The sequence below is a fragment of the Pseudundibacterium arcticum genome, assembly GCF_042646465.1.
Lineage (GTDB): Bacteria > Pseudomonadota > Gammaproteobacteria > Burkholderiales > Burkholderiaceae_D > Undibacterium_A > Undibacterium_A arcticum.
On the sequence record NZ_JBHRTP010000041.1, the window covers coordinates 1 to 81,694 of the forward strand.

Consider the following 81,694-nt stretch of genomic DNA (forward strand, 5'->3'; position numbering starts at 1 on the left):
CTACCGCATCTGGCCCTTCAACCGAATAATCAAAGTTGCACTTCGTATCTGAATCCGCGCACGTTTATTACCGATACTCCCTCTGTTTTAAATTCTGTAGACTATCACTCGGCTGGTTTCCGCCTTGTCGACCGGCGGCCCGCCCTGGCACCAGCGCCGCGCCCAAGCCGGCCGCTGCCGACGCAGCAAGAAAATGGCCCCAAGCGGGCTTGCAGCCATCCCCGGTTGCAAGGTGCGTGCACATCCGCAACGCTTACTTGGCTAATTATTGGAGTTCCTATTACACGGGCTAGTGGAGCTGCCCATTGCTATTGGCCCGGTGCCGGCAGCGTGAGCTGGCCCATCTTGCCTTCTGCATAAGCGGCCACCACTTGCTGAATTTGCTGTGGCGTGTTCATCACGAACGGGCCGTGCTTGACGATAGGCTCGTTAAGCGCAGGGCCGGATAACACGACGAAATGCGCATCCTGCCCAGACGCGGTCGAGATCGGAATATCGCTATCGCCGGCAGCGACCGACAAGGCCATGCCTTCCGGAATTGTTTGCGGCTCGCCGTCGATCACAAGCCGTACCTCACCGCTGACTGCATACCACGTCACATTCCATCCCGATGGCACGGTGTGATTGAAGGTTCCGCCCGGCTTCAGAAAACCGTCGAGCAACGTAAACGGCTCAGGCAGTACTGCCGGAGAACGCACGCCGTTGGTTTCGCCGGCAGCTACCCGCACCCGTACCGCTGAGGTCTGGAATACCGGAATGTCCTGAGCATCGACATGGATTGCATAGGGATCGATGAATTTCTTATCCGATGGCAGGTTCACGAAGATTTGCAACGCATGCACATGAAAGCCATCGCCTTCCGGCTGTTCAGTGTGGACCACGCCCCGACCGGCCACCATCCAGTGCAGATCACCCGGCTTGATCGGCCCGATGTTGCCGATCGAGTCGTAGTTCATATGCGCGCCGCCCGCATCCTCGAACATCAAGGTGACGGCAGAAATTCCGGCATGCGGATGCGGTGCGAAGGTTGGCGCCGTCATATGGAAATGATCCAGCATCACCACCGGATCCATCAGCCCGCCGAAGGCGTCTTCGTTGAAGTGGTTGGCGCTAAAGCCTTGACCTATTTTCATTTCCTGCGGCGTAATAAGCTGTGAAATACGCGTGATAGACATGATGTGATCCTTTCAGGTTGCTATTTTTTATTGACTGACCACACTTTCGCCGCGTAACTGGCGTGTCCAGGCAGCCAGCGATTCCAGTAATTGTTTCAGCACGTCGCGGGTTGGCTGGTCAGTAAGAGCGCCGTCTTCATCGAACTTCGATAGTAGATTCAAAACGATTCAAGATAAACTAGCAAAAATACGACCTGTCGTTCTACCTATAGAACAATTAAAAACCTGCCATGAACAAATGAAGCTCGATCTCAATGACCTGTATTTCTATGTCCAGGTAGTCGATCGCAACGGCTTCACGGCGGCCGCACAGGCACTGGGCGTTCCGAAGTCGCGCTTGAGCCGACGCATTGCTGAACTGGAGAAATCGCTCGGCGTGCGATTGCTGCACAGAACCTCGCGCCGGATCGCCGTGACAGACATCGGTGCCGAGTTCTACAGGCATTGCGCGGCGATGATCACCGAGGCCCATGCCGCCGAGGATGCGGTACACCGCACGCTGGCCGAACCGGTGGGAACCATTAACATCAGCGCGCCTGGTGCGATGGGTGAATTGGTCCTGGGCGAGCTGTTGCCACGCTTCATGACCACCTATCCGAAAGTCAGGGTCGTGACGCAGATCACCAATCGCCGCGTAGATCTGGTCGATGAAAGAATCGACGTAGCCTTGCGGATCACTGCCGAGGAGCTGGAAAGTTCCAGCCTGGTCCAGAGCAATCTGTGCTCGGTGCCTTGGGTGCTGCTCGCCAGCCCTTCGTTTTTAAAACGCGTCGGGCAGCCGCAAGGAGCCGCTGGGTTGGCGGCATTCGATGCGCTGGTGTTTGGGGTGGACGAAGAGCCGCCGGTCTGGCGCTTGCTGAACCAGGCCGGCGAACAGCATGTGATTGCCTTGCAGGCGCGCATGCGCAGCGACAACATGGTGGTCCTCAAAAAGGCCGCGCTCGCGGGCATCGGCGTGGTGGCGTTACCGATACACGTCTGCGCCGAGGAACTGGCGCAGGGCACGCTGCATCGTGTATTGCCCGATTGGCAGCCGCCGGCCGGACAGGTGCGGATAGTGTTCCCGACCCGCCGCGGCGTCGTTCCTGCCGTACGCGCCTACATCGATTTTCTCAAAGCCGAATTGCCGGCCGCGATTGAACGCCAATACGGATCGGCGATAGAACCAGTTGCCTCCGGCGGCTAGAGCCAGTCGAAGCTCGTGTCCGACGATTTTTACAACATACTCCAGCAAAAATGAAAAAATGACAGGCTGGTGGTGTCATTTCAGCCAGCCACGGCGCCGGAAATACCAGAACGGCGTGATCGCGGTGGCCACCATCAGCACGATCGCAAACGGATAGCCCCAGTCCCACTGCAGCTCGGGCAGGATCTTGAAGTTCATGCCATAGATGCTGGCAATCAGGGTCGGCGGCAGGAACGCGACGCTGGCGACCGAGAAGATCTTGATGATCTTGTTCTGGTTGATGTTGATGAAACCGACGGTCGCGTCCATCAGGAAGTTGATCTTGTCGAACAGGAAGGAGGTATGGCCATCGAGCGATTCGATATCGCGCAGGATCTGGCGCGCCTCCTCGAATTGCTCGGCATTGAGCAGCCGGCCGCGCATCAGGAAGCTGACCGCGCGTCGCGTATCCATCATGTTGCGCCGGATCCGGCCGTTCAAGTCTTCTTCCTGCGCGATCGAATTGAGTGCGGCGGCCGCGTCCTGGTCGGTGAATTCCTTCTGCAGCACGCGGCCGCTGACTCCTTCCAGATTCTGGTAGATGCCTTCCAGCGCGTCGGCCGAATATTCGGCATCGGTCGCATACAAGTCGAGCAGCACGTCCTTGTAATCCTCGATCGAACCGGGGCGCGAACGCGCGCGCATGCGCACCAACCGGAACACCGGCAAATCGTCGGTATGCACCGAAAACAGCATGTCGCGCGCCAGGATGAAGGCGACGGTCACGGTGCGCGATGGGCCAGCGTCCTCTTCGATCAGGAAATCGGTGCGCAGGTGCAGGTCGCCGTTCTCGGCTTCGTAATAGCGGGCCGAAGCCTCGATGTCCTTGACCTCATCCTCGCCGGGCAAGGTGACGCCATAAATATTCTTGACCCAGGCCCGTTCATCGTCGGTCGGGTCGGTCAGATCGACCCATACCGGCGCCACCTGCTCAAGATCGGCGCGCGTCTCGATAGGAACCTGGTTGAGCCGGCCATTCTGCAACACAAAGACATTGATCATGGGCTCTCCCGCCGGCGTCAAATTCAAAACAGCGCAAGTGTACGTTCAACAATGCCCGCCAGCAAGCAGCGCAGCGCAGTTGTGGCGCAAGTCACTGCTTACGCCGGCGCTTAAGTTCGCGCTGACGTTGCCGCCTCGGTTACGGGCTCGGCGCCGACGTCAGTTGCCGATGCTGCGCTCGATCATCCTTGTTCTGAGATCGGGGCTGGCGTCGGTGCGCATCGGCGCGGCGACCGGCGCCGGCTGCGACGTCTCGAAGCCGCGACTATCCTGCAGATCGACCGCCTCGCTGCCCGGATCATGCGGCCGGCACTGGCGGTTCGAATACAGCGTCGTGCCGCCGATCTTGCATTTGCGGATCGCAGCCTCCGGCGTTGGCAAGACCTGTTGCATTGCCTGCTGCGACTGCCGCTGTACCTTCCCGAGCGCGCTGGCGACTGCGGGCCGACGCATCAGCTGCGAGCCTGCCTCGGCCAACGGATCGCGCTGAAAACGCAGGGCAAACAGCGCCGCCATTGCACCCAACGCGAACAAGGCGACCAGCGCCGCGCACCAGCGCAGGCTCAGGCTGCCGCGTTGCGCGGCCCGGCTCAAGGCAGCTCCGCCGATCCCATCCGGCGCAGGATCAGGCCGGTGCGGCGCGCCAGATAACCGGTGCCGCGGTGTGCGTCATAGAACCGCGGATTGGGCAGCATCACGGCCAGTCGGGCGGCCTGGCTGGCGCCCAGATTGGCGGCCGACACGCCGTAGTAATGCTGGGCCGCCGCTTCGGCGCCGAACACGCCGCTGCCGAATTCGACCACGTTCAGATAGATTTCAAAGATCCGCTCCTTGTCCATCATATATTCCAGCATGTAGGCGATCACGAATTCCTGGCCCTTGCGCAGATAGCTGCGCTGGCCCGACAGGAACAGGTTCTTCGCCAGTTGCTGGGTAATGGTCGAACCGCCGGCCACGACCTTGCCCTTCTTGCTGTTTTTTTCGTATGCCCTTTGCAGCGCGTCCCAGTCGACCCCTTCATGCTCGGAAAAATTAGAGTCTTCCGAGGCGATGATCGCGCGCTTGAGATTATTCGAAATGCGGGCGTATGGCACCCATTTCTGCCGCAGTTTCGCGTCGGGATTTTTTTCGCGCAACACCGCCAGTTGCTGCCGCATGAAACTGGTCGACGACGGATTGTGATCGACCCACCAGCATATCTGCAGGAAGAAATAGGCCTGGATCAGCAGTACGATCGCGACCGGTGCGACGATCAGCCACAGGAACAGCTTAGGCTTGGTTTTCATGGATTCGATGGTTGCACTACAGCGGCGCAGCCAGCGCCCGGCGCAATGCGGTGAACACCGGTGCCGTGTCGGGCCGCACGCCGCGCCAGAACAAGAATGCCTCGGCGGCCTGCTCGACCAGCATGCCGAGGCCGTCGCGCGCGACGGCGCCGTGGCGCGTCGCAAATTCCATGAACACGGTCGCGGTCTGACCGTACATCATGTCGTAGCCCAGCGCGCCGGCGCCAAAAATGTCGGCGCGAATCGGCGGCAACTGCGCCTGCAGGCTGGCCGCCGTGGCGTTGATGACGATGTCGAACCGGCCCGCCAACGCATCAAACGCGCAAGCTTTGACCACGCCGTGTCCGGCAAACTGTTGCGCCAGTTGTTGCGCCTTCAGCGGCGTGCGATTGGCGATCACGATGTCGGACGGTTGCTGTTGCAGCAGGGGCAGTAGCACGCCACGCGCGGCGCCGCCGGCACCCAGCAGCAACACCCGCTTGCCGGCAATCGGGCAGCTGGCATTGCGTACGAGATCGGCCACCAGCCCGACGCCGTCGGTGTTGTCGCCGATGATCGCGGCGCCGTCGAAGCGCAGCGTATTGACTGCGCCGGCAGCTTGCGCCCGGTCGGTCAGCCGCGTCGCCAGCGCAAACGCGTCGAGCTTGAACGGCACGGTGACATTGGCGCCCTTGCCGCCGGCTTCGATGAAGGCTTGCACGGTAGCGGCAAAGCCGTCGAGCGGTGCCAGCAAGCGCTGGTAATCGATCCGCTGGCCGGTCTGGGCCGCGAATTGCGCGTGGATCTCCGGCGATTTGCTGTGCGCAATCGGGTTGCCGATCACCACGTACCGGTCGATCTTTTGCATCTCTGTTTGCATCTCTTTTTGCATCGCTGTTTGCAGATTAAATAGCAGAGCCGCGCAATTCGGCTTCCAGCGCCTGCTCGCGGGTAAACTTGAAACGCGTCACGACCACCCACAAGTCGTCCTTGTCGGTCGACAGCATATTGGGCGGGAAGCGACCATACGGCGCGGCGCGTTCGACGATCCGCAGCGCTGCGCTATCCAAGGCCGGAATGCCGGAACTCTTTTCGATCCGCGGCCCGCCTTCCTTCCGGTAAATGCTGCCATCCTGGAAAATCGGGATGTAGATGATCAACTCGCCGTACAGCTTCTTGCCATCCTGCTGCGGAAAATTGAGCGTGCCGATGTTTTCGATCCGCTTCTGCATTGCCTTGTAATACATCGCATACCCGACCGCCTGCGTACTCGGCGTGATATAGGTCTTGCGCGGACGCTTGTTCTGGTCGTCGATATTCTGTGCGATCTCCGCTGCCTGGCGCGCGATCGCCTTGCTCTGGTCGAAGATATCGCGGCCATCGGGGGGCGCCGGATTCGGTTTGTTGTTGTCGTTGGCCGACGGCACCCGGATCGGCGTGTCGCGCTTGATTTGGTCCAGCATTTTCTGCTGCTGTTGTTCCAGCTCGGCAATCCGGCGTCTGGACGCCTTGACGCTGTCGCCTTCTTCGTTGCGACGCAAATCGGGCAGCGGCGACTTGGCGCGGCCGCTGTCGGCATTGCCGCCACCATCCAGATTGGCCTGTGCCAGCGCATCGGCCTTCAAGGGTTTCTTGTCGTGCTTGGCATTGACCAGCACCACTTCCAGCCCCGGATCGGCCGGCTGAAATTTGAATGCGTCCGGCGCGGCGAAACGCACCGCCAGCAAGGCACCGTGCGCCAGCACCGACAGCGCGATAGCGACGGTCAACGGGGTGGTTTGGAGTTTTAGCTTCACGCGTGTTTACTTTTCGGCTAGCCAGCAAATTCAGGATGCGTGGATTTTACGATAAAGCCGTGGTCTTGACGGCCGCATTCTTGCTCAATTGCTCAATCGCTCATTCGCCCGCTACCGTCACCATGACCGCCGCATCTTCGGCCTGCGGTGCAGCAGCTGAGGTAGGATCGAGATTTTCGACCTCGGCCGCAGCGTCCTCGCCACCATCCTCACCGCCGTCAGCCTCATCGTCTTCCTCGTCGGCCAGTTCGAGCGCCGCTGCCGCCGCCACTTCCAGCAGCCGTGCCTCGACTGTCAGATCGACCTCATCCCAGCGCAGCAGATCGAGCGTGACCTGGGCGCCGCGCGCCACCGGCGGCATGCCCGGCAGTTTGATCACCAGCGGAATGTCGACCAATCGCAGCACCTCGTCCTTCAACACGACGGCATCGACCTGCCGGGCCTGTTCCTGTGTCAGCCAGCGCAGGCACCAGTAGCGCTCCATGTTGGACTGGAAATCGGCATAGGCCGCGTAGGCGGCATCGAAGGCGGAGACGATCGCAAACAGATTCGCATCGCGCGGCTTGAACGGCGCCACCAGCGGCGCAGTCACGCCATGCGCGAGGCAGGCCAGAATCTGCCACTGATTGACCAGATCGGTGTAGCGCCGCAGCGGCGACGTGCTCCAGGCATATTGATCGACACCGAGCCCCTGATGCGGCGCCGCGTGCGTCACCATCCGCACCTGCATTTTTGCGGCCCAGCCGTTGCCGGAACCGCCGCCCTGCGCGCGGTAAATGCCCGGCACGCCATGTTCATGCATCAGCTTGCCCCAGCTGCTGTTGGCAAAAATCATCAGCTCGGCAACGATCTTGTCGAGCGGCGCGCCGCGCTTGCGTCGCACCACGCTGACCACGTCGTTGTCGACGTAGAAATTGAAATCGACACGGTTGGTCTGCTCCGCCTTCAGGCCAAAGCTGGCGCGTTTCGCCATCCGGCCCTGTTCCAGCACCTGCGCCCACTGCCACAGCAGCACGATATCGGCCTTGTGCGGATAGTCGGGACTGGCGCCGGCGTCCAGCGCCAGGTTTTCTTCGGTGACCAGCGCATCGAGGTCGTTGTGGCGCAGATTGCTGGTGATCGGCACCAGTTCGGCCCGCGATTCGGTCGCCACCACCGACCAGTCCTGCGGGTCGAGCGTCGCATACAGCGACAACGCCGGCCGGGTCTGACCGGCGCCCAGCGTGTAGGCCTCGACCAGTTCATCCGGCAACATGGTGATCTTGTCACCCGGCATGTACACGGTCGACATCCGGGCCCGCGCGATCGCATCGAGCGCATCGTCGCGCTGGATGCCCAGCGCCGGCGCCGCGATGTGGATGCCGACCCGCAACTTGCCGTCTTCCAGCCTGACGACCGAAAACGCGTCGTCGATTTCGGTCGTGGTCACGTCGTCGATCGAGAAGGCTTGCACCTCGGCCAACGGCAAGCTGGTCGGCGGTGACGGCACGGTGATGGCCGGAAAGCCGGTGCCTTTCGGGAAATTTTCCAGCAAGAACTTCGACAGGTGCAGCTGTTTCGGCGAGGCGATGCCACCGGTCGCCAGCATCAGCCGCGCCGGCGACGTGTGCAACTCGTTGCAGGCCGCGTCCAGTGCCTTGTATTCGATGCTGTTCTTGTCCGGCTTGAACAACAGCTGCAGCGCCAGCGGCCGCAGCGCGTCCGGCAGGCGGTTCGCCCTCAGCTCCTCAACGTACTGGGCCTGGACCAGCGCCTGCTGCTTCTTCTTCTCCACTCCGGCCAGCGCGGCTTTCAGCGACGCTTCCGGCGCGGCCTTGTAGCGGCCCCGGCCCTTCTTGTAAAAATAGATCGGCGCCGAGTGCAATCTCAACAGCAGTCCGGCGGCCTCGTGCGGCATCGGCGCGTGGCCGAAATACTCGGCCCCCAGCTCGGCGAAGCCGAATTCTTCCTGCCCCGCCACTTCCCATAGAAAGTCCAGATCGACCTCGTCCGCCACCGTGTGCGCATCGACCAGCAATTGCGCCGGTGTCGGCGTTGCGAACTGCAGCAGCACATCTTTTACCTTGACCTTGACCCGCTTGCCGCTCGGGATCTCGACTTGATACGCCTCACCAGCCTGGGACAATACGGCGCCGGCCTTGAAATCACCGGATTCTTCAAAAAATAGATTCATTGATTACTTTAATGTTGACGTGTTGCGTTATTCGTTGCGCTACTCGTTGTTTCCCGTTGTGCAGCGGGGCGTCAGCTTGTTAACTATGCTCTCATCGCCGAACCAGCTCCAGCCCGGCGATTCCCGGCAAAAATATCTCGGTCACCAACATCACGCCGCCGTTGCGCCGGAACAGCGAGCGCCGCGCATACAGCGCGGTATGCGGTAGTGCGTTAGCGAGCCCCTGCTGTCGGGTGCCATGCGCCATGCGCCGCATCATCGGATGCTCGGGCTGCAAACGGGCGAATTGCAGGTCGCCGCGCAGCACTTTCGGATCAGTAAATAAGGTCGTGCCCAGCGAACGCTCGCCGAGGCCGCCGAACAGCGGCCATTGCGCCGCTGTCGCCGTCAGCGGCACCACAGTATGGGCGAAGATCATGGGCTGGCCGTCGCATTGCAGCAAGACCTCGCGCTCCCAGACGCGGGAGCGGCGTGCCAGTTCGATCATCGCAAATTCGTCGGCCAGGCACAGCGCCTGTTGCTGGTGCAGGCGTCGGACCCGGAACTGGCGGCTGCGCGCGATCAGCTTCGCCGTCAGCGAGGCCGGATCAGTCAGCCAATGCCGCATCTCTGGCGGCGCGTTGACGCCGTTCACATGCGCACACCAGCGCGCATGACCGCGCGAACGCGTGCTCGGCGAGCGTTCGCTCACGCGCTTGCCTTCATTCCCGCTGGCACCGCGACGCCGCAAAATGCCAGCACTTCATCGAGATAATCGGGGAAATCCGACAGCCCGTGGTCGCTGCCCTGGATCACTTTTTGTCGCACACCCGGGAACTGCGCCACCATTTCGCGCCAGTCGAGCAGCTCGTCGCCGGTCGCCGCGACCAGCAAGTAGCGCTCCGGCCGCGTGATGTGCCCGACCGCCAGCGCCTCCATTTCGGCGATGTATTCCTGCTTGAATTCGAACGGCTCGTCGGAATGAAATTGGGTCGTGACGCCGACATATTGCGCCAGTTCGCGCGGCGCCCGCACTGCAGGGTTGAGCAGCACCGCGCGGCAAGCGAGTTGCTCGGCTAGCCAGGTCGCGTAGTAGCCACCCAGCGAGGAGCCGATGATGGTCAGCTGGTCCGGCGCACAGGACTGCGCCAGCTGCAGCGCCAGTGCGATCGCCTGGCGCGGCGAGGCCGGCAATTGCGGGCAGACATAGTCGGCGCCACGCCCCAGTGCCTGCAACCGCGCGCCGATCTGGCATGCCTTGGATGAAGTCGGGGATGAGCGGAAGCCGTGCAGATACAAAATCATCGCGCCAGCGCCTCCAGAATTTTTTGATGCACGCCGCCGAAACCGCCATTGCTCATCACCAGCACCTGATCGCCCGGTTGCGCGGCTTGCGCGATTGCACTCACCAGCGCCGCCAAATCGTCGAAGGCTTGCGCCTTTGGCCCCAGCGGCGCCAGCGTCTCGCCCAGACTCCAGCCCAGCGCGTCCTTGCCTTCCTTCGCGCCATAGCCGAAAACCAGGTCGGCGTCTGCCAGACTGCCGGGCAAGGCCTGCTTCACCGCACCCAGCTTCATGGTGTTGGAACGCGGCTCCAGCACCGCCAGGATGCGCGCCTGGCCCACTTTTTTGCGCAGACCGGCGACCGTGGTCGCAATCGCGGTCGGATGATGCGCGAAATCGTCGAATACGGTAATCCCGTTGACGGCGCCACGCAGCTCCATCCGCCGTTTGACGTTTTCAAAACGGGCCAGCGCGTCGATCGCCTGCCTTGGCGGCACGCCGACATGACGTGCGGCGGCGATCGCGGCCAGCGCGTTCATCCGGTTGTGCTCACCGCTCAAGGCCCACTCCACCGTGCCTTGCTGAACGCCGTGAAATAGCACCTCGAAGCGGCCATCGCCGTGTGCGGTCAGATTCCAGTCAGCCTCATCGGTGCCGAACTGTTCCAGTTCGCTCCAGCAGCCGCGCGCCAGCACGCGCTGCAGCGCGGCTTCACGGCCGTTGACGATCAGCCGGCCGACACCAGGCACGGTGCGCACCAAATGGTGGAACTGGGTTTCGATCGCGCCCAGATCCGGGAAGATATCGGCATGGTCGTATTCAAGATTATTGAGGATCGCAGTTTTTGCGTGGTAATGGACGAATTTGCTGCGCTTATCAAAAAATGCAGTGTCATATTCGTCGGCTTCAATCACGAAAAAGTCCGACTCGGCAGCTTTACCTGCTAATTTATCCGTCAAGCGCGCCGAAATGCCGAAATTCATCGGTACGCCACCGATCAGGAATCCCGGGGCATAACCGGCATCTTGCAGTATCCATGCCAACATCGCGCTGGTGGTCGTCTTGCCATGGGTGCCGGCCACTGCCAGCACCCATTTATTGTGCAGGATGTGCTCGCCGATCCATTGCGGTCCCGAGGTGTACGGCAGACCGCGATTCAGGATCTCCTCCATTAGCGGATTGCCGCGCGACACAACATTGCCGATCACGTACAAGTCGGGTTTCAGCCTGATCTGTTCGGCGTCGAAACCCTGAATCAGTTCGATGCCCTGAGCTTCGAGTTGCGTGCTCATGGGCGGGTAGACATTGGCATCGCAGCCGGTCACCTTGTGGCCGGCTTCCTTGGCCAGTACGGCGAGACCGCCCATGAAGGTGCCGCAAATGCCGAGGATATGTATATGCATGGTGCCTGACGCAGATCGGAGGAGTTTGGAATAGTGCGATTTTAACCGACCGACGGCGATGCGGGCGCGTGGCGCACCATTTCGCCAGCTTGTTTCCCGGCCACGCGGGAACCGCAAGCCGTAATCGGTGACAAGGACCTGCGGCCGCCGTCCGCGGTATCATCCTCGTCATGATGACCGAATTCCCTTCCGACGCCGAGCTGTTGCGCACCGAGATTGCGATCGCCGCGGCCCGCATGATCGCCGAAGACGGTGCCGATTATGCGACCGCCAAGCGCAAGGCCGCCAGGCAAATTCTCGGGGATGCCCGGGTGAACGGCGACATGTTGCCGGACAATGCGCAGATCGAGGAAGAATTACGTCTGTATAACGAACTGTTTTTGGGTGACAGCCAGCCGGCGCGTTTGCTGGCGTTGCGCAAACTGGCGCTGCGCCTGATGCAGGACTTGGCGCAATTTCAGCCTTTTTTGACCGGCGCGGTGTTGAACGGAACTGCCGGTGAGCATTCAGACATTTACCTGCAATTGTTCTCCGACAGTCCGAAGGATGTCGAGATTTATTTGCTCAACCGCAACATCAAGTTTGAGGTGTCCGAGAGCGGCCATTTCAAAGGCCAGAATAAGCTGGTCGAGACGCTCAGCTTCATGTGGCATAACGAGGGGGTGCATCTGGTACTGTATGAACACGACGATTTGCGCGGCGCCGCCAGAACCAAGGCTGGCGGGCGCAGGGAGCGCGCCGATATCGACGCGTTGCAGGTCTTGATAGTGGAAAGCGAAGCGGTATGAAAAGAAATATCCTGGTATTTGGTGCGATTGCCCTGGCATCTGCGATCAGCGGCATCTATTTTAGTGCCAGCAAGATCACGCCGGCGGCATCCAGCGCGGCCGCCCTGTCACCGGTCGTGGCGCAGCTGTTCAAGCAATCGCTGCCCGATTCAAACGGTAAAGAGCAGCCGCTGGCGCAATTCCAGGGCAAGGCGTTGGTGCTCAATTTTTGGGCAACATGGTGCGCGCCGTGCGTGCAGGAAATGCCCGAATTGTCCGGGCTGCAGGCCGAACTGACGCCTAAAGATGTGCAACTGCTCGGCATCGGCATCGATTCTCCGTCAAATATCGCGGAATTTGCTACTAAATACAAGATTGCGTATCCACTGTATGTGGCCGGCATGAGCGGCACCGAGTTGTCACGCCAACTTGGCAATGCAGCCGGCGGTCTGCCATTCACCGTACTGATCGGGCGCGACGGCCAGGTCAAGAAGACCTATCTGGGCCGTTTGAAGCTCGCCGAGCTGCGTGGAGATATTGCTTCTATGTAAATAATCGCAGCCCCTCCAGGCAGTTTTTTCTTGCCACTGGGCGACATTTAGCGGCAAAATGCGGCCATCGTCGCTAAACAGACTTGAAATGGACCTGCATTTTCATGGCAAAAAACCTTCTCCTGCTCAATGGCCCCAACCTGAACCTGCTGGGGACGCGCGAGCCCGAAGTCTATGGCAGCACTAGCTTGGCCGATATCGAGCAGGCAGCAGCCGCGCAAGCCGGCGCAGCCGGCGGGAACCTGGCCAGCTTCCAGAGCAACCATGAAGGCGCACTGATCGACCGCATCCACGCCGCGAAAACGCAGGGGATCGATATGATCGTGATTAATCCCGGCGGTCTGACCCACACCAGCGTCGCCTTGCGCGATGCACTGGCGGCGGTGGCGATTCCGTTCATTGAGGTGCACCTGTCGAATATCCATCGGCGCGAGGAATTCAGGCAGCGCTCTTTCCTGTCGGACATCGCAATCGGTGTAATATGCGGGCTCGGCGCCGAGGGTTATCGCCTGGCCATCGACTTTGCGTTAAAAAGACATTAATCTCAACTATCTGCATGCAAATCGCATACAATTTCCGCGATTTCATCGTTTATTAAATTTAACAGAAGAATAATTCCGAGGGATTTCACATGGATTTACGAAAACTCAAGACCCTGATCGACCTGGTAGCCGAGTCGGATATCGCCGAACTGGAAGTGACCGAGGGCGAGGGCAAAGTCCGGATCGTCAAGAACTCCGCGTTACCACAAAATCAGCTGGTCATGATGCAACCAGGCATGCCGCAGCATTATCCGCAAGCGCCGGTCGCGCCGGCTGCACCGGCCGTGCTTGCTGCCGCCGTCGAGCCAGCGGGTCATGTGGTCAAATCGCCGATGGTCGGCACCTTTTATCGCTCGTCGGCACCGGGCACCCCGGCATTCGTCGAAGTCGGCGCCAGCGTCAAGGAAGGCGATACCTTGTGCATCATCGAAGCGATGAAATTGCTCAACGAAATCGACGCCGACGCATCGGGCGTTATCACGCAAATTTTGGTCGAGAACGGCCAACCGGTCGAATTTGGTCAACCGTTATTTATTATCGGCTGATCGTCGCCTAATCGTCGCTTAATCATCGGTTCAGCCTGTGTCCAGTCGTTGCGCGCAGATCCCGAGGCTGCTGCCTCGGAGCGTAATAGCAGAGCACAATCCGGCACTCGAACTGCAACGCAATACACGCCCCCACTATGTTTGAAAAAATCCTCATTGCCAATCGTGGCGAAATCGCGCTTCGTATACAGCGCGCCTGCCGCGAAATGGGCATCAAGACGGTTGTCGTGCACTCGGAAGCCGACCGCGACGCCAAGTATGTGAAGCTGGCCGACGAATCAGTCTGCATTGGCCCGGCACCATCGGCCCTCAGTTATCTGAACATGCCGGCCATCATCAGCGCCGCCGAGGTAACCGATGCCGAAGCGATTCACCCCGGCTACGGCTTCCTGGCCGAGAACGCCGACTTCGCCGAGCGGGTTGAGCAATCGGGCTTCGTGTTCATCGGCCCGCGTTCGGACTCGATCCGCATGATGGGCGACAAGGTTACCGCCAAACAGACCATGATCAAGGCCGGCGTGCCGTGCGTGCCCGGCTCCGAAGGTGCATTGCCGGACGATCCGAAAGAGATCGTGCAGATCGCGCGCAAGGTCGGCTATCCGGTCATCATCAAGGCGGCCGGCGGCGGCGGCGGACGCGGCATGCGCGTGGTGCATACCGAAGCGGCGCTGCTGAACGCGGTCACGATGACCAAGTCCGAAGCCGGTGCCGCCTTTGGCAACCCCGAAGTGTATATGGAAAAATTCCTGGAAGATCCGCGCCACGTGGAGATCCAGATATTGGCCGACGAATTCAAGAATGCCATCTGGCTCGGCGAGCGCGACTGTTCGATGCAGCGCCGCCACCAGAAAGTGATTGAGGAAGCACCGGCACCGGGCATCCCGCGCAAGATCATCGAAAAAATCGGTGAACGTTGTGCTGAAGCCTGCCGCAAGATCGGCTACCGTGGCGCCGGCACCTTCGAATTCCTGTACGAGAACGGCGAGTTCTACTTCATCGAGATGAATACCCGGGTGCAGGTCGAGCATCCGATCACCGAGCTGATCACCGGCATCGATATCGTGCAGGAGCAGATCCGCATCGCCGCCGGCGAAAAGTTGCGCTTCCGGCAGCGCGAGGTCGAACTGAAGGGCCATGCGATCGAATGCCGCATCAATGCCGAAGATCCATTCAAGTTCACACCATCGCCGGGCAAGATCACGTCCTGGCACGCGCCGGGCGGCCCCGGCATCCGGGTCGATTCGCACGCTTATGCCGGTTATAACGTACCGCCGCATTACGATTCGCTGATCGGCAAGGTGATTGCCTACGGCAGCACGCGCGAACAGGCGATCCGCCGCATGCAAGTCGCATTGTCGGAAATGGTGGTCGAAGGGATTTTGACCAATATTCCCCTGCACCGCGAACTGATGGTCGATGCCCGTTTCATCGAAGGCGGCACCAACATTCATTACCTGGAACACAAGCTGGCCGAAAGGCCGGATTTACCGAAAAAGCGCTGACCCGGCGATGAAGCCGTGCGCTATCACAGAGTTAACAAGCACCCATGAGCTGGATTGAAATCGTCATCGAAGTCGCACGCAAGGATGCGGAAAGCCTGTCCGATGCCCTGATGGATGCCGGCGCCCTGTCGGTTTCGGTGGAAGATGCCGATCAAGGCACCGACGCCGAAACGCCGCTGTTTGGCGAGCCGGGCATGAAGCTGGAGGCCGCCGCCTGGAAACGCAGCCGCGTGGTGGCACTGGCCGAAACCGAGGCCAACCACGCCGCGATCGTCGCCAAAGCGGCCGCCATCAGCCGGCTGACAGCCGTGCCGATCTACAGCTTGCGCTCGGTGGCTGACCAGGACTGGGTACGGCTGACGCAATCGCAGTTCGAGCCGATCCATATCGGCAAAAATATCTGGGTGGTGCCGAGCTGGCACGAAGCACCGGACCCGCACGGACTGATACTCGAACTCGATCCCGGGCTCGCCTTCGGCACCGGCAGCCATCCCACCACCCGGCTGTGCATGGAATGGCTGGAGGCGCATATTGGCGCCGCCATGTCGGTACTCGACTACGGTTGCGGCTCCGGCATCCTGGCGATGGTCGCGCAGAAAATGGGCGCGGCCAAGGTACAGGGCGTCGACATCGATCCGCAGGCGATCGAATCGGCCAATGCCAACGCGGTGCGCAATCATTGCGCGATCGATTATTATTTACCGGACGCATTTGGCGGCGGCCGGTTCGACGTGGTGGTCGCCAACATCCTGGCCGGTCCGCTGACACAGATGGCGCCGATGCTGGCCACCCAAGTCGCGCCCGGCGGCGCGCTGGTGCTGTCCGGCGTGCTGGCGAATCAGGCTGACACCGTGATCGCAGCCTATGCGCCGTTGATCGCGCTCGATGTCTGGCGGGAACTGGAAGGCTGGGTCGCGCTGGCTGGCAGAGCTAGAATAGAGTAATGGCGCTCGCCACTCAATGCCCCCATTGCCACACGACATTTCGGGTCGCACATGACCAGCTGAAATTGCGTGCCGGCATGGTGCGTTGCGGCGCCTGCAAGCAAGTATTCAATGGTGTCGAGCATCTGCTGCGGCCGGACGAGGCGGCCCCAGCGGCATTGGAAGTCCCCTCGGAACTGACACCTGTATCGGCACTTGTGACCGCGCCCGAGGGCGCGTCGCAAGTGGCGCCGGCGGAGCCGACCGGGTCACTCGACTTCGGCATTTTTCTCGCACCGGGCAATTTTGCGCCACCGCAGACGGATACCACGCCGTCTGAACCCGCGGCTGAGCCGTTAGCGTCAGGCGACCAGGCGCCGGCTGAAACGCTGCCAGATCATCCAATCGATCACGCACCGAGCGAGTTGCCAGAGCCGCGTGAACCATCAGCCGCGCCAGACGTCGAACCAAACGACGAACAGCCGGCCGTGGCCGAACCGCGCCCACCGGCAACCGACCAGTCCGAGCCGCAGCTGGTGGCTCCATCCGCTCCGCCAGCCGCCGCCCAGGTGGCTGCACCGGCCGAGGAAGAACACGATCCATGGCTGCGCATGACGTTGATGCACTTCGCGGATCCGGAAACCGATAGCCCCGACCAGCTGCCACCAGCTGACGCCGAGCCCGCGGCTACTGCGCCCACCCGAGCCACAGGCGACGCATCAGACGCGTATCACGACTGGCCGAAAACGCCATCGGACACACCGGGGCCCTCGTTTTTTTCACTGGATGCGGATGAAGCCGACCTGTCCCAGGCAGAAGAGCCGGATTTTGTCCGGCGCGGACGGCGCCGGCAGCGTGCCGACCGCGTGCTGCGCATGGTGATGGCGGTCGCGTCGATCGTATTGTTGTTCACTTTGCTGCTGCAAGGTATCGCCAATTTCCGGGCGCAGATTGCGGGTTTTATTCCAGCACTGCAGCCGGTGCTGGACCAGGTCTGTGCCAACATCGATTGCAGGACCAGGCTGGCAGCGCAGATCGATCAACTGTCGATCGACGCCAACACCGAGTTGCAGACGCTCACCACCGGCTCCGATGACTTTGCGCTGGTCCTGCTGTTACGCAACCGCAGCAGCAGCAATCAGAGCTGGCCACATATTGAACTGACACTGAACGACGCCAACGAGCAGGCGGTGGCGCGCCGCGTTTTCACACCGCGCGATTATCTGCCGGTGGGCCAAAACGTCGCCACCGGTTTCGCACCACAATCGGAGCAGCCGGTACGGATCCAGTTTGCGCTGTCTCAGTTGAAAGCGTCGGCTTATCGCGTCGCCGTGTTCTATCCTTAACTCTTCGCTCCGAGCTTATTCTTATGACTTCCCTTATTTGCGGTTCGCTGGCGTTCGACACCATCATGTCCTTCGATGGCCGTTTTTCTGAAGCGATCCTGGCCGATCAATTGCACAAGGTCAATGTCGCGTTTCTGGTGCCGGCGTTGCGCCGCGAATTCGGTGGTTGCGCCGGCAATATTGCGTACAACCTGAAACTGCTGGGTGGCGATCCGCTGATCATGGCCACCATCGGCCAGGATGGCGCCAGTTATCTGGACCGGCTGGCGGCGCTCGATATCTCGCGCCGCAATATCCGCACCATCGAGACCTCATACACTGCACAGGCTTTCATCACGACCGACGCCGACAACAACCAGATCACGGCCTTCCACCCGGGCGCGATGATGCTGTCGCACCAGAACCGGATTGCCGATGCCGGCCCGGTCAAGCTGGCGATCGTGGCGCCGGACGGCCGCGACGGCATGCTGCAGCATGCCAGCGATTGCGCGGCACTCGGCACCCCGTTCATCTTCGACCCGGGCCAGGGGATGCCGATGTTCAATGGCGCGGAACTGGAATATTTCATCGACCTGGCAAGCTTTGTCGCAGTCAACGACTATGAAGCTGCAATGTTGGTCGAGCGTACCGGACTGACGCTGGAAGCGATCGCGCAGCGCCTGTCGGCATTGATCGTGACGCGCGGCGAACTGGGGGCAGAGATTTACAGCGGCGACCAGCGCATCGACATCCCGTGCGTCCGGGCCGAGCAGATAGTCGATCCCACCGGCTGCGGCGATGCGTTCCGCGCCGGCATGCTGTTCGGTTTGACCAATGAGTTGGATTGGGCCACCACCGGCCGCCTCGCCAGCCTGATGGGTGCGATCAAGATTGCGCATCAGGGTGGCCAGAACCATGCGCCGTCGCAGTCTGAAATCGCCGATCGCTTCCACGCGGCGTTCGGCTACCGTTATTGATCGAACCAAGGTCCCACAAACAAATAAGGCAGAGTATCCGTCGATCGCCTAATATGTTCCGGCGAGAACGGCGATATGGTGGTGGAGTATTATTCTATTTGACCGGAAAAGCCGCACCGATAAGCGCGCACTCCGGCGTCTGTATCGCCGCCGCGAAAGCAGCAATCGCATCGCGCAAGATCGTTCCCAGCGTCGCATGCTGCACGATGCCGTCCTGATCCAGCCCACTGCCAAGCAAGGGCAGCGCAATCGACGCCTGGCTCACGATACGGGCTGACATCGTATTCAGTATCTCGACCAGTGCGGCCTGCGCGTGCGTCGCACGCGGCGACGCATTCAACAAGGCGACCGGCTTGCCGGGAAACTGCTCGCTACCGACCAGCCAGTCCAGTGCATTCTTCATGACCCCGCTCACGCCGTGCGCGTATTCAGGACTCGCGATCAGGATCCCGTCGGCCGCGGCGACCGCCTGTTGCAGCGCCACTACCGCGGGTAGCTCAGTCAACGCCAGATCGGGGTTGAACAGCGGTAGCGCGCCCAGCCCCTGATACACGGCTATGTCGACCCCGGCCGGAGCCAATCTGGCGACAGCGTGCAGCAGGCGGGTGTTGTACGATGCCGCGCGCAGGCTGCCAGAGAGTGCAAGAATGCTGATCGTTCGGAATGTCATGGGCGGTTGTTTTATTTGTCGGTCGGAAAGAATGCGTTGGTCACGTCGTCGACCGTCAGATGCGGCGCGGCAATCTCGATCAATTTGCGCTTGTTGCTGAGGCCGTGTGTAATCCTGATCGCGGCTTTCGGCAGCTTGAGTAGGTCAGCCAGGTAACGGATCAGGGCCTCATTCGCCCTGCCCTCCAAGGCCGGCGCTTGCAGCCTGAGCTTCAGAACATCATCCAGAATCTCGATCGGTCCGCTTTGTTTCGCATTCGCCGAAATTTGCAGCGCGAGCCGAATGCCTGCCGGCAGCGCGGTACACCAGCTCCGGCTCATACAAATGACATGATCAGCGTGCTCACCAGTTGCAGTGCGATGCGCAGCAGAATCAGCGCGACCAGCGGCGACAGGTCAATGTTGCCGACCAGCGGGATCACGCGGCGCAGCGGACGCAGAATCGGATCGTTCAGGGCGCGCACAAACGGCGCCAGCGGCGCATGCGGATTGACCCAGCTGAAGATCGCCTCGATGATCAGCAAACCCATGAAACCGTAGAAAATCCATTGCAGCACTCGCAGCACTGCCATCAACAACACGGTTTGCAGCGAGAACAGCGGCATCATCCAGACATCCACCACCATCGCCAGGATCGCGACCATGAATGCGGCGAGCAGGCTGGCCCAGTCATAACCGCCGAAGCCTGGCACCAGCTTGCGCAACGGGCGCACCAGCCAGTCCGACAGCTGAAACACGAATTGCGCGACCGACAGTGGCGGACGCACCCGAATCGCCTGCATCCAGAAACGCAGCAGCAGCGCGCCTGCCAGCATGCCGGCGGCGGTATCGATGATCAGGGTAAACATGCTATGCAACACGAGATATTCTCCAATCCTGCGTTGGGAAGAGGCGCCGCCGATGGTTTCGCGCCGCCATAAAAAAACCGCTGTGTGACGAATGCCACACAGCGGTCATTGTGCCTGAAGTCAATCAGGCATCCAAGCGGACCTGGATATTACGGACGGCTGCCTGTTGGAAACGGCCATGCTGCGGCCGGACTCAACACCGTTTTCACGGCTGGCGCTGCCGCTGCTGGCTTGGCGGCGGCCGGCTTTGCTGCGGCTGCTTTTTTAGGAGCGGCTGCTTTCTTCGCTGCTGGCTTGGCCGCCGGTTTTGCTGCTGGCTTTGCTGCCGCTGTTTTAGGGGCTGCTGCCTTCTTCGCTACCGGCTTGGCGGCTGCTGCCTTCTTAGGGGCCGCAGCTTTTTTTGCCACTGGTTTAGCGGCCGCTGCCTTTTTAGGGGCTGCGGCTTTCTTCGCTACCGGCTTGGCTGCTGCTTTTTTAGGAGCTGCAGCTTTCTTTGCTACCGGCTTGGCTGCGGCTTTTTTAGGAGCTGCGGCTTTCTTCGCTACCGGCTTGGCTGCGGCTTTTTTAGGAGCTGCGGCTTTCTTCGCTACCGGCTTGGCTGCTGCTTTTTTAGGAGCTGCAGCTTTCGCTGCTGGCTTGGCTGCTGCCTTTTTCGCGACTGGTTTGGAGGCTGCAGCTTTTTTAGGAGCTGCGGCTTTCTTCGCTACCGGCTTGGCTGCTGCTTTTTTAGGAGCGGCGGCTTTCGCTGCTGGCTTGGCTGCTGCCTTTTTAGGGGCTGCGACCTTCTTGGCTACCGGTTTGGCGGCGGCGGCTTTCTTCGGAGCAGCGGCTTTCTTTGCTGCTGGCTTGGCGGCGACCTTTTTAGGCGCCGCTGGTTTTTTTGTTGCTGTGGCCATTTGTTTCTCCTTCACGTGAGATGGAAAAAATCAAGTTGCGAGATTAAAACCCGTCCGGAACATTGCGATGCACCAGGCGGATTATTCATCGGCGCAAACATGCTTCTGTTTGCGCTAATGAATACGGCACCAGCTGAACTGCTGCATCCCCTCTTCATGCAGCACTTCAGCCATCATCGGCTTGCCCCTTTCGCGTTCACTCACAATCTGACGTCGATGGCGGTGGACGAGGTTGACATGCAATACCTGCAAACATGCCAAGCAGCCTAGCTGCGGTCGTAGCCAAAAAAAACGCCGGCAACAGCGCCGACGTCGGAATTCTATTTCTTCGAGACCGGTTGATGCTGCAAAGAAAACGCCGCCTCACCCGACAAAATCGGGTTAAGCGGCGCCAATAGACAAGATCGATTTGGTCTCTTACTGTCCATGTAATGTGGTGTTGCCTTTCTTGTTTTGCAGTCTGTTGTACTTCCTTATTATTGCGACTGCTGCCTTCCTCTTCACCCCCTCGCTTGCTGCTGCGAGTTCACTGCCTGATTTTTCTTCCCGCGTTTTTCTCTCTTTATTCCCAGTTCAGGGCACCGCCGGTCTGATATTCGATCACGCGCGTCTCGAAGAAGTTTCGCTCTTTTTTCAGATCGATCATCTCGCTCATCCACGGAAAGGGATTCTCCTCCTGCGGGAACATCGGGTCCAGTCCGATCTGTTGCGCGCGACGATTTGCGATAAACCGCAGATACCCTTTGAACATCGGCGCATTCAAACCGAGCACCCCACGCGGCATTGTATCCTCAGCGTAGCGATATTCCAACTCTACTGCAACTAAAAACAACGCTTTGATCTCATCGCGGAATTCCGGCGTCCACAAATGTGGGTTTTCCATCTTGATGGTATTGATCAAATCGATGCCGAAGTTACAGTGCATCGACTCGTCGCGCAGGATGTATTGATACTGTTCCGCGGCGCCCATCATCTTGTTCTGCCGGCCGAGCGCGAGGATCTGCGTGAAGCCGACATAGAAGAATAGGCCTTCCATCAGGCAGGCAAACACGATCAGCGACTTCAGCAATTTCTGGTCGTTCTCCATGGTCCCGGTGGTGAACTGCGGATCGGTGAGCGTGTTGATGAAGGGGATCAGGAACTCGTCCTTGTCGCGAATCGACTTGACCTCGTTGTACGCATTGAAAATCTCGGACTCGTCCAGCCCCAGCGATTCGACGATGTACTGATAGGCATGGGTGTGAATCGCCTCTTCAAATGCCTGCCGCAGCAAATACTGACGGCATTCCGGCGCCGTGATGTGGCGATAGGTGCCGAGCACGATGTTGTTGGCCGCGAGCGAATCGGCCGTCACGAAAAAGCCGAGATTGCGCTTGACCAGGCGGCGTTCGTCCTCCGTCAGGCCGTTCGGGTTCTTCCACAGCTCGATGTCGCGCTGCATGTTGATCTCTTGCGGCATCCAGTGATTGGCGCAGCCGGCCAGATACTTGTCCCAGGCCCATTTGTACTTGAACGGCACCAGTTGATTGACGTCGGTGTGACCGTTGATGATGCGCTTATCGGCGGCATTGACGCGGCGCGAGGTATCGGCGCCGGCAGTGCCCGCGCTAGTAGATGCGGCGGCGCCGAGCGGTGGCAATGCGGCCGACATCAGCGGCTGCGCAGGCGTCGGCATTTGCGGCGCCCGTGGGATCGGGGCGGCGGCGGTTTCTTCATCCCAACTTAACATAGGTATTTCCTCATTTCGTATTCGGTTTGCGCGATCGCCGACTAAGGCATTCGTCGCGGGCTCAATGCCTGTAGTCAATTGCCGGAGGCGGTCGCAACCAACGCGCTGCTTCCGGCCTGTTCCTTTACTGGCAAGCCTCGCACTCTTCAAAACCGGCATCGCCTGGGCGCAGCACGCAGGCCGGACCGTCCACCTCGTCGGCCGACGCCGTGTTAGCGCCCGGGGTCATGGTGTAGCCGCCGGCCGAACTGCCGCCATCGACCGATACCGCATTCAGGGCGCCGGCCTTGGTGGTCGATTTCTCGGTGTGGGTGGCGCCGATGGTGCGCAGGTAATACGTCGTCTTCAGGCCACGCAGCCACGCCAGCTTGTAGGTCTCGTCGAGTTTCTTGCCCGATGCACCGGCCATATAGATGTTCAGCGACTGCGCCTGGTCGATCCACTTCTGGCGGCGCGATGCGGCTTCCACCAGCCAGGACGGCTCGACTTCGAACGCGGTCGCGTAAATCTCGCGCAGATCCTGCGGGATGCGGTCGATCTTGGCCAGGCTGCCGTCGAAATACTTGAGGTCGGCGATCATCACTTCGTCCCACAGGTCACGCGCCTTCAGGTCGCGCACCAGGTACTCGTTGATTTCGGTAAATTCGCCGGACAGGTTCGACTTCACATACAGGTTCTGGTAGGTCGGCTCGATGCAGGCCGAGACGCCGATGATGTTGGAAATGGTCGCGGTTGGCGCGATCGCCACGCAATTCGAGTTGCGCATGCCGTACTGCTTGATGCGTGCGCGCAACGGTGCCCAGTCCATGTGTTCCGTGGTGTCGGCTTCCAGATAGCCGCCGCGCTCTTCCGCCAGCAGCTGCAGCGAATCCTGCGGCAGGATGCCGCGATCCCACAGCGAACCCTCGTAGGAGCTGTAGCGACCGCGTTCCTCGGCCAGCTCGGTCGAGGCCAGGTAGGCGTAATAGCAGACCGCCTCCATCGAACTGTCGGCGAACTCGACCGCGGCGTTCGACGCGTAAGGCACGCGCATCATGTGCAGGCAGTCCTGGAAGCCCATGATGCCCATGCCGACCGGACGGTGGCGCAGGTTCGAATCACGGGCCTTCTTGACCGCGTAATAATTGATGTCGATCACGTTATCGAGCATCCGCATCGCGGTGCGCACGGTCTTTTGTAGCTTGATGTGGTCGAGCTGGCCTTCCTTCATATGGGCCGGCAGGTTGACCGAACCAAGGTTGCAGACCGCGATTTCCGCTTCGTTGGTGTTCAACGTGATCTCGGTGCACAGGTTCGACGAGTGCACGACGCCGACGTGTTGCTGCGGCGAACGGATATTGCACGGGTCCTTGAACGTGATCCATGGATGGCCGGTCTCGAACAGCATCGACAACATCTTGCGCCACAGGTCGAGCGCATGCACTTTCTTGAACAGGGTCAGTTCGCCGCTGGCGGCTTTCGCTTCGTAGCCCACGTAAGCCTGCTCGAAGGCCTTGCCGAACTTGTCGTGCAAGTCGGGCGTATCGCTCGGCGAGAACAGCGTCCATTCGCCCTTTTCCATCACGCGCTTCATGAACAGGTCGGGAATCCAGTTCGCCGTGTTCATGTCGTGCGTGCGGCGGCGATCATCGCCGGTGTTCTTGCGCAGGTCGAGGAATTCCTCGATGTCCATGTGCCAGGTTTCCAGGTAGGCGCAGACCGCGCCCTTGCGCTTGCCACCTTGATTGACAGCAACGGCGGTGTCGTTGACCACCTTCAGGAATGGCACCACGCCCTGCGACCTGCCGTTGGTACCCTTGATGTGCGCACCGAGCGAACGGACCGGCGTCCAGTCGTTGCCGAGGCCGCCGGCGTATTTCGCCAGCAGCGCGTTTTCCTTGATCGCCTCGTAGATGCCTTCGAGGTCGTCCGACACCGTGGTCAGGTAGCACGACGACAGTTGCGACCGCAGCGTGCCGGAATTGAACAGGGTCGGCGTCGAGCTCATGAAGTCGAAGCTCGATAACAGGTTATAGAATTCGATCGCGCGCGCTTCACGGTTGCTTTCGTTCAGCGCCAGGCCCATCGCGACGCGCATGTAGAAGGCCTGCGGCATTTCGATGCGGACATCGCGGATGTGCAGGAAATAGCGGTCGTACAGGGTCTGCAGGCCAAGGTAACCGAATTGCAAATCGCGGTCGGTGACCAGTGCGTCGGCCAGCTTCTTGAGGTCGAATTCCTGCAGTTTCGGGTCAAGCAGGCCGGCGTCGATGCCTTTCTGGATAAATTGCGGGAAGTACACCAGGTATTGCGCCTTGGCGTCACGTTGGGCGACTTCCTTGCCGAACACTTCCTTGCGGATGGTGTGCATCAACAGGCGTGCGGTGACCTGGCTATAGGCCGGGTCCTTTTCCATCAGCGCGCGGGCAGCCAGGATCGCCGACTTGTGCAATTCCTCGACCGGTACGCCGTCGTACAGATTCTTGACCGTCTCGGCCAGGATTGCCTCGCCGTCGACGTGCTTTTCCAGACCCTGGCAGGCGGCGTTAATCAGGTCGCGCACCTGGTTCATGTCGAGCAGGCGCTGCTGACCGTCTTCGGTCACGTGCAGTTGCGGCGTTGCGACCGCTGGCCGGGACGCCTGTTGCTGGGCGCGCTCTTCCATCCGTTTGGCGCGGTACAGCACGTAGGCACGGGCCACGTCATGTTCGCCGGAACGCATCAGCGACAGCTCGACCTGATCCTGTACGTCTTCAATATGGAAAGTGCCGCCGGCCGGCTGGCGCCGCACCAGCGCGGCGACCACGTTGGCGGTCAATTGCTCGACCAGTTCGCGGACGCGGGCGGAGGCGGCGCCTTGTCCGCCATTCACCGCCAGGAAGGCTTTGGTCACCGCAATCGCGATTTTAGATGGCTCAAATGCGACCACCGCGCCGTTGCGGCGCAGGATTCGGTAGTCGCCATTGCCGACCAGCGCACTCACCGTGCGCGCAGAGGCGCCGGCATGCGGAGAAAGAACACCGAATTCGGCTGGGGATGGTGCGGAAATATCTTGAGTAGAGTGCATTCGGCCTCCTGCGACGACCGTTCTCGACTGTTTGCCGCAGTCGGTGAATCGCCGTCAATGGTTATTAATTAGAACGCCCGGAACTTACGGGGTTCACGAAGAAATCATGCGTATCTGTGTATTACGGCGCTACAAACTGACTGGACGGCCTTAATTACAGTTGAAGTTACGTTTGCTGCAGACATAAAACCACATATCGAGAAGCGATTGCCGGCAACTGCGCCGGCCTCGAAGCCCAATAAAATCCATCATTTCAAGCTGGAATCGCACTGCAGCCAGATTGAAACGATCAAGCTGAGTAGCAAGAAACAACACTATATCTAGTGATTTTAATTGAACAATTAACTAATTGTAGTATTCGACCCGGCTGGATGCAATAGCAAATTAGCCAAAAGCAAGAAGATATTTATGCGCAATTCCGGATCAAAGGCGTTGACTTTTCATTGGCTTTTGTCCGCCGCGGGCGGGAAGCGCAAGCCACTGGGAGTAAGCACTACCGGTGGCGCCCCGACCACCAACGCACGGTAGCGTTGCCAGTCAAAAAATGGCCCCGGATCCGTTTTGCGTCCGGGCGCGATGTGCTCGTGCCCGGTCACATCGGTCAAGCGGTACCGAGCCTGAAGCGCCTGCGTCAGCGCGGCCAGCGTCGTGTACTGGAGTGCGGTGAACGGTTCAAAATCGCTGCCCTCGAGCTCGATGCCGATCGAAAAATCATTGCAGCGTTCGCGCCCGCCAAACGATGACAGACCGGCATGCCAGGCTCGGTCATTGACCGACACGAACTGCATCAGGACAGCATCGCGCCGGATCAGGAAATGTGCCGATACCCGCAGCCTGCGCAGCTGGTCGAAATAGGGATGGGCGTCGCAGTCCAGCCGATTACCGAACAGGTCGGCAATATACGGGCCGCCGAACTGGCCGGGCGGCAGGCTGATATTGTGGATCACCAGCAGGTCGAGCGCAACATCGGCCGGCCGCGGATCGCAGTTCGGCGATGGTTCGCACAGCGCTTGCCGGCACCAGCCGTCAGGCGCGATCACCAGGCGCACCGGTTCAGGTCTCATTGCGGCTCATGGATATTCAGTCGCTGCATCTGGTAACGCAGTTGGCGGAAACTGATGCCCAGCAGTTCGGCGGCCTGCGTCCGATTGTAGCGGGTCTGGGCCAGCGCACGGCAAATGATGTCGCGCTCGACCTGGTCCAGATAATCGGGCAGGCAGCTGGGCAGGGGTTCTCCGGTGACGCCTGCCGCACTGGCGCCGTCAGTTACGCCAGCAACGCCAGTTACGCCGGCTGTCGCGGACACGACTTGCGCCACGCCAGCGTCTGCTGCCTTGGCCGCCGGTAAGCCGGCCACTGCCGCACTTTGGACGATTACCGCAAGCTCGGGCGCTGCGGGCGCGTCAGGCAACTCGGGCTGCTGCGGCGCCGGCGGTGGCGCAGCAGCGCCCTTCACCGGTTTCAGCGCCAGATCCGCGATCTCGATCACGCCGTCGTTGGCAAAGGCCAGCGCGCGCTCGAGGATGTTTTCCAGCTCGCGTACATTGCCGGGAAACGGGTAGGCGCGCAGCGCCTCCAGCGCCTGCGGCGCCAGCACCGCAGGCGGCTCCTGTCCCTGCCGTGCCAGCTTGTGCAGCATGGCGTCGGCCAGTGCCGCGATGTCGTCGAGCCGTTCGCGCAGCGGCGGCAGGCTCAGTTCGATCACGTTCAGCCGGTAATACAGATCCTGCCGGAACTTGCCCTGCTCAACGCATTGCGCCAGGTTTTGATGGGTCGCACTGATGATGCGCACATCGACCGGTTCCTCGGCAGTCGCGCCCAGTTTGCGCACGCGGCGCTCCTGAATCGCGCGCAGCAGCTTGACCTGCATCGCCAGCGGCAGATCCGCGACCTCGTCCAGCATCAGCGTGCCGCCATGCGCCGCCTGAAAGAAACCATCCCGTTCGTCATTGGCGCCGGTAAACGCGCCCTTGCGGTAGCCGAAAAACTCGGCTTCCATCAGTGCTTCCGGGATGGCGCCGCAGTTGACGGCGATGAAGGGCCGGTCGCCCCGTGCGCTCTGGGCATGGATTTCACGCGCCGCCAGTTCCTTGCCGCTGCCGGATTCGCCGGTAATCGCGATCGGCGCCATGCTGCGCGCCAGACGTACAATCTGCGCCCGCAAATCCCGCATCGCGCTCGATAGGCCGATCAGGCGCAAGGGGGTGCTCTTTGCCCCGGCTATGTCCGCGGCGCCGGCGGCCGGTAGCTCGCCGCTCAAGCGCAGCGCCGACTGCACCAGCTGCCGCAGTTGATCCAGCGCTACCGGTTTCGACACATAATCAAAGGCGCCCGCCTTCAACGCGGCGACCGCGTTGTCGGCGCTGCCGAACGCGGTCAGCACCGCGATCGGCGTATTTTTCCGGGTACTCGACACTTCGCGCACCAATTCGATGCCCAGACCGTCGGGCAGCCGCATATCGGTCAGCACCACCGCGTAGTCCGAGCTGGCCAGATAGCTGCGCGCGCTCGCGAGGTCGGCGGCGCTGTCGACATCCAGACCCATCTTGATGAGCGTGATCTCGATCAGCTCGCGCAGATCGGCTTCGTCGTCAACGACGAGAATGCGGGGAGAAGTCATCGGTGCAATCTATTTTCAGTCATCTGCTTACTCATCTGCTTACTTATCGGACATTATCGGGACTTGTCGAGACATTTGTCGGGACGCCAAGCCGCACCCTGGCCTTAGTTGATCAATGCGTCCTAAGCCGACGCCGGCAAGGCAAACGTAATCACAAAACGGCCACTGCTATGTGCCGGCAGGAATCCCGTGTTGAACTCCCGCGTATCGCTGCGGAACTCGTAATCGAGCATGGCCCCGTTATTCAAACACAATTCCCGTGCCAGGTAGAGCCCCAGGCCGGTGCCCTTGCTCGACGTCGTATAAAACGGCTCGAACAGGTGAGCCCGGACTTCTGACGTGATGCTGGGACCGTCGTCCTGCACGTGCAATTCCAGCCGGTTGGCACTATCGACGATGGCATGCATGCGGATGCTGGCCGGCCGGCCGCTGGCGTAACGGATCGCGTTGGTCAGCAAATTGAGCAGCACTTCGCGCAAATGCAGCGGATCGAAGCGCACCCGATACTGCGGGTCGGCTTCGGTCTGCAGCATGCCCGGCGCCAGCTGATGCGTGTCCTGGAACTCGGTCTGGATCTCGGCCAGAAAATCGGCCAGCCCGATCGGCGCACCGTGCACCTGCGCCTTGCGCGACAATCGCAATATGTCCTCGATCATCTGATTCACGCGTGCCACGTTGTCGGCCACGATCTTCAGCAGGCGCTGCTGCGCCGGTTGCTGCGCATCTTCGTCCAGCAGCGCGGCGGCGTGTGAGATCGCGGCCAGCGGGTTGCGCACCTCATGTGCGATGCTGGCGGTCAGGCGCCCCATCGACGCCAGCTTCAGCTGCTGCGCCTGATTCTCGATTTCGGTCACGTCCTGCAAGAAAATCACGGTCCGATCGTGTTCCAGGCCGGCCGCCTCAACCTTGGCGAAGCGCAGCTTCACATGCGCCGCCAGCTCGCGCCGCCCGGCGCGCGGAGGCGCGATGCCCAATTGCGTCACATCGTCACCCGGCTTGACCATCACGAAGGTCGATGCGTCCGCATCTGTGGTCCGCCGGTCGGCCGCGCGCCTGGCCCACACAAAGAAGGCATCTGCGATCGGCGCCAGCGAAGGAATATCAGTCAGTTTGGATACCTGTCGCTCGGACCGCAAGCTAAAGCCCAGCATCTGTTCGGTCGCCGGATTGCTGGCAAATACCGTGCTGTCCGGTCCCACCACCAGGATGCCGTCGCCCATGTCGGCGATGACCAGCTGGTTGATTGCTTGCTGTATCTGCAAATCCTGACCGCGCCGTCCGGCCAGTTCTTCCTGCCGGATCAGGCTCGCGGCCAGCCGGTTAATGACCAGCACCGCGGCAAAGAACGCCGCGCCATACAGCCCGGCCTGCAACATCAATCCATCGTTGCCGAGGTTCAAGATCTGGTAACTGCTCTCGGCCAGCATGAACAGTGCGACCACCGACACAAAGAGCAGTGCCATCAGCAGCGAAGTGAGGATCGCCGCGCCGGCCAGCGGAAACAGATACAGGATCGCCAGGCCGCTCTTGGCGCCGCCGCCGGCAATATACAGCAGCGATATCGCGACGATATCGAGCGCAATCTGCGATGTCAGCTGCCACCAGAATCGGCGCCTGTAATACAGCGCCAGCAGCACGAAGCCAATCGACAGCAGCAGATAAAGGACGCCGGTGACGCGAGAATTGAGCGTCCCGGTTGACCAGAAATTCTGGTTGCCATTCACCGTGAGATACACCAGCAGCACGCCGGCGATCACCGCACGCGAGATACTTAGCGTCTGCAACGAACCCCAGAACGTGTTCGGCGAGGTGGCCGGGGAAATATCCTGAGCGCCGGCCTGCATTATCCTGGACGCGGAGGTCAAGAATCGCGGTGCAGCAGACGATGCTCGTCGCTGCAAAAGATGCGGCCGGACTGACTGATCGCCTCGGATGCCGGGATATAGATACCGCAGTGGGCGCAGATGACCATGGCTTCAGCGCTGGCATGGCTGCCCTGATCACCGGTCTGCGCCGGATGCGGTTGCTGCGGGGTCGATGCCGCATGACCAGACGACCTCAGCTTGCTGCGCAACGCGAAGTACACCAGCAAACCCAACACCAGCCATACCAGCAATCTCATGCTACTCCCCGATGCAAAACTACTTCCAGTACAAAGCGGCTACCGACATAGGCTAGCAGCAGCGTCGAAAATCCCGCCAGCGTGAAACTCAGCGCGGTCTTGCCGCGCCAGCCGCGCCAGCGACGGCCGGCCAGCAACAGGCCGAACAGCACCCACGACAACATCGTAAACACGGTCTTGTGGTCGAGCCGAAACGCCTTGCCGAACAATTCCTCGGAAAATATGACACCCGACAGCACGGTCAGCGTCAGCAGCACAAAACCGAACCCGATCAGCCGGAACAAGAGCTTTTCCATGGTCAGCAAGGCCGGCAGCCGGTCGATCGCGGCCGCGAACCAGCCGCCGACCGTAGCACCGGGCCGGGTATGCAGGCGCGAATCCTGAATCGCCATCAGCACCGCATGGAAAGCGGCGATCGTCAGCGTGCTATACGCCAGAATCGCAATCGTCACATGCCACGGCAACAGCACCGAACGTTGACCGAGCGCCATCACGGTGCCCGGAAACAACGCCGGCAGCAGCACCATCACCGCCGCGCACGGCAGCACCAGCATACGCAGTCCGTCCAGCGCGAAATTGCGATTTTCCAGCCAGTAGGCCGCGACCGATATCCACATCGCAGCCGACAACATCATCGCAAATCCGACCCTTAGCGAACCGGGCGTGACCACATCGGCCCACAGCGCGCTGCCATGCAACAACCAGGCGACGGCGGTACCGGCCGAAATGGCAAGGCGCCGGCGCGCCGGCAGGAAGGCGCATAGCGCATATAGCAAGGCGGCAGTAATAAAGAAGGTGGTTTGCATGTGATTAGTTTACACCATTAGGCGCGCCAAAAAATAAGGCGGCAGACGCTGCAGGAGACCGTTCGCTTCGTGTGCTGCAATTTAATTTCCTAGGAGTATATGCAATATTTCGACGGTTTATTGGCGGGACAGCAACACTAGCGAAGGAGTATATTGACATCCCGGCAACGTTGATGCGCGGCGCTCAAGTTCCATCGGCGCGCCGCGTCAATCGACCGCGGCGGCGCGCAGTTCGTCATTGTGATGGCGTTGCTGTTCTTCCATCACCAGTTGCCCCAACTCGCGCTTGAGATCGTTGAAAGCCGGCGCCGCCGGATCGCGCAGCCGTGGCAGCTTGACCACCAGGTCGCGCTTGACGCTGCCCGGACGATAGGTCATGACGACGATGCGGTCGGCCAGATAGATCGCCTCTTCAATACTATGCGTGACGAAAATGATGGTCTTTTTCAGCTCGGCCCACAGCCGCAGCAATTCATCCTGCAGGTTGCGCCGGGTCAGTGCGTCGAGCGCGCCGAACGGTTCGTCCATCAGCATGATCGGTGAATCGAGCGCCAGCACGCGCGCGATCGCGACGCGCTGGCGCATGCCGCCGGACAGGTCTTTCGGAAAACGGCCGGCAAAATCGACCAACCCGAGGGTGCCCAGCAGCGCATGCACCCGCTGCGCGATGTCGGCCTTGCCGAGGCCCTTGATTTCCAGCCCGAAGGCCACGTTCTGCTGCACCGTCATCCATGGAAAGAGTGCATATTCCTGGAATACCATGCCGCGATCCGGTCCGGGACCCACTATTGGCTTGCCATCGACCGTGATACTGCCGGTGGTTGGCGGGGCGAAGCCGGCCAGCGCGTTGAGCAGCGTGGACTTGCCGCAGCCCGATGGCCCGAGCAGGCAGACGAACTGGCCGGGCGGGATATCGAGCGTGATGTCTTGCAGTGCGACCACGTCGCGCTCGCCCGACGCGAACACCTTGCCGACCTGGTCGATCCGGATACGACCCGACGCGGTTGCGGAAGTTGGTTGCTGATGTGCCTGCGCATTTACTTGTTGCATGATGTTAGTGCTCCAGTCCGCGGTGCCAGCGCAACAGGTGGTTATTCAGGGCGCTCATGCCGAGGTCGATCGCCAGACCGAACAGGCCGATCGTGATCATGCCGGCGATGATCTTGTCGGACCAAAAATATTCGCGCGCCTCCATGATGCGAAACCCGAGGCCGTTGCTGACGGCGATCATCTCGGCCACGATCACCACGATGAACGCAGTACCGATGCCGATCCGCACCCCGGACAGGATATAGGGCACGGCCGCCGGCAGCATCACGCGCAGGAACAGCGTGCGCTGGTTGGCACCGAGATTGCGCGCGGCGCGCAGGTAAATGCCATCGACCTGGCGCACCCCGGCGATGGTATTCATCAGCACCGGGAAAAAAGCGCCGAGCGCGATCAGGAACAGCGCCGGCGGATTGCCCAGGCCGAACCACAGGATCGCCAGCGGAATATACGCAATCGGCGGAATCGGCCGGATCAATTGCACCGTCAGATTCATCAGCCCGTAAATCCGTGGGCTGGCGCCCATCAGCAGACCGAGCGGCAAGGCCAGCCCGGCCCCAATCACAAACCCCATGATCACGCGGTACATGCTGCCGAGCGCATCGCGCAACAGCTCGCCGGAGAATAGCCACGCCAGCTTGCTGCCGGCCGCGGCGTCGTACGGTGCGGTCGGCGCCAGATACTCAAACCACTTGTGCAGCACCGCCCACGGCGATGGCAACACCAGCGCATTGACCCAGCCCAGCGACGACGCCAGCTGCCACAATGCCACGGTGACGACCGGCACCATCAGGCCCGATGAATGGCGCAATATCTGGCGCAACCAGCGGCCACGCCAATGTTGTTTCAGCATAATCGCTGTTCCTTATTTGACGTTCAGACTCTTCTTGGCCTGCTCCAGCAGATCGGTCTTGACCCAGTCTTTCGCGAGCGGCGGCTTGGCCATCTTGCCGGTGCCGTACTTCGCCATGACGTCGGTCGTGATCTGGATATGTTCCGGCGTCACATCGTAGGAATAGGGTGAATTGCCGATCGCGTCGTCGAAATCGTCCTTCGTGATCTGGTTCTTGAAAATCGTTTCGCGCACATACTTCTCGGCCACCGCCTTGTTGTCGATGAAGGTCTTGGTCGCTTCGACGAAGCAGCGCATGAACTTCTCGGCCACTGGACGATGTTCCTTGTAGAATTTCTCGGTCATCACCAGGGTGCGTACCGGCTCGCCGATCGGCGTGTTGTATGGCTTCATCACCTCGACGCCGAAGCCCTTGTTGATCGCCTGCGACGATTGCGGCTCGCTTTGCATGATCGCGTCCAGATTCTTGCCCAGCAGCGCCTGGTTCAGGTCGGCGAACGCCAGATACACCAGCTGCACGTCCTTGCCAGGCTGGTCGGACGAGGTCAGGCCGTTCTGCGCCAGCTCGGCAATCAGCAGCACCTCATGGATGCCGCCGCGCGTGACGCCGACTTTCTTGCCCTTCAAATCCTTGACCGACTTGATGCCCTCATTTGGGCGCGCCACCAACCGCGCGCCGCCCTTGGCAAAGCCGGCCACCACGTAGATCGGCGCGCCGTTGGCGCGACCGGAAATCGCCGCTTCAGACGCGGTCGCGCCGACATCCAGTTCGCCGGCCAGGATTGCCTGCATCACGTCCGGGCCCTTGGCAAATACATGTTCCTCAACCTTGATGCCGCATTTCGGCGCGATCTCCTTGATGTACGACACCGCGCCATAATGGGCGAACTTGAGGTTGCCCAGCCGCACCACATCTTCCGCCTGCGCCGCAGCGCTGATGGCAAGGGCCGCGACGGCCGCCGCCAGCAGGGTAAGGATGATTGGTTTTGCCATGATGATCTCCTGTAAGGTGTCGTCGATATCTTGTATTGCATGCATTCCGGAGGCGAAACAGCAAGGTATTGCTTGCCGTCCGGCAAAAGTACGCCGATGCATTGTAAGTTATTTTTTTGACCATTTCCGAATCCAATGCCCCGCCACCGATCGGCCGCCGTTATTCGCCGCCCCGGCTACCGGCATCGGTTAAAATGGACGGCTACTCGCGGCGACCTTGCCCGCCATACTCTTGAACCAGATTGCCATGCTAGATAATCTTACCCAACGCCTCGCCAAAGTCGTCAAAACCATGCGCGGCGAGGCTCGTCTGACCGAAGCCAATACCGCCGAGATGCTGCGCGAAGTGCGGCTCGCATTGCTGGAAGCCGACGTCGCGCTGCCGGCGGTGCGCGAATTCATTTCCCGCGTCAAACAAAAGGCGCTGGGCGAAGCAGTGATTTCGTCACTGACGCCGGGCCAGGCGCTGGTCGGCGTGGTGCAACAGGAACTGGCCTCGCTGATGGGCGCCGACCTCGGTCCGCAGGCGTCACAGCTGAGCTTTGCGACCCAGCCACCGGCGGTCATCCTGATGGCCGGCCTGCAAGGTGTCGGCAAGACCACCACCGTCGGCAAACTGGCCAAATACCTGCAGGAGCAGCACAAGAAAAAAGTGCTGACCGTGTCGGCCGACGTCTACCGACCGGCCGCGATTGCGCAGCTGCAAGCCGTCACTGCGCAGGTCGGCGCCGACTTCTTCCCGAGCCACGTCAACGACAAGCCGGTCGAGATCGCGCTGGCCGCGCTCGATTACGCAAAGAAACACTACCACGACATCCTGATCATCGACACTGCCGGCCGGCTCGGCATTGACGAAGCGATGATGCAGGAAATCGCCGCACTGCATGGCGCCGTGAAACCAATCGAGACCCTGTTCGTGGTCGATGCCATGCTCGGCCAGGATGCGATCAACACCGCCAAGGCCTTCAACGATGCGCTGCCGCTGACCGGCATCGTGCTGACCAAGCTGGACGGCGATGCGCGCGGCGGCGCCGCGCTGTCGGTGCGCTACATCACCGGCAAGCCGATCAAGTTCGCCGGCGTGTCGGAAAAACTGGACGGGCTGGAAGCGTTCGATCCATCGCGCATGGCCAATCGCATCCTCGGCATGGGCGATATCCTGGCGCTGGTCGAAGAGGCGCGCAAAGGCGTCGATGTCAAGACCGCACAGGATCTGGCCCAGAAGCTGAAGGTCGGCGGCAAGTTCGACCTGAACGACTTCAAGATGCAGCTGATGCAGATGAAAAAAATGGGCGGGCTATCCAACCTGATGGACAAATTGCCGGCGCAAATGCAGCAGGCCGCCAATGGCGCCAACATGGATCAGGCCGACAAGCAGGTGCGGCGGATGGAAGGCATCATCAACTCGATGACATTGCAGGAACGGGCCAAACCGGAGCTGATCAAGGCCTCGCGCAAACGCCGCATCGCCACCGGCGCCGGCGTCCAGGTGCAGGAAGTGAACCGGATGCTGGCCCAGTTCGAGCAGATGCAGGCGATGATGAAGAAGCTCAAGGGTGGTGGCATGATGAAGATGATGCGCAGCATGAAAGGCGTGATGCCGGGCATGCGTTGAATTGCGTCGCGCAGGCAAACGATGGACCCTGATCATCGATTTGGGTCATCGATTTGGGCGCGGAATTGAGCATCGATTTTGACCATTCAGGGTGCCGTCAAAACGGCACGCAAAAACGCCCGCAAACGGGCGTTTTTCCTATGGCGCATCGAATAAGTGACACCCAGCGCGGCACAAGCGCGCAGATTGTTGTCAAATCGCGAAAAAACACTTGCATCGCAGGAAAAACCGCACCAATATTGGCCTTGCGATTATTTCCCCAACAATAGCGCAACTTTCTCAACAGTTTTTTTGAAGGAGGCTTGAATATGGCAACAGCCAAGAAACCCGCGGTAGCGAAAGCAGCACCGGCAAAGAAAGCAGCAGCGCCTGCCAAAACTGCAGCCGCCAAACCTGCAGCTAAACCTGCGGCTAAGCCAGCTGTCAAAGCAGCGGCCAAGCCAGCAGTCAAAAAAGCAGATGCACCGGCACGCAAGCCAAACGCCGCATTCATGAAGCCGATGACACCGTCAGCCGTGCTGGCGGCCGTGGTCGGCGCAGCAGCATTGCCGCGCACTGAAGTCACCAAAAAGGTGTGGGACTACATCAAGAAAAACGACCTGCAAGATCCGGAGAACCGTCGCATGATCAATGGCGACGACAAGCTCAAAGCCGTGTTTGGCGGCAAGAAGCAGGTCTCGATGTTCGAGATGACCAAGTTGATTTCCGATCACCTGAAATAATTTGCGCAGCGATTGCGGTCGCCTTGCAGGCAAAAGCCCAGACAGTGATCTCAGCGATCACTGCCCGGGCTTTTTTTTTACGGCAATCGAACCGACCATCGCTGCCCCAGGCGGTATGTTCGCTCGCGCGCCCGAGCGCCACTCTCGGGCTTCACGATCAGGCCCGGCAGACTCCTAGTCTAGGAAATCGGCGTATTCCTTCTGCGCATAGCCCTTCAGGTTCTGCCATGGCAAAGTTTTGGCGAGGCTGGCCTGCGGTTTGACTTCGATGCGGCGGAAGGTGGTCCCGGCCCGGTCGCCGGTTTCCACCACCAGCGGGATCATTTTCTTGTCGTCCCACAACACGCGCTGGAACTGGCCATTTTTCTCGCGCTCGCGCCAGTGCGCCCCCGCCACCACCGACACCTGTTTCGACAGCGGCAAGCCGGCGACGCCCTGCGGATCGATCAGGAAAAACGCGTTGGCCCAGGAGCCGTCGAAATTCACGTTCTCGTACTCGGTCGGTGCGATCGCCACCACCGAACGCTCCTGCACATCGACAAATTCCAGTCGGAGGTTCGCGCCGTCGCGCGCTACGTGGCGCGGCAATACGACGTAATTGAAATGCTTGTGTTCGTGCGCCTGATCGTGCGCCTCATCGTGCGTGCTACCGGCCACCATCGCTGCCGGCAGCACGCGCTCGACCCAGACATGGCCGGGGCGGCGCAACATCTTTTCTGTGTAACGTATCTCGCGCACGACGCCTTCGGCGGTCAGGACGCGACTGTAATACTGCACCGACAGGTCCAGATCCGGCCCGTCGAGCGCGGCATTCACGGCCGCTGGCGCGGCATGTGCGGCGGGCGTCAACATGAGCGGTGCGGCGGCGCACAGCAAGGCCAGGCACAGGCGGTGGTTCAAACGCTTGATGGAAAACATGATCGTCACTCTTTCGTTGAATCCAGGAAAACCTGCCAGCACGGCGCTCATGCCGTGGCTGACAGATCCGCGGCTCGCGCCGATTTTGTCCGGTCAGAAACCGAAGGCCGATTTCAGCAAGCCGAATACTTTCGTGTTGTCCAGCGTCCCCTTGAACACGTTGGCGCCGGCGCCGGTCGCCAGCAGCTTGACGTCGCCGCCGCCGTGGGTCTCGCTGGCCAGGCGCACACCGGTTTCCTGCTGGTAGTTATCGGCCAGCACTGCGGCGCTGTCGAGGTTGGTGCGCAGATTGGGCCGGTTCGGGCCGTTGCCAAACACCAGCGTGGTGTAAGTGTTACCGTCGGCATCCTTGGACGGCTGGCCGTCGCGGTAGCTGCGGTTGATGTCGAGGATCGGGTTGCCGCGCTTGCCGTAGCCGTTGAAGGTCATGGTGTGGTCGTGATCGGCCGTCACCACGATCAGGGTGTTGGCGAGCGTCGGATCGGTCGCCTTGATCTTGTCGAGCGCGGCCTTGACGGCATCGTCGAACGCGATGGTATCGACCAGCGCGCGCTTGGCGTTGGTGCCGTGCAGCGCGTGGTCGATGCGGCCGCCTTCGACCATCAGGAAATAGCCGTTCGGATTTTGCGACAGGATATCGATCGCCTTGACCGTCATCTCGGCCAGGCTCGGCTGGGTCGCGCCTTCGCCGAGCGGCGGCACGGCGACGCGGTCCAGCTCATATTCCAGATGGCTCTTGCTGCTATACAGGCCGATGAACTTCTTGTTGCTCGGCGCAGCGGCCATGTCGGCCTTGGTGGCGGCCACGGTGTAGCCTTTGGCAGTCAGTTCGGCCAGCAGGTCGCGGCCGTCGGCCCGGCCCTTGACGTTGGTGACGGCAACGTAGGGCGTGAAGTGGTTGCGGCCGCCGCCCATCAGCACGTCGACGCCGTCACCCAGCGCCGCATTGAAATCGGCGCCGCCCGGCACCAGTTGCGCCGCGATGGTGTACTGGGTGTCGCGGTGGCAGATATGCGAGTAGGTCGCGGCCGGCGTCGCATGGGTCAGCTCGGTGGTGGTGATCGAGCCGGTCGCCTTGCCCTTGGCCTTGGCCAGCTCCAGGATGGTTGCGGCCGGCTTGCCGTTAGCGGCCACGCAGTTATTGACGCCGAGGTTGCCATTGACGTCCTTGCCGGGAGCGACTGCCTTGGTGTCGGTCGACATCGACAGCACGTCGTTGTTCATTTTCACGCCGGTCATGTAGGCCGACATCGACGGTGCACTGTCGGTGGTCTGGGCGTCGTTCGAATAGGTCTTGATGCGCGCGGTGCGCTGCAATTGTTCGAAATTGAGCGCGCCTTCTTCCTGGTACTTGAAAATACGGGCAGCAGTCACGGTGGTCGGGCCCATGCCGTCGCCGAGGAAGAAGATAATGTTCTTGGCTTCGCCGGCCGCAAAGGCGGGTAGCGCCAGGGTGATGGAAAATGCGGCGGCGCACATCGTCGCCAAATAGTGACGCTTAACTTCGTTACGCTTGAAAGAATGACGCTGAATACAGTTACGCTTGATCATGATGGTCTCCTGGGTCCTGATGAGTGTGGTGCTGCTTCATCATCGCCGCTGCCAGCCCGCGCCTGGGCGTGGACTGGCAGCGGGCTTGAAGCTGCGATGGCAACAGCGGTGTCGATTACAAGTCGACGGCCGCCCTGACCAGGGAAAACACCTTGGTGTTGTCGATGGTGCCGAGGAAATTTTCGGCGCCCTTGCCGATCGCACCGAGGAAGACGTCGGTGCCGCCGTGGGTCTCGTTGCCCGCCGAGACGCGGATCACCGCTTCCTGGTGGTAGGTGTTGGCGCCGACCGTGTTGTCGTCGAGGCTGGCCATGCCGGCGCGGCTGGCTTGGGTGCGGCTCTCGCCATTACCGAAACCGATGATGGTGTATGGCGCGCCGTCCAGATCCTTCTCCAGCAAACCGGAAGTCACGTTCTTGAGCAGGCCCAATACGCCCGGTTTGCCGGCGTCGGTCTTGCCGGTGCGCTGCGCGTAGCCGTTCAATACCAGGGTGTGGTCATGATCGGCGGTGACGACGATCAGCGTATTTTTCAGGTCAGGATCGCTGACGCGCGCCTTGTCGAGCGCAGCCTTGATCGCGTTGTCGAATGCGACTGTGTCCTGCAAGGCCTTCCTGGCGGTGGTTTCATGCAGCGCGTGATCGATGCGGCCGCCCTCGACCATCAGGAAATAACCTTTCTTGTTCTTGCCGAGCACATCCATCGCCTTGGTCGTCATCTCGGCCAGGCTCGGTTCCTTGCTCGGGTCACGGTCGAGGTCGTAGCTCATGTGGCCGGGCGTAAACAGGCCGAGCAGGCGCTCGGTGGCAGCCGGGTCGATCGCCTTGAGGTCGGTGACATTACCGGCATAGGCATAACCCTTCTCCTTCATTTCCGCCACCAGGTCGCGGCCGTCGGCGCGCTTGCCGCCCTTGTCTTTCGGCGTGAAGAACTGGGTGCCGCCGCCCAGCACCACATCCAGGCCGGCGCTGCCGAGCGCGGCGTTGAAGCCGGTGCCGCCCGGAACCAGCATCGCGGCGATGTCGTTTTCCAGGTCGCGATGGCAGATGTGGGCGTACACCGCAGCCGGCGTCGCGTGCGTCACGCGGGTGGTGGTCACGACGCCGGCCGACAGGCCCTTGCTCTTGGCGACTTCGGCCAGGGTGGTGACGGCAGTGCCGTTGCCAGTGCCGCAGTTATTGGCCAGCAGATTGCCATTGGCGTCGGCCACCGGCGATTTTGCCACGGTGTTGGAGGACATCGACAATACTTCGTTGTTCATCTTGACGCCGGTCATGTAGGCCGACATCGACGGCGCGCTGTCCGTCACCTGCGCGTCGTTGGAGAAGGTCTTGACGAAGGCGGTCTCGGGCAGCGTGTCCACGGTCAACTCGCCTTCCTCGCCAACGGCATAGATCCGCGCCGCGGTCATGGTGGTCATGCCCATGCCATCGCCCAGGAAGAAGATGACGTTCCTGGGCGCATCGGCCACTGTCGTCGTTGCACTGCCACACCCGGCCAAGATCGCCACGGCCATCGCCACGGCCAAACCACTTGTAAGCTTCATCGCATCACCCCCGACTGGAAAAGCCTGAAATATACCGGCCCAATGTGACTGATACATGACCGACGCATGACAATTGCATGACCGACAATATTTTTTACACGCTCGCCGCCAAGTCGCCTCGATGGCCTGATTCAGACTGGATTGGTGGCGCATCGACCGCCGTGACCGGAGCAGAGGATGCCGATTTCAATGGCGCCGGGCGGGAAACTGTCTGGTCGCGGCGCCGCGGCGCGATGGCTTGACGGCGACGCGCGGCGGGCACCCGATGAACCAGCACAGCGGCCGGGATCGACCGCGTATGCGTCGCAATTGCAGGGGCGGTTGTGACGATCGCAGCGACGTTGCCAGGACCGGCGGCGAACCGGCACGGCGCCAGGCCGAGACCAGCCACCGATGCAGGATGCAGGATGCAGGACTACACCAGCGCGTGCCAAGGTCTGGTACGACCTGGCGCGATCGGGTGCGCAGCGGTCATCAGGTCTTGAATTCCCAGCGCTTCCAGGCCGCCAGCACCGCGTTCGGATATTCGGGCCGGCCGCGGCTGCCGTTGTAGCGGCCCAGCGCCAGGTACAGGTTGCCGCCTTCCATGTCGACATACATGCGCAGGATCGCGCAGCCGTAACGCAGGTTGGCTTGCATGTTGAACAGTTTCTTGCTGTCGCTATCGCCGACCACCCGGGTCCAGAACGGCATGACCTGCATATAACCGTGCGCGCTGACCGACGACAGCGCGTATTTGCGGAAGGCCGACTCGACCTGAATCAGGCCCAGCACCAGCGCCGGGTCCAAGCCTGCGCGACGGGCTTCGTACCAGGCGGTTTCCAGAAATTCGATGCGCACCTGCGGATCTGGCAGCTTCTTTTTCAGGCGCTCGGACATCTCACCGAGCCAATACAGATACCGGATGCGCTCGTTGATGTCGCCGAATTTCGGCTTCGGTGGCCGGGCGTCGGCGATCGCGTTGGACAAGGCGAGCCGCATCGCATCGGCGATCGCCTCTTCCTTCTGGTTGCCGGCTTGCGCACTGCCGGCACCGGCCAGCAGCGCAGTCAGGCAGACGGCGCCCGCCAGCAGCCGCGACCAGCCGGCCCGGCGCCTCATCGGTACGCCCCGCCAGCCGGCCGATGCGCTCGCCATTGATGCGCAAATTGCGGCTCAAATTGCGGCTCAAATTTGAAAATAACGGGAGTATCAGGCAAAACCATTGTTATCCCGCCCGATTTCATTGCGGGATAAAAAATACTGAGGGACAGTATTTTTGACGAGCTCATGCGGCCAATTTAGCGCTGACGAACTCGACCATGGCATCCAGCGCTACCGGTGTGGCCGCAGCGTCGCGCCGGCCCTGGTATTCCAGATTGCCTTCCTTCAGCCCGCGCTCGCCGATCACGATGCGATGCGGCACGCCGATCAGCTCCCATTCGGCGAACATCACGCCGGGACGCTCGCCACGGTCGTCGACGATCACATCGACGCCGGCCGTCTGCAGCGCCGCGTACAGCTTGTCGGTCTCGGCCTTGACGGTCTCGCTGCGGTCGTACCCCATCGGGCACAACACCACTTCAAACGGCGCCAGCGAAGCTGGCCAGATGATGCCCTTGTCGTCGAAATTCTGCTCGATTGCGGCGCCCAGGATGCGCGTGATGCCGATGCCGTAGCAGCCCATCTGCAGCGGCTGCGGCTTGCCGTGCTCGTCGAGGAAGGTCGCCTGCATGTCTTCCGAGTAGCGGGTCCCGAGCTGGAATACATGGCCCACTTCGATGCCGCGCTGGATCGCCAGCACGCCCTTGCCGTCCGGCGACGGATCGCCTTCAACCACATTGCGCAGGTCGGCTACCAGCGGTTCCGGCAGGTCGCGGCCCCAGTTGACGCCGGTCAGGTGGAAGTCGAGCTCGTTGGCGCCGCACACGAAATCGTGCATGTTGGCGACCGTGCGGTCCGCCACCACCGTGACCGGCTGTTTGGTGCCGATCGGGCCCAGGTAGCCAGGCGGCGTGCCGAAGGTCTCGACGATCTCGGCCTCGGTCGCGAAGCGGTAGCCGCCGGCCAGGCCGGCGATCTTATTGACCTTGATCTCGTTCATGTCATGGTCGCCGCGCAGCAGCAGCAGCCAGGTTTCATTACCCTTTTCTTTTTCCACCGTCAGCACGATCGACTTGACGGTCTGCGCCAGCGGCAGCTTCAGGTATTGGGCCACGTCCTCGCACTTGGCCTTGCCCGGCGTCGCCGTCTTGGTCAGTGGCTCGCTTGCGGCCGCGCGCGCCGGGGTCAAGCTGAGCGCCTCGGCGGCCTCGACATTGGCCGCGAAATCGGAGCTCGGGCAATACACGATAGCGTCTTCACCGGTGTCGGCGATCACGTGGAATTCATGCGAACCGGTGCCGCCAATCGCACCGACGTCAGCCGCCACCGCGCGAAACTGCAGGCCGAAGCGGCTGAAAATGCGCACATAAGCGTCGTACATGATCTGGTAGGACTGCTGCATGCCGGCCACGTCGCGGTCGAACGAATAAGCGTCCTTCATGGTGAATTCGCGACCGCGCATCAGGCCGAAACGCGGCCGGCGCTCGTCGCGGAACTTGGTCTGGATATGGTAGAAATTGATCGGCAGCTGGCGGTATGACTTGATGTCGGTGCGCACCACGTCGGTGATCACTTCTTCCGAGGTCGGCTGGATCGCAAAGTCGCGACCATGGCGGTCCTTGACCCGCATCAGCTCCGGCCCCATCTTGTCCCAGCGCCCGGTTTCCTGCCACAGCTCGGCCGGCTGTACCACCGGCATCAGCAACTCGATCGCGCCGGAACGATTCATTTCTTCGCGCACAATCGCCTCGACCTTGCGGATCACGCGCAGGCCCATCGGCATATAGGTGTAGATGCCGGAACCGACACGTTTGATCATACCGGCGCGCATCATCAGTTTATGACTGGCGATTTCGGCATCGGACGGGGCTTCTTTAAGCGTTGAAATAAAAAAACGTGAGGCGCGCATACGGTGAATTCTTTTTAAAAAGAGAGAGTTATAATCAACTCAATTTTAAAGGATTAGCTGGCTGATGCGCCTTTACTTTACACATTTGTGCACAATTTTGATGCCTGCCCGGCATGGTTCGCGTTGCAAGAAAATCATCCCAATGCGCATTCTTGAGCAAAATAACATGTATTGAAGGCCGCCCGGTCGCAGAAAGTTTGAGGTGCACTATGCTGGATCGTGAAGGGTTTCGCCCTAACGTCGGCATCATCCTGCTTAACACCCAGAACGAGGTGTGGTGGGGCAAACGGGTGCGCGAGCACTCATGGCAGTTTCCGCAAGGGGGCATCAAATACGGCGAGACGCCGGAGCAGGCGATGTACCGGGAGCTGGAAGAAGAAATCGGGCTACGCCAGGAGCATGTCAAGATCGTCGGTCGCACCCGCGACTGGCTGCGCTATGAAGTGCCCGACCATTTCATCAAGCGTGAAATCCGCGGTCATTATCGCGGCCAGAAGCAGATCTGGTATCTGCTGCGCATGGTCGGGCGTGACAGCGACATCAACCTGCGCCTGACCGACCATCCGGAATTCGACGCCTGGCGCTGGCACGACTATTGGGTGCCGCTGGATGTCGTAATCGAATTCAAGCGCGATGTCTATGAACGCGCGCTGAAGGAGTTGTCGCGCTTTCTGGCGTGGCCGGCGCAAACAGTACAACACCGCAATGTGGCGCGTTATCTGCGGCAGCCGCATGGACCGAAGGTCGCGATCGCGGAGGACATCCGGCCCGAGCCCTTGCCCTTGAAGACGCAGAATGACTAATCATCGCGGTACGCGGCGCCGGCAGGCGCTGCGATCCGGTACCCGCCGTGCCGGCAAAGCGGCCCGATGGAACAACCTCCGCGCAACGGGTTGCCCCTCCCTACACCAACACCATATTGTCGCGATGAATCAGCTCAGGTTCTTCGACAAACCCCAGAATTCCGGCGATCTCGCTCGACGCATGGCGCATGATGCGACGCGCCTCGGCGCTGCTGTAGTTGCACAGTCCGCGCGCGATGGCGCGGCCGCCCGGGTCGACGCAGGTGATCACTGCGCCGCGACCGAATTCGCCATCGACCGCGGTCACGCCGATCGGCAACAGCGACTTGCCTTCTTGGGTCAGCTTCTGCACCGCGCCGGCATCGAGCACGACCCGGCCGACTGTTTGCAGGTGATCGGCCATCCATTGCTTGCGCGCGGTCAGACGCCCGGTTTGCGCAGTCAACTGGGTACCGATCGCTTCGCCGGCCGATAGCCGGCTCAGCACATCTTCTTCGCGGCCCCACGCGATCACCGTGTGCGCGCCGGAGCTGGCGGCGCGCTTGGCGGCCAGGATCTTGGTCAGCATGCCGCCGCGCCCGATACCGCTGCCGGCACCGCCGGCCATCGCCTCCAGCGCGACATCGCCGGCCTGTGCTTCATGCACCAATTTCGCATCCGGATGCTTGCGCGGATCGGCGCTGTACAGCCCGCGCTGGTCGGTCAGGATGATCAGGGCGTCGGCCTCGATCAGGTTCGCGACCAGTGCGCCCAGCGTATCGTTGTCGCCAAACTTGATCTCGTCGGTGACGACCGTGTCGTTTTCATTGATGATCGGCACCACGCCCATCTGCAGCAGCGTAAACAAGGTCGAACGCGCGTTCAGGTAACGCTCGCGGTCGGCCAGATCGGCATGCGTCAGCAGGACCTGGGCAGTATGCAATTGGTGTTGGCGGAAGCTGGTCTCGTAGATGTGTGCCAGCCCCATCTGGCCGACCGCGGCGCAGGCTTGCAGCTGGTGGACGCCGGTTGGCCGGCGCTCGAAGCCGAGTCGCTGCATGCCTTCGGCGATCGCGCCGGAACTGACCAGCACCACCTGCTTGCCGAGTCCGCGCAGATGGGCGATCTGCATGGCCCAGTTGGCGATCGCGGCGTGGTCAAGACCCTTGCCGTCGTTGGTCACCAGCGATGAGCCAACCTTGACGATGATACGTTGCGCGCTTTGAATGACGGAATTCATGCTGGAATCCATGCTGGAATGTATGCGGTTATGGATGGCTCAATCATGCGAACTGGCACGGCACAAAGAAAATCGACGCTGGTCGCTGATGCTGCCTCGGTGCGCCGTTGATCCGGGTTCGGACAACGGATCGAACGACATTGATTCAATGACGCCCGTTCGCCCCCTTGACTCCGTCCACCGTCCGCTCAGGGCGAACGGATGTGGATCTGAGCGCAATACCGGACGTAACACCGGGCGCACTGCCGCGCCCGGATCGCTACTCCATGAGCTTGAAGCGCGGATCGTCCGGATCGATCGAATTAATGCCGCGCGCCTCCTCGGTCATGCTGGTTTCCTCGGCCCGGTGCTCGTTCTGCTTTTTCTCGGCCAAATGGGCGTAAATCGCCATCACCAGATCCTCGCAGCCGTCACGATTCAGTGCCGAAATCTCGAATACCGGCGCCTTCCAGCCGAAGCGCTTGACGAAGTCCTTGACGCGCTTTTTGCGCTCGTCTTCCGGTACCACGTCCAGCTTGTTCAACACTAGCCAGCGCGGCTTCTCGACCAGCGCCTCATCGTATTTCTTCAATTCCTTGACCAGCGCCTTGGCTTCCTTGACCGGATCGACCGTGTCGTCGAACGGCGCCAGGTCGACCACATGCAGCAGCAAGCCGGTGCGCTGCAAGTGACGCAGGAACTGCACGCCGAGGCCGGCGCCATCGGCCGCACCTTCGATCAGACCCGGAATATCGGCGATCACGAAGCTCTTTTCATGGCCGACCCGCACCACGCCCAGATTCGGATGCAGCGTGGTGAACGGATAGTCGGCAATCTTCGGACGCGCGTTCGATACCGCCGTGATGAAGGTCGATTTGCCGGCATTCGGCATCCCGAGCAGGCCGACGTCGGCCAGCACCTTCAGTTCGAGCTGCAGCTCGCGCCGCTCGCCCGGCTTGCCGTCGCCTTTCTGGCGCGGTGCGCGGTTGGTCGAGGACTTGAAATGGATGTTGCCCCAGCCGCCCTCGCCGCCCTTGGCCAGCAGCTCGACCTGGCCATGTTCGGTCAGGTCGGCGATGATTTCGCCGGTCAGGTGGTCGGCAATCAGGGTGCCGACCGGCATGCGCAGCATGATGTCGTCCGCGCCCTTGCCGTAGCAATCGGCGCCGCGGCCGTTTTCGCCGTCGCGCGCCTTGTGCAGCTTGGAATAGCGATAATCGACCAGGGTATTGATATTGCGATCGGCCACGGCCCAGATGCTGCCGCCCTTGCCGCCATCGCCGCCGTCCGGGCCACCGAAAGGCCTGAATTTTTCACGACAAAAGGAGGCGACTCCATTGCCGCCGTCGCCGGCAATGACTTCGATTTTTGCTTCGTCGATAAACTTCATGTTGTGCCGCCATAAAACTAAAAAGGCTCTACCAGGGGCAGAGCCTTTCGATGGAAGGCTTGCGCCTTACAATATGCTTGAAACACCAACCGAGACGGGGCTTGCAGTCTTAGCGCGAGGCGCTGCCGATGCCGGCCGAGCCGTACTCAGACAGATGCTTAGGCAGGTACTACGGTCACGAACTGGTTCTGATTGGCGCCCTTGACGACAAACTTTACCTTGCCGCCAACCAGCGCGAACAGGGTGTGATCCTTGCCCATGCCGACGTTTTCGCCAGCGCGCACCGGGGTGCCGCGTTGACGAATGATGATGCCGCCTGCATTGATGGATTGACCACCGTAGACCTTAACGCCAAGTCGCTTTGACTCGGAATCGCGGCCGTTGCGCGTAGTGCCGCCGCCTTTTTTATGTGCCATTTGAGACTCCTTGGTAACTGGTTATTGCTGCTAACGCTCGATGGCTGAGATCAAGCGTTGATCGAAACGATCTGGACTTCCGTATAATTTTGGCGATGGCCTTGATGTTTCTGGTAATGCTTACGACGACGCATCTTGAAAATCTTGACCTTATCGTGACGACCTTGCGCCACTACCGTAACCAGCACCGTTGCACCTTCGACCAGTGGCGCACCAAATTTAATGGTGTCACCTTCGCCCACTGCGAGCACTTGATCAAGTGTGATTTCGGAACCAATGTCAGCCGGTATCTGTTCTATTTTGAGTTTTTCGCCAGCAGCAACTTTATATTGTTTGCCACCGGTTTTTATGACCGCGTACATGTGAAACCTCATCGAAAAAATTGAAGAAACTTTCTCTCGCCGACCCGCCGGATAGGCAGACGGAATCGGGAAAACCTCCAATTATACATGGACTTATGTTTGCGGTCAAAAGTGCGGAACCTGGCCGCAGCGCGGTGCTCCTGCGGACCCTGTCGGCGTCGCCAAGCGACGCCAAAACGTCAATTTATGGCACCGGCGGCGCCTGCAACGATCGCCGACCGAGCCCCTGAACAGAAAACATACTGGCCACTGTATTTTTACAGACCCATAAAGTTCTTGCGAGAAATGCGTGATTTGGCAACATACTCTCCAAAAAATTCATTGCCGCGGCGGCGGTTGCGGGGCGCGCCGCGGCCGCCGCTGTCGCTCCGGCCAGAATTTGATTCCATGCCGGGCCTGTCCAAGCCGGCCGCGCATCGTATAATCCCGGCACACTCGATTCCTTGCAGGTTCGCCTTGTCCGCCACTACCCACAGCACCGCCCAAGACCTCATTTCCCAGTCGATCGTCACCGATATGGAGGCCGTCAATCTGGTGATCCGCGACAGACTGCATTCCGACGTCAGTCTGGTCAACCAGATCGCCGAATACATCATCAGCGCCGGCGGCAAGCGGATTCGACCGGTACTGGTGCTGCTGGTGGCCAATGCGTATGGCTACCAGGGGCGCCACCACCATGACTTGGCGGCGGTGGTCGAATTCATTCATACCGCGACTCTGCTGCACGACGACGTGGTGGACGAGTCGTCGATGCGGCGCGGCCGCCAGACCGCCAATGCACTGTTCGGCAACGCAGCGTCGGTACTGGTGGGTGACTTCCTGTATTCGCGCGCTTTCCAGATGATGGTGGCGGTCGACAATGTCCGCGTGATGCGGATTCTGGCCGATGCGACCAACGTGATCGCCGAGGGCGAAGTGTTGCAGTTGTTGAACATGCATGACCCGGACGTCACTGAAGAGCGTTACCTGCAGGTGATCCGCTCCAAGACTGCGAAACTGTTCGAGGCAGCATCGCAACTCGGCGCGCTCGTTTCCGGTGCCGGCGAGGCGCAGATCGAAGCCGCCGCCGAATACGGCCGCTCGCTCGGCACTGCGTTCCAGTTGATCGACGACGTGCTCGATTACACCGGCAACGCCGAACAGATCGGCAAGAACGTCGGCGACGACCTGCGCGAAGGCAAGCCCACGCTGCCTCTGATTTATCTGATGAAACACGGCACCGCGGAACAGCGCGAACTGGTGCGCGCCTGCATCGAGCACGGCGACGAAAACCAGTTCGATGCGATTCTGGCCGCCATCACCAGCTCCGGCGCACTGGCCTATACCCGGCAACAGGCCGCGCAGGCCAGCGCGCGCGCAGCGGCGTCGATCGCATCCTTGCCAGATGGTCAATACAAGGATTCTTTGTTACAATTGTGCGCATTCGCGGTGGATCGTAATCATTAAGCCGGCACGATGATGCGCCCGCTGCCGTCGGGGTGTAGCTTAGCCTGGTAGAGCGCTACGTTCGGGACGTAGAGGCCGGAGGTTCGAATCCTCTCACCCCGACCAATCCTGCAGCACCACTTGCACCCCCTTTTCAACTACCTGACGGTGACCCTTTGGATGCCGTGCCCTTGTGGGTGCAAATTCTTGCACTCTTTCTACTGATCTTCCTGTCCGCGTTTTTCGCAATGGCCGAAACCGCGCTGATGGCCGCCAACCGGCATCGGCTGCGCCATCTTGCCAAACGCGGCAGCAAACGCGCCGCCACCACGCTGTGGCTGCTCGACCGCACCGACAAGGTGTTGTCGCTGGTGCTGATCGCCAATACCCTGATCAATGCGATGGCGACAGCGCTGGTGACGGCGATCGCGATTTCGACCTTTGGCAATCACGAGCGGGTGCTGACGATGGCGACCGGCACGGTGGCTTTTCTGCTGATCGTATTTGCCGAAATCTCGCCGAAGGTGATCGGCGCCACCTATCCGGAGCGCATCGCGCTGACCAGCAGCATGTTGCTGAAACCCTTGATGGCGCTGGCCAAGCCGGTAATCTGGTTCGTCAACCTGTTCGTGTCCGGCCTGCTCAAAACACTGCACATCAAGACCGGCAAGGCGGCCCACGAGCAGCGCCTGTCGCCGGAAGAGCTGCGCTCGATCGTACTCGAAGGCGGCAATTTCATTCCGCAAAAACACAAGAGCATCCTGCTCAACCTGTTCGATCTGGAGACCATTTCGGTCGAGGACATCATGACTCCGCGCTCCCAGGTCGAGGCCCTGAACCTGGCCGTGCCAGTCGAGGAAATCAAGCGTCAACTGACCACCTGTTACCACAACAAGCTGCCGGTGTACGAGGGCGAAATCAACCGGATCGCCGGCATCCTGCACGTGCGCAAGGCGGTCGCGCTGCTGAATCAGGAAGAGGAACTGACGGTCGACCATTTCCGCGCATTGCTGACGCCGCCGTATTTCATCCCCGAAGACACCGGCGTGTTTACCCAGCTGCAGTATTTCCAGGAAAATCGCGAACGGCTCGGCATCATCGTCGACGAATACGGCGAGGTCCAGGGCCTGGTCACCTTGGAAGACATCATCGAAGAGATGATCGGCGAATTCACGACTTCGGTGCCGGGTGCCGCGCGTGCCGATGCATTCGGCTGGGACGAGGATGGCGCATGCCTGCTGGAAGGCACGACCACGCTGCGCGACATCAACAAGCGCCTCAACCTGCATCTGCCGGTGGATGGACCGAAAACGCTGAACGGCTTACTGCTGGAACTGCTGCAGGACATCCCGGAGGCCAACGTCAGCCTGAAGCTCGGCCAGTGCATCATCGAGATCGTGCAGGTCCAGAACCAGGCGATCAAGGTGGTCAAGCTGATCCGACTCACCGACACGCTCCAAAACCCCTCAAAAATCTGATCAAACCGCAATTTCAACGCCTTTGCGCGTCCGCCGGACTGGCGGGATCGCAGCGAAAAATGCGCTGACCGACACCAGATTTTGCCGGACTTTCAGCGTCAATTGCGCGCAATTGACCAGGCAGCGGGTGACACCGTGCCCCCTCGGCGGTTTTAACAGCCGATTCTCTGTCAGCCCGACGGGCTACCAAGTGACTTTTTGGCAAAACTATCGGCTCTTGGCGCAACAAACCGATCGACGGGGATCACAATATCTTTACAAAACAGATGCCTGTAGGCATCATCTAACGCAATTCCGACGTTTTTTGTCCGGCTCTCGGCTCTATTTTTAGCGATTTTTTATGGCTGCAGTCCTCCCCAACCCGGCTTCCGGCGCCGCCCTGTCCGGTCTGGCTCGCGCCTTGCTGCAAGCCGGACGGCTGTCCGCGCAGCAGGCAGAAACACTGCATAAACAGGCGCTGACCGAAAAAACTGGCTTTATCGATGTGCTGCTGAAGGGTGGCGGCATCGATGCTCGCTCGCTCGCGCTGTTCTGTGCCGAGACGTTCGGCTATCCGATGCTGGAGCTGTCGGCCTTCAATCTGGGACTGATCCCGGAAAAGATCATCGACGCCAAGCTGATGCAGGGTCAGCGCGTGGTGGTGCTGGCCAAGCGTGCCAACAAGCTGTTCGTCGCGATCTCCGATCCGACCAATACGCAGGCACTGGACCAGATCAAATTCCAGACCGAATCGAACGTCGAACCGGTGATCGTGCAGCACGATAGCCTGCTGAAACTGCTGGAAAGCTATAGTAAGTCCGCCGAGCAAAACTTGAATGACCTGATCGGCGACGATCAGGACATCATGTTCCTCGAAGAGGACACGACCGCGGCAGCCGATGCCGCGAGCAGCGAAATCGACGACGCGCCGGTCGTCAAATTCCTGCAAAAAATCCTGATTGATGCGATCAACCAGGGTGCATCCGATATCCATTTTGAACCGTTCGAGAAGTTTTTCCGAATCCGCTACCGGGTCGACGGCATCTTGCGCGACGTCGCGCAGCCGCCATTGTCGATCAAGGAAAAACTGGTGTCGCGCATCAAGGTGCTGTCCCGGCTCGACATTTCGGAGAAACGCGTACCGCAGGATGGCCGCATGAAGCTGGTGCTGTCGCAAACGCGCACAATCGATTTCCGGGTCAGCACGCTGCCGACCCTGTTTGGTGAAAAGACCGTGATGCGTATTCTGGACGCGACCCAGGCGCAGATGGGGATCGACGCGCTCGGTTACGACCCGGATCAAAAAGAAACGCTGCTCGCAGCGATCCAGCGTCCTTACGGCATGGTACTGGTGACCGGACCAACCGGCTCCGGCAAGACCGTGTCCTTGTATACCTGCCTGAACGTTCTCAACAAACCCGGCATCAATATCTCGACGGCGGAAGATCCGGCCGAGATCAATCTGCCCGGTGTCAACCAGGTCAACGTGAACGACCGCGCCGGCCTGACCTTCCCGGTGGCACTGAAGGCCTTCCTGCGCCAGGATCCCGACATCATCATGGTCGGCGAGATTCGCGATCTGGAGACTGCCGACATCGCGATCAAGGCGGCGCAAACCGGTCATATGGTGTTTTCGACGCTGCACACCAACGATGCGCCGTCGACGCTGACGCGGCTGATGAATATGGGCGTCGCGCCGTTCAACATCGCGTCATCCGTGATTCTGATCACGGCACAGCGGCTGGCGCGCCGGCTGTGCAACTGCAAGCAAGCCGCCGTGATTCTGGATGAAATCCTGGTCCAGGCCGGCTTCAATGAAGACGAGCTGGACGGCACCTGGCACCCCTACAAGCCAGTCGGTTGCGAACGCTGCAGCGGCAGCGGATACAAGGGCCGGGTCGGCATCTACCAGATCATGCCGATCAGCGAAGAGATAGAGCGCATCATCCTGGCCAATGGCACCGCGCCCGAAATCGAACGGCAGGCACAGAGTGAAGGCGTAAGAACCTTGCGCCAGTCCGGATTACAAAAGGTCAAGCAGGGGCTGACCAGCCTCGAAGAAGTGCTCGGCTGCACCAACGAATAAAACGGGAGATCAAGCATGGCAACCGCAACAGGCATGGCCGCAGGCGCCCGCCCGGCAAAGGAAATGATCTTTGCCTGGGAGGGCAAGGACCGGATGGGCAAGAAGGTCACCGGCGAATTGCGCGCTGGCGGCGAAGCCGTCGTCAACGCAACCTTGCGGCGTCAGGGCATCCTGGTCACCAAGGTCAAGAAGAAAAGCTTCCGTTCCGGCAGAAAGGTCACCGACAAGGACATCTCGCTATTCACCCGCCAGCTGGCCACGATGATGAAGGCCGGTGTGCCGTTGCTGCAATCGTTCGACATTGTCGCCAAGGGCCATGCCAATCCATCGGTCTCGAAACTGATTCAGGACATTCGCTCCGATGTCGAGACCGGCACCAGCCTGAATCAGGCATTCCGCAAATTCCCGCTGTATTTCGACCCGCTGTTTTGCAATCTGGTCGGCGCCGGCGAACAGGCCGGTATCCTGGAAGATCTGCTGACCCGTCTCGCAATCTACAAGGAAAAGACGCTGGCGATCAAGGGCAAGATCAAGTCGGCCCTGTTCTACCCGGTGTCGATCCTGGCAGTCGCCTTCATCGTCACCGCGGTGATCATGATCTGGGTGGTGCCGGCGTTCAAGGAAGTGTTCACCAGCTTCGGTGCCGACCTGCCGGCGCCAACCCTGTTCGTGATGGCGATCTCCGATTTTTTCGTCAAATACTGGTACATCATTTTCGGCGCACTGTTCGGCGGTCTGTACCTGTTCTTCCAGGCCTGGCGACGCTCACTGAAAGTCCAGCGATTCATGGACCGGACTTTGCTCAAATTGCCGATTTTTGGCGCCGTCATTCGCAAGGCCACCATCGCGCGCTGGACCCGGACGCTGGCGACCATGTTTGCCGCCGGCGTACCGCTGGTCGAATCGCTCGATTCGGTCGGCGGCGCCGCAGGCAACGCGGTGTATCTGGACGCCACCAAAAAGATTCAAATGGAAGTCTCTTCCGGTACCAGCCTGACGGTGGCGATGCAAAATGCCGACGTGTTCCCGAACATGGTCACGCAGATGGTGTCGATCGGCGAAGAATCCGGCTCGCTCGACAGCATGCTGGGCAAGGTCGCCGATTTTTACGAGGAAGAAGTCGATGAGGCGGTGGCATCATTGTCGAGCCTGATGGAGCCATTGATCATGGTAATCCTGGGCGTGCTGATTGGCGGCCTGGTGATTGCGATGTACCTGCCAATCTTCAAACTCGGCTCGGTGGTCTGATGCCGATTGAGTGGGGGCGCGCCTCGCGGTGGCGCCTCTTTGGGGGCCATGCAGCGGGACCTGCTTTTCGATTGGCCTGAACCGCTGCCACACCACCGCCGGCCGACAAGGAGTTGGATCCATGATCCAGCTCCTTGTTGCTTTCTTGGCAATGCAAAAAATGGTTAACTGCAGCGCATCGCTATCACGCCAGAGGCGTTGATGCATCATGCGGAGAACAGTGCGGCCAGCTGCACTGGAATTGCTGGCCGGCATAACATCTGCATCGATGTGTCGGCACGGAACTACGTTCGAAAATCACGCGCTCCCACCGACGAAGCATGGAGGGCACTTGGTCCTTGTTGGCGCCGCCCGATGCGCAATAACTCCCTGTCGGCGCGATGGAAATCGGTCTCCTCGCCTGCAATCTTGACCCTCTCGAACCCATGCAATATGTTACCCATCGACCACTTTGCCTGCCGGTATGTTCTAATATGGCCCAGCAAGCAATGGTGGGAACAACGGCGACAGGCTTTGACAATCACCAAAAACTTGAGCGGCTGGCAACCAGGAGTCTTGACGACCGCACCGCATCGGGTCCGCAAATGGCGGATTGAAACATCTTATTAATCGACGCCGTCGATTGGAAATTACATTGATATGCTGCTCGATTTTTTAGTCTTCGCCACACCCGGCAGTGTTCCCAGCGCCGCGCTCGCCGGTTTGTTCGGCCTGCTGATCGGCAGTTTCCTGAACGTGGTGATCTACCGGGTGCCGCAGATGATGCAGCGCGAGTCGGACAATTATGTGGCGCAGGAGAGCGGGAAACCGCTGCCACATACCACTCGCTACAACCTGATGGTGCCGCGCTCGGCCTGCCCGCATTGCGGCCACCAAATCACCGCGCTGGAAAACATCCCGGTAATCAGCTACCTTTTTTTGCGCGGCAAATGCATCGAGTGCAAGGCGCCAATTTCGGTCCGCTATCCGATCGTGGAGCTGTTGACCGGCGCCTTGTCGGCCTACCTGGTATGGCATTTCGGCAGCGGTCTGGCCGGGCTCGCCGCACTGGTGTTCGCCTATTTGCTGATCGCGATGACCTTCATCGATGCCGACACCCAGCTGTTGCCCGATGACCTGACATACCCGCTGTTATGGTGCGGACTGCTGGTCAATCTGAGCGGGACTTTCGTGGCACTGCCCGACGCCGTCATCGGCGCCGCCGCCGGTTATCTGTGCCTGTGGTCGATTTACTGGCTGTTCAAGCTCGCGACCGGCAAGGAAGGCATGGGCTATGGTGATTTCAAGCTGCTGGCTGCGCTCGGCGCCTGGCTCGGCTGGTCGATGTTGCCGATTGTCCTGCTGCTGTCGTCGGTGGTCGGAGCGGTGGTCGGCATTGCGCTGATCCTGTTCGCCAAGCGCGGGCGCGACAACCCGATTCCATTCGGTCCGTATCTGGCGGCGGCCGGCATGATCGCGTTGTTGTACGGCAAACCGATCGCACAAGCCGCGTTCGGCTTGCTGTCCTGACGCCGCTGGCTGACGATCGTGCTGGCATCCGTCAGGCCCATCGGTGACCGCCTTTCGGTCGGACTGACCGGCGGCATCGGCAGCGGCAAGAGCACGGTGGCCGATCTATTCGCGGCGCAGGGCGCGGCCGTGATCGACACCGACTTGATCGCCCACCAGCTGACCGCCCCCGGCGGCCAGGCCATCGATGCGATCGTCGCCCAATTCGGCGTGGACTTTTTGGCGCCCTCCGGCGCCATGGATCGCGCCAAAATGCGCGCCCAGGTATTTGCCGATCCGGCCGCCAGACAACGATTGGAAGCGATCCTGCATCCGCTGATCCGGCAACAGACCGCGACGGCTGCGGCGCAGGCGCCAGGCGACTATCTGATGTTCGTGGTGCCACTGCTGGTCGAATCGGGTAACTGGCGGCAACAGGTGTCGCGCGTGCTGGTGATCGATTGCCCCGAAGACTTGCAGTTGGCGCGCGTGATGCAGCGCAGTGCGCTCACCGAAGCCCAGGTGCGCAGCATCATGGCGTCCCAGGCCACCCGCGCGCAACGACTGGCGGCGGCCGACGATGTGCTGCTCAATGATCGCAGCGCGGCCGATTTGATTCCGGAGATTGGCCGTTTGCATGCTTTCTATAAAGGATTGGCCGGTGCAACCCCGATAAAGCAGCCGTAACGTTTGTAATTTTGCGGCGCTTGGTTCAGAATCACGGCATACACATTGCGGCACGGACAATGACGGCAAGCTCTCGCGACCCAACTTATAAAGGGATGTCATTTTGATCGTCTACGAATACCCTTTCAACGAGCGTATTCGCACGTTGTTGCGGCTGGAAGACCTGTACGAGAAGTTCTCTTTTTTTCTGCATCAGGAACATGCGCTGCAACACCATGTTGCACTATCGACGATCTTTGAAATGCTCGAAGTCGCCGGCCGCGCCGACCTGAAGTCTGACCTGCTGCAGGAACTGGAGCGGCAAAAGCAAACCCTGCTCGGCTACAAGTCCAATCCGAATGTACAAATCGAAGCGCTCAATGCGATCCTGGCCGAGCTCGATCGCACTAGCGCGGCATTGATGGCCGCTCAGGGCAAGACCGGCCAGAATGTGCGCGACAACGAGTGGCTGATGAGCATCCGCGGCCGCACCATCATCCCCGGCGGCGCCTGTGAATTCGATCTGCCGTCCTACTATGCGTGGCAGCAGCGGTCGCCGCAGCAGCGTTTCGACGACATCGCTAACTGGTTTGCACCGCTGACACCGCTGTTCGACGCACTCAATCTGGTGCTGCGCCTGCTGCGCGATTCCGGCAGCACGGTCAAGCTGATCGCCACTGCCGGCAGCTATCAGCAGATGTTGCAAGGCAAGCAATACCAGATGTTGCGCCTGACGCTGGATGCGACGCTGGGCGCGATTCCCGAGATTTCGGCCAACAAATACATGCTGTGGGTGCGCTTCACCTCCCAGGGCGGCGACATGAAGCCGAAGTCGTTTGAAGACGATGTGCCGTTCGACCTGACGCTGTGTAATTTCTAACGTTTCAATCCGCTTTCAAACTGGTTTCCATATCATGCCTGCTGTTGTCGATTGCCCCACCTGCGGTAAAAAAGTCGAATGGATCGAACAGAACAAGTTCCGCCCGTTCTGCTCCGAGCGTTGCAAGCAAATCGACCTGGGTGCCTGGGCCGCCGAAAAATACGCGATCCCGGTGGTCAAGCAACCGGAAGATCTTGACGACGACCACCAAGACCTGGCGCAGTAGCGCTGCGCTGCTGTGAGCGGATCGACCGTGGCCAGACCGCTGCATTTCCGCCACATACTCCTACCGATCTGCGACGCATCCCGCAATAAAAACGGCGTGAATTGTCACATACCCCTGCAAACGATGCGCATCCGCAATTCGGCCTAACCGACCCGGGCATCCTTGCCGAGCGCCGGGGGCGACGCGCTCGGCCCGTCGTGACGGCCGTAGCGATCCATGAACAGGCCGTCCAGGTCGATCTCGGGCCGCCGGCCTGACACCAGATCGGCCAGCACCCGACCCGAACCGCACGCCATGGTCCAGCCCAGCGTTCCGTGACCGGTATTGAGGTACAGGTTGCGATACGGGGTCGGTCCGAGCACCGGCGTGCCGTCCGGCGTCATCGGCCGCAGTCCGCACCAGAATTCGCCGCGGCTGAGGTCGCCGCCCTGCGGAAACAGCTCGCTGACCGAATGCTCCAGCGTGTCGCGCCGCGCCTGGCGCAAGCGCAGATCGTAACCGGCCAGTTCGGCGGTACCGCCGACCCGAATCCGGTCGCCCAGCCGGGTGATGGCCACCTTGAAGGTCTCGTCCATCACGGTCGACTCCGGTGCGCCGGCAGCGTCCAGCACCGGGATCGTGATCGAATAGCCCTTGACCGGATAGACCGGGAGCCGGATCCCGAGCGGGCGCAGCAGCAGCGGCGAATAACTGCCCAACGCCAGCACGTAGGCATCGGCCTTGCGCACTTGGTCCTCGGTCTGGACGCCGCTGATCTGACCGTCGTCGGCCACCATGTGCTGGATCGTGACGTCGTACTCGAAGCGGGCGCCGAGACCCTGTGCCAGTTCGGCCAGCCGACGCGTGAACTTGTAACAGTCGCCGGTTTCGTCACCCGGCAGGCGCAGTCCGCCGACGAATTTTTCGCGCACCCGCGCCAACGCCGGTTCCGCGGCCACGCAGGCGGCGCCGTCGAGCAATTGATAGGCGACCTGATAGCGCTGCAGGATCGCGATGTCCGGCGCCGCGCTGTCGAGTTGCTGCTGGTTGCGAAACAGCTGTAGCGTGCCCTGCATCCGTTCGTCGTAGCGGATGCCGGTGGTGGCGCGCAGTTCGCGCAGGCAGTCGCGGCTATATTCGGCCAGCCGCAGCATGCGGCCCTTGTTGATTTCGTAGCGGCGACTGCTGCAGTTGGCCAGCATCTGCCACATCCAGCGCCACATCGCGGGATCGAGACCCGGCCGCAGCACCAGCGGACTGTGCCGCATCAGCAACCATTTGATCGCCTTCAGCGGCACCCCGGGGCCAGCCCACGGCGCTGCGTAGCCGGGCGATACTTCGCCGGCGTTGGCGAAACTGGTTTCCAGCCCGGCACCGGGTTGGCGATCGAGCACGCTGACCTCGTGCCCGGCCTGCGCCAGATAATACGCCGATGCGGTGCCGATCACGCCGCTGCCCAAAACGATGATTTTCACGAACTGTCCCCCTAATCGAGATGAACGCTGGCAAACCGAATCCGATGCAGAACCTGCAATCAAGCAACAAGCTGGCGCGCCCCGGCGCGCAATTCTGCCACCTTGACTTGGCTACGATCGGGAGTATCTCTATTTTCCCGATTATTTCTATGCGCAATTAACAACTGACCACAGGAGTATGCAAACAGCTTGCGCCGTGATTCAATGCCGCAACAGGTTTAGCCACGCGATCAGCGGTATCGTCGCCGGCAATAGCGGCTCGACCGAAAGGTGGCCCTGCCATGCAAACGCCTGCCCTTCCAGACTCTGCGGCTCGCCCCGCCAGTCGCGGCTGATGTAGAAATGCAGGCGCACGTGGGCGTGCTCGTAGACATGCTCGACGCCGCACCACGGCTCGGCCGACACGATCGTGATGCCCAGCTCCTCGACGAATTCGCGCTTGAGCGCATCGAATATGCTCTCACCGCGCTCCACTTTGCCGCCGGGAAATTCCCAGTAGCCGGCGTACGGCTTACCGCTCGGGCGCTGGCCGAGCAGCACGTCGCCATTGGGCCGCATCAGGATGCCAACCGCGACGTCTATCGGCGCCGCCGCATCGCTGGCTGTGGCGTGCATTAGCGCGCTCATGTGGTGCGCTCCAGCGGTGTATTCCACAACTCGCCGTTGGGACCGGTGCGTGGCGCAGTCACGCCGAAGTGGCTGTAGGCGGCCGGGGTCGCGATGCGCCCGCGCGGCGTGCGCTGCAGATAGCCCTGCTGGATCAGATACGGCTCCAGCACGTCCTCGATGGTGTCGCGCTCCTCGCCGATGGCCGCGGCCAGGTTGTCGATCCCGACCGGACCGCCGCTGAATTTGAACAACACCGCTTCCAGCAGCTTGCGGTCCATCAGGTCGAATCCGACCGGATCGACGTCCAGCATCGCCAGCGCGGCGTCGGCGACTTTCTTGGTGATGTCGCCGTCGGCCTTGACCTCGGCATAGTCGCGCACCCGCCGCAACAAACGGTTGGCGATGCGCGGCGTACCGCGGGAGCGTTTGGCGATCTCGTGCGCGCCGTCGGGATCCATTGGCGCCTTCAGCAACGCGGCACTGCGCGTCACGATCCGGGTCAGCTCGGCGGCGTTGTAGAACTCGAGCCGCGCCACGATGCCGAAGCGGTCGCGCAGCGGATTGGTCAGCATGCCGGCACGGGTGGTGGCGCCAACCAGGGTGAACGGCTGCAGATCGAGCTTGACCGAGCGCGCCGCCGGCCCTTCGCCGATCATGATGTCAATCTGATAGTCTTCCAGCGCCGGATACAGGATTTCCTCGACCACCGGCGACAGCCGGTGAATCTCGTCGATGAACAGCACGTCGTTGGCTTCCAGGTTGGTCAGGATCGCGGCCAGATCGCCCGGCCGCTCCAGCACCGGACCGGAGGTCTGGCGCAGGTTGACACCCATCTCGCGTGCAATGATATGCGCCAGCGTGGTCTTGCCGAGGCCCGGCGGTCCGAACAGCAACGTGTGATCCAGCGCCTCCTTGCGATTGCGGGCGGCGGCGATGAAGATGGCGAGCTGGTCGCGGATCTTTTCCTGGCCGACGTATTCGTCCAGCTGCTTGGGCCGCAGCGCGCGCTCGATCGCCTCCTCGTTGGGCGAGGCTGGCGTCGCGGCGATGATGCGCTGTTCGGTGAAATTGTCGGTCTGGATGCTCATTGCTGACTCTGCGAGAACTCGCTCAATAATTCATTCACATTAGGGCTTGGACAAGGCCTTCAACGCCAGCTTGATGCCATCCGACACGCTGCTGCCGGCCGCAACCTGCTTCATGGCCAACAGCGCCTCCTTGTCCGAATAGCCGAGCGCCAGCAGCGCGTTCAGGATATCGGAACTGGCCTCGTGCTGCGCCGCACCGGCCGCCGGTCCGAGGTCGGCGCCGAGCTTGCCCTTCAGTTCCAGCAACAGCCGTTCGGCGGTCTTCTTGCCGATACCGGGCACGCGGGTCAGCCGGCTCGCTTCCTGCAGCGTCACCGCCTGCGCCAGATCGGCCACCGACATGCCGGACAGGATCGATAGCGCGGTACGGGCGCCAACGCCGCTGATCTTGATCAATTGCCGGAACACCCTGCGCTCTTCGGCGCTGCCAAAGCCGTATAGCAGATGTGCATCCTCGCGTACCGCCATGTGGGTCAGCAAGCTCAGCTTGTCGCCGATCGCCGGCAAATTGTAAAAGGTGCTCATCGGCACATCGACCTCGTAGCCGACGCCGTTGCAATCGACGATCAATTGCGGCGGATTTTTTTCGAGCAGGATACCGGAGAGACGACCGATCATGAGTGGCAGACAATAAGGTGAGGGTGAGTGGACGGAACACGCGCAAAGCGACGATACAATGGACATAATAGCGACAAAGCCGGGCACGGTATAGGCGGCAGATTGTTGTCATAGCTGACTCCTCACCAGTGGCGCGCAGCCAGTTGGATGAAAACCAATCCAGGGTGTGAGGCGGCCGCAATGCCAGCCTGGTCAGGGAATGGATGCAGTACGGTCACCGGCTGCGCGCCGGGAACCGCTTCAGACCAGCCGCCCGCCCTTGACCCGCAAGCCCTTGCGCGCCAGATCGGGCGCAATCGCCGCCAGCCGCGCGCGGCTGTCGCCGCCATGCGCATGGGCGATCGCGACCCCGAGCGCATCGGCGGCGTCGGCGCTCGGCATGCCGGGCAGCGAAAGCAGGCGCTGCACCATGTCCTGCACTTGCTCTTTCTTGGCCTTGCCGTTGCCGACCACGGCCTGTTTCACTTGCAGCGCGGTGTATTCGGCCACCTCCAAGTCGGCATCGACCAGTCCGCAAATCGCGGCGCCGCGCGCCTGACCGAGCAACAGCGTCGATTGCGGGTTGACGTTGACGAACACGATTTCAATTGCTGCGCAATCGGGTTGATAGGTGCGGATCACCTGCGCGACCCCATCCATGATCACTTTCAACCGTTCCGGCAAACTGGCATCGGGTGTCTTGATGGTGCCGGAGGCGATGTAGGCGATCTGCTGGCCCTGCTTGTCGATCACGCCGAAGCCGGTAGTGCGCAGGCCGGGGTCGATGCCGAGGATTCTCATGGGTGTGCAAGGTGATTCAAATTTTGGGCGTCACCCCAGCGAAAGCTGGGGTCCAGTGGCGTTACACGATGTCGGGATACAGGTCGTTCCAGTACGGATTCGCGAGTTCGATCAATTCGGTTTTCCAGGCGCGCTTCCACGCCTTTAACTGTTTCTCGCGTGCTATCGCGTTGATGATGTCCTCGAATACTTCGAAATGCACCAGCGTCTTGATATTGTGTTGTCTGGTGAAGCCGGCGACGAATCCCTGTTTGTGTTCATGAACGCGTCGTATCAGATCGTTAGTGACGCCGATGTAGAGCGTGCCGTTGCGCTGGCTCGCCATGAAATACGTGTAGTACGCCATTTACGTACGCCACTGGGTCCCAGCGTTCACTGGGACGACGGTTGTTGGGCAATTCTCCCATTGGACGGTGCAGTCGTTTTGCGTCCAATGAAGCAATCGGTTCGTGCCCGAGGTGAGCATCCAAGCCAAAAATCGCTGAACCACGCTCAACCTCTCACCTTCAAAACTGTCGTCCCAGCGAACGCTGGGACCCAGTGTCGTTAATCGGAGTAGTCAGGTCCAAATGCGACATCTCCGTTTAAAGGGAATGTCAGCGCTCTAACGCGCATCAATGCCGGAAATGCCGGGTTCCCGTATACAACATCACCACACCGCGCTCATCGGCCGCATCGATCACTTCCTGATCGCGCATCGAGCCGCCCGGATGGATCACGCAGGTTGCGCCGGCATCGACCACGACGTCCAGGCCATCGCGGAACGGGAAGAAGGCGTCCGACGCGACCGCCGAACCTGCCAGGCTGAGGCCGGCGTTCTGCGCCTTGATCGACGCGATGCGGGCCGAGTCGATGCGGCTCATCTGGCCGGCGCCGACACCGAGCGTCATGCCGTTGCCGCAGAAGACGATCGCGTTCGACTTCACGAACTTGGCGACGCGCCAGGCGAACATCAGGTCCTGCAATTGCTGCTGGGTCGGCTGCTTCTTGCTCACCACTTTCAACTCATCCAGGCCGACGTTCTTGGCGTCCGGCGCCTGTACCAGCAGGCCGCCGCCGACGCGCTTCAGGTCGTACTTGTTGATCTCGGCGCCGAGCGGGATTTCGAGCAGGCGCACGTTCTGCTTGGCGGCGAATACCTGTTTCGCTTCGGCGCTGAACGACGGCGCGATCAGCACTTCGACGAATTGCTTGGCGACTGCGGCGGCCGCCTTGCCGTCGCATTCGCGGTTGAAGGCGATGATGCCGCCGAAGGCCGAGGTCGGGTCAGTCTGCAGCGCCTTGCTGTATGCCTCCAGCGCATCGACGCCGAGCGCGACGCCGCACGGATTGGCGTGCTTGACGATGACGCAGGCTGACTCATTGAAGGTCTTCACGCATTCCCACGCGGCATCGGCGTCGGCGATGTTGTTGTACGACAGTTCCTTGCCTTGCAGCTGGCGGTAGTTGGCCAGCGCGCCGGCGACCGGATTGAGCTCGCGGTAGAACGCCGCCGACTGGTGCGGGTTTTCGCCGTAGCGCATTTCCTGCACCTTGTCGAAATGCAGGTTCAGCGTCTGCGGATACGGGCTGCGCGTGGCGTGCGCCTTGTCGGCGCCGAGGCTGGTCAGATAATTCGTGATCGCGCCATCGTACTGCGCGGTGTGCGCGAACACCTTCTTGGCCAGCGTAAACTTGGTGTCGTAGGACACGTCGCCGTTGCCGGACTTCATTTCATCGAGCACCAGCGGGTAGTCAGCCGGATCGCAGATCACCACCACGTCCTTGTGGTTCTTGGCCGCCGAACGCAGCATGGCCGGGCCGCCGATGTCGATGTTCTCGATCGCGTCTTCCAGCGCGCACTGGTCCTTGGCGACGGTTTGCTGGAACGGGTACAGATTGACCACCACCATGTCGATGGTCGGGATATCGTGCTGGGCCAACGCGGCGACGTGCTCGGGAAAATCGCGGCGCGCCAGGATGCCGCCGTGCACCTTCGGATGCAGGGTCTTGACGCGGCCATCCAGCATTTCGGGAAAGCCGGTGTAATCGGCCACCTCGGTCACCGCGACACCATTGTCGGCCAGCAGTTTTGCGGTGCCGCCGGTGGACAGGAGTTTGACCCCTTGCGCCGCCAGCGCGCGTGCGAAGTCGAGGACGCCGGTCTTGTCGGATACGGAGATGAGGGCTTGTTTGATCATTGTCGTGTCGTATTGAGGTATCTGGAATAGTGCTGGAATCCGGAGGATCGCAGGATACGGTGGGTGCCGGGCAGATGCAGCCGGAGACGCTTACAGCAGCCCGTGCTGCTGCAACTTCTTGCGCAGGGTATTGCGGTTGATGCCGAGCATCTCTGCCGCATGCGACTGGTTACCTTCGGCGCGCGCCATCACCGCTTGCAGCATCGGTTTTTCGACGGTCAGCACCACCATATCGTAGATATTCGATGGCTGTTGTTCGCCCAGGTCACTGAAAAATTCTTCAAGACTGCGTTGCACAACTTCCTGGATGTTTTCTTTACTCATGCTTTGCTGCTCATTTTTATTTGTTTTTTGGATGTTATTTTTGAAATCATTATTACTTCGGTAAATCGTTTCATTGCAACAGCATCACAGCGCACTAAATCAGGCGGCAATGCGTTGTTCCGCCAGGCCGTATTGTAACCGCTGACCATAGGCCGATTGCGATTCAAAGAACTGGTCGACCGCGGCCAACTGCGCGTCGCAGTCCTCCAGCAAATTCATGCGCTGGCGGAAGGCCTCACCGCCGAGCAGGTCGCGCACATACCAGCCGATGTGCTTGCGGGCGGTGCGCACGCCGAGGTATTCGCCATAAAATGCGTAGTGGGCGCGCAGGTGCTCATCCATCAGTGCGCGCACCTCGGCCACCAGCGGCGCCGGCAGGTGGTGGCCGGTACGCAGATAGTGCGCGATCTCGCGGCAGATCCACGGCCGGCCCTGCGCGGCGCGGCCGATCATCACCGCATCGGCACCGGTCGCCTGCAACACCAGTTTCGCCTTCTCGGGCGTCGTGATATCGCCGTTCGCGACCACCGGCAGCTTCACCGCCGCCTTGACTTGCGCGATGGTGTCGTATTCGGCGTCGCCGCTATAACCGTCGGCGCGGGTGCGACCGTGCACGGTCAGCATCGCGATGCCGGCGGCCTCGGCGATGCGCGCGATGGTCAGCGCATTCTTGTTGACGCGATCCCAGCCGGTGCGAAACTTCAGCGTGACCGGCACATCGACCGCAGCGACCACCGCATCGAGGATCCGGCCCACCAGTTGCTCGTCCTGCAACAGCGCCGAGCCGCACCAGCTGTTGCACACCTTCTTGACCGGGCAACCCATATTGATGTCGATGATCTGGGCGCCGTGGTCGACGTTGTATTTGGCGCATTCGGCCAGCATGGCCGGATCGGCGCCGGCAATTTGCACCGCTTTCGGCTCCATCTCGCCATCGTGATTGGTGCGACGCGAGGTTTTTTCGCTGTGCCACAGGCGCGGATTGGACGCCGCCATCTCGGACACCGCGTAGCCGGCGCCTAGCTGCTTGCACAGCTGACGGAACGGCCGGTCGGTGACGCCGGCCATCGGCGCCACGAACACGTTATTGCGCAGCAGATAGGGGCCGAGTTGCACGATGATAAGAGGGAAAGAGGGAATGCGACGGGGAAGACGCTATTTTAACCGAGCTTGCGGTCGATCTCTGTTCCCGTCGCGACATTTTCGCTCAACAAACAAGCAATAATGTTACCGCACGGATACATTTAACTCTTTTGCACCGACAACATACTGGGCACAGTATTTTTAAAGCCGCAATAAATCTGCGCGACTAGGGCCAATTTAGCCTGATACTCCCGCAAAAATGGTGAGTATTCGGCAGAAATCGCTTCCTGGCGGCTAGGGCACGCGCTGATCGACCTCGTCCAGCGCCGCCTGATCCAGATGCGCGACATCGCCCCAGCCGGTCAGCGTCAGCGCGCCGTTGCGGATACTGAGCCGGTTGATGCTGGCGTTGAGCACCGGAAAATTACGCGGTGTCGACAGCGGCATCTGTTGCGCCGCGCGATACGCGCATTCGAGCACGCCGCCGTGCGCGACCAGCGCAATTTTCTGGCCGGCATGCCGCTCGGCCCAATGCCGGATCGCGGCCACGGTACGAGTATAGAACTGGCGAAAACTTTCGCCGACCCGGGCGCCGGGCGGCACCGGCGCATCGACGTCGCGCGCCTGCCAGGCCGCATATTCGGCCGGATAACGCCGGCCGATCTCATGGTAATTCAAGCCCTCGAACGCGCCATAGCAGCGCTCGCGCAGCGCCGCGTCGGTCTGTACCGGCAGGCTGCGATGGCGCGCCACCGCCTGGGCGGTCTGCAGCGCGCGCCGCAGGTCGCTGGCGACGATCGCGTCGAGCGCCTCGCCACGCAAGGCATGTCCGAGTGCGGCGGCCTGCCGTTCGCCTGCGGCATTGAGCGGGATATCGATATGGCCCTGCAGCCGGCGCGCGGCATTCCAGGCGGTTTCGCCGTGGCGGATCAGCAGGATTTCAGTGGTTGTGGTCAAGCAGTTCTCATTGGGTTCGGCCCGGGGCCTGGTTCAGTCACGGATGCAGTGTCGGATTCAAGGTATAGCTGCCGACGATGCTGGCCTGATCGACGATATGGCCGCGCATCGCGTCGCGCACCGCCCGCCCGTCGAAGCGCCCGGTCAGCGGCAGCCGTGCGATGTCGAGCGCGTACAGCGTAAATACATAGCGGTGCAAAATCGCATCGTTCCAGGGCGGGCACGGGCCGTCGTAGCCGTAATAGTCGCCCGCCATCTGCGGATCGGAGGCGAACCAGCCGGTATAGTCATTGATCCCCTGGCGCGCACTACCGACTGCCGCGTCCCGCTTGCCGCGCGCCGTGATGCCGTCGGAAAATTCGCCCTCGGCTATCTCCTGCCGGGTCGGCGCCAGGTCGATCAGGGACCAGTGGAAGAAATCGACGCGCGGCAAATCCGCCGGCACAGTCTTGCCGTCCTGATTCACATCGTCGCCGCGCGACGGCACATCGGGGTCGTGACAAATCAGCGCCAGCGATTGGCAGCCGGGCGGCACTTCTTGCCAGGCCAGATGCGGATTTTTGTTGGCCGCCAGCCGTACGTGGGTAGTCGGATCGATGACGCAGAATGCATTGTTGCCGTTGATCATGCCGCCATCGACAAAGGAATCGCTCCACAATTTCATCGTGCCCTCCCCGTTTTGAAATATCCCGCCATTGTGCAGGCCGACGCCGCTTTTGCCGTGCGCTAACGCAAACTATTGCGCCAACTCAGCCGGCCGGCTTGACCTGCAGCCAGAACGTCACCGGGCCATCGTTGGTCAGCGACACCTTCATGTCGGCGCCGAAACGGCCGGTGTCGACCCGAGGATGCAGGCTGCGGGCGCGCTCGGTGAAATAGTCGAATAGCCTGCGCCCGAGCTCCGGCGCGGCCGCCGGTGTAAACGACGGCCGGGTGCCGGATTTAGTGTCGGCCGCCAGCGTGAACTGCGGCACCAGCAGCAAACCGCCGGCGACATCGCTGACGCTGCGGTTCATCTTGCCATCATCGTCGGAAAACACGCGGTAGGCCAGCAGCTTGGACAGCAGTGCGTCGGCCTGCGCCTCGCCATCGCCGCGTTCGGCGCACAGCAATACCAGCAGCCCGCCGTCGATCGCGCCGACCGTGGCGCCATCGACCACCACGCTGGCATGGCTGACCCGCTGCAAGAGTGCGATCAAGGCAGCGCGATCAACTGAGCGTGACCCGCGCAAACTTGCGCTTGCCGACCTGGACCACCACCGTGCCGGCCTCGACCTTCAGATTCTTGTCGCTGATCACCGCGCCATCGATCCGCACGCCACCCTGCTCCACCATCCGCATTGCGTCCGAGGTCGACGGGCACAAATTGGCTTGTTTCAATAATTGCGAGATCGGCAGCGGCGCGCCGGCCAGGCTCAGCTCCGGGATGTCGTCCGGGATGCCGCCCTTGGAACGGTTCACGAAGTCGGCCAGCGCCTCCTCAGCCGCCTTGGCCGAATGAAAGCGCGTGACGATTTCCTGCGCCAGCGCAACCTTGACGTCGCGCGGGTTCTGGCCGCCAGCGACGGCCGCCTGGTAGCCGGCGATCTCGGCCAGCGAGCGGAATGACAGCAGCTCGTAATAGCGCCACATCATGCTGTCGGAGATGCTCATCAGCTTGGCGAACATGGTGTTGGCAGGCTCGGCGATGCCGATGTAATTGTTCTTCGACTTCGACATCTTTTCGACGCCGTCCAGCCCTTCCAGCAGCGGCATGGTCAGGATGCATTGCGGTTCCTGGCCCCAGTCCTTCTGCAGTTCGCGCCCCACCAGCAGGTTGAATTTCTGGTCGGTGCCGCCCAGTTCGAGGTCGCTCTTCAACGCCACCGAGTCGTAGCCCTGCATCAGCGGGTACAGGAATTCGTGCACCGAAATCGGGATGCCATCCTTGAAGCGCTTGGAAAAATCGTCGCGCTCCATCATCCGCGCCACCGTATATTTGGACGCCAGCTGGATCATGCCGCGCGCGCCCAGCGGGTCCGACCATTCGGAGTTGTAGCGCATTTCGGTCTTGCTTGGGTCGAGCACCAGGCTGGCCTGGGCAAAATAGCTTTTCGCATTTTCCTCGATCTGCTCGCGCGTCAGCGGCGGCCGCGTGGCGTTGCGACCGGACGGGTCGCCGATCATCGAGGTGAAGTCGCCGATCAGGAAAATCGCGATATGGCCCAGATCTTGCAGCTGACGCAGCTTGTTGAGCGCGACAGTGTGGCCCAGATGCAAGTCCGGCGCGGTCGGATCGAGGCCCAGCTTGATCCGTAGCGGCACGCCGGTTTGCTCCGAGCGCGCCAGTTTTTGTGCAAATTCGGCTTCGATCAGCAATTCTTCGACGCCGCGCTTGGTGATTTGCAGCGCTTCCTGCACCTTTTCGGACAGTGCAAGCACCCGATTGGGCGCACTCGCAGGCATCTGTGGTGTGCCGTTTGGCGCGGACGACGGATTGCTGATGGTGTGATCTGGCTGGTGTTTCATAGATGCGGCGAAAGTAAAAATCTTAAAAAAATAGGCTCGTAACGACCGTTTGGTATAATAATCGGTTCTAAATCTTGCCGCGTGTCAACAAAAACAATAAAAGAAAGCAAAACTGACCAAGACGCCAGATTTTAACTGATTGCCTGCAGCTCAGATAAATGCAGCAGATAAATACCTCAGATAAGACCATGCCCCTCGCTCACCATATCAAGCTGTTGTTCGGCTCCTCGCGCAAGACCCGCATCGTGTCGTTCTCGGCACTGTTTTGCGGGGTGTGCGCATTTGGCGCCGCCGCCGTGGCGCCGATGGCACCGGATGCGTCCGATCTGCCGGTCCAGTCGATCGCGCAGGAACTGCGCTTGCCAGACCTGTCCAGCCAGATCGCGGGGCTCGAACAGCGGCCACAAACCTTCACGCACGAAGAACGCGTTCGCCCCGGCGACACCCTGGCTGCGCTGCTGACCCGGCTAGGCATCGACGATGAGGCCGCCGCCAATTTCATCAAGAGCGACGCCACCGCACGCGGCGTGCTGCAGCTGAGGGCCGGCAAGCCGGTGCAGGCCGAAACCAATGAAGACGGCCAGCTGCAATGGCTGCGCGCCACCATGATCGACGGCAAGAACGATCCGGTCAAGAATATCGTGATCGAACGCAAGAACCAGACTTTCACCGCTTCCGCGCTGCCGGCCACGATCGAAAAGCGGATCGAAATGCACTCCGGCGTGATCCGCTCATCGCTGTTCGCCGCCACCGACGCGGCCCAGATCCCGGACACGGTCGCGACGCAGATCGTCGACATGTTCGCCACCGACATCGACTTTGCCGCCGACCTGCAGCGCGGCGATCGCTTCAACGTGGTCTATGAGAGCTTCTGGCAGAACGGCGAATTTCTCCGCGCCGGCCGCATCCTGGCCGGCGAATTCCATAACGGTGGCGACACCTATCAATCGGTCTGGTTCGACGAGCCGGGCAGCAGCCAGGGCGGCGGTTATTACGGCATTGACGGTAAATCGCTGAAAAAGGCCTTCCTCAAATCGCCGCTCGAATTCTCGCGGATCTCGTCCGGTTTCTCGATGCGCTTGCATCCGATTCTCGGCCAGTGGAAGCAGCACAAGGGCGTCGATTTCGCCGCCGTCACCGGCACCCCGATCCGCGCCTCCGGCGACGGCGCCATCGAGTTCGTCGGCGGCCAGAACGGTTACGGCAATGTCGTGATGATCAAGCACTGGTCGAATTATTCGACCGTCTACGCGCACATGAGCCGCTTCGCGGCCGGCATCCGCAAGGGCACGAAAGTGAGCCAGGGCGAAGTGATCGGCTATGTCGGCGCCACCGGCTGGGCCACCGGCCCGCACCTGCATTACGAATTCCGCGTCAACGATGTGCCGCGCGATCCGCTGTCGGTCGACGTGCCGAATGCGCAATCGCTGGCCGGCGCCGAGATGCAACGCTTCCACAAGGTGGCGGCCGACATGACACATCGCTTCGCGCTGCTGACGCCGGACGCCAATAACATCAAGCTGGCGCTGAAATAAGCCGCCACCGGTTGACCGACTTGACCTCCGCAACAGAGTCTCCGCTGTATATCGGCCTGATGTCCGGCACCAGTCTGGACGGGGTCGATGGCGTGCTGACCGAGATTGCCGCCGATTTCTCCGATGGCGCGCTGCACTCCTTGGGCGCGGCCTACGTCCCGTTTCCCGAGTCTTTGCGCAGCGCGCTGATGGCGCTGCAGGCGCCGGGCGACAATGAAATCGAGCGCGAAGCGGCCTGCGCCAATCAACTGGCGCGCCACTATGCCGACTGCGTCGCGCAATTGCTGGCGCAGAGCGGCACTGCGCCGCAGCGCGTGCGCGCGATCGGCGTGCACGGCCAGACCATCCGCCATCGACCGGAACTCGGCTGCACCCGCCAGACCAATAATCCGGCGCTGCTGGCCGAACTGACCGGCATCGACGTGATCGCCGATTTTCGCAGCCGCGACATCGCCGCTGGCGGCCAAGGCGCGCCGCTGGTGCCGGCCTTCCATCAGGCGGTGTTTGGCCAGGCCGGCACCACTCGCGTGGTCGCCAATATCGGCGGTATCAGCAATATCAGCGTGCTCGATGGCACCACCGCCGACGGCCGTGTGCTCGGCTTCGATACCGGCCCCGGCAATCTGCTGATGGACGCCTGGATCGCCCAGCATCAACGCTTGGCCTATGACGCCGACGGCGCCTGGGCCGCCGGCGGCAAGGTAATCCCGGCACTGCTGCACGCGTTGCGCGCGGTACCGTATTTCGAATTGCCGCCACCGAAGAGCACCGGCCGCGACCTGTTCCATCCGACTTGGCTGGCAGCGCTGCTGCTGCGGTGTTCGGCTTTAACATCGAACGCGGCACCGGCCCCAGCCGATGTACAGGCCACGCTGGCGGCGTTTACTGCCACCACGCTGGCCGATGCGATTGCGACCCATGCGCGGCAGGCGGGCGCAGTCTATGTCTGCGGCGGCGGCGCCTACAACGGCCACCTGATGCGGCAACTCGAACTGGCGCTGCAACAGCGCAAGCTGACCACGCAAGTCCACTCCACCGCAATCCTTGGCGTTGCGCCTAATCAGGTCGAGGCGCTGGCCTTTGCCTGGCTGGCACATCGTTTCAGTCAGCGCCAGCCGGGAAATTTACCCGGTGTGACGGGCGCACGCGGGTTGCGGATACTGGGTGCGCTGTATCCGGGAACGTAGTTTGGACGCATCGATTCGGACAGAAGCTCGGATTGGCGACGAAAGACACTGGGTCCCCCCTTGCAGGGCGCGTCTGCGCTTGCAAGCGCAGACCGTTACGCAGGCGGACAGCAAACTGTCCGAATTCCCTGCTCCACCGTTCGCTGGGACGACATCAATGATTTGAGTGCAAGCCAAAATTCTTTTCGCGGTAATTTCCCTAGTCTGATCGGCAGACCTTCAATTGCGGGTTGCGGGGTTGCTTTTGATCTGATCCGCTTGAGACGCTGCCGTTTGTGCGTGGCAGAAAATGGATCAGAAACGAAAAATGTCTGAGCCGCAGGCGAGTTGTTTTCGTTTCCCATTTTTTGCCACGCACAAACGGGCACCCGAAGGGCAGCGGCTGTGCGGTCGCCTTTTTTGGCTTACCTTTTTTGGCGAAGCAAAAAAGGTAAGTGGCCGCCGGGCCACCCCCGGCCAGAGCACCAAAAACATGAATCTGGCCTGCGTATCGTCGGTTCGCTGTATCCGAGAATGTAAGGAGGGCGCATTGATCCAGACAAAGTCCGGAATTGGCGACGAAAGGCACTGGGCCCCAGCGTTCGCCGGGGCGGCTTCAACATAAGCGGAGCAGGAACAAAAAAGGACGCCGCAGCGTCCTTCTTGTTTGGGGCGAAAAAATTTACGCCGAGAACGACGAACCGCAACCGCAGGTGGTGGTGGCATTCGGATTCTTGATCACGAATTGCGCGCCTTCCAGATCGTCCTTGTAGTCGATTTCCGCGCCGACCAGGTACTGGTAGCTCATCGAATCGATCAGCAGTTGGACGCCGTTCTTGGTCATCGTGGTATCGTCTTCATTGACGATTTCGTCGAAGGTGAAACCGTACTGGAAGCCGGAACAGCCGCCGCCCTGCACGAATACGCGCAGTTTCAGGTCGGGATTGCCCTCTTCCTCGATCAGTTGCGCGACTTTCTGCGCGGCACTATCGGAAAACACGATCGGGGACGGGATCACGTCTTGCATTTCGGCTACTGCGTTCGCTGCTGCGTTCATTTCGGGCTCCTACCAGACAAACAATACAATCATTATACGCGGTCGCGGACTTACGTACTGGAAGCCGCGAGTTTCAGCACCAGATCGGCAGCCTGGTCATGGGCCAGCTTGCCGGACACCAGTGCGCCGCCGTGCATTTCCAGGGTTTTGTAATGGACATCACCTATGATGCGGGCTTTCGGCTGTAATTCAAGCAGTTCGGTCGAATACACGGCGCCAACCACTTCGCCATTGACCACCAGATGCGCGACCCGCACTTCGCCCTCGATCTTCGCATGCTCGGAAATGACCAGCATGCTGGGCTCGCCTGCTTCGCCGATCACATTCCCCTTGATGTGACCATCGATCCGCAGGCCACCCTTGAAACGCAGATCGCCATTGATGGTGGTGGAGATGCCAATCAGGCTGTCGATGGTATTTTTAGTCTTGCGGCTGAACATTCTGTACTCCTTCGAAAGCATTCATAAATTAGCGGACTGCTGCGCGCGCAGCTGGCCTTTTTCCATCACGCGGGCCTGAATCATCCTGGCAGTCGCGCCATCGGGCAGCGTCAGCACGCCTTCCAGCCGCTGGTAGTGCTTGAAGCCGAGCTTGTACTTATCCGGCTCGGTGGATTTCTCATCTGGAAACAGCATCACCAGATTCTTGCCGCCCTGCGTCACCGTCACCGCCAGTTGCAGATTGCCGGTGAACTCGCGCTCGCCTTTGCCGCCCTGCATCATCAGCAGGCGATAACGCAGCTGATTCGGCGCCACCAGTTCGGCAGTCAGGCGCCGGATCGCGATCGCGCCGGGGCCGGCGCCGGCCGGCAACAGTCCTTCAAAAAACGCCAGGTCGTCCTTCAGCTTGGCGTTGTCGGCTTCCAGTGTCCGCGCCTGTTGGGCCAATTGCTTTTGGGCCGAACGCTCGATGTTCAGATTTGATTCCGAGGTGTTGGCTGCCACCAGCAACTGGTCGCGCTCCTGGGTCAGCTGCGCGACCTGTTGCTGCAACGCGGCTACCTGCTCCTTGCTGACACCGGGCTTGATGCCAGAAATGCTGCGTCCAAGGTCGTAAGTCCACATAGCCAGCGCGCCGCCCAGTCCCAGCACCAGCACGATCACCGCAACTTTCAGCGGCCATGACAGATGGCCGCTGATATTCATCCTGGGCGCAACGATCGCGCTGCGCCGCAAACCTGATTTGCGCTTCACCGGCTGACTGCGCCGATGGAGCGCCGCCGCTGTCGGATACTCATGGCATCACCGGCACGTGCAGCAGACCGGTAGTTTCGGCCAGCCCGAACATCAAATTCATGCACTGCACCGCCTGACCGGATGCGCCCTTCACCAGATTGTCCTGCACCACCAGCACCACGACATGGTCGCCCGGCTGGCCGTCGACCTCAGGCCGATGTACGGCCAGGCGCAGCATGTTCGAGCCGCGGGTCGAGCGGGTTTCCGGATGGCTGCCAAATGGCATCACATCGACGAACGGCTCATCCTTGTAAGCGTCGACGAACAGGTTTTGCAGTGCCTGGTTGTCGATCTCCTGCGTCAGTCGCGCGTACAGCGTCGAATGCATGCCGCGGATCATCGGCACCAGGTGTGGCGTAAACAGCAGGCCGATTTTCTGTGTGCTGTGTTTTTGCAGCTGCTCGCGCGTCTCCGGCGAGTGACGATGGCCGGACACGCTATAGGCCTTGAAGCTGTCGCTGGTTTCGGTGAACAGCAAGCCCATTTCGGCCTTGCGACCGGCACCCGAGACGCCCGACTTGCAGTCGGCAATCAGGTGCGACGCATCGATCAGGCCGGCTTTCAGTAACGGATAAAAACCGAGTTGCATGGTGGTCGGATAGCAGCCCGGATTGCCGATCACGCGCGCGCCCTTGATCGCGGCGCGGTTCAGTTCCGGCAGGCCATACACCGCTTCTTCCAGGATTTGCGGGCAGCTGTGGGCGATGCCATACCATTTGGAAAATTCGGTCACATCCTTCAGGCGGAAATCAGCCGCCAGATCGATCACCTTGACGCCAGCGGCCAGCAAGTCGGGCGCCTGCGCCATCGCGACGCCGTGCGGGGTGGCGAAAAACACCACGTCGCAGTCGGTCAACCGGGCTTTTTCGGGCGCCGAAAAAGCCAGCGCGACGCGGCCGCGCAGCGATGGGTACATGTCGGCAACCGGCAAGCCGTCTTCCTTGCGCGAAGTAATCGCGGTCAGTTCGACCTCAGGGTGGGTCGACAGGATGCGCAGCAGTTCGACACCCGTATACCCGGTGCCGCCAACGATACCGACTTTGATCATGTTCTTTCCTCTGCGTTGATCGTCATAAACGATTTATTTTACAGGCGATTTGGCCGCCATTTTCTATTGTTGCTGGGCAATGTGGGGCCTTCGTTACATTCGCTTGCACAATAGAAAAAGCCGCCGGGCGCAAACCCAGCGGCTTTTGGCACTACTGTTCGGAGCAAGTATTGTGGCTTTAGACGAGGCGCGCTGGCGCAGACAGTACGTTAGTACGGCAAGCCAGCAGCAACGAAGTATAAAGACACAAGACGCCGCGCCGAAATGATTAGCGCTTGGAGAATTGCTTTGCGCGACGTGCCTTGCGCAGACCGACCTTCTTACGCTCGACTTCACGGGCATCGCGGGTGACGAAGCCGGCTTTCGACAGCTCAGGCTTCAGCGTTGCATCGTAGTCGATCAGCGCACGGGTGATACCGTGACGAACCGCGCCAGCCTGGCCGGATTCGCCGCCGCCGTTGACGTTGACCTTGATGTCGAAACGCTCAAGGTTGTTGGTCAGTTCCAGCGGTTGACGGATGACCATCAGACCGGTTTCGCGCGAGAAGTATTCGTTCGCGGGCTTGCCGTTGACGATGATTTGGCCAGTGCCGACCTTGATGAAGACGCGAGCCACTGCACTCTTGCGACGGCCGGTCCCATAATTGTAAATACCGATCATGTCTATTCCTTAGAGGGCGAGTGCTTTAGGTTGCTGCGCAGCGTGCGGGTGATTGCCTTCCGCATACACTTTCAGCTTCTTGATCATCGCGTAGCCGAGTGGGCCTTTAGGCAGCATGCCCTTGACCGCTTTCTCGAGCGCGCGACCTGGAAAACGCTCTTGCATTTTCTTGAAATTGGTCTCATAGATACCGCCTGGATAACCAGTGTGGCGATAGTATGTCTTGTCGGTGGCCTTGGTGCCGGTCACACGCAGCTTGCCTGCGTTGATGACGACAATGAAGTCGCCCGTGTCGACGTGCGGAGTAAATTCCGGTTTGTGTTTGCCGCGCAGTCGGAGTGCCACTTCGCTGGCAACACGTCCGAGGACTTTGTCCGTCGCGTCAATCACGAACCACTCGCGCTTGACCTCATGGCCTTTAGCGGAAAATGTTTTCATGTTGACTTCCTAACTAGATTAACTCGCTCAATTGGGTGGTTCCGCTGATCATCGCCATCGCTGACGACGGTGCGGACTCGTCCTTATTTTTCCTGAGCGAACGGAAAACCGGCAATTATATGCTGTTCGGGACCCAGCGTCAAACCAGGCGGGAATAGGGACGGCGCTGGCAAAAAAAAACCCACCGCTGCGAGGCGCCGGGCTTGAACCACATTGTCAAGAGGTGGAGGAGGAGACAACCGCTAGGGCTGTGGTGTTGCAATAACGGACTGAAAAAACGCACTGCGGAAACCTTGCTGCAAATTCGCTACACATTTCGCTGCACATCCAAGTCATGCTTTATTCTAGCGCATTGAATGGTGCAGCGCAACAAATTATTGATGCTTTTGGGAAACTTCTGTGCAATTGTGCCGGTTCCCAGCGCGGCTAAATATTAACATGTGCAAAATCAATTACTTACTGACAAAATTCCAGATTAAATAATTTCCGCGCGGAAACTTGTTTGATTGCGGCGCAATAACCATACTTCCACCAATTCCAGTGGCAACGCAACTGCTACCAGCATGAATATGGTGACGCCCACTCCAGTTACAATAGCGCACTGTTGCGCGCCCCGCCCCGCCATGGACCGTGGTCGCGTCGCTGCGGGCCATGCGCGGCAGTCGGTACACCCAGTTCACCTTTTTGAAAGAATACGATGGAATGCACGGTACGCTGGACCGGTTTATCCGGAATGACTTTTTTGGCTGAAACCGGCTCTGGCCATGTGCTGGCGATGGATGGCGCGCCCGATGGCGGCGGTCGCAATCTGGCGCCGCGCCCGATGGAAGTGGTGCTGGCCGGCACCGGCGGCTGCACCGCCTATGACGTGGTGCTGATCCTGCGCAAGAGCCGCCAGGACATTCGCGGCTGCGACGTCACGTTGCAATCCGAACGGGCCGAGAGCGACCCGAAGGTGTTCACCAAGATCCACTTCCATTTCACCGTGACCGGCCGCAACCTCAAGCCGAATCTGGTGGAACGCGCGATCAAGTTGTCGCACGAGAAATACTGCTCGGCCTCGATCATGCTGGAGAAATCGGCCACGATCACGCATAGCTACGAGATCGTCGACGATCTGGCAACTGAGACGCAAGCGACGCCTGCCAACTGACTTGGCGCTCGCTCCCCGTCAAGGGGACGGCTGGGGTGGGGATGGGTCATCACTGGCGCGGCTTGAAACCCATCCCCATCCCGACCTTCCCCTTGAAGGGGAAAGGGCGTTCATGCGACGGCATCATCGGCCGCAACCTGTGCCCGCTTACAAATAATAAGCCGTGGTCGTCATCAGCTTCGCCATCGCCGTCATCGCCTGCCGCACCGGCGCTGCAACTTCGGTCGCGCCGAGCGATTGGGCCGACGCTCCGTGCGCGATTTCGTCTTGGCGCATCTGCTCGACAAGCGCGCGCGATTTGGCGTCCTGCGCCGGCAGCCGGTGCAGGTGGCTGGCCAGATGCGCCTCGACCTGGCGCTCGGTTTCGACCACGAAACCGAGGCTGCGCGCGTCGCCCAGCCGCGCTGCGACAGCGCCCAACGCATAGGCGCCGGCATACCACAGCGGATTGAGCAGGCTCGGACGCGAACCGAGTTCCTGCAGGCGTTGCGCGGTCCAGGCCAGATGATCTTCTTCCTCGCGCCCGGCGTCGGCAAACTGGCGGCGCAATGCCTCGCTCTGCGCGAACCTGCCTTGCGCATCGTACAGCGCCTGGGCACAGACCTCGCCGACGTGGTTGACCCGCATCAGGCCGGCACTGTGACGGCGTTCGGTGTCGTCCAGGGTCGCGTCGGCCGCGTGCGCTGCCGGATTCGGGCGCGATGCCGATGCGACGCCGGCGACCACGCGCAGCGCTTTATCGAAACCGTTGATCAGATGGTCGAAAGGGTGACGGGTGCTTTGCATCGTTGTTCGTTGCTCGTGGTTTTCGGAAAATATTGGCAGTATGTGCTGATTGCGCATTGATTGCGGCGGCAACATGGCATCCCCCGTCAGAGTATTACAATGGGCGAAGCTACGACGCCGCGCCGCCGACTGCACTGCCGTCATTATCCATCGACTCACGTGCCGCGTCCGCAATTAAATGCCCGCTAGGCCGGCCTAGGCCGCAGGGCTGTAAATTTCTCCAACCACCGTTCGCGCTGAAATCCGCTCGCCCTAAGTAGGTCCGTTCGCCCTGAGTAGGTCCGTTCGCCCTGAGTAGGTCCGTTCGCCCTGAGTAGCGAAGCGTATCGAAGGGAGCGTATCGAAGGGAGCGTTTTTCTGACCGAGGCAGGCGTCGATACGCCGCTTGTTTGTTCCGCTCGTCCTGAGATGCTGCGCAGCAGCGTATCGCAGGGCTACCATTCCAAGCGGATAACCGGCAGGCGAGAAACTAACAGCCCTGCCAGCCCGATGACGCTGCGTGCCGGCAAGGAATATTGCGTAAAATGACAGGTTGCATTGCATCTGCACCACGTTCAATACGGATTACCAGGCAGTATGCGTCAATTCCGCATCATTTTAGAGCGCAACCAGCACACTGCCAGACCAGTATTTAAATGCGCTTGAATGGTCGCCGGCCCATGCCGCAACCGATGCGCCACCCCGTTCCACTTTAATAGGCTCCGCATGCCGCGCCCGCGCTTTTTGCCCGACAATTTCACCCTGGCCCTGATCACGACGGTGCTGCTGGCCAGCCTGTTGCCATGCGAAGGCCAAGTCGCGCTGGCCTTCAACCAGGTCACCTCGCTGGCGATCGGCCTGCTGTTCTTCCTGCATGGCGCCAAGCTGCCGCGCGAGGCGATCGTGGATGGCGCCGCGCACTGGCGCCTGCATCTGACGGTGCTGGCCTGCACCTTTGCGCTGTTTCCGCTACTGGCGCTGGGCTTGCAGCCGTTGCTGGCGCCGCTGGTGACGCCCGACCTGTATCTGGGGATCCTGTTCCTGGCGGTGCTGCCGTCGACCGTGCAATCATCGATCGCCTTCACCTCGGTCGCACGCGGCAATGTGCCGGCCGCCATTTGCAGCGCGTCGGCGTCCAACCTGGTCGGCATCTTCATCTCGCCGCTGCTGGTCGGGCTGGTGGTGGTGCAGCACGGCGCGGCCGCGTCCGGCGGCGCGCAAGCGTCGTTCGACTCGGTCACCCATATCGCGCTGCAGCTGCTGCTGCCCTTCGTCGCCGGCCAGATCGCACGGCGCTGGATCGGTGCCTGGGTCGATCATCACAAGGCGGTGCTGAAATACGTGGACCAGGGCTCGATCCTGCTGGTGGTGTACACCGCGTTCAGCGAGGCGGTCAACCAAGGCCTGTGGCACCAGTTGCCGCTGCCGGCGTTGGGCGGCCTGTTCGTGGTCTGCGCGGTGCTGCTGGCATCAGCGCTGATCCTGACCACCGTGGTCGCGCGCCGGCTCGGCTTCGCCAAGGACGACGAAATCACGATCGTGTTTTGCGGCTCGAAGAAGAGTCTGGCCAGCGGCATCCCGATGGCGAAGATCTTGTTCGCCGGACATGCGGTGGGTGTGGTGGTATTGCCGCTGATGCTGTTTCACCAGATTCAGCTGATGGTGTGCGCGGTGCTGGCGCAGCGTTATGCGGCGCGGCTGCATCTGCCGCCGCAAGCCGCCGCCGCCAAGGTCGCAGCCGATCACGGTCCCGAAGCGGAAGCGGCGGCCGACTGAGTTCCGTCAGGGCTTACGCAAACGAGAAAGAAAGGTGGATGGGTGCAACCCATCTTTATTCCTTGGGCTCAATGATGGGTTGCACCCATCCTACCAATTACGCATTTTACTTACGCCCGATCCGTTACTCGCAGGCTGCGATCGCGCGATGGCAGCCCGAACACACCTCAATACCAACCTCATTACAGGCCACCCATGTCGTTCCAGCATCCCGTTTTGATCCGCTATCGTCACCCTCGGAGCGCAGCATGAGCGGCCCCTTCAGCCGCAAGCCGCTGGACGGCTTTGGCGCGATCGTGATGCTGGTGTGCTGCGTGTGCTGGGGCTTGCAGCAGGTCGCCGTCAAGGTGGCGGCGCCCAGCATCAGCCCGGTGATGCAGATGGGTGTGCGCTCGCTGGTGGCGGCACTGCTGGTATGCGGGCTGGTGCTGCTGCGCGGCGCGACCGCAACTGCCGCTCCGCTTGGCGCGGCCGGCAAAGCTGGCGGCAGACGGGGCGGCAAGCGCCTGTTCTGGCCCGGCATCGCAGCCGGCCTGCTGTTTGCCGGCGAATTCCTGTTCGTCTCGCTCGGCCTCGGCCACACCAGCGCCTCGCACATGTCGGTGTTTCTGTACACCGCACCGATTTTCACGGTGCTCGGCCTGCACTGGCTGATTCCAACCGAGCGGATCGGCACCGCGCAATGGCTCGGCATCGGCGCCGCCTTTGCCGGCATCGCACTGGCTTTTGCCGATGGCATGGGCAGCGGCGCCGGCGATTGGCGCAACATGCTGATCGGCGATGCGATGGGGATTGTGGCCGGCATCATGTGGGCCGCGACCACGGTCGTGGTGCGCGCCACCGCGCTGTCCGAAGCGCCGCCGACCACTACCCTGCTCTACCAGCTGGCGACGGCTGCGGTGCTGCTGCTGGCGCTGGCCTTCGGTTCCGGTCAGGCGCTCGTGACGGCGATGAGCAGCATCGCCTGGCTCAGCATGCTGTTCCAGTCCGTGATCGTCGCGTTTGTGAGCTACCTGACCTGGTTCTGGATGCTGCGCCGCTATCTAGCCTCGCGCATTGCGGTGTTTTCATTCCTGACGCCGCTGTTCGGGGTCGGCTTCGGCGTGCTGTTGCTGCACGAGCCGGTCGGGCTGCGCTTCATAGGCGGCGCGGTGCTGGTGCTGGCCGGGATTGTGCTGGTCAATCTGCGGCGCTAGCGCGGCGCGGATTGCGATGGCCGCGCCAGCATCGCGCGCGGTGAGCGCACGCAGACATGCTGTTTGATACATGCACCGCAGCGCTTGCGTCACGCGATCGCATGGCCGGACACGACCGGTATGCGCACGCTAGGGTTTCTGCGCGTCCTTGGCCGCATCCTGGATTTTTTCGCCGGCCTCTTGAATCTTCTTGCCAGCTGCGGACGCTGCCTTGTTGATTTCTTCACCGGCCTTCGACGCGGCCTGATCGAGCTTTTGCCCGGCTTGTTCGGCCGGACCTTTTTCGACTATCGGTTCATTTTTCTTGCAGCCTGCCAGACCGCCGCCCAACAAACCGGCGACCACTACTGTGGAAATAATTTTGCTGAAGGTCATCATGATCGCATCCTCGAAAAGTACGGCTCCCCCGAAAAATGCAGGTACCGAATAAATAGCATAACCCAGTTCAGGCGAACTGATGCGGCGTATCGGTAGCACGTCGGGGCAGCGCCTCGGACCGCAAATTGCAGCCCTGCAATGTCAATTTTGCGGGAGTATATGGCTAAACATATCAGTATACGCCCGGATTAATTACGCCTTGAAAAATACTGACGGCAGTATTTATGATGGCGACAATGCGCGTTTGGGGCGAAACACCGCCGCGTCCTGATAAAACGCGGCATCTTGCGCCGGCCACCAGCCCGGCACGCCGAGCACCGGCAACGGCGTGAAATCGGCGGTGCTCAAGCTCCGCCCGGCCAGCGCCGCCGCCACCGCGCGATCGATCCACGCGCGCTTGTCGGCTTGCGGCAACGCAAAGAAAGCCGCGTCCGCCGCCAGCACCCAGCTGTGTGCGGTGATCGCCTTGTATGGCGCAACCAGCTTTTCCATCAGCGCATGGCCGAACAGCCAGACCTCGACCTCGCGGCCGAACGCGGCGCGCTGCGCGACGAACGCGTGCTGCCACTGGTGCGCGCGCAATGCCGCCACCACGGCGGCGGCCGACGAACCGGCGGCCGGCGCCCCGGCCGC

At 60.9% G+C, this 81,694-nt stretch carries 82 protein-coding genes and 1 tRNA gene; 27 read left to right on the forward strand and 56 right to left on the reverse strand.

What is annotated here, in order from left to right:
- Window positions 1-308: 308 nt before the first annotated feature.
- Together ACFOFO_RS14020 and ACFOFO_RS14025 are read right to left on the reverse strand one after the other, a co-directional pair.
- The gene (locus ACFOFO_RS14020) at window positions 309-1,175 is read right to left on the reverse strand and encodes a pirin family protein (protein WP_390331831.1); all 867 of its coding nucleotides are present in this window, start codon (window positions 1,173-1,175) and stop codon (window positions 309-311) included.
- A gap of 27 nt (window positions 1,176-1,202) precedes the next feature.
- Window positions 1,203-1,337 (reverse strand): hypothetical protein, encoded by a 135-nt coding sequence (locus tag ACFOFO_RS14025; protein ID WP_390326964.1) that lies wholly within the window; start codon window positions 1,335-1,337, stop codon window positions 1,203-1,205.
- 76 nt (window positions 1,338-1,413) lie between these two features.
- Here ACFOFO_RS14025 and ACFOFO_RS14030 point away from each other — a divergent pair, with 76 nt between their 5' ends.
- Window positions 1,414-2,361 carry a LysR substrate-binding domain-containing protein gene (locus ACFOFO_RS14030; RefSeq protein WP_390331833.1) on the forward strand — a complete coding sequence of 316 codons (948 nt, stop codon included), beginning with the start codon at window positions 1,414-1,416 and terminating at the stop codon, window positions 2,359-2,361.
- 75 nt (window positions 2,362-2,436) lie between these two features.
- Here the strand turns inward: ACFOFO_RS14030 and corA are convergent, their stop codons facing one another.
- The 9 genes from corA to mpl form a co-directional block, all read right to left on the reverse strand.
- On the reverse strand, window positions 2,437-3,402 hold the full coding sequence (gene corA / locus ACFOFO_RS14035) for a magnesium/cobalt transporter CorA (RefSeq protein WP_390326970.1): 966 nt from the start codon (window positions 3,400-3,402) through the stop codon (window positions 2,437-2,439).
- Between the two features lie 159 nt (window positions 3,403-3,561).
- Window positions 3,562-3,996, reverse strand: a complete 435-nt coding sequence (locus tag ACFOFO_RS14040; RefSeq protein WP_390326973.1) for a hypothetical protein — start codon at window positions 3,994-3,996, stop codon at window positions 3,562-3,564.
- Window positions 3,993-4,688 carry a monofunctional biosynthetic peptidoglycan transglycosylase gene (gene mtgA / locus ACFOFO_RS14045; RefSeq protein ID WP_390326976.1) on the reverse strand — a complete coding sequence of 232 codons (696 nt, stop codon included), beginning with the start codon at window positions 4,686-4,688 and terminating at the stop codon, window positions 3,993-3,995. Before mtgA ends, ACFOFO_RS14040 begins: the two co-directional genes overlap by 4 nt.
- A gap of 16 nt (window positions 4,689-4,704) precedes the next feature.
- On the reverse strand, window positions 4,705-5,535 hold the full coding sequence (gene aroE, locus ACFOFO_RS14050; protein ID WP_390331834.1) for a shikimate dehydrogenase: 831 nt from the start codon (window positions 5,533-5,535) through the stop codon (window positions 4,705-4,707).
- Between the two features lie 37 nt (window positions 5,536-5,572).
- A complete protein-coding gene (locus tag ACFOFO_RS14055) occupies window positions 5,573-6,463 on the reverse strand; it encodes a TonB C-terminal domain-containing protein (RefSeq protein ID WP_390326982.1) in 891 nt (296 codons plus the stop codon).
- 100 nt (window positions 6,464-6,563) lie between these two features.
- Window positions 6,564-8,636 carry a ribonuclease catalytic domain-containing protein gene (locus ACFOFO_RS14060; protein WP_390326984.1) on the reverse strand — a complete coding sequence of 691 codons (2,073 nt, stop codon included), beginning with the start codon at window positions 8,634-8,636 and terminating at the stop codon, window positions 6,564-6,566.
- 91 nt (window positions 8,637-8,727) lie between these two features.
- The gene (locus tag ACFOFO_RS14065; protein ID WP_390326987.1) at window positions 8,728-9,327 is read right to left on the reverse strand and encodes a chorismate--pyruvate lyase family protein; all 600 of its coding nucleotides are present in this window, start codon (window positions 9,325-9,327) and stop codon (window positions 8,728-8,730) included.
- Window positions 9,324-9,920, reverse strand: a complete 597-nt coding sequence (locus ACFOFO_RS14070; RefSeq protein ID WP_390326990.1) for a YqiA/YcfP family alpha/beta fold hydrolase — start codon at window positions 9,918-9,920, stop codon at window positions 9,324-9,326. Before ACFOFO_RS14070 ends, ACFOFO_RS14065 begins: the two co-directional genes overlap by 4 nt.
- Window positions 9,917-11,302 (reverse strand): UDP-N-acetylmuramate:L-alanyl-gamma-D-glutamyl-meso-diaminopimelate ligase, encoded by a 1,386-nt coding sequence (gene mpl / locus ACFOFO_RS14075; RefSeq protein WP_390326993.1) that lies wholly within the window; start codon window positions 11,300-11,302, stop codon window positions 9,917-9,919. Before mpl ends, ACFOFO_RS14070 begins: the two co-directional genes overlap by 4 nt.
- A gap of 170 nt (window positions 11,303-11,472) precedes the next feature.
- Here mpl and ACFOFO_RS14080 point away from each other — a divergent pair, with 170 nt between their 5' ends.
- From ACFOFO_RS14080 to ACFOFO_RS14115, 8 genes are all read left to right on the forward strand, one after another.
- Window positions 11,473-12,090: a hypothetical protein gene (locus ACFOFO_RS14080; RefSeq protein WP_390326997.1), complete on the forward strand. Its 618-nt coding sequence runs from the start codon at window positions 11,473-11,475 to the stop codon at window positions 12,088-12,090.
- Entirely contained in the window at window positions 12,087-12,620 is a 534-nt protein-coding gene (locus ACFOFO_RS14085; protein WP_390331835.1) for a TlpA disulfide reductase family protein, read from the forward strand. The genes ACFOFO_RS14080 and ACFOFO_RS14085 overlap by 4 nt, the downstream gene beginning before the upstream one ends.
- Before the next feature lie 104 nt (window positions 12,621-12,724).
- Complete coding sequence (aroQ, locus tag ACFOFO_RS14090; RefSeq protein WP_390331836.1) at window positions 12,725-13,162, forward strand: type II 3-dehydroquinate dehydratase; 438 nt, start codon at window positions 12,725-12,727, stop codon at window positions 13,160-13,162.
- An 89-nt stretch (window positions 13,163-13,251) separates the two neighbouring features.
- Entirely contained in the window at window positions 13,252-13,707 is a 456-nt protein-coding gene (gene accB, locus ACFOFO_RS14095) for an acetyl-CoA carboxylase biotin carboxyl carrier protein (protein WP_390327008.1), read from the forward strand.
- Between the two features lie 137 nt (window positions 13,708-13,844).
- Complete coding sequence (accC, locus tag ACFOFO_RS14100; protein WP_390327010.1) at window positions 13,845-15,209, forward strand: acetyl-CoA carboxylase biotin carboxylase subunit; 1,365 nt, start codon at window positions 13,845-13,847, stop codon at window positions 15,207-15,209.
- A 44-nt stretch (window positions 15,210-15,253) separates the two neighbouring features.
- Complete coding sequence (gene prmA, locus ACFOFO_RS14105; protein ID WP_390327013.1) at window positions 15,254-16,153, forward strand: 50S ribosomal protein L11 methyltransferase; 900 nt, start codon at window positions 15,254-15,256, stop codon at window positions 16,151-16,153.
- Window positions 16,153-17,478 (forward strand): DUF3426 domain-containing protein, encoded by a 1,326-nt coding sequence (locus tag ACFOFO_RS14110; protein ID WP_390327015.1) that lies wholly within the window; start codon window positions 16,153-16,155, stop codon window positions 17,476-17,478. The genes prmA and ACFOFO_RS14110 overlap by 1 nt, the downstream gene beginning before the upstream one ends.
- A 23-nt stretch (window positions 17,479-17,501) precedes the next feature.
- Window positions 17,502-18,434, forward strand: a complete 933-nt coding sequence (locus tag ACFOFO_RS14115; RefSeq protein ID WP_390327018.1) for a carbohydrate kinase family protein — start codon at window positions 17,502-17,504, stop codon at window positions 18,432-18,434.
- A gap of 94 nt (window positions 18,435-18,528) precedes the next feature.
- Here the strand turns inward: ACFOFO_RS14115 and ACFOFO_RS14120 are convergent, their stop codons facing one another.
- The 14 genes from ACFOFO_RS14120 to ACFOFO_RS14185 form a co-directional block, all read right to left on the reverse strand.
- On the reverse strand, window positions 18,529-19,104 hold the full coding sequence (locus tag ACFOFO_RS14120; RefSeq protein WP_390327020.1) for an NADPH-dependent FMN reductase: 576 nt from the start codon (window positions 19,102-19,104) through the stop codon (window positions 18,529-18,531).
- An 11-nt stretch (window positions 19,105-19,115) separates the two neighbouring features.
- Window positions 19,116-19,424, reverse strand: a complete 309-nt coding sequence (locus tag ACFOFO_RS14125; RefSeq protein ID WP_390327022.1) for a DUF167 domain-containing protein — start codon at window positions 19,422-19,424, stop codon at window positions 19,116-19,118.
- Complete coding sequence (locus ACFOFO_RS14130; RefSeq protein ID WP_390327023.1) at window positions 19,421-19,963, reverse strand: YggT family protein; 543 nt, start codon at window positions 19,961-19,963, stop codon at window positions 19,421-19,423. The genes ACFOFO_RS14125 and ACFOFO_RS14130 overlap by 4 nt, the downstream gene beginning before the upstream one ends.
- 137 nt (window positions 19,964-20,100) lie before the next feature.
- Window positions 20,101-20,847 carry a histone H1-like repetitive region-containing protein gene (locus ACFOFO_RS14135; protein ID WP_390331837.1) on the reverse strand — a complete coding sequence of 249 codons (747 nt, stop codon included), beginning with the start codon at window positions 20,845-20,847 and terminating at the stop codon, window positions 20,101-20,103.
- Window positions 20,848-21,409: 562 nt separating this feature from the next.
- A complete protein-coding gene (locus ACFOFO_RS14140) occupies window positions 21,410-22,576 on the reverse strand; it encodes a ribonucleotide-diphosphate reductase subunit beta (protein ID WP_390327027.1) in 1,167 nt (388 codons plus the stop codon).
- Window positions 22,577-22,700: 124 nt separating this feature from the next.
- Window positions 22,701-25,622: a ribonucleoside-diphosphate reductase subunit alpha gene (locus tag ACFOFO_RS14145; RefSeq protein ID WP_390327029.1), complete on the reverse strand. Its 2,922-nt coding sequence runs from the start codon at window positions 25,620-25,622 to the stop codon at window positions 22,701-22,703.
- A gap of 440 nt (window positions 25,623-26,062) precedes the next feature.
- Complete coding sequence (gene ampD, locus ACFOFO_RS14150) at window positions 26,063-26,686, reverse strand: 1,6-anhydro-N-acetylmuramyl-L-alanine amidase AmpD (RefSeq protein ID WP_390327031.1); 624 nt, start codon at window positions 26,684-26,686, stop codon at window positions 26,063-26,065.
- Window positions 26,683-28,242, reverse strand: coding sequence for a sigma-54-dependent transcriptional regulator (locus ACFOFO_RS14155; protein ID WP_390327034.1), 1,560 nt, complete (start codon window positions 28,240-28,242; stop codon window positions 26,683-26,685). The genes ampD and ACFOFO_RS14155 overlap by 4 nt, the downstream gene beginning before the upstream one ends.
- Window positions 28,243-28,364: 122 nt before the next feature.
- Window positions 28,365-30,086, reverse strand: a complete 1,722-nt coding sequence (locus ACFOFO_RS14160) for a two-component system sensor histidine kinase NtrB (protein WP_390327036.1) — start codon at window positions 30,084-30,086, stop codon at window positions 28,365-28,367.
- A gap of 17 nt (window positions 30,087-30,103) precedes the next feature.
- Window positions 30,104-30,364, reverse strand: a complete 261-nt coding sequence (locus ACFOFO_RS14165; protein ID WP_390327038.1) for a PP0621 family protein — start codon at window positions 30,362-30,364, stop codon at window positions 30,104-30,106.
- Window positions 30,361-31,170, reverse strand: coding sequence for a cytochrome C assembly family protein (locus ACFOFO_RS14170; protein WP_390327041.1), 810 nt, complete (start codon window positions 31,168-31,170; stop codon window positions 30,361-30,363). Before ACFOFO_RS14170 ends, ACFOFO_RS14165 begins: the two co-directional genes overlap by 4 nt.
- Window positions 31,171-31,377: 207 nt before the next feature.
- Window positions 31,378-32,220 carry an ABC transporter ATP-binding protein gene (locus ACFOFO_RS14175; protein ID WP_390327042.1) on the reverse strand — a complete coding sequence of 281 codons (843 nt, stop codon included), beginning with the start codon at window positions 32,218-32,220 and terminating at the stop codon, window positions 31,378-31,380.
- Window positions 32,221-32,224: 4 nt separating this feature from the next.
- Window positions 32,225-33,070, reverse strand: a complete 846-nt coding sequence (locus ACFOFO_RS14180) for an ABC transporter permease (RefSeq protein ID WP_390331838.1) — start codon at window positions 33,068-33,070, stop codon at window positions 32,225-32,227.
- A gap of 12 nt (window positions 33,071-33,082) precedes the next feature.
- Window positions 33,083-34,063, reverse strand: a complete 981-nt coding sequence (locus ACFOFO_RS14185; protein WP_390327045.1) for an ABC transporter substrate-binding protein — start codon at window positions 34,061-34,063, stop codon at window positions 33,083-33,085.
- Between the two features lie 247 nt (window positions 34,064-34,310).
- Here ACFOFO_RS14185 and ffh point away from each other — a divergent pair, with 247 nt between their 5' ends.
- Window positions 34,311-35,678, forward strand: a complete 1,368-nt coding sequence (ffh, locus tag ACFOFO_RS14190; protein ID WP_390327047.1) for a signal recognition particle protein — start codon at window positions 34,311-34,313, stop codon at window positions 35,676-35,678.
- Window positions 35,679-35,986: 308 nt separating this feature from the next.
- Window positions 35,987-36,400, forward strand: coding sequence for an SWIB/MDM2 domain-containing protein (locus tag ACFOFO_RS14195; protein WP_390327049.1), 414 nt, complete (start codon window positions 35,987-35,989; stop codon window positions 36,398-36,400).
- A gap of 174 nt (window positions 36,401-36,574) precedes the next feature.
- Here ACFOFO_RS14195 and ACFOFO_RS14200 read toward each other — a convergent pair whose 3' ends face one another.
- The 3 genes from ACFOFO_RS14200 to ACFOFO_RS14210 all read right to left on the reverse strand — a co-directional run bounded on the left by ACFOFO_RS14200 (window position 36,575) and on the right by ACFOFO_RS14210 (window position 40,415).
- On the reverse strand, window positions 36,575-37,318 hold the full coding sequence (locus tag ACFOFO_RS14200) for a hypothetical protein (protein ID WP_390327050.1): 744 nt from the start codon (window positions 37,316-37,318) through the stop codon (window positions 36,575-36,577).
- A 93-nt stretch (window positions 37,319-37,411) separates the two neighbouring features.
- Complete coding sequence (locus ACFOFO_RS14205) at window positions 37,412-38,797, reverse strand: alkaline phosphatase (protein ID WP_390328249.1); 1,386 nt, start codon at window positions 38,795-38,797, stop codon at window positions 37,412-37,414.
- A 187-nt stretch (window positions 38,798-38,984) separates the two neighbouring features.
- On the reverse strand, window positions 38,985-40,415 hold the full coding sequence (locus ACFOFO_RS14210) for an alkaline phosphatase (RefSeq protein WP_390327052.1): 1,431 nt from the start codon (window positions 40,413-40,415) through the stop codon (window positions 38,985-38,987).
- A gap of 77 nt (window positions 40,416-40,492) precedes the next feature.
- On the opposite strand from ACFOFO_RS14210, the gene ACFOFO_RS14215 reads away from it, so the two are divergent.
- Window positions 40,493-40,657, forward strand: coding sequence for a hypothetical protein (locus ACFOFO_RS14215; protein WP_390327054.1), 165 nt, complete (start codon window positions 40,493-40,495; stop codon window positions 40,655-40,657).
- A gap of 232 nt (window positions 40,658-40,889) precedes the next feature.
- On the opposite strand, the gene ACFOFO_RS14220 is transcribed toward ACFOFO_RS14215, so the two are convergent.
- Window positions 40,890-41,552 carry a lytic transglycosylase domain-containing protein gene (locus ACFOFO_RS14220; RefSeq protein WP_390327056.1) on the reverse strand — a complete coding sequence of 221 codons (663 nt, stop codon included), beginning with the start codon at window positions 41,550-41,552 and terminating at the stop codon, window positions 40,890-40,892.
- A gap of 130 nt (window positions 41,553-41,682) precedes the next feature.
- Window positions 41,683-43,407 (reverse strand): proline--tRNA ligase, encoded by a 1,725-nt coding sequence (locus ACFOFO_RS14225; protein ID WP_390327058.1) that lies wholly within the window; start codon window positions 43,405-43,407, stop codon window positions 41,683-41,685.
- Between the two features lie 209 nt (window positions 43,408-43,616).
- Between ACFOFO_RS14225 and ACFOFO_RS14230 the strand changes: the two genes are divergently transcribed.
- Window positions 43,617-44,210, forward strand: coding sequence for an RNA pyrophosphohydrolase (locus tag ACFOFO_RS14230; RefSeq protein ID WP_390327060.1), 594 nt, complete (start codon window positions 43,617-43,619; stop codon window positions 44,208-44,210).
- Between the two features lie 100 nt (window positions 44,211-44,310).
- Here ACFOFO_RS14230 and proB read toward each other — a convergent pair whose 3' ends face one another.
- The 4 genes from proB to rplU form a co-directional block, all read right to left on the reverse strand.
- Entirely contained in the window at window positions 44,311-45,429 is a 1,119-nt protein-coding gene (proB, locus tag ACFOFO_RS14235) for a glutamate 5-kinase (protein WP_390327062.1), read from the reverse strand.
- Between the two features lie 259 nt (window positions 45,430-45,688).
- Entirely contained in the window at window positions 45,689-46,798 is a 1,110-nt protein-coding gene (gene obgE, locus ACFOFO_RS14240; RefSeq protein ID WP_390331839.1) for a GTPase ObgE, read from the reverse strand.
- Between the two features lie 158 nt (window positions 46,799-46,956).
- Window positions 46,957-47,214, reverse strand: coding sequence for a 50S ribosomal protein L27 (gene rpmA, locus ACFOFO_RS14245; protein ID WP_390331840.1), 258 nt, complete (start codon window positions 47,212-47,214; stop codon window positions 46,957-46,959).
- Window positions 47,215-47,264: 50 nt separating this feature from the next.
- Window positions 47,265-47,576, reverse strand: coding sequence for a 50S ribosomal protein L21 (gene rplU, locus ACFOFO_RS14250; protein ID WP_390327063.1), 312 nt, complete (start codon window positions 47,574-47,576; stop codon window positions 47,265-47,267).
- A 456-nt stretch (window positions 47,577-48,032) separates the two neighbouring features.
- Between rplU and ispB the strand changes: the two genes are divergently transcribed.
- From ispB to yacG, 9 genes are all read left to right on the forward strand, one after another.
- Window positions 48,033-49,022 carry an octaprenyl diphosphate synthase gene (gene ispB / locus ACFOFO_RS14255; protein WP_390327064.1) on the forward strand — a complete coding sequence of 330 codons (990 nt, stop codon included), beginning with the start codon at window positions 48,033-48,035 and terminating at the stop codon, window positions 49,020-49,022.
- A gap of 28 nt (window positions 49,023-49,050) precedes the next feature.
- Window positions 49,051-49,127 (forward strand) — tRNA-Pro (locus ACFOFO_RS14260).
- Window positions 49,128-49,177: 50 nt separating this feature from the next.
- Entirely contained in the window at window positions 49,178-50,479 is a 1,302-nt protein-coding gene (locus tag ACFOFO_RS14265; RefSeq protein WP_390331841.1) for an HlyC/CorC family transporter, read from the forward strand.
- Window positions 50,480-50,819: 340 nt separating this feature from the next.
- Window positions 50,820-52,544, forward strand: a complete 1,725-nt coding sequence (gene pilB / locus ACFOFO_RS14270) for a type IV-A pilus assembly ATPase PilB (protein WP_390327066.1) — start codon at window positions 50,820-50,822, stop codon at window positions 52,542-52,544.
- 15 nt (window positions 52,545-52,559) lie between these two features.
- A complete protein-coding gene (locus ACFOFO_RS14275) occupies window positions 52,560-53,792 on the forward strand; it encodes a type II secretion system F family protein (RefSeq protein ID WP_390331842.1) in 1,233 nt (410 codons plus the stop codon).
- 639 nt (window positions 53,793-54,431) lie between these two features.
- On the forward strand, window positions 54,432-55,301 hold the full coding sequence (locus ACFOFO_RS14280) for a prepilin peptidase (RefSeq protein WP_390327069.1): 870 nt from the start codon (window positions 54,432-54,434) through the stop codon (window positions 55,299-55,301).
- A gap of 18 nt (window positions 55,302-55,319) precedes the next feature.
- Entirely contained in the window at window positions 55,320-55,967 is a 648-nt protein-coding gene (gene coaE, locus ACFOFO_RS14285) for a dephospho-CoA kinase (protein ID WP_390327071.1), read from the forward strand.
- Window positions 55,968-56,070: 103 nt separating this feature from the next.
- A complete protein-coding gene (zapD, locus tag ACFOFO_RS14290) occupies window positions 56,071-56,826 on the forward strand; it encodes a cell division protein ZapD (RefSeq protein ID WP_390327074.1) in 756 nt (251 codons plus the stop codon).
- A 34-nt stretch (window positions 56,827-56,860) separates the two neighbouring features.
- Window positions 56,861-57,052 carry a DNA gyrase inhibitor YacG gene (gene yacG, locus ACFOFO_RS14295; protein ID WP_390331843.1) on the forward strand — a complete coding sequence of 64 codons (192 nt, stop codon included), beginning with the start codon at window positions 56,861-56,863 and terminating at the stop codon, window positions 57,050-57,052.
- Between the two features lie 143 nt (window positions 57,053-57,195).
- Here yacG and ACFOFO_RS14300 read toward each other — a convergent pair whose 3' ends face one another.
- The 13 genes from ACFOFO_RS14300 to tyrS all read right to left on the reverse strand — a co-directional run bounded on the left by ACFOFO_RS14300 (window position 57,196) and on the right by tyrS (window position 68,590).
- On the reverse strand, window positions 57,196-58,506 hold the full coding sequence (locus tag ACFOFO_RS14300) for a D-amino acid dehydrogenase (protein ID WP_390327076.1): 1,311 nt from the start codon (window positions 58,504-58,506) through the stop codon (window positions 57,196-57,198).
- A 201-nt stretch (window positions 58,507-58,707) separates the two neighbouring features.
- On the reverse strand, window positions 58,708-59,133 hold the full coding sequence (locus ACFOFO_RS14305) for an NUDIX domain-containing protein (protein WP_390327079.1): 426 nt from the start codon (window positions 59,131-59,133) through the stop codon (window positions 58,708-58,710).
- Complete coding sequence (ruvB, locus tag ACFOFO_RS14310) at window positions 59,130-60,203, reverse strand: Holliday junction branch migration DNA helicase RuvB (protein ID WP_390327081.1); 1,074 nt, start codon at window positions 60,201-60,203, stop codon at window positions 59,130-59,132. The genes ACFOFO_RS14305 and ruvB overlap by 4 nt, the downstream gene beginning before the upstream one ends.
- Before the next feature lie 39 nt (window positions 60,204-60,242).
- On the reverse strand, window positions 60,243-60,821 hold the full coding sequence (ruvA, locus tag ACFOFO_RS14315; protein WP_390327084.1) for a Holliday junction branch migration protein RuvA: 579 nt from the start codon (window positions 60,819-60,821) through the stop codon (window positions 60,243-60,245).
- A 240-nt stretch (window positions 60,822-61,061) separates the two neighbouring features.
- On the reverse strand, window positions 61,062-61,601 hold the full coding sequence (ruvC, locus tag ACFOFO_RS14320) for a crossover junction endodeoxyribonuclease RuvC (protein WP_390327086.1): 540 nt from the start codon (window positions 61,599-61,601) through the stop codon (window positions 61,062-61,064).
- Window positions 61,602-61,662: 61 nt separating this feature from the next.
- Window positions 61,663-61,947 (reverse strand): GIY-YIG nuclease family protein, encoded by a 285-nt coding sequence (locus ACFOFO_RS14325; protein ID WP_390327089.1) that lies wholly within the window; start codon window positions 61,945-61,947, stop codon window positions 61,663-61,665.
- A gap of 268 nt (window positions 61,948-62,215) precedes the next feature.
- Window positions 62,216-63,781 carry a bifunctional phosphoribosylaminoimidazolecarboxamide formyltransferase/IMP cyclohydrolase gene (gene purH, locus ACFOFO_RS14330; RefSeq protein ID WP_390327092.1) on the reverse strand — a complete coding sequence of 522 codons (1,566 nt, stop codon included), beginning with the start codon at window positions 63,779-63,781 and terminating at the stop codon, window positions 62,216-62,218.
- A 90-nt stretch (window positions 63,782-63,871) separates the two neighbouring features.
- Window positions 63,872-64,105: a Fis family transcriptional regulator gene (locus ACFOFO_RS14335; protein WP_390331844.1), complete on the reverse strand. Its 234-nt coding sequence runs from the start codon at window positions 64,103-64,105 to the stop codon at window positions 63,872-63,874.
- A 99-nt stretch (window positions 64,106-64,204) separates the two neighbouring features.
- Window positions 64,205-65,221, reverse strand: coding sequence for a tRNA dihydrouridine synthase DusB (gene dusB, locus ACFOFO_RS14340; RefSeq protein WP_390327094.1), 1,017 nt, complete (start codon window positions 65,219-65,221; stop codon window positions 64,205-64,207).
- 261 nt (window positions 65,222-65,482) lie between these two features.
- Entirely contained in the window at window positions 65,483-66,145 is a 663-nt protein-coding gene (locus tag ACFOFO_RS14345) for a histidine phosphatase family protein (protein WP_390327098.1), read from the reverse strand.
- Between the two features lie 37 nt (window positions 66,146-66,182).
- The gene (locus tag ACFOFO_RS14350) at window positions 66,183-66,809 is read right to left on the reverse strand and encodes a YbhB/YbcL family Raf kinase inhibitor-like protein (RefSeq protein WP_390327100.1); all 627 of its coding nucleotides are present in this window, start codon (window positions 66,807-66,809) and stop codon (window positions 66,183-66,185) included.
- Between the two features lie 85 nt (window positions 66,810-66,894).
- A complete protein-coding gene (dtd, locus tag ACFOFO_RS14355; RefSeq protein WP_390327101.1) occupies window positions 66,895-67,344 on the reverse strand; it encodes a D-aminoacyl-tRNA deacylase in 450 nt (149 codons plus the stop codon).
- Window positions 67,345-67,354: 10 nt separating this feature from the next.
- Window positions 67,355-68,590: a tyrosine--tRNA ligase gene (gene tyrS, locus ACFOFO_RS14360; protein WP_390328250.1), complete on the reverse strand. Its 1,236-nt coding sequence runs from the start codon at window positions 68,588-68,590 to the stop codon at window positions 67,355-67,357.
- A 251-nt stretch (window positions 68,591-68,841) separates the two neighbouring features.
- On the opposite strand from tyrS, the gene ACFOFO_RS14365 reads away from it, so the two are divergent.
- Complete coding sequence (locus tag ACFOFO_RS14365; protein ID WP_390327104.1) at window positions 68,842-70,188, forward strand: M23 family metallopeptidase; 1,347 nt, start codon at window positions 68,842-68,844, stop codon at window positions 70,186-70,188.
- Window positions 70,189-70,208: 20 nt separating this feature from the next.
- Window positions 70,209-71,375 carry an anhydro-N-acetylmuramic acid kinase gene (locus tag ACFOFO_RS14370; RefSeq protein ID WP_390327106.1) on the forward strand — a complete coding sequence of 389 codons (1,167 nt, stop codon included), beginning with the start codon at window positions 70,209-70,211 and terminating at the stop codon, window positions 71,373-71,375.
- Window positions 71,376-72,036: 661 nt separating this feature from the next.
- Here ACFOFO_RS14370 and erpA read toward each other — a convergent pair.
- From erpA to rplM, 6 genes are all read right to left on the reverse strand, one after another.
- Complete coding sequence (gene erpA / locus ACFOFO_RS14375; protein WP_390327109.1) at window positions 72,037-72,411, reverse strand: iron-sulfur cluster insertion protein ErpA; 375 nt, start codon at window positions 72,409-72,411, stop codon at window positions 72,037-72,039.
- A 50-nt stretch (window positions 72,412-72,461) separates the two neighbouring features.
- Window positions 72,462-72,851, reverse strand: coding sequence for a bactofilin family protein (locus ACFOFO_RS14380; RefSeq protein WP_390331845.1), 390 nt, complete (start codon window positions 72,849-72,851; stop codon window positions 72,462-72,464).
- Between the two features lie 21 nt (window positions 72,852-72,872).
- Window positions 72,873-73,604: a DUF6776 family protein gene (locus ACFOFO_RS14385; RefSeq protein ID WP_390327111.1), complete on the reverse strand. Its 732-nt coding sequence runs from the start codon at window positions 73,602-73,604 to the stop codon at window positions 72,873-72,875.
- A 40-nt stretch (window positions 73,605-73,644) separates the two neighbouring features.
- Complete coding sequence (gene argC / locus ACFOFO_RS14390; protein WP_390331846.1) at window positions 73,645-74,694, reverse strand: N-acetyl-gamma-glutamyl-phosphate reductase; 1,050 nt, start codon at window positions 74,692-74,694, stop codon at window positions 73,645-73,647.
- Window positions 74,695-74,962: 268 nt separating this feature from the next.
- On the reverse strand, window positions 74,963-75,355 hold the full coding sequence (gene rpsI / locus ACFOFO_RS14395; protein ID WP_390327114.1) for a 30S ribosomal protein S9: 393 nt from the start codon (window positions 75,353-75,355) through the stop codon (window positions 74,963-74,965).
- A gap of 9 nt (window positions 75,356-75,364) precedes the next feature.
- The gene (rplM, locus tag ACFOFO_RS14400; protein WP_390327116.1) at window positions 75,365-75,793 is read right to left on the reverse strand and encodes a 50S ribosomal protein L13; all 429 of its coding nucleotides are present in this window, start codon (window positions 75,791-75,793) and stop codon (window positions 75,365-75,367) included.
- Window positions 75,794-76,490: 697 nt separating this feature from the next.
- Between rplM and ACFOFO_RS14405 the strand changes: the two genes are divergently transcribed.
- Entirely contained in the window at window positions 76,491-76,946 is a 456-nt protein-coding gene (locus ACFOFO_RS14405) for an OsmC family protein (protein ID WP_390331847.1), read from the forward strand.
- A gap of 147 nt (window positions 76,947-77,093) precedes the next feature.
- Here ACFOFO_RS14405 and coq7 read toward each other — a convergent pair whose 3' ends face one another.
- Window positions 77,094-77,732 (reverse strand): 2-polyprenyl-3-methyl-6-methoxy-1,4-benzoquinone monooxygenase, encoded by a 639-nt coding sequence (coq7, locus tag ACFOFO_RS14410; protein ID WP_390327117.1) that lies wholly within the window; start codon window positions 77,730-77,732, stop codon window positions 77,094-77,096.
- A 705-nt stretch (window positions 77,733-78,437) separates the two neighbouring features.
- On the opposite strand from coq7, the gene ACFOFO_RS14415 reads away from it, so the two are divergent.
- Both ACFOFO_RS14415 and ACFOFO_RS14420 read left to right on the forward strand, forming a co-directional pair.
- Window positions 78,438-79,487 (forward strand): bile acid:sodium symporter family protein, encoded by a 1,050-nt coding sequence (locus ACFOFO_RS14415; RefSeq protein ID WP_390327119.1) that lies wholly within the window; start codon window positions 78,438-78,440, stop codon window positions 79,485-79,487.
- Window positions 79,488-79,735: 248 nt separating this feature from the next.
- Window positions 79,736-80,683: a DMT family transporter gene (locus ACFOFO_RS14420; protein WP_390327121.1), complete on the forward strand. Its 948-nt coding sequence runs from the start codon at window positions 79,736-79,738 to the stop codon at window positions 80,681-80,683.
- 129 nt (window positions 80,684-80,812) lie between these two features.
- Here ACFOFO_RS14420 and ACFOFO_RS14425 read toward each other — a convergent pair whose 3' ends face one another.
- The gene (locus ACFOFO_RS14425) at window positions 80,813-81,061 is read right to left on the reverse strand and encodes a hypothetical protein (RefSeq protein ID WP_390331848.1); all 249 of its coding nucleotides are present in this window, start codon (window positions 81,059-81,061) and stop codon (window positions 80,813-80,815) included.
- Between the two features lie 222 nt (window positions 81,062-81,283).
- Window positions 81,284-81,694, reverse strand: a 411-nt coding sequence (locus ACFOFO_RS14430; RefSeq protein WP_390331849.1) for a DUF3025 domain-containing protein, incomplete at its 5' end; no start/stop codon positions are given.

Coding starts and splice junctions, on each gene's coding strand:
- ffh (WP_390327047.1), top strand. CDS start 34,311: ATGCTAGATAATCTTACCCAACGCCTCGCCAAAGTCGTCAAAACCATG.
- ACFOFO_RS14185 (WP_390327045.1), bottom strand. CDS start 34,063: ATGGCAAAACCAATCATCCTTACCCTGCTGGCGGCGGCCGTCGCGGCC.
- ACFOFO_RS14180 (WP_390331838.1), bottom strand. CDS start 33,070: ATGCTGAAACAACATTGGCGTGGCCGCTGGTTGCGCCAGATATTGCGC.
- ACFOFO_RS14305 (WP_390327079.1), bottom strand. CDS start 59,133: ATGAGCGCGCTAATGCACGCCACAGCCAGCGATGCGGCGGCGCCGATA.
- ACFOFO_RS14030 (WP_390331833.1), top strand. CDS start 1,414: ATGAAGCTCGATCTCAATGACCTGTATTTCTATGTCCAGGTAGTCGAT.
- ACFOFO_RS14200 (WP_390327050.1), bottom strand. CDS start 37,318: ATGTTTTCCATCAAGCGTTTGAACCACCGCCTGTGCCTGGCCTTGCTG.
- mtgA (WP_390326976.1), bottom strand. CDS start 4,688: ATGAAAACCAAGCCTAAGCTGTTCCTGTGGCTGATCGTCGCACCGGTC.
- ACFOFO_RS14380 (WP_390331845.1), bottom strand. CDS start 72,851: ATGTTCAGCCGCAAGACTAAAAATACCATCGACAGCCTGATTGGCATC.
- ACFOFO_RS14145 (WP_390327029.1), bottom strand. CDS start 25,622: ATGCACTCTACTCAAGATATTTCCGCACCATCCCCAGCCGAATTCGGT.
- ACFOFO_RS14120 (WP_390327020.1), bottom strand. CDS start 19,104: ATGACATTCCGAACGATCAGCATTCTTGCACTCTCTGGCAGCCTGCGC.
- ACFOFO_RS14155 (WP_390327034.1), bottom strand. CDS start 28,242: ATGACTTCTCCCCGCATTCTCGTCGTTGACGACGAAGCCGATCTGCGC.
- accB (WP_390327008.1), top strand. CDS start 13,252: ATGGATTTACGAAAACTCAAGACCCTGATCGACCTGGTAGCCGAGTCG.
- ACFOFO_RS14275 (WP_390331842.1), top strand. CDS start 52,560: ATGGCAACCGCAACAGGCATGGCCGCAGGCGCCCGCCCGGCAAAGGAA.
- rpmA (WP_390331840.1), bottom strand. CDS start 47,214: ATGGCACATAAAAAAGGCGGCGGCACTACGCGCAACGGCCGCGATTCC.
- ACFOFO_RS14425 (WP_390331848.1), bottom strand. CDS start 81,061: ATGATGACCTTCAGCAAAATTATTTCCACAGTAGTGGTCGCCGGTTTG.
- ACFOFO_RS14420 (WP_390327121.1), top strand. CDS start 79,736: ATGAGCGGCCCCTTCAGCCGCAAGCCGCTGGACGGCTTTGGCGCGATC.
- ACFOFO_RS14110 (WP_390327015.1), top strand. CDS start 16,153: ATGGCGCTCGCCACTCAATGCCCCCATTGCCACACGACATTTCGGGTC.
- ruvC (WP_390327086.1), bottom strand. CDS start 61,601: ATGAGAATCCTCGGCATCGACCCCGGCCTGCGCACTACCGGCTTCGGC.
- ACFOFO_RS14160 (WP_390327036.1), bottom strand. CDS start 30,086: ATGCAGGCCGGCGCTCAGGATATTTCCCCGGCCACCTCGCCGAACACG.
- ACFOFO_RS14020 (WP_390331831.1), bottom strand. CDS start 1,175: ATGTCTATCACGCGTATTTCACAGCTTATTACGCCGCAGGAAATGAAA.
- accC (WP_390327010.1), top strand. CDS start 13,845: ATGTTTGAAAAAATCCTCATTGCCAATCGTGGCGAAATCGCGCTTCGT.
- ACFOFO_RS14415 (WP_390327119.1), top strand. CDS start 78,438: ATGCCGCGCCCGCGCTTTTTGCCCGACAATTTCACCCTGGCCCTGATC.
- ACFOFO_RS14365 (WP_390327104.1), top strand. CDS start 68,842: ATGCCCCTCGCTCACCATATCAAGCTGTTGTTCGGCTCCTCGCGCAAG.
- corA (WP_390326970.1), bottom strand. CDS start 3,402: ATGATCAATGTCTTTGTGTTGCAGAATGGCCGGCTCAACCAGGTTCCT.
- ACFOFO_RS14225 (WP_390327058.1), bottom strand. CDS start 43,407: ATGCGCGCCTCACGTTTTTTTATTTCAACGCTTAAAGAAGCCCCGTCC.
- rpsI (WP_390327114.1), bottom strand. CDS start 75,355: ATGATCGGTATTTACAATTATGGGACCGGCCGTCGCAAGAGTGCAGTG.
- ACFOFO_RS14335 (WP_390331844.1), bottom strand. CDS start 64,105: ATGAGTAAAGAAAACATCCAGGAAGTTGTGCAACGCAGTCTTGAAGAA.
- ampD (WP_390327031.1), bottom strand. CDS start 26,686: ATGAGACCTGAACCGGTGCGCCTGGTGATCGCGCCTGACGGCTGGTGC.
- purH (WP_390327092.1), bottom strand. CDS start 63,781: ATGATCAAACAAGCCCTCATCTCCGTATCCGACAAGACCGGCGTCCTC.
- ACFOFO_RS14140 (WP_390327027.1), bottom strand. CDS start 22,576: ATGTTAAGTTGGGATGAAGAAACCGCCGCCGCCCCGATCCCACGGGCG.
- ACFOFO_RS14085 (WP_390331835.1), top strand. CDS start 12,087: ATGAAAAGAAATATCCTGGTATTTGGTGCGATTGCCCTGGCATCTGCG.
- ACFOFO_RS14210 (WP_390327052.1), bottom strand. CDS start 40,415: ATGAAGCTTACAAGTGGTTTGGCCGTGGCGATGGCCGTGGCGATCTTG.
- yacG (WP_390331843.1), top strand. CDS start 56,861: ATGCCTGCTGTTGTCGATTGCCCCACCTGCGGTAAAAAAGTCGAATGG.
- ACFOFO_RS14135 (WP_390331837.1), bottom strand. CDS start 20,847: ATGGCCACAGCAACAAAAAAACCAGCGGCGCCTAAAAAGGTCGCCGCC.
- ACFOFO_RS14325 (WP_390327089.1), bottom strand. CDS start 61,947: ATGGCGTACTACACGTATTTCATGGCGAGCCAGCGCAACGGCACGCTC.
- ACFOFO_RS14215 (WP_390327054.1), top strand. CDS start 40,493: ATGACCGACAATATTTTTTACACGCTCGCCGCCAAGTCGCCTCGATGG.
- rplU (WP_390327063.1), bottom strand. CDS start 47,576: ATGTACGCGGTCATAAAAACCGGTGGCAAACAATATAAAGTTGCTGCT.
- erpA (WP_390327109.1), bottom strand. CDS start 72,411: ATGAACGCAGCAGCGAACGCAGTAGCCGAAATGCAAGACGTGATCCCG.
- prmA (WP_390327013.1), top strand. CDS start 15,254: ATGAGCTGGATTGAAATCGTCATCGAAGTCGCACGCAAGGATGCGGAA.
- coq7 (WP_390327117.1), bottom strand. CDS start 77,732: ATGCAAAGCACCCGTCACCCTTTCGACCATCTGATCAACGGTTTCGAT.
- ACFOFO_RS14350 (WP_390327100.1), bottom strand. CDS start 66,809: ATGAAATTGTGGAGCGATTCCTTTGTCGATGGCGGCATGATCAACGGC.
- ACFOFO_RS14060 (WP_390326984.1), bottom strand. CDS start 8,636: ATGAATCTATTTTTTGAAGAATCCGGTGATTTCAAGGCCGGCGCCGTA.
- aroQ (WP_390331836.1), top strand. CDS start 12,725: ATGGCAAAAAACCTTCTCCTGCTCAATGGCCCCAACCTGAACCTGCTG.
- ACFOFO_RS14080 (WP_390326997.1), top strand. CDS start 11,473: ATGATGACCGAATTCCCTTCCGACGCCGAGCTGTTGCGCACCGAGATT.
- ruvB (WP_390327081.1), bottom strand. CDS start 60,203: ATGAGCATCCAGACCGACAATTTCACCGAACAGCGCATCATCGCCGCG.
- rplM (WP_390327116.1), bottom strand. CDS start 75,793: ATGAAAACATTTTCCGCTAAAGGCCATGAGGTCAAGCGCGAGTGGTTC.
- ACFOFO_RS14230 (WP_390327060.1), top strand. CDS start 43,617: ATGCTGGATCGTGAAGGGTTTCGCCCTAACGTCGGCATCATCCTGCTT.
- ruvA (WP_390327084.1), bottom strand. CDS start 60,821: ATGATCGGTCGTCTCTCCGGTATCCTGCTCGAAAAAAATCCGCCGCAA.
- ACFOFO_RS14070 (WP_390326990.1), bottom strand. CDS start 9,920: ATGATTTTGTATCTGCACGGCTTCCGCTCATCCCCGACTTCATCCAAG.
- argC (WP_390331846.1), bottom strand. CDS start 74,694: ATGATCAAAGTCGGTATCGTTGGCGGCACCGGGTATACGGGTGTCGAA.
- ACFOFO_RS14405 (WP_390331847.1), top strand. CDS start 76,491: ATGGAATGCACGGTACGCTGGACCGGTTTATCCGGAATGACTTTTTTG.
- ACFOFO_RS14195 (WP_390327049.1), top strand. CDS start 35,987: ATGGCAACAGCCAAGAAACCCGCGGTAGCGAAAGCAGCACCGGCAAAG.
- ACFOFO_RS14115 (WP_390327018.1), top strand. CDS start 17,502: ATGACTTCCCTTATTTGCGGTTCGCTGGCGTTCGACACCATCATGTCC.
- tyrS (WP_390328250.1), bottom strand. CDS start 68,590: ATGCCTGCGAGTGCGCCCAATCGGGTGCTTGCACTGTCCGAAAAGGTG.
- ACFOFO_RS14205 (WP_390328249.1), bottom strand. CDS start 38,797: ATGTGCGCCGCCGCATTTTCCATCACCCTGGCGCTACCCGCCTTTGCG.
- ACFOFO_RS14220 (WP_390327056.1), bottom strand. CDS start 41,552: ATGGCGAGCGCATCGGCCGGCTGGCGGGGCGTACCGATGAGGCGCCGG.
- mpl (WP_390326993.1), bottom strand. CDS start 11,302: ATGCATATACATATCCTCGGCATTTGCGGCACCTTCATGGGCGGTCTC.
- obgE (WP_390331839.1), bottom strand. CDS start 46,798: ATGAAGTTTATCGACGAAGCAAAAATCGAAGTCATTGCCGGCGACGGC.
- proB (WP_390327062.1), bottom strand. CDS start 45,429: ATGAATTCCGTCATTCAAAGCGCGCAACGTATCATCGTCAAGGTTGGC.
- aroE (WP_390331834.1), bottom strand. CDS start 5,535: ATGCAAAAGATCGACCGGTACGTGGTGATCGGCAACCCGATTGCGCAC.
- ACFOFO_RS14280 (WP_390327069.1), top strand. CDS start 54,432: ATGCTGCTCGATTTTTTAGTCTTCGCCACACCCGGCAGTGTTCCCAGC.
- pilB (WP_390327066.1), top strand. CDS start 50,820: ATGGCTGCAGTCCTCCCCAACCCGGCTTCCGGCGCCGCCCTGTCCGGT.
- ACFOFO_RS14165 (WP_390327038.1), bottom strand. CDS start 30,364: ATGAGATTGCTGGTATGGCTGGTGTTGGGTTTGCTGGTGTACTTCGCG.
- ACFOFO_RS14175 (WP_390327042.1), bottom strand. CDS start 32,220: ATGCAACAAGTAAATGCGCAGGCACATCAGCAACCAACTTCCGCAACC.
- ACFOFO_RS14170 (WP_390327041.1), bottom strand. CDS start 31,170: ATGCAAACCACCTTCTTTATTACTGCCGCCTTGCTATATGCGCTATGC.
- ACFOFO_RS14125 (WP_390327022.1), bottom strand. CDS start 19,424: ATGAGCCGGAGCTGGTGTACCGCGCTGCCGGCAGGCATTCGGCTCGCG.